Origin of the sequence: uncultured Thiothrix sp. (assembly GCF_937873765.1) — a bacterium.
Taxonomy (GTDB): Bacteria; Pseudomonadota; Gammaproteobacteria; order Thiotrichales; family Thiotrichaceae; genus Thiolinea.
The window spans coordinates 1-88,778 of record NZ_CALMZC010000022.1 but is presented as its reverse complement, the minus strand read 5'-3'; the positions used below and the strand labels follow the sequence as shown (position 1 = coordinate 88,778).

Annotated in this window: 85 protein-coding genes and 1 pseudogene; 37 read left to right on the top strand and 49 right to left on the bottom strand. The window is 44.5% G+C overall.

Annotated elements, in window-relative coordinates:
• Window positions 1-244: 244 nt before the first annotated feature.
• From Q0307_RS07580 to Q0307_RS07505, 16 genes are all read right to left on the bottom strand, one after another.
• The gene (locus Q0307_RS07580) at window positions 245-1,084 is read right to left on the bottom strand and encodes a glycosyltransferase family 2 protein (protein ID WP_298658928.1); all 840 of its coding nucleotides are present in this window, start codon (window positions 1,082-1,084) and stop codon (window positions 245-247) included.
• Window positions 1,085-2,008 (bottom strand): glycosyltransferase family 2 protein, encoded by a 924-nt coding sequence (locus Q0307_RS07575; RefSeq protein ID WP_298658925.1) that lies wholly within the window; start codon window positions 2,006-2,008, stop codon window positions 1,085-1,087.
• Window positions 1,992-2,531, bottom strand: coding sequence for an acyltransferase (locus tag Q0307_RS07570; RefSeq protein ID WP_298658922.1), 540 nt, complete (start codon window positions 2,529-2,531; stop codon window positions 1,992-1,994). Before Q0307_RS07570 ends, Q0307_RS07575 begins: the two co-directional genes overlap by 17 nt.
• Entirely contained in the window at window positions 2,528-3,814 is a 1,287-nt protein-coding gene (locus tag Q0307_RS07565) for a hypothetical protein (RefSeq protein WP_298658920.1), read from the bottom strand. The genes Q0307_RS07570 and Q0307_RS07565 overlap by 4 nt, the downstream gene beginning before the upstream one ends.
• Before the next feature lie 6 nt (window positions 3,815-3,820).
• Window positions 3,821-5,095, bottom strand: a complete 1,275-nt coding sequence (locus Q0307_RS07560) for an oligosaccharide flippase family protein (protein WP_298658918.1) — start codon at window positions 5,093-5,095, stop codon at window positions 3,821-3,823.
• 3 nt (window positions 5,096-5,098) lie between these two features.
• Entirely contained in the window at window positions 5,099-5,572 is a 474-nt protein-coding gene (locus Q0307_RS07555) for a glycosyltransferase (protein WP_298658915.1), read from the bottom strand.
• A complete protein-coding gene (locus tag Q0307_RS07550) occupies window positions 5,569-6,024 on the bottom strand; it encodes an oligosaccharide biosynthesis protein Alg14 (protein WP_298658912.1) in 456 nt (151 codons plus the stop codon). The genes Q0307_RS07555 and Q0307_RS07550 overlap by 4 nt, the downstream gene beginning before the upstream one ends.
• Complete coding sequence (locus Q0307_RS07545; protein WP_298658907.1) at window positions 6,021-6,974, bottom strand: class I SAM-dependent methyltransferase; 954 nt, start codon at window positions 6,972-6,974, stop codon at window positions 6,021-6,023. The genes Q0307_RS07550 and Q0307_RS07545 overlap by 4 nt, the downstream gene beginning before the upstream one ends.
• A complete protein-coding gene (gene rfbB, locus Q0307_RS07540; protein WP_298658905.1) occupies window positions 6,974-8,047 on the bottom strand; it encodes a dTDP-glucose 4,6-dehydratase in 1,074 nt (357 codons plus the stop codon). The genes Q0307_RS07545 and rfbB overlap by 1 nt, the downstream gene beginning before the upstream one ends.
• Before the next feature lie 2 nt (window positions 8,048-8,049).
• Window positions 8,050-8,946: a dTDP-4-dehydrorhamnose reductase gene (gene rfbD / locus Q0307_RS07535; protein ID WP_298658902.1), complete on the bottom strand. Its 897-nt coding sequence runs from the start codon at window positions 8,944-8,946 to the stop codon at window positions 8,050-8,052.
• The gene (gene rfbC / locus Q0307_RS07530; protein ID WP_298658900.1) at window positions 8,943-9,491 is read right to left on the bottom strand and encodes a dTDP-4-dehydrorhamnose 3,5-epimerase; all 549 of its coding nucleotides are present in this window, start codon (window positions 9,489-9,491) and stop codon (window positions 8,943-8,945) included. The genes rfbD and rfbC overlap by 4 nt, the downstream gene beginning before the upstream one ends.
• Window positions 9,488-10,366, bottom strand: coding sequence for a glucose-1-phosphate thymidylyltransferase RfbA (gene rfbA, locus Q0307_RS07525; RefSeq protein WP_298658898.1), 879 nt, complete (start codon window positions 10,364-10,366; stop codon window positions 9,488-9,490). Before rfbA ends, rfbC begins: the two co-directional genes overlap by 4 nt.
• A gap of 106 nt (window positions 10,367-10,472) precedes the next feature.
• Window positions 10,473-11,183 (bottom strand): class I SAM-dependent methyltransferase, encoded by a 711-nt coding sequence (locus tag Q0307_RS07520; RefSeq protein ID WP_298658896.1) that lies wholly within the window; start codon window positions 11,181-11,183, stop codon window positions 10,473-10,475.
• A 193-nt stretch (window positions 11,184-11,376) separates the two neighbouring features.
• Window positions 11,377-11,736, bottom strand: coding sequence for a Uma2 family endonuclease (locus Q0307_RS07515; protein WP_298658893.1), 360 nt, complete (start codon window positions 11,734-11,736; stop codon window positions 11,377-11,379).
• Window positions 11,726-15,532 carry a methionine synthase gene (gene metH, locus Q0307_RS07510; RefSeq protein WP_298658890.1) on the bottom strand — a complete coding sequence of 1,269 codons (3,807 nt, stop codon included), beginning with the start codon at window positions 15,530-15,532 and terminating at the stop codon, window positions 11,726-11,728. Before metH ends, Q0307_RS07515 begins: the two co-directional genes overlap by 11 nt.
• Before the next feature lie 186 nt (window positions 15,533-15,718).
• Window positions 15,719-16,327, bottom strand: a complete 609-nt coding sequence (locus Q0307_RS07505; RefSeq protein ID WP_298658887.1) for a hypothetical protein — start codon at window positions 16,325-16,327, stop codon at window positions 15,719-15,721.
• A gap of 235 nt (window positions 16,328-16,562) precedes the next feature.
• On the opposite strand from Q0307_RS07505, the gene Q0307_RS07500 reads away from it, so the two are divergent.
• The 3 genes from Q0307_RS07500 (at window position 16,563) to Q0307_RS07490 (ending at window position 18,274) form a co-directional block, all read left to right on the top strand.
• Window positions 16,563-17,135: an NnrU family protein gene (locus Q0307_RS07500; RefSeq protein ID WP_298658884.1), complete on the top strand. Its 573-nt coding sequence runs from the start codon at window positions 16,563-16,565 to the stop codon at window positions 17,133-17,135.
• A gap of 69 nt (window positions 17,136-17,204) precedes the next feature.
• Window positions 17,205-17,582 carry a VOC family protein gene (locus Q0307_RS07495; protein ID WP_298658882.1) on the top strand — a complete coding sequence of 126 codons (378 nt, stop codon included), beginning with the start codon at window positions 17,205-17,207 and terminating at the stop codon, window positions 17,580-17,582.
• A gap of 8 nt (window positions 17,583-17,590) precedes the next feature.
• On the top strand, window positions 17,591-18,274 hold the full coding sequence (locus Q0307_RS07490; protein WP_298658879.1) for a YafY family protein: 684 nt from the start codon (window positions 17,591-17,593) through the stop codon (window positions 18,272-18,274).
• 450 nt (window positions 18,275-18,724) lie between these two features.
• On the opposite strand, the gene Q0307_RS07485 is transcribed toward Q0307_RS07490, so the two are convergent.
• Window positions 18,725-19,270, bottom strand: coding sequence for a hypothetical protein (locus tag Q0307_RS07485; RefSeq protein ID WP_298658876.1), 546 nt, complete (start codon window positions 19,268-19,270; stop codon window positions 18,725-18,727).
• Window positions 19,271-19,449: 179 nt separating this feature from the next.
• Between Q0307_RS07485 and Q0307_RS07480 the strand changes: the two genes are divergently transcribed.
• From Q0307_RS07480 to Q0307_RS07470, 3 genes are all read left to right on the top strand, one after another.
• A complete protein-coding gene (locus Q0307_RS07480) occupies window positions 19,450-20,889 on the top strand; it encodes a pitrilysin family protein (protein WP_298658873.1) in 1,440 nt (479 codons plus the stop codon).
• Window positions 20,890-20,891: 2 nt separating this feature from the next.
• Window positions 20,892-22,250, top strand: coding sequence for a pitrilysin family protein (locus Q0307_RS07475; protein ID WP_298658870.1), 1,359 nt, complete (start codon window positions 20,892-20,894; stop codon window positions 22,248-22,250).
• Window positions 22,251-22,348: 98 nt separating this feature from the next.
• Window positions 22,349-23,314 (top strand): hypothetical protein, encoded by a 966-nt coding sequence (locus Q0307_RS07470; protein ID WP_298658867.1) that lies wholly within the window; start codon window positions 22,349-22,351, stop codon window positions 23,312-23,314.
• Between the two features lie 94 nt (window positions 23,315-23,408).
• Here the strand turns inward: Q0307_RS07470 and Q0307_RS07465 are convergent, their stop codons facing one another.
• Complete coding sequence (locus tag Q0307_RS07465; RefSeq protein ID WP_298658864.1) at window positions 23,409-24,185, bottom strand: arylamine N-acetyltransferase; 777 nt, start codon at window positions 24,183-24,185, stop codon at window positions 23,409-23,411.
• Window positions 24,186-24,375: 190 nt separating this feature from the next.
• Between Q0307_RS07465 and Q0307_RS07460 the strand changes: the two genes are divergently transcribed.
• From Q0307_RS07460 to Q0307_RS07450, 3 genes are all read left to right on the top strand, one after another.
• Window positions 24,376-25,356 (top strand): quinone oxidoreductase, encoded by a 981-nt coding sequence (locus tag Q0307_RS07460; protein ID WP_298658861.1) that lies wholly within the window; start codon window positions 24,376-24,378, stop codon window positions 25,354-25,356.
• Window positions 25,357-25,447: 91 nt separating this feature from the next.
• Window positions 25,448-25,921 (top strand): peroxiredoxin, encoded by a 474-nt coding sequence (locus Q0307_RS07455; RefSeq protein ID WP_298658860.1) that lies wholly within the window; start codon window positions 25,448-25,450, stop codon window positions 25,919-25,921.
• A gap of 7 nt (window positions 25,922-25,928) precedes the next feature.
• Entirely contained in the window at window positions 25,929-26,834 is a 906-nt protein-coding gene (locus Q0307_RS07450; RefSeq protein ID WP_298658857.1) for a DMT family transporter, read from the top strand.
• A gap of 4 nt (window positions 26,835-26,838) precedes the next feature.
• Here the strand turns inward: Q0307_RS07450 and Q0307_RS07445 are convergent, their stop codons facing one another.
• Window positions 26,839-27,756, bottom strand: a complete 918-nt coding sequence (locus tag Q0307_RS07445; protein ID WP_298658853.1) for a LysR family transcriptional regulator — start codon at window positions 27,754-27,756, stop codon at window positions 26,839-26,841.
• A 103-nt stretch (window positions 27,757-27,859) separates the two neighbouring features.
• On the opposite strand from Q0307_RS07445, the gene Q0307_RS07440 reads away from it, so the two are divergent.
• A complete protein-coding gene (locus tag Q0307_RS07440) occupies window positions 27,860-28,720 on the top strand; it encodes a methylenetetrahydrofolate reductase (RefSeq protein WP_298658851.1) in 861 nt (286 codons plus the stop codon).
• Window positions 28,721-28,784: 64 nt separating this feature from the next.
• On the opposite strand, the gene Q0307_RS07435 is transcribed toward Q0307_RS07440, so the two are convergent.
• Complete coding sequence (locus Q0307_RS07435; protein ID WP_298658848.1) at window positions 28,785-29,717, bottom strand: histone deacetylase family protein; 933 nt, start codon at window positions 29,715-29,717, stop codon at window positions 28,785-28,787.
• A gap of 120 nt (window positions 29,718-29,837) precedes the next feature.
• On the opposite strand from Q0307_RS07435, the gene Q0307_RS07430 reads away from it, so the two are divergent.
• From Q0307_RS07430 to Q0307_RS07415, 4 genes are all read left to right on the top strand, one after another.
• Window positions 29,838-32,543, top strand: a complete 2,706-nt coding sequence (locus Q0307_RS07430; RefSeq protein ID WP_298658845.1) for a bifunctional acetate--CoA ligase family protein/GNAT family N-acetyltransferase — start codon at window positions 29,838-29,840, stop codon at window positions 32,541-32,543.
• A gap of 91 nt (window positions 32,544-32,634) precedes the next feature.
• Entirely contained in the window at window positions 32,635-33,465 is an 831-nt protein-coding gene (locus Q0307_RS07425; protein ID WP_298658842.1) for a toll/interleukin-1 receptor domain-containing protein, read from the top strand.
• A 2-nt stretch (window positions 33,466-33,467) separates the two neighbouring features.
• Complete coding sequence (locus tag Q0307_RS07420; protein ID WP_298658839.1) at window positions 33,468-34,028, top strand: DUF1415 domain-containing protein; 561 nt, start codon at window positions 33,468-33,470, stop codon at window positions 34,026-34,028.
• Window positions 34,025-34,609: a rhomboid family intramembrane serine protease gene (locus tag Q0307_RS07415; protein ID WP_298658836.1), complete on the top strand. Its 585-nt coding sequence runs from the start codon at window positions 34,025-34,027 to the stop codon at window positions 34,607-34,609. Before Q0307_RS07420 ends, Q0307_RS07415 begins: the two co-directional genes overlap by 4 nt.
• Here Q0307_RS07415 and Q0307_RS07410 read toward each other — a convergent pair.
• The gene (locus Q0307_RS07410) at window positions 34,606-35,118 is read right to left on the bottom strand and encodes a dual specificity protein phosphatase family protein (protein ID WP_298658833.1); all 513 of its coding nucleotides are present in this window, start codon (window positions 35,116-35,118) and stop codon (window positions 34,606-34,608) included. The two genes, Q0307_RS07415 and Q0307_RS07410, sit on opposite strands and share 4 nt — an antisense overlap.
• Before the next feature lie 241 nt (window positions 35,119-35,359).
• Between Q0307_RS07410 and Q0307_RS07405 the strand changes: the two genes are divergently transcribed.
• Both Q0307_RS07405 and Q0307_RS07400 read left to right on the top strand, forming a co-directional pair.
• Window positions 35,360-36,739, top strand: coding sequence for a hypothetical protein (locus tag Q0307_RS07405; protein ID WP_298658830.1), 1,380 nt, complete (start codon window positions 35,360-35,362; stop codon window positions 36,737-36,739).
• 43 nt (window positions 36,740-36,782) lie between these two features.
• On the top strand, window positions 36,783-37,064 hold the full coding sequence (locus Q0307_RS07400) for a RyR domain-containing protein (protein WP_298658828.1): 282 nt from the start codon (window positions 36,783-36,785) through the stop codon (window positions 37,062-37,064).
• Here Q0307_RS07400 and Q0307_RS07395 read toward each other — a convergent pair.
• From Q0307_RS07395 to Q0307_RS07375, 5 genes are all read right to left on the bottom strand, one after another.
• Window positions 37,061-37,837 carry an exodeoxyribonuclease III gene (locus Q0307_RS07395; RefSeq protein WP_298658824.1) on the bottom strand — a complete coding sequence of 259 codons (777 nt, stop codon included), beginning with the start codon at window positions 37,835-37,837 and terminating at the stop codon, window positions 37,061-37,063. The genes Q0307_RS07400 and Q0307_RS07395 overlap by 4 nt on opposite strands.
• Window positions 37,838-37,853: 16 nt before the next feature.
• Complete coding sequence (gene argF / locus Q0307_RS07390) at window positions 37,854-38,771, bottom strand: ornithine carbamoyltransferase (RefSeq protein ID WP_298658820.1); 918 nt, start codon at window positions 38,769-38,771, stop codon at window positions 37,854-37,856.
• A 37-nt stretch (window positions 38,772-38,808) separates the two neighbouring features.
• The gene (locus Q0307_RS07385) at window positions 38,809-39,990 is read right to left on the bottom strand and encodes an aspartate aminotransferase family protein (RefSeq protein ID WP_298658818.1); all 1,182 of its coding nucleotides are present in this window, start codon (window positions 39,988-39,990) and stop codon (window positions 38,809-38,811) included.
• 186 nt (window positions 39,991-40,176) lie between these two features.
• Window positions 40,177-40,755, bottom strand: a complete 579-nt coding sequence (locus Q0307_RS07380) for a methyltransferase domain-containing protein (RefSeq protein ID WP_298658815.1) — start codon at window positions 40,753-40,755, stop codon at window positions 40,177-40,179.
• 125 nt (window positions 40,756-40,880) lie between these two features.
• On the bottom strand, window positions 40,881-41,465 hold the full coding sequence (locus Q0307_RS07375) for a Fe-Mn family superoxide dismutase (protein WP_298658812.1): 585 nt from the start codon (window positions 41,463-41,465) through the stop codon (window positions 40,881-40,883).
• Between the two features lie 145 nt (window positions 41,466-41,610).
• On the opposite strand from Q0307_RS07375, the gene Q0307_RS07370 reads away from it, so the two are divergent.
• Window positions 41,611-42,837 (top strand): multidrug effflux MFS transporter, encoded by a 1,227-nt coding sequence (locus Q0307_RS07370; RefSeq protein WP_298658810.1) that lies wholly within the window; start codon window positions 41,611-41,613, stop codon window positions 42,835-42,837.
• Here the strand turns inward: Q0307_RS07370 and Q0307_RS07365 are convergent.
• The gene (locus Q0307_RS07365) at window positions 42,824-43,774 is read right to left on the bottom strand and encodes a lysylphosphatidylglycerol synthase transmembrane domain-containing protein (protein ID WP_298658807.1); all 951 of its coding nucleotides are present in this window, start codon (window positions 43,772-43,774) and stop codon (window positions 42,824-42,826) included. The two genes, Q0307_RS07370 and Q0307_RS07365, sit on opposite strands and share 14 nt — an antisense overlap.
• 54 nt (window positions 43,775-43,828) lie before the next feature.
• Between Q0307_RS07365 and Q0307_RS07360 the strand changes: the two genes are divergently transcribed.
• Window positions 43,829-44,827: a glycosyltransferase family 2 protein gene (locus Q0307_RS07360; protein ID WP_298658804.1), complete on the top strand. Its 999-nt coding sequence runs from the start codon at window positions 43,829-43,831 to the stop codon at window positions 44,825-44,827.
• 58 nt (window positions 44,828-44,885) lie between these two features.
• On the opposite strand, the gene Q0307_RS07355 is transcribed toward Q0307_RS07360, so the two are convergent.
• Window positions 44,886-46,463, bottom strand: a complete 1,578-nt coding sequence (locus Q0307_RS07355) for an ankyrin repeat domain-containing protein (RefSeq protein ID WP_298658802.1) — start codon at window positions 46,461-46,463, stop codon at window positions 44,886-44,888.
• Between the two features lie 227 nt (window positions 46,464-46,690).
• Between Q0307_RS07355 and lptF the strand changes: the two genes are divergently transcribed.
• The 3 genes from lptF to arsN2 are packed head-to-tail and all read left to right on the top strand — an operon-like array spanning window position 46,691 to window position 49,883.
• Window positions 46,691-47,809, top strand: coding sequence for an LPS export ABC transporter permease LptF (lptF, locus tag Q0307_RS07350; RefSeq protein WP_298658800.1), 1,119 nt, complete (start codon window positions 46,691-46,693; stop codon window positions 47,807-47,809).
• Window positions 47,806-48,873, top strand: a complete 1,068-nt coding sequence (gene lptG / locus Q0307_RS07345) for an LPS export ABC transporter permease LptG (protein ID WP_298658798.1) — start codon at window positions 47,806-47,808, stop codon at window positions 48,871-48,873. The genes lptF and lptG overlap by 4 nt, the downstream gene beginning before the upstream one ends.
• Window positions 48,873-49,883 (top strand): arsenic resistance N-acetyltransferase ArsN2, encoded by a 1,011-nt coding sequence (arsN2, locus tag Q0307_RS07340; RefSeq protein WP_298658794.1) that lies wholly within the window; start codon window positions 48,873-48,875, stop codon window positions 49,881-49,883. The genes lptG and arsN2 overlap by 1 nt, the downstream gene beginning before the upstream one ends.
• On the opposite strand, the gene Q0307_RS07335 is transcribed toward arsN2, so the two are convergent.
• Complete coding sequence (locus Q0307_RS07335) at window positions 49,870-51,432, bottom strand: MFS transporter (RefSeq protein WP_298658791.1); 1,563 nt, start codon at window positions 51,430-51,432, stop codon at window positions 49,870-49,872. The genes arsN2 and Q0307_RS07335 overlap by 14 nt on opposite strands.
• A 179-nt stretch (window positions 51,433-51,611) precedes the next feature.
• Here Q0307_RS07335 and Q0307_RS07330 point away from each other — a divergent pair, with 179 nt between their 5' ends.
• The 4 genes from Q0307_RS07330 (at window position 51,612) to Q0307_RS07315 (ending at window position 54,885) form a co-directional block, all read left to right on the top strand.
• Entirely contained in the window at window positions 51,612-52,394 is a 783-nt protein-coding gene (locus tag Q0307_RS07330) for an SDR family NAD(P)-dependent oxidoreductase (protein ID WP_298658788.1), read from the top strand.
• 2 nt (window positions 52,395-52,396) lie between these two features.
• Entirely contained in the window at window positions 52,397-53,134 is a 738-nt protein-coding gene (cmoA, locus tag Q0307_RS07325; RefSeq protein ID WP_298658785.1) for a carboxy-S-adenosyl-L-methionine synthase CmoA, read from the top strand.
• Window positions 53,131-54,126 carry a tRNA 5-methoxyuridine(34)/uridine 5-oxyacetic acid(34) synthase CmoB gene (gene cmoB / locus Q0307_RS07320; RefSeq protein ID WP_298658782.1) on the top strand — a complete coding sequence of 332 codons (996 nt, stop codon included), beginning with the start codon at window positions 53,131-53,133 and terminating at the stop codon, window positions 54,124-54,126. Before cmoA ends, cmoB begins: the two co-directional genes overlap by 4 nt.
• A gap of 63 nt (window positions 54,127-54,189) precedes the next feature.
• Window positions 54,190-54,885 (top strand): 2OG-Fe dioxygenase family protein, encoded by a 696-nt coding sequence (locus Q0307_RS07315; protein ID WP_298658780.1) that lies wholly within the window; start codon window positions 54,190-54,192, stop codon window positions 54,883-54,885.
• Here Q0307_RS07315 and Q0307_RS07310 read toward each other — a convergent pair.
• Entirely contained in the window at window positions 54,866-55,198 is a 333-nt protein-coding gene (locus tag Q0307_RS07310) for a DUF2007 domain-containing protein (RefSeq protein WP_298658777.1), read from the bottom strand. The genes Q0307_RS07315 and Q0307_RS07310 overlap by 20 nt on opposite strands.
• Window positions 55,199-55,410: 212 nt before the next feature.
• On the opposite strand from Q0307_RS07310, the gene Q0307_RS07305 reads away from it, so the two are divergent.
• Window positions 55,411-56,127 carry a DUF533 domain-containing protein gene (locus tag Q0307_RS07305; protein WP_298658774.1) on the top strand — a complete coding sequence of 239 codons (717 nt, stop codon included), beginning with the start codon at window positions 55,411-55,413 and terminating at the stop codon, window positions 56,125-56,127.
• 39 nt (window positions 56,128-56,166) lie between these two features.
• Here the strand turns inward: Q0307_RS07305 and Q0307_RS07300 are convergent, their stop codons facing one another.
• The 5 genes and pseudogenes from Q0307_RS07300 to Q0307_RS07280 form a co-directional block, all read right to left on the bottom strand.
• Window positions 56,167-57,498: an ATP-binding protein gene (locus tag Q0307_RS07300; RefSeq protein WP_298658771.1), complete on the bottom strand. Its 1,332-nt coding sequence runs from the start codon at window positions 57,496-57,498 to the stop codon at window positions 56,167-56,169.
• Window positions 57,488-58,168, bottom strand: a complete 681-nt coding sequence (locus tag Q0307_RS07295) for a response regulator transcription factor (protein ID WP_298658768.1) — start codon at window positions 58,166-58,168, stop codon at window positions 57,488-57,490. The genes Q0307_RS07300 and Q0307_RS07295 overlap by 11 nt, the downstream gene beginning before the upstream one ends.
• Window positions 58,169-58,172: 4 nt before the next feature.
• Window positions 58,173-58,763, bottom strand: a pseudogene (locus tag Q0307_RS07290) (cytochrome b/b6 domain-containing protein); the annotation flags it as partial.
• 38 nt (window positions 58,764-58,801) lie between these two features.
• Entirely contained in the window at window positions 58,802-59,359 is a 558-nt protein-coding gene (locus Q0307_RS07285; RefSeq protein WP_298658765.1) for a diheme cytochrome c, read from the bottom strand.
• Between the two features lie 10 nt (window positions 59,360-59,369).
• The gene (locus Q0307_RS07280) at window positions 59,370-59,786 is read right to left on the bottom strand and encodes a DUF1924 domain-containing protein (protein ID WP_298658763.1); all 417 of its coding nucleotides are present in this window, start codon (window positions 59,784-59,786) and stop codon (window positions 59,370-59,372) included.
• Window positions 59,787-59,961: 175 nt separating this feature from the next.
• On the opposite strand from Q0307_RS07280, the gene Q0307_RS07275 reads away from it, so the two are divergent.
• From Q0307_RS07275 to Q0307_RS07265, 3 genes are read left to right on the top strand one after another with little or no spacing between them, the layout of a single operon-like run.
• Complete coding sequence (locus Q0307_RS07275; RefSeq protein WP_298658760.1) at window positions 59,962-61,359, top strand: SIR2 family protein; 1,398 nt, start codon at window positions 59,962-59,964, stop codon at window positions 61,357-61,359.
• Window positions 61,356-65,783: a HEAT repeat domain-containing protein gene (locus Q0307_RS07270; RefSeq protein ID WP_366936765.1), complete on the top strand. Its 4,428-nt coding sequence runs from the start codon at window positions 61,356-61,358 to the stop codon at window positions 65,781-65,783. The genes Q0307_RS07275 and Q0307_RS07270 overlap by 4 nt, the downstream gene beginning before the upstream one ends.
• Complete coding sequence (locus tag Q0307_RS07265) at window positions 65,776-66,396, top strand: toll/interleukin-1 receptor domain-containing protein (RefSeq protein ID WP_298658753.1); 621 nt, start codon at window positions 65,776-65,778, stop codon at window positions 66,394-66,396. The genes Q0307_RS07270 and Q0307_RS07265 overlap by 8 nt, the downstream gene beginning before the upstream one ends.
• 49 nt (window positions 66,397-66,445) lie before the next feature.
• Here Q0307_RS07265 and ccsB read toward each other — a convergent pair whose 3' ends face one another.
• Entirely contained in the window at window positions 66,446-67,624 is a 1,179-nt protein-coding gene (ccsB, locus tag Q0307_RS07260; RefSeq protein WP_298658749.1) for a c-type cytochrome biogenesis protein CcsB, read from the bottom strand.
• Between the two features lie 222 nt (window positions 67,625-67,846).
• Between ccsB and Q0307_RS07255 the strand changes: the two genes are divergently transcribed.
• Both Q0307_RS07255 and Q0307_RS07250 read left to right on the top strand, forming a co-directional pair.
• Window positions 67,847-68,518, top strand: a complete 672-nt coding sequence (locus Q0307_RS07255) for a cytochrome b/b6 domain-containing protein (protein ID WP_298658746.1) — start codon at window positions 67,847-67,849, stop codon at window positions 68,516-68,518.
• Between the two features lie 33 nt (window positions 68,519-68,551).
• Complete coding sequence (locus Q0307_RS07250; protein WP_298658743.1) at window positions 68,552-69,304, top strand: zinc permease; 753 nt, start codon at window positions 68,552-68,554, stop codon at window positions 69,302-69,304.
• A gap of 85 nt (window positions 69,305-69,389) precedes the next feature.
• Here Q0307_RS07250 and Q0307_RS07245 read toward each other — a convergent pair whose 3' ends face one another.
• From Q0307_RS07245 to Q0307_RS07230, 4 genes are all read right to left on the bottom strand, one after another.
• Entirely contained in the window at window positions 69,390-70,646 is a 1,257-nt protein-coding gene (locus Q0307_RS07245) for an FAD/NAD(P)-binding oxidoreductase (RefSeq protein ID WP_298658740.1), read from the bottom strand.
• 33 nt (window positions 70,647-70,679) lie between these two features.
• Entirely contained in the window at window positions 70,680-71,078 is a 399-nt protein-coding gene (locus tag Q0307_RS07240) for a c-type cytochrome (RefSeq protein ID WP_298658737.1), read from the bottom strand.
• An 84-nt stretch (window positions 71,079-71,162) separates the two neighbouring features.
• The gene (locus Q0307_RS07235; RefSeq protein ID WP_298658734.1) at window positions 71,163-72,617 is read right to left on the bottom strand and encodes a DUF5666 domain-containing protein; all 1,455 of its coding nucleotides are present in this window, start codon (window positions 72,615-72,617) and stop codon (window positions 71,163-71,165) included.
• Window positions 72,607-73,443, bottom strand: coding sequence for a DUF6502 family protein (locus Q0307_RS07230; protein ID WP_298658731.1), 837 nt, complete (start codon window positions 73,441-73,443; stop codon window positions 72,607-72,609). Before Q0307_RS07230 ends, Q0307_RS07235 begins: the two co-directional genes overlap by 11 nt.
• A 74-nt stretch (window positions 73,444-73,517) precedes the next feature.
• Here Q0307_RS07230 and Q0307_RS07225 point away from each other — a divergent pair, with 74 nt between their 5' ends.
• The 4 genes from Q0307_RS07225 (at window position 73,518) to Q0307_RS07210 (ending at window position 78,184) form a co-directional block, all read left to right on the top strand.
• The gene (locus tag Q0307_RS07225; RefSeq protein ID WP_298658728.1) at window positions 73,518-74,021 is read left to right on the top strand and encodes a LuxR family transcriptional regulator; all 504 of its coding nucleotides are present in this window, start codon (window positions 73,518-73,520) and stop codon (window positions 74,019-74,021) included.
• A 220-nt stretch (window positions 74,022-74,241) separates the two neighbouring features.
• Entirely contained in the window at window positions 74,242-75,255 is a 1,014-nt protein-coding gene (locus Q0307_RS07220; protein WP_298658726.1) for a cytochrome c peroxidase, read from the top strand.
• On the top strand, window positions 75,252-77,102 hold the full coding sequence (locus tag Q0307_RS07215; RefSeq protein ID WP_298658723.1) for a DAHL domain-containing protein: 1,851 nt from the start codon (window positions 75,252-75,254) through the stop codon (window positions 77,100-77,102). The genes Q0307_RS07220 and Q0307_RS07215 overlap by 4 nt, the downstream gene beginning before the upstream one ends.
• Window positions 77,099-78,184 carry a response regulator gene (locus Q0307_RS07210; RefSeq protein WP_298658720.1) on the top strand — a complete coding sequence of 362 codons (1,086 nt, stop codon included), beginning with the start codon at window positions 77,099-77,101 and terminating at the stop codon, window positions 78,182-78,184. The genes Q0307_RS07215 and Q0307_RS07210 overlap by 4 nt, the downstream gene beginning before the upstream one ends.
• 31 nt (window positions 78,185-78,215) lie before the next feature.
• Here Q0307_RS07210 and Q0307_RS07205 read toward each other — a convergent pair whose 3' ends face one another.
• From Q0307_RS07205 to Q0307_RS07195, 3 genes are read right to left on the bottom strand one after another with little or no spacing between them, the layout of a single operon-like run.
• On the bottom strand, window positions 78,216-79,769 hold the full coding sequence (locus tag Q0307_RS07205; protein WP_298658717.1) for a BamA/TamA family outer membrane protein: 1,554 nt from the start codon (window positions 79,767-79,769) through the stop codon (window positions 78,216-78,218).
• A gap of 58 nt (window positions 79,770-79,827) precedes the next feature.
• Window positions 79,828-81,753, bottom strand: a complete 1,926-nt coding sequence (locus Q0307_RS07200; RefSeq protein ID WP_298658714.1) for an LTA synthase family protein — start codon at window positions 81,751-81,753, stop codon at window positions 79,828-79,830.
• Complete coding sequence (locus tag Q0307_RS07195) at window positions 81,737-82,294, bottom strand: cytochrome b/b6 domain-containing protein (protein WP_298658711.1); 558 nt, start codon at window positions 82,292-82,294, stop codon at window positions 81,737-81,739. The genes Q0307_RS07200 and Q0307_RS07195 overlap by 17 nt, the downstream gene beginning before the upstream one ends.
• 191 nt (window positions 82,295-82,485) lie before the next feature.
• Between Q0307_RS07195 and Q0307_RS07190 the strand changes: the two genes are divergently transcribed.
• Window positions 82,486-82,947, top strand: a complete 462-nt coding sequence (locus tag Q0307_RS07190) for a cytochrome c (protein ID WP_298658707.1) — start codon at window positions 82,486-82,488, stop codon at window positions 82,945-82,947.
• A gap of 96 nt (window positions 82,948-83,043) precedes the next feature.
• Here the strand turns inward: Q0307_RS07190 and Q0307_RS07185 are convergent, their stop codons facing one another.
• The 3 genes from Q0307_RS07185 to Q0307_RS07175 form a co-directional block, all read right to left on the bottom strand.
• On the bottom strand, window positions 83,044-83,343 hold the full coding sequence (locus tag Q0307_RS07185; RefSeq protein ID WP_298658704.1) for a PepSY domain-containing protein: 300 nt from the start codon (window positions 83,341-83,343) through the stop codon (window positions 83,044-83,046).
• Window positions 83,344-83,537: 194 nt separating this feature from the next.
• A complete protein-coding gene (locus Q0307_RS07180; RefSeq protein WP_298658700.1) occupies window positions 83,538-84,278 on the bottom strand; it encodes a hypothetical protein in 741 nt (246 codons plus the stop codon).
• Window positions 84,279-84,339: 61 nt separating this feature from the next.
• A complete protein-coding gene (locus Q0307_RS07175) occupies window positions 84,340-85,071 on the bottom strand; it encodes a hypothetical protein (RefSeq protein ID WP_298658697.1) in 732 nt (243 codons plus the stop codon).
• 226 nt (window positions 85,072-85,297) lie between these two features.
• Between Q0307_RS07175 and purH the strand changes: the two genes are divergently transcribed.
• On the top strand, window positions 85,298-86,887 hold the full coding sequence (gene purH / locus Q0307_RS07170) for a bifunctional phosphoribosylaminoimidazolecarboxamide formyltransferase/IMP cyclohydrolase (protein ID WP_298658931.1): 1,590 nt from the start codon (window positions 85,298-85,300) through the stop codon (window positions 86,885-86,887).
• Window positions 86,888-86,945: 58 nt separating this feature from the next.
• Here the strand turns inward: purH and Q0307_RS07165 are convergent, their stop codons facing one another.
• From Q0307_RS07165 to Q0307_RS07155, 3 genes are all read right to left on the bottom strand, one after another.
• Entirely contained in the window at window positions 86,946-87,299 is a 354-nt protein-coding gene (locus Q0307_RS07165) for a hypothetical protein (protein ID WP_298658694.1), read from the bottom strand.
• A gap of 141 nt (window positions 87,300-87,440) precedes the next feature.
• Window positions 87,441-88,214 (bottom strand): TSUP family transporter, encoded by a 774-nt coding sequence (locus tag Q0307_RS07160; protein ID WP_298658692.1) that lies wholly within the window; start codon window positions 88,212-88,214, stop codon window positions 87,441-87,443.
• 146 nt (window positions 88,215-88,360) lie between these two features.
• A partial coding sequence (locus Q0307_RS07155; protein WP_298658689.1) for a c-type cytochrome occupies window positions 88,361-88,778 on the bottom strand: 418 nt, incomplete at its 5' end.

Genomic DNA, 88,778 nt, shown 5'->3' with positions numbered 1-88,778 from the left:
ACCAGTTTACACCAGCAGGATCTTATACGTGGAAACTTCTAGCTAGTTACTTAGTACCGATTAGGCCTAAATGTGAACTCCGTGCTTATTTGCACTAAATAGCTGTTATGTAAGCAAAACTTGATCTTTGCGGCACATAGACACTCGAATCGGCCACTATTCTGCCATTAAATATAGCTTAATTCAGCAATTTGTGTCGTAAAAAAAATACAAAGGTAGGAGTTTTTGTGACAATCGTGAGCTTTTAGCTGGATTGGGTTTGGCGGGAGGTATGATCAGTCTCCCAACGATAGTTAGATAAATGCCTCAATTGCTGCTTAGCACGTAGACGGATGAGTGTAGCAATCGCTAGATAAATGCTTACCGAGAAAAAGTCTTTGCTAAATAGTTTAGACCGCATAATTTGAGAGTAGGGCTTTGCTTGAGCTTGAGTACATAACTTAGCAGTTGCTAATTGCATATTTCCCAAGCGAGCTCGCGTCTTAATTTTAATCAGAGATTTAATGTTTTGTGGGGCAGTGATAAAAACTTGAGTACCCGATACATTACCACGCTCTTCGGCTGAGAACTGACACCGCACAAAGCCATCATCATTGATGACATTAGGAAAATTAATGAATCGATTTCGCCCTTGCGCAGAAATAACAAAGCTACAGGTCGCGACGACGCCTTCACGAATGTAAGGCAAAGATAACCAAACTTTATAATATTGCTTAACTAACCAAGAAGAACGCGAAGTATCAATCACTGGTTCAGGTGCAGCCAATAAGAGCTTGCCCTGAGCCATCACTTCAGTAATTTTCTCAATGGCTCCAGCGGAAAGTTTAGTATCTGCGTCAATATAAAAAACCGGCCACGATAAAACATGCTTTTCAGCTTCATTAAGCGCGTTCACCTTGGAAGGTGTCGCAATATCAAGACAAACTACTTGAGGGTATTCTTGCTGCACGATAGTCGCTGTTGTATCCGTACAACCATTACAAGCCACAATAATTCGATCCACTCCAGTCTGTTTTAAAAGACTATCTAAGCAAGCACGAATAACAGTAGCTTCATTATGTGCAGGAACGATAACGCTAGGCATTTATGCTGAATATCCTTTGAGCCAATGATCACGAGCTTGATAAACGGTTTGCCACTCTTGAGTTTGTTCTGAGCGCGGCTTTAGCAAGCGATGTATAGCGTATTTGTTGAAGACATAGAGCCAGAGTAAGGCTTTGAAAATGGGGCGCTTCCACTCGCTAATATGCCGATTAATCAGCTCTACTTTGCCTTTAAGTAGCTTAATTAACTTACCCGAAAAACGTGAATGACTGACACCTCCATGATGGATAATGCGTGCATCGGGCGTGACAATGGGTTGATAGCCTTGCGCTTTAGCGCGTAAGCAAAGGTCCGCTTCTTCAGCATACATGAAGAAAGTTGGGTCTAAGCCCCCCAGTTCATCCCAAACTTGCCGTTTAATTAGGAAAAAACAACCAGAAAGAATATCTACTTCTTTAACTGTATCTCGCTGCCAGCAACCGTAATTAGCGTAATTGAATAGGCAGCTTGAACTAAACAATTTACTTAAGCCCAAAGCGCTAAATAGCAATGAAGCGAAATCCGGTTTAGACCAAGCATGTTGCGTATTTAAGCTAAGATCATTGTTTAGAGTAACGCCTCCCCAAATACCATGTTTAGGCTGCTGCTCAGCAAAGTTTAAAAGCTTATCAATGGCGCCATCCAATACCACCGTATCAGGATTCAGCAATAATAGATAGTTACCCTGTGCTTGCTCAACACCTTTGCGTACCCCTCCTGCGAAACCTAGGTTTTCAGAGCTTTCAATTAATTGAATACTGGGAAAAGCAGTACGAATAAGGGCAACTGAGTTATCACTCGATTTATTATCTACAACAATAATTTCATGTGACTGTTGAGTCTGCTCTTGTACCGACTGTAAAGCTTTGCATGTGTGCTCAGCGGTATTGTAGGAAACTAAAATAATACTAACTAGCGGTTTCATTTAAGGCGGCTGCGCTAGGCAAAGTGGAGGACATAGTTGCTTCAGGTTTGATGGGGGCTTGGCTATTGATTAGGCGGCCATAGGCTTTAGTATGAATACCGCTACGGATCACAGTGGCCGGATTTCCTGCCACAATCGAGCCGGCTGGCACATCCTTAGTAACAACACTGCCGGCGGCAATAATACACTCATCGCCAATACTGACGCCTGGCATCACAATAGAACCGCAACCTATAAAACAGCGCTTACCGATTGTAGTCATTTGCTGATAAGCACCTGCATGACGTTCAGTTGCATAGTCATGAGAAAGAAGGATGCTATCAAAAGTTACCATCGTTTCTTCGCCAATTTCTAAGCTTGTCGGATTGGTCTTATCGACTCGAGCTTTTAAGGAAATACGTACACTAGGATGCAATTTCATCCCATAGAAAGAGCGTAAATACCAGTTGTAGGCATAGAGTAGGCTATGCCGAAAATGCAGTATTCTCATGAATACTTTTTGACTAACGAAGCGTGGCTTCATTTTGCTGGTTTCCCCTGCTCCCCAGTTGACATCATCCCACTATACAGACTAGGTGTTTCTGGTGTTAGATAATATTTTGCCCAAGACATAGCGCCTAAAGTGAAGAAAAACATTGGCTGCAATTTGTCGAAATAGTCAACAGTAAAACCTATTAAAATCAACGACATGAATGATAAAATCCAAGCAGTAACCATCCATTTGACATTTTCATGTTGCCGATGTACTTGATTTAACACGCTAAAAACCGCATAAAAACAGGCTGTCAGTAAAAGCACAAAAGCAAAAACACCGTGTTGTAGGGTAACAAGTAACCAGAAACTGTCAATACTATCGCCCATCCAATCTTTCCAATAAGGACGAGTCCAGTCATTGTGCGCAATCCCTAAAATAGGATGAGATAAAATATCATCCATGCTGTATTCCCACTGCAACATGCGGAAATAGCCGGTATTCGGATTGAACGTGAGATAGGAAATTAAAATTCCAAAGAAGCCACGATTGGACAATGCTTGAATCAACATAGCAATCGCTAAACCGCTAAAGAAAATCGCCACCCAGAAGCGCCGTGCGGTATGCCAGAACTTAACCAGTAAGACCGTAAAAGCTTGGAAAATCAAGGACAGCAAGGGAGCTGAGGATAAAGTAGTGAGCATAGAAAGGCTCAAGCCGAGAATCATCGAAAATTGTCTAATTTTTTGTTGACGCCAGAACAACAAAATAGCAAAGGGGAAGAATAATGCTGCGAGAGTGCCATATAAAATTGGATGAGCAAAGACGCTGGTGGTGCGCATAATGCTACCACGTATGTAATATTCGGTGTATAGGCGGTAGTCGATGGATAAATGCCCAGTGAGGCGTTCAGCCCATTCGTGCAAAATCCGATGATGCGAAACCGCTTCATAGATGGCGGGCAGGGTAAGTGCCACCAAAATCCAAATGAATGCTAAGTTGATCCGATAAAAACGCTCAGGCGTCGTAATAAATAGCTTAGCTAAGTAGAACGCGCCTAAGGTTTCTAATGAATATAAACCGGTCGATTCAATCGCTTTTTGTAAACTGTGATTTGCCCAGAAGCTAGCAAACGCTAAGACAATGAGGCCTAGCAGCAATACATCAGTCAGGTCAGCCCGTTTTAATACGGTGCGGAAATTAAAGAAGGCATAGATCAAAGTCAGTGCGAGAATGACGCGGTAGGTTTCGATACGTACAGTTCCAGCCATGACAAAGAATTCAACTGGAATAAAGATCGAAATAACAAATAAAACGGCAAGGATTCTTAGCATAGTTGTCTAAGCATAGCCACTTAACAAGCGGTTTTTGAAGAAAAACACGATCACTCCACCCGTTAAGAGTAAGTTCGCAGCTAAAGTTGCCATTGCAGCGCCTTCAATACCATATTGGGGAATCAACAACCAATTCGCTAACAGGTTGGCGAGTAAGGCAACGAATAATAAACCATTAAGATAGCGCACTTGCTCGCGAATAATGAACATAAAAGAGAAGGTAATGCCTAAACCACGGACTAACTGTCCTAACAAGAGGATAACTAAAGTCGTTGCAGCTTGTACGTAACCTTCATTAAACACCGCTAGAACCGGTTTTCCCACCGCAGCAATGATCACAGTGACCACACTTAAGACCACTGCAACTAACAGCGTCGCCTGCCAGAAAAATTTGCGTAGTTTTTCAGGATTTTGTTTATGCATCCGTAAGAGGCGCGGGTAAATCGTGGCATCTAAAGCGCCTAAAAAGAATCCACTCACAAATGACAAGCGCGCCGCCACTGTAAATAAAGCTACATCCTCATTATTTAATAACCAGCCAGTCATCAATGTGTCTGCCCACAACATCATGAAAGCAAAATAGGACACAGGTGCTAGGGGGAGGGAGCTTTGAAACACCGATTGACGTGTGATGGGGGCACCCCGTGATTTTAAAGAGGGTAACCACGCACGTAGCCAATAAAATGACACTAGACCCGCTAACACTACCGACAGCGTGTAAATCCACAAATAGTTTTGATAAACTGGGAAAAAGGGCCATAACAGCAAAATAACCAACATCATACAGACAGCAGGGAGCGCATTTTGAATCAGTAAGGATTCAGAAATATGATGAGCTGCCTTCATAAAAGCGGAGTTAGTCATCACCAGATTAAAGAAGAAAATACCTAAAGCGGCGACCCATAACAAACCTAAATGAATGTCGCCATCAAATAAATTCCGTTTGACCACGGGACTGATTGCGAGCCAAATCAACATAAAGATAAAACTGGTGATCAGCAGCAGTCTAAACGCGCTATATAAGTGGCGTAACTGTGCTTCTGCTAGCCCTTGTTCAGGTAGACCCGCGACTTCACGGACTAACCATTGTTCTACACCCACACGACTAAACAGTGAAATACCCGTGACTAAAGTCATCAGCATGAATAACATGCCCGCTTCATTCATCGGTAAAGTACGGGTAATAATAATCGCAACTGCAAAGTTTAAACCCACTCCTGCAAAGCGCGCGATAATCGAGAATGCTGTTTGCCAGAGTAAAGAGGGGTTATTTAACTTCATGGTTTAAGCTCGAATGGCTTGGTCAAGAAAGTTAATCAGATTTTGCCGCCGTTCAATGCCTACTTGTCCACTAGCAGTCAAAGAGTCATGCTGATCTAGCAAGGCATTTAAGTCTTCACAGGTTTGCGCAGTATAAACTCCCGGTAATTTTGCCATCCACTCTAAACCATCCGCTTGATGGTTATTGCGATGTTCGCCCAATTCATATTGACGATTCATGACAATAATAGGCTTACTGCTTTCAATGGCGGTAATAATATTGCCCATTCCCGCATGGGAAATAATTAGACTGGCCGCTTTTAAGGTTTGGTTAAAAGCCTCCGTAGTCATAAAGCGTTCATAGCGTGCATGGATAGGCAGATACTCGCCCGCAGCAATCTGAGCAACCACTTCAACCCCGTGTGCCAGCGCCCATTCGTCCACACAGCGAATCAAGCGGTCAAAAGGAAATTGAGTGCCTACTGCCACGAAAATCATAGAACCGATCCTTTGAACAGGATTTGTTGCTGATCGCTCAAATGTTCCCATTGTGTCAGAAATACATCAGCACAGTTTTTCACTAGCTCACCCGAGCGGGAAATTTTTTGTACATTAGCAATGCTATCCACCCAAATAGTACGAATTCTAAGCAGTTTACCGAGCACAATAGCCACTACACCGGGGGCTGCTCCTGTCGATAAAATCACCTGTGGACGTTCTTTTAGTAGAATATAGCCAACCTGAAAAGCACAAGGAATTAACTTCCACTTATCGTCCGCACTGACATCTATGACAGAGTATATTTTCTGAGCGCGTTTAGGCCTAAAGAGCTTATCCGGCAATGCATACACAATTTCATGCTTTGCCTCCAAACCAGCACATAAGCGAGTCAACTGAATCCAATGACCGCCGGGGGATGAGATGGCGAAAACTTTACATTTAGCAGTCATGAAGCTTTACGCAAATAAAAAGCAGCTTGATCACCTTTATTTAGAGCATTTAATTCACGTGCACGATGTTCAAATTGCTTAATCTGCTCCGTGGTAAACGGAGAATTGGCTGGGTTTTCTGCCCAAGAATGCTCTGAGCGCAGCGCAATATCTTGTTCGTATTGCTCGCTACCCCAAAACTGGAAGGCATTAGAGTCATAGTGAATTTGACTAACGATAAAACCGGTTTGCTCTGCTAGTTTTTTAATGCTATCCACTGAATGTAAGAACAGATGGCGCGGCGCATCTAATTGCGACCAATTCACCCCATAATGCTGCCAAGCATAAGAGGACACGGTTGGTACACGTAGTAAAACGGTACCTTGCTTAGCCAGCAGCTTTTGGGCTTGTTCTAAGGTTTGCTGTTGATCCACCAAATGCTCAAAAGAGTGGTGGAACATAATCAAATCCCATTCACCTGTTTCACTGAAAATATCACGTTTTTCAATGATTAAGCCATTAGGGTAACGGATTGTATCTGCATTAAAGGGGTCAATACCTAATAGCTGGGTAAAGCCTGCATCGCGTAAAGCATTTAATAGTAAACCAGCACCACAACCGACGTCTAAAATGCGTGAATCTTTTTTAAGATGAATGGGGCGCAGGGTACTAAGTTTACGGTTCGGTGAAACTAAGCTTAAAGCATGTCCAAGTAAGGATTTACCGGTTACTGCATAGTAATCGCGTTGACATAATAACTGTTGCTTAAGCTTACTAGCAGTACTTGGAGCAGAGTAGGAGTAATAGTTGCTAGGATAATAAGCCGCCAAATTGTCTGGAATGGCTTCAATTTGTAAGCAGCCACAATCAGCACACTGGAAATAGCGATGCTCATCCCTTAGACCAAGCATCATCTCCTTAGCGGTGTAAACCCTATGTTCGCCCTTGCTCCCACAAATTCGACACTGCATTAAGCTGGCTCCTTAGCCGCTGCATGACTACCAAACAGTTGAATATCATCCGCTTGCCAGAAGCTGGTATGAGTTAAATACCAATCTAAGGTTTTTGCTAAACCAGATTGGAAGGTTTCGGCTGGAGTATAGCCTAACGCCTGACAAATCTTGCGATTATCAATCGCATACCGCCGATCATGCCCAGGGCGGTCAGTCACATAAGTGATCAGTTTATGATGTGGAACATGTGGGGAGTTTGGGAAACGCTCATCTAATAAGGCACACAAGGTATGAATCAGATTTAAGTTAGTTTGTTCATTATTGCCGCCTATATTATAAGTTTCCCCTACCTGACCTGTGCGGATAATCAAATCAATGCCGCGATTATGATCATCGACATATAGCCAGTCCCGAATCTGTTGACCATCGCCATAAATCGGTACAGCCTTACCGCGCAATAAATTGGAAATGGCGAGTGGAATAAGCTTTTCAGGATATTGATAGGGGCCATAGTTGTTGGAGCAATTACTCGTGGTGGTACTCAAACCATAAGTATGCTGGTAGGCGCGCACAATATGATCTGAGGCAGCTTTACTAGCGGCATAAGGTGAATTTGGTGCATAAGGCGTGGTTTCTGTGAAAGCCGGGTCTGTTGCTGACAAAGTACCATAGACTTCATCCGTGGAAACATGATGGAAACGATGTGTACAGCCTTTGTTTTCATCCAACCAAACTTTTTTAGCTGCTTTTAATAAACTATGCGTGCCATCAATATTGGTACGTAAAAAGGCATCAGGTCCATAAATCGAACGATCTACATGCGATTCGGCGGCAAAATGCACGATAGTCTCAATAGAGCCTTCGCGTAATAAGTTTTCGACCAAAGGCTGATCAAGAATATCACCTTTTACGAAACGAAAATTCGGCTGCCCCTCTAAGCTCTCTAAATTGCTATAGCGGCCTGCATAGGTCAGAGCATCTAATACCGTGATATGCGTCTCCGGATAGCTCGCTAACCAATAATGAACAAAGTTGGTGCCAATGAAACCAGCGCCACCGGTTACCAGTAGATTTTTAGGTTGATAGGTCATAATTAGGCTTGGTGATATGATTCATATAATTCGGTGAGCATCGCCTGCAGACTAGTATGCCAATAGGGCAGACGATAGCCAAGAGTCTCTTCAGTGCGGCTTTTATCCATGACGCTAAAGGCAGGACGCCTAGCGGGAGTAGGGTAGGCACTACTGCGAATTGGATGAATAGGAATACGTTGCTTGAGTAATCCTAATCGATAAGCCTCTTCTTGAATGGTCACCGCAAAATCGTACCAGCTTGCCACGCCATTATCTGAGCAATGCAGAATACCCTGTGCATCTCTTTCTACTAAAGCCCAAATACTGAGCGCGAGTGTGCGTGCCCAAGTGGGTGATCCTACTTGATCATACACCACGCCTAATTGCTCACGTTCTTGCATAAAGCGCAACATGCTTTTTACAAAGTTATTGCCATGCGTGGAGTAAAGCCAAGAAGTGCGAATAATTAAAGCAGTTGGTAGATGAGCTTGAACCTGCTGTTCGCCACTGAGTTTAGTAGCCCCATAAACACCTAAAGGTGCCGTTGCAGCTTCAGGTACATATGGTAGGGATTGTGTTCCATCAAATACAAAATCGGTGGAGATATGGACTAGCTGAGTCGGCTTATGTTGATTGGCTTGTGCCACTGCTTGAGCGATGAAGCCAGCAGCCTCAGCATTTAAGCGCTGCGCATTGGCTTGATCAGTTTCTGCTTTATCCACCGCCGTATAAGCGGCTGCATTAATGATTAGATCAGGCTGATACTGTTCTAAAGCGGCGGTGATTTGCGCAATATCAGTAATATCAAGGGTTTGATAATCCGTGGCGATGAGCTCAATACTTGGTGCTACGGTGCGTTGCAGTTCATAGCCTAATTGACCATTTGCACCCGTTACCAAGACTTTTTGCAATTTCATGCAAATACCTCCGCCTCTGGCAACAAAGCACCTAGAGCATCTTTAGCTGATAATTGTGGTGCTTCCCCTTGTACCAGTGGCCAAGGAATATTCAGATTAGGGTCATTCCAACGCACACAACGCTCATGTTCAGGGGCGTATAAATTAGTGCATTTATATTGGAAATCGGCTGATTCACTCATCACATAAAAGCCATGTGCAAAGCCGGGAGGAACCCAAAAAAGACGATGATTTTCGGCTGAAAGTTCAACTGCCGTCCATTGCCCGAAGGTTGGTGAGGAACGGCGTAGATCAACCGCTACATCATAGACGCAGCCTTGGGTCACACGAACTAATTTGCCTTGTGGGTTTTTAATCTGATAGTGCAAGCCGCGTAAAATCCCTTGGCGTGAGCGACTATGATTATCCTGAACAAATTTAAAGTCTAAACCGGCTTCAGTAAAGGTTTGTTGATTCCAAGTTTCCATGAAGAAACCACGCTCATCACCAAAGACTTTAGGTTCGATGATCAGCACATCTGGAATGGTTGTCGGGATAATTTTCATGCCTTAGCGACCCCAATAAGATAATGTCCGTAACCACTTTTTTTCAGAGGCTCTGCCAAGCGTAATAATTGTTCAGTATCGATATAACGCATTCGCCAAGCAACTTCCTCAGGGCAAGCAATCTTCAAACCTTGGCGCTCTTCAATCACCCGTATGTAGTTGGAAGCATCCAGTAGTGAGGCATGAGTGCCTGTGTCTAACCAAGCGGTACCACGCTTGAGAATTTCGACTTGCAGTTGCTCTTTTTCTAAGTACATTTGATTTACGGTGGTGATTTCTAGCTCACCGCGTTCAGAGGGCTTAACTGCTTTAGCGACGTCCACAACTTGATTGTCGTAGAAATACAAGCCTGTCACTGCATAGTTGGAACGCGGCTTGGCAGGCTTTTCCTCAATATTGAGTGCACGGCCTTGATCATCAAAATCGACCACCCCATAGCGTTCAGGATCACGTACATAATAGGCAAAAACAGTAGCACCTTGAATTTGCTCATAAGCAGCTTGTAAGCGTTGGGAGAGACCTTCACCGTAGTAAATATTGTCGCCTAAAATAAGCGTACACGGAGCGTTGCCTAAGAATTCTTCGCCAATGAGAAAAGCTTGGGCTAAACCTTCCGGTTTAGCTTGGATAGCATATTGAATATTTAAGCCCCATTGCTTACCATCACCTAATAATGCTTGAAATTGGCTAGAGTCCTGTGGGGTCGTGATAATTAAAATATCGCGAATCCCCGATAACATTAGTACCGTCAAGGGGTAATAAATCATAGGCTTATCATAAACGGGCATTAGCTGCTTACTAACCGCTTGGGTCAAGGGATACAAGCGTGTACCACTGCCACCCGCTAAAATAATGCCCTTACGTTGTATGCTCATGGATTTTTTCATTAATTATCTAAACTTAAGATCAAAGTGTAGTTGAATTGTTGGACAATGCATTAATTCTATCTGTCGAATGGTTGCTTAATGGCGGTATTTTGACTTAAGCGGCTTTTTGCAGCCAATCAATCCGCTGTGGGGTTAAAAAGTTCGCTCCATCCTTACCCATTTGTTGGTTAAAAGCCATTTCAACTTGTGTCGCCAGCTCTGGACTCAATACATGCTTGGTATGTGTAACGCCAATAATTCGCTGTTCAAACTCAGCAAAATCTACGAAATGTGTCACTGCATTAAAAAAGATTTGCTGCTTTAACTGTAATAAACCTGAATCTACCGCTGCTTGGGTGTGCTGGAAAGCGGCTTCTCGCACTTTTTGCTCATCATGAAATAAGCGTAACAGCTCATTGAAAGCACCGGCATAAACCGGTTCTGAAATCCATAAAGAACCTTGAGGTTTCAATACACGCTCTATTTCCTGAAAAGCTAACGGCATCAGTTCAACTGGTACATGGTGCAAGGATTTGAACATAAACACTATGTCAACACTATTATCAGGCAATGCGATCGCTTGAGCACCACCCGCACGAAACTCGATGTTATTCGGGTGTTCGCTAGCTAAATTAACCTCATGTTGAATGGTGTCGACTTCAGTAGCAATGATCTTATGTACCGAAAAGTTTTGTGCAATTGCCCGTGTTAACTGGGCTTTGCCGCACCCTAGCTCTAAGATGGTTGTGCCATCAAGATTAAGGTGCTGGCGGATAAGCTCCAGTTCGTTAGCAGTCTCGGTTGCGGAAGGTTGGGCAATTTGCATGATAGAACGATAGGTTTGCTAAAAACGCACGCATTATAAAGGACTCAGGGGCTTGCCACTAGCAGAATAGCAAGTAGGTGCTTTAAAAAGTGAGTTTTAATCCCTTTATAAGGTTGGATTATCAATAACTTCCAACCATTCTGTCTATTTTACTAGCTCACACTACCACACTACACCCACAAGCCAATCGAATCTATACCGGTGAAAGATAGTGCTCTGCTCCTTTCTCATGTACATGTAAAATCGCCAGTGTATAGGGATTTAAAACCACAATGTTTTTCACGCCCTGCGATAAATAAAATGGTGGGGCAATTTGTAAATCTTTAGCTTCGTAGCCTTTGCTAATAATTTCAATCACGGCCTCAGGCACTAGGCTAATCGCTTCTTCATCTTCATCCGGTTCACGGCAGAAAATTGAAATATCAGGGCGTTTGAGTGAACCATTGGGGAAACTTACATACACATCGGCAATGTGGATGCAGCTACAAGCGATGCCAGTTATAGGTTTAATAGTGCTGCGAATACGATCAACTGCCCACTTATTAGGCATCATACCCCAACACCGGACTCAACCACTTCTCAGCCTCCGCCAAACTCATCCTCTTACGCTTAGCATAGTCCTCAACTTGATCACGTCCTACCCGTCCAATGCCGAAATAACGTGACTCTGGATGGCTGAAATACCAACCTGATACTGAGGCTGCTGGGTACATCGCAAACGACTCGGTGATGATCATGCCGGTATTGTTTTCTACATCGAGTAATTGCCAGAGTGAGCCTTTTTCGGTGTGATCAGGGCAGGCCGGATAGCCGGGAGCGGGGCGGATACCTTGATAGCTTTCGGCAATCATGGCCTCATTATCTAAACTTTCATCGGTGGCATAAGCCCAGAATTCTTTACGCACACGCTCATGCATTTGCTCGGCTAAGGCTTCCGCGAATCGATCACATAAGGCTTCTAGCATGATCGCGCTGTAATCATCGTGTTTGGCACGAAAATCCGCCAAGTGTTGTTCAATCCCAAAGCCTGCACTCACAGCAAACGCCCCCAACCAATCCGCTTGACCAGAGTCTTGTGGGGCGACGAAATCAGCTAGGCTGTAATTGGGTTGTTGTCCGTTTCTGTCCATTTGCATACGTAGATTATGCAAAGTAGTGTGTACTGTTTGGCGTGCTTCATCCTTAAACAGCACAATATCATCGCCTAGGCTATGGGCTGGGAAGAAGCCAATCACTGCTTTAGCGTGAATCCATTTTTCCGCCACGACCTTTTGTAGCATAGCTTGGGCATCAGCCAATAATTTCGTGGCCTCAGTACCCACCACCTCATCCTTGAGAATCTCAGGGTAGCGCCCCGCTAATTCCCAGCTACGAAAAAATGGTGTCCAATCAATACGCTCGACTAGCTCAGCTAAGGGGTAATCCGCAAAGCTCAGAATAACACCTGCACCCTTGTGAATTAACTTTGCATTAGTTGGAATGATCTGTGCGGCTTTCTGTGCATTACGCTCAGCTTGTAGTTTGTGCGCGATACAGCAATGCTCTTTTTGCCCTGATGCGGCTGCCACTTCCAATAACTTCGGCTTAGGGGGCACATAATTCGCCCAATCTCCTTTAAATGCGTTAGCACGCGCATCGGCAATTGAAATCAGTTTGCGCTCAGTTTGATTAGCAGCACGTTTTACACGTACTTGTTCGTACTCCTCACGAATACTTTGTACATAAGCCGGTTTTAATTCTTTGGATAACAGCGAACTGGCTACCCCTACTGCACGCGAGGCATCAGCGACATAAACCACCATGTCATTTTGATATTGCGGTTCGATTTTCACGGCGGTATGAATTTTGGAAGTAGTAGCGCCCCCAATCAACAGCGGAATCTGGAAGCCTTGGCGCTGCATTTCTTTAGCCACATGCACCATTTCATCCAAGGACGGGGTAATCAAACCAGACAAACCAATAATGTCGACTTTTTCATCACGAGCGACTTGCAGAATTTTTTCCGCAGATACCATGACGCCCAAGTCAAGCACTTCGTAGTTATTGCATTGTAGTACTACACCAACGATGTTCTTACCAATGTCATGCACATCACCTTTGACGGTCGCCATCAGGATTTTGCCATTGGCTTGCATGTCTGCGCCTTCTTTTTCGGCGGCCATAAACGGATCAAGGTAAGCCACCGCTTTTTTCATCACCCGTGCGGATTTAACCACTTGGGGCAGGAACATTTTGCCCGCACCGAATAAATCACCCACTACATTCATGCCATCCATGAGCGGGCCTTCGATGACTAATAGGGGCTTACCCAGTTTGATGCGTGCTTCTTCAGTGTCTTGATCGACATAAGCATCAATGCCTTTCACCAAAGCATGTTCCAAACGCTTTTCCACCGACCATGAGCGCCATTCTAAATCTTCTTTTTTGTCTTCGGCTTTGCCGTCGCCTTTATATTTCGGCGCAAGTTCCAATAAGCGCTCAGTTGCACCCGCATCACGATTCAAAATCACATCTTCAACAGCATCACGTAGCTCTTTAGGAATATCGTCGTAAACTTCCATTTGTGAGGCATTGACGATACCCATGTCCATGCCCGCTTGAATGGCGTGATACAGAAAAACGCTATGAATCGCCTCGCGCACCGGATTATTGCCACGGAAGGAGAACGAGACATTCGATACTCCACCCGAAACATGCGCATGTGGCAAGTTTTGGCGAATCCAGCGGGTGGCTTCAATGAAATCCACCGCGTAATTATTATGTTCATCAATGCCCGTTGCGACCGCAAAAATATTTGGGTCAAAGATAATATCCTGCGGTGGGAAGCCGACTTGCTCAGTCAAAATCTTATAAGCACGTTGGCAAATTTCGATTTTACGCGCTTTGGTATCGGCTTGGCCTTGCTCATCGAAAGCCATCACAATCACCGCAGCACCGTATTGACGCACCAGTTTGGCTTGTTGAATAAACTTCGCTTCGCCTTCTTTCATGGAAATCGAGTTAACGATACCTTTGCCTTGAATACATTTTAAACCCGCTTCAATCACTTCCCATTTAGACGAGTCCACCATCACCGGCACACGCGAAATATCAGGTTCAGAAGCCACTAAATTCAGGAAGCGCGTCATTTCCTTTTCAGCGTCCAACAAACCTTCATCCATATTCACGTCAATAACTTGCGCCCCGCCTTCGACTTGCTCAAGGGCGACGGCTAAGGCTTCGGTGTAGTGCCCGTCTTTGATTAAGCGTTTGAACTTGGCTGAACCCGTCACATTAGTACGCTCACCCACATTCACGAATAGACTGTCTTTGCCAACATTGAAGGGTTCTAAACCGGATAAGCGTAATTCGGCTGGGATAGCCGGTAACTGGCGGGGCGCAAGGCTGTTTACCGCTTCAGCGATAGCTTTAATATGTGCAGGCGAAGAGCCGCAGCAGCCGCCAACAATATTCACCAAGCCTTTTTCTGCCCATTCTTGAATGAGTGCCGCCATTTCCGCAGGCGTCATGTCATATTCGCCCATCTCATTTGGTAAGCCCGCATTCGGATGCGCTGAGACATAAGTGGCCGAAACCCGTGCCATTTCCTCGACATACTGGCGCAATTTATCAGGACCGAGGGCACAGTTAAGGCCAAAGGAAATCGCATCCGCATGCGCCAGTGAGTTATAGAAGGCTTCCGTAGTCTGCCCTGTTAACGTCCGCCCTGATTCATCGGTAATGGTACCGGAAATCATAATCGGTAATTCAATCCCATCTTCCTCAAACACTTGCTTGACCGCGAATACGGCTGCTTTAGCATTGAGGGTGTCGAAAATGGTTTCAATCAGAATGATGTCTGAGCCACCTTCAATTAAGCCACGTGTGGATTCTTTATAATTCGCAACCAATTCATCAAAGGTGATATTACGAAATCCGGGATCATTCACATCGGGCGAAATCGAGCAAGTACGCGAGGTAGGGCCTAAGACACCGGCAACAAAACGAGGCTTGGCCGGTGTGCTGTATTCTGCGGCGACGGATTTAGCGAGTTTCGCGGCTTCTACATTGATTTCATAGGCAAACTCGGCCATTTCATAATCGTGCATGGACACGCGCGTGGCATTGAAGGTACAGGTTTCTAGAATATCCGCACCCGCTGCTAAATACTGGGCATGAATCTCGCGAATCACACTGGGGTTTGTGAGCACCAGTAAATCATTATTGCCTTTCACATCCTTGTGCCAATCTTTGAAACGTGCGCCCCGATAATCTGCTTCTTGTAGTTTGTAACGTTGAATCATCGTGCCCATCGCTCCATCAAGGATGAGAATGCGTTGGGTGAGGGCAGTTTGCAGCGAAGTAGGCATGGGCAGCATCCAGAATACCAAATAGATTATTGTTGCTGCACTGCGAAATTAAAGCAATTTCAAGTTTTTCAAGAAAAAATTGAAATTATATGAATAAAAAACCCCAATTAAGAACTGTGAAAGTTGGAAAAATTGAAGAGGTTTAGCAAAGCGAGCTACCTAAGTGGCTCGCTTTGTTGATCAGTCTTAAGGTGCAACGGCTGTCCAGAAATTTGCAGGATAGCCTTGAGCATCTACTTGAGTATGCTGTTCACCGACCATCGGTTTGCCGTCTTTACAAGACCAGTTATAAATCGTTTCTCGTCCAGTGGCAGCCGCTGGAATATCTGTGGCGTTTTGGTCAGTTTTGCAGAATTCGACCATGCCTTCATTCGGTTCTTTACTGATATCAGCCTTGGCTTCACAAGGAATGTTGGCACCGACGATACAAACCATGACTTTCTTATCCATACACCGCCAAGTGACAAAGCCGGGTTCTTTTAGTTGTGGCAAGTCTGCGGTCACAATTTGTACTTTTACCATGGCTTGAATCAATTTTTCAGGCAAAACTTCACCCGTATAAGCGGCATCTCCTTTATCAATGCTGCCAACGGATTCGCAATAGGTAAATGGATCCGTTTGCCCATCACTAGTTGCAGGGGTCGTTTGTGCAGTTTGAGCTGCAGGTTCAGTACTAGCTGGAGTGGCCGCGGGTTGAGCGACTTCAGCTTTAGTTGCTTCTTTACCTTTTTGACAAGCAGTCAATAAAACTGCAATACAACAAACGCTAGCAACAAGTTTGAGTTCTTTTAACATATTGGGGGTATCCTTTTTCTGAAATTATAAAAATTAGCGTCTCGGCGTGAAAGCGCTGAACAGGAGTTTGGACAGATGAGGGACAACTAGGTTGCCAGTGAGATGTGGAAGTTTTTTGCATTTATTATGCAGGGAGTTTCTAGAGAGTTAAGACGAGTTCTTCCAATGAGCTTACCTCTAAGCGAGCTTGAATTATGCTATGGTTGTGTACCATCTAAAGAAAAAGGAGCTTGCTATGTTTTGGTTAGTTCCCGGGGTTTTTATGTGGAGCCTTGTACATTTATTTCCCTCAATCATGCCTGCTAAGCGCAGTGCACTAGTGGCTCAATATGGCAATACGTATCAAGCGATTTATGCACTCAAAATTTTAGTAGCTTTAGGCTTAATTGTGATTGGCTGGCGTCTAGCCATGCCCATGCAGATTTATACCCCCCCAGTCTGGGGACGCCATCTCACCATGCTATTGATTTTGATTGCTGTAATTTTGTTTGCTGCCTCACATCTGCCGAGTCGGATTAAACAATTCGTGCGCCACCCCATGTTAACTGGTACAGCGGTTTGGGCGGTAGGGCATTTGTTAGCGAATGGAGATAGTCGCTCACTCGTGCTGTTTGGTGGCATGCTGGTGTGGAGTATTCTCAATCAGATCACGATTAATCGGCGCGAGGGTGCTTGGGTAAAACCAGCAGTAGGGTCGTTGGGTAAGGAAGTAATTTTGCTTGTAGCAAGCATCGTGGTGTACGTAGTGTTAATGTTCTTGCATCCTTATTTCACGGGTATTCCGGTTATTATGCAGGCATCTGCATGACTCCTGACAGAATGCTGTCAGGAGTGGTGTTCTACACTAAGCTCTTGATAAGCAAACAAGGAGATAGTCATGAGTAATCCAGTGGGTTGGTTTGAGATTTATGTGCAGGATATGCTCCGTGCTAAGGCGTTTTATGAAGCGGTGTTTCACAGCGTATTAGAGCCAATGGTAAAGCCGGATATGTTTCCTGATATGGAAATGCAATTATTCCCAATGGATCAAGGCGCAGGTTCGGCAGGCGCATTGGTGAAAATGACAGGTATACCGTCAGGTGGCAATAGCACGTTGGTGTATTTTAATTGTGACGATTGTGCAGTGGAGGCGGCGCGTGTTGCAGTGAATGGTGGTCGTATTTTCAAGGAAAAAATGTCTATTGGTGAACACGGTTTTATTGCTTTAGTCTTTGATACGGAAGGCAATATGATCGGCCTCCATTCCATGCAGTGAAATCTTAAATGCGTCGCGCCGATCGCTTGTTTCAATTAGTTCAAATTCTCAGAAATAAACGGTTGGTGACGGCGCGTGAATTGGCAGAGCGCTTGGAGGTATCTGAGCGCACCATCTACCGCGATATGCAGGATTTGAGCCTGTCAGGTGTACCGCTTGAAGGCGAGGCTGGTGTCGGGTATCGCCTGCGGTATTCGCTCGATATTCCGCCCTTAATGTTTTCTTCTACAGAAATTGAAGCGCTGGTGTTAGGTGCAAGAATGCTGCGTGCTTGGGGGGGTACTGAATTAGGCCGTAGTGCTGATTCTGTGCTGGATAAAGTTTATGCGGCGATTCCTGAAGAACTGCGTCACCACCTCACCAATAATCATTTATTCGTGCTGCGCTTTGGCGAGCGCCTCGATATTTCCAAAACTTTAGATATTGCCCGTAATGCGATTGATCGGCACCGTTATGTGGAGCTTTATTACCAACGGAAAGATGGTGAGGCTAGCCAACGTATCGTTAAGCCTTTGGGTTTATTTTTCTGGGGGCAGACTTGGACGCTAGCGAGTTGGTGTGAGTTACGCAATGAGTTTCGCAGTTTCCGGCTTGATCGGATGCAAGATATTCAGGTACAGGCAGAATGCTATACCGATGTGGAAGGGCAAACTTTGCAGGATTACTTTGCCGCACAGCGGCATTTTGATTAGCTTTTGTTATATTACCAACAAAACACAAGGGTGAGTAAAAGTCTTAGAGGCTATTGAGCAAATTCAGGCTGTGTTTGCAATAGCTCCTTCTGGTAATCGCGAGCTAGAAGCTGCTGTGCAACTGTTGCAGTAAGCTAGTGATTATCAGGATTTGGAAGATAAGATTCAGTATATTTTGGCGAAGAATGCTGGCTGCGATTGACTCTGAGCAATGATGCGTAGTTTGTCGCTAAAGATTTGCAAGTTATGAGTAGCGAGGTCTCTAAGGGTGGAATGTTAAAGCTAGTTTAAGTATCTAGCCTCTCGGTGCCATGCCTAGATTAGATCTGTAGGTAGGCATGCCATGCAGCGTGTGCAGGTTTTTCTCTAAATAACTTCGCGGGGCACTTCAAGAGATGAAGACACAGCATCAAGCTAAAATCTTCCTGATGCTGCTCAACATCAAGCCTATTAACCCACCAGCTTACAAGCCTTCTTCGCCGCTTGATCGGCTAATTTTCTTGCTAGCTCATTGGCATTCGCTTGCGGTTTAATCACATCGGTTACACAGCTAGTTGTCGCGGTGATTTTGCTCACGACTAAATAAGAGGTGTTTTTTTCAGGACGCTCAGGGTCTTCGGAGGCATTGAAGCGCACAATTAGGGCAATCGGTACAGATTTACTACCTTGCTTTTGGATACGCCATTCGGCTTTACTGCCCAAGCTGGAAAACCCACTAGACACGGTATTCCAGAGTTCTAATGGATGTTCTGTTTTCTTAGAGTCAACGACGCTAATCGTTTGCCGCAGATCACCTTCCATTATCAATAAGTCATAACCGCTGAGTCCTTTGCAGCGTCCTTTATACCAGCCACCCCCTTCTTCGGAGGATTCTAGGGTTTTGCAGTTGGCTCCGTCTAAAGCGGTATAAACGCTAGTAATCGGCGTAGCCGCTGGTGCATTGCAACTCAGGCTCAGTAATAGAACGCTGCTAAGACTGCTGATGATTTTGTACATAATAACTCCTCGCTATTTTATTTTGACTGAAAGGCTAAGACTGCTTTAAACCGTTAAATCAGTTTATTACTAAATGGACATGAGGCACGGATTGAATTTTGTGCTAGGGTTGCAGGGCTTAGTCAAAAAATTCGTTAATAACAACCAGTCACTTGGTTAATTGCTAGGTTAGACTATCCATGAGAAAAAGAGTTTTATACGCCTGCTTATTAGCATGGAGTGCCAGTACCCAAGTTAATGCAGAGCAGCCCACGACCATCAATGCAAGTCCTCCCACGACGGCTGAAGCCAGTCAAGTCTTAGCCGCCCACTTATTTACCTTAAAAAATGGTATGCAACTCATTGTCAAACCCGATCATCGTGCTCCTACGGCAGTGCATATGCTGTGGTTGCGCGTGGGGGCGATGGAAGAGGTGAGTGGTACGACTGGGGTAGCACATGTGCTGGAGCATATGCTGTTTAAGGGCACTCCGACGGTAAAAACGGGCGAATTTTCACGACAAGTCGCTGCTTTGGGCGGTGAAGATAATGCTTTCACCACGGATGATTACACCGCTTATTATCAGCAAATTCCTAAAGATAAATTAGCTGAGGTCATGAAGTTACAAGCCGATAGTTTCGTGAATAATCAATGGCCGGATGATGAGTTTAAGCGCGAACTAGAGGTCGTGAAAGAAGAGCGCCGCATGCGCACCGATGATCAGCCGCGCTCTTTACTGTATGAGCAACTGATGGCGGTTACTTACAATGTGCACCCGTATCGCAATCCTGTGATTGGGTGGATGAATGATTTAGATAACTTAACTCCCGATGATGCGCGCTCTTTCTATAAACAATGGTATAACCCGCTGAATGCAGTGGTAGTGATTGCCGGTGATGTCAAACCTGAACAGGCTTTAGCGTTAGCCGAAACCTATTATGGCAGCTTGCCCACTCATCCCGTCAAAACCATTAAACCAGCGCTTGAACCCAAGCAATTAGGTGTGAAACGTATTGAGGTGAAAGCGCCTGCGGATCAAGCGTATTTACTGATGGCGTTTAAAGTCCCACAACTGACTAGTGTCGATAATCCCACCGAGAATGATTGGGATGCTTTAGCTTTAACCGTGCTTTCTGCGATTTTAGATGGCAATGATGGGGCGCGGTTTGAGCGGACTTTAATCAATAATGAGCAGCGGATTGCGGATAGTGCGAGCACGGGTAATGGTCTATATGGGCGCGGGCCACAGTTATTCTTGGTAGAAGGTGTACCCGCCAATGGGAAAACCGTTGCGGACTTAGAGACGGCTTTGCGTGGACAAATTAAGCGGGTGGCAGATGAAGGGGTGACTGAGGCTGAATTAAATCGAGTGAAAACTCAATGGATTGCCTCAGAAATTTATCAGCGTGATTCAGTGTTTTCGCAGGCAAATCAGCTAGGTGCACTATGGGCTATCGGTTTACCCTTAGAAACTAAAGATAAATTGATTGAGATGCTGCGTAAGATCACTCCGGAGCAAGTCAGAAATGTTGCTAAAAAATACTTTGGTGATGATCAATTGACAGTAGCGGTGTTAAGTCCCCAGCCCCGCGATCCGAATGCAAAACCCCGTACTCCTCCTGCTGGTTTGAGGCACTAGGCATGAAAAAAACTACGTTTAAATTAACTTATCAAAGTCTGTGTGCAGCCGTTTTGAGCGTCGGCATGCTTAATGCTTATGCGGTAACTCCTATCGAAAACTGGCAGCAACCGAATGGAACTTCGATTTGGTTGGCCTCTAGTATGGGCATTCCCATGGTCGATGTGCATATAGAATTCGACAGGGGTAAGCGCCGCGATCCTGAAGGCAAAATGGGCTTATCTTCTTTAGCTGCGAGCCTAGCTAGTAAAGGTGTTTTGGCTTGGAAAGATCGACCTGCTTTGGATGAGGCGGCTTTAGGTGATGCTTGGGCAGATTTAGGCGCTGAATTTAGTATTGGCGCGGATGATGATAGTTTTGCTTTCGCCTTGCGGAGTTTGACTTATCCGGATGTCTTGCCCAAGTCGATTGCTTTAGCCGCTCATCAGATCGCTGCTCCTGCCTTTGATGCAGCGATTGCGCAGCGTGAAATCGAGAAAACCATTGCCGCAATTAAAGAAGCAGAAACTCAGCCTGCTTATGTAGCGGGTGTTGCTTATGCGCAAGCGGTGTTTGGAAATCACCCTTATGGGCATGTCACCACTGAAGCTTCCCTCAAAGCTTTGGCGATAGATGATCTTAAGCAGTTTTATAAAACCAAACTCAATCCTTGCCACGCTAAAGTCAGCATTGTGGGGGCTTTAACCCATGAACAAGCGGATCAAATGGTGACGCAACTATTGGAGGGCTTACAAGTTTCGGGGCAAACTTCTTGTCCTTCGTTAGCGGTTTTGCCTGATCCTGCCAAATTGACGGAAGCTGTCAAAAAAGACATCAGCTTTAATTCCGCGCAAGCTCAAATCATGATAGGCCAACCGGCGATGAAGCGTAGCGACCCGGATTTTTTCCCGATTCTTGTAGGCAATTATATTCTGGGTGGTAGTGGTCTAGTTTCACGCTTAAGTGAGCAGGTACGGGAAAAACAGGGTTTAACCTATAGTATTGACAGTTATTTTGCCGCAAGGCAAAGCGTGGGCGAGTTCACGATTGCACTACAAACTCGTCCTGATCAAGCTCAGCAAGCCGTTGATTTATCCATCCAAGTGCTGAAAGACTTTATGGAGCAAGGCCCAAGCGAAGAGGAGCTAAAGGCCGCTAAAGCCAATCTGATTGGTGGTTTCCCTTTACGCATTGATAGTAATCGTAATCTCTTAAGCAATATAGCGAATATGGCACGCAATGGTTTGCCCTTAAATTACCTCGATACTTGGACGCAGAAAGTAGATGCAGTTAGCATTGAAGATATTCGCCGTGCTTTTGCTGCTAAATTACAGATGGATAAGATGGTTACTGTTATTTTGGGTGCACAAGCTGCTAAGTAGGTTCTTTTAAGTTTAAGGCTCTGGGAGGGCTCAGAGCTGATTTAGTTTATGCAAACTTTAGGTAAAAATAGGCGCTTTGAGGGAGTATTTGATTCCTAATGCTTGAAGTTAGTCTTGCACATGCAGTGCCAGTGATTGATCAACGCCAGCGTTTTCGTGAGATTTTTCATGCTGTGCATAGTGCTTATAGGCCAGAAGATATTCTCTGTGATCGGCCTGTTGAGCAAGCGTTGCACCCATTTAGCGATGAGGTTCCCGCTACTGGGCGAGCGGTCTATTTAGGCGCTCCACGTCTAGCTCTGCATTATGTGATTATTACTGGGCTGGTGGCAGATTGTCTCACGCATAAAGTCACTCCCTTTCATCGAGCGCGTCAGTACTTGCATGAGCGCGGCTTTACTAGTTCAGTCTTGAAAGTGAATGGGCGTTCTAGTAGTGCTTACAATGCGACCTTGATTCAGCAGGCTTTGGCTTCTTTTCCGGAGCAGCATCGTTTTGTTTTGCTCGGTTATTCTAAAGGCGCTGTGGATGCATTACAGGCTTTAATCACTTATCCGAGCGTGCGTCAGCGTACCGCTGCGGTCGTCAGTTTAGCAGGTGCTATTGGTGGTTCACCTTTAGTAGATATCACGCCAACTTGGCTTAAAGGGCTGTTTGCCAAATTACCTTTACCCGGTTGCCAGTTAGGGGATGGTGCTGCTTTAAAAAGTTTAGATCGGCTTGAACGCAAGCGTTGGCTGATTGAGCATCCCTTGCCGCCAGAGATTCTATATTGCTCGTTAGTCGCTTTGCCAGACCCCCAGCAAGTCTCGCGCATTCTACGCCCTAATCATCGCAAACTATCTGCATTTAGCTTAAGAAATGACAGTCAGGTTTTAGCCGAAGATGCTTTAATTCCCAATAGTGAATTATTAGGTTATGCAAATGCTGATCACTGGGCGTTAACCTTGCCCCTCGCTTGGCATTGGCCTTTACTACGCTTTTTCTTGGACAAGAATGATTATCCGCGTGAAATTTTGCTGGAAAGTATTGTGCGCTATGTGGAAGAACGCTTACTGACCTAGATGGGGAGGCAATATGAGTTGTGAGTCAGCCTTAATGTAGGCAAACTGCGGTTAATCGCTGGTTTGCCAAGGGAGCAGTAATAGACGCTCAGTTTCAAACATGCATCGGTTTGATTAAATTAAATTCTTGCTCCAATACCGGCCCGATCTGTTCGGCTTGTACAGTGATTTGCGAGACTTGACCAGCCTTGTATTCTTTAAATAACTGACCAAAAAGCAATTTTCGCCCCGTCGCGGTGAACAGTACGATGACATTTTTCTGTGTGAAAATAGCTTCAGGATGGGTCGAGTTCATCCAATTCGCGGGAGCAAAATCGACCCATTCTACTGGATTACGGTTGAAACCATATTGCTTAATCCAAACCCCATCGACTAATGCCTGTACCGCTAGATCGCCATCTGCTTCTTGACTTAGAATGAATTGATCATAGCCTTGCTTCACCGGTTGGTTTAGCAGATCTAAGCGCATGGGCTCGCGAATACCGTAGCTACCAAAACCTAAATCTAATAACCATTCCACACCCTCAAGCTCAACGATTAAAGCGGCATGTGTGCGTGGGCGGCGTACTGGATAAAATAAAGGGCGCGCTGCTACCCATTGATATTCAAGACCTAAAGCGGTCAAGGCTAGGGCGAACAAACCATTCATTTCATAGCAATAACCGCCACGGCGTTGGTGAATGAGCTTGTCAACAATATCTTCAGGCTTCAAGGAGATTGCTTTGCCCGCTAAAACATTTAAGTTCTCGAAGGGAATCGTTCTTAAATGCTGCTGCATTAGTGCTTTGACCGTGGCAAAGTCAGGTTTTAATTCACCACTAAAACGAATTCGGTGGCAGTAGTCATCTAGTTTAAAATTATCTGCGTACATAATTGGGTATGGTGGCTAAGCAGGATAAGGAGGGGCAAGTTTAAAAGAGCCTTGCGTTTAGGCATAGAGCTAGGGGGTATTTATTTTTCAATCTAGCCTTGGCTCTGCTACAAACTACAAGGCTATTCGTGTTTAATCAGTCCGCACAGTATAAAGCAGCGAGTATTATTATTTAGCCAAGGAGTGTTTGATGAGTATTGCAACGGTCGTAAAAATTAAAGCCCAAGGCAGTCCGGAGGTCATGGAGCTGTTACAAGAAGCCGTGCCTGCACCCGCAACGGGTCAAGTACAAGTCCGGCATACGGCGATTGGCTTAAACTATATCGATACTTATCACCGTAGCGGTCTTTATCCCGTGCAATTACCCAGTGGCTTAGGCTTAGAGGCGGCTGGAGTAGTGGAGATAGTCGGTCAAGGCGTTGAGCATTTACAAGTGGGTGATCGGGTTGCTTATGGCACGGGGCCGATAGGTGCTTATGCGAGTTTACGCAATATACCCGCGAATCGGGTGTGTAAATTACCCGCAGGCATTAGTGATGAAACCGCTGCTGCGATGATGCTCAAAGGGATGACAGTACGCTATTTGCTGCGTGAAACTTATATGGTGCAAGCAGGCGAAACCATTCTGTTCCATGCGGCGGCTGGTGGAGTCGGTTTGATGGCTTGTCAATGGGCGAAGGCTTTGGGTGTCACTGTCATTGGTACGGTCGGTTCTGAGGAAAAAGCAGCGATTGCGCGCGCGCATGGTTGTGATTACACCATCAATTACAATACCGAAGATGTCGCAAAGCGGGTGCGTGAAATTACCAATGGTCAAGGCGTGCCTGTGGTCTATGATGGGGTCGGGCAATCCACCTTAATGGGTTCTTTAGATAGCTTACAACCACGTGGTTTATTCGTGAGTTATGGCAATGCTTCAGGGCCGATTACTCATTTCGATTTAGGCTTGTTATCCGCGAAGGGGTCTTTATATATGACCCGTCCCACTTTAATGACCTATACCGCTGCCGATGATGCCATGCAGGAAAATGCCAGTGATTTATTTGCAATGGTAGAAAGCGGCAAGTTGAATGTGCCTATTCATCAGCGCTATGCACTTAAGGATGTACAACAAGCGCATCGCGATCTAGAAGGGCGTAAAACTACCGGCACGACTTTATTAATTCCTTAAGGCTCGTGCAAGCCTGAACAAGCTTTTATGTTTTAATACTCAACACTTGAGTGTAAAACGGATTAATTTAATACAAACCTAGGAGAAGATAATGATTCAAGTTGGTGAAAAAATTCCAGCCGTTGAGGTAACTGTGGCTAGTGCAGAAGGGCATAAAAAGATCAATGCAGTCGATTTATTTGCAGGCAAAAAAGTCGTGTTGTTTGCCTTACCCGGTGCATTTACGCCAACTTGCTCGGCTGCGCATTTACCGGGTTATGTGGTGCAAGCGGATGCTTTGAAATCGAAAGGCGTAGATATGATCGCTTGTTTGTCCGTGAATGATGCTTTCGTCATGCAGGCTTGGGGTGAAGGGCAAAATGCTGAAAACCTAACCATGATTGCTGACGGTGGTGGTGCTTTAACCAAAGCATTGGGCTTAGTGTTAGAAACGGGTGACTTTGGTGGCACACGTTCACAACGTTATGCGATGGTGTTAGAGGATGGTGTGGTCAAATTGCTCAATGTTGAAGCACCCAATAGCTTTGAAGTGAGCAAGGCTGAAGTGGTCTTAAACGCACTCTAAACTATCGATGACTCCGGAAAAAGATCAAGCTCTGGGCATTCAGCTCATGGCCTTAGGCGTTATTCTTTTACCTGCGATGGATGCAGCCGCCAAAGTGATGGGCGATACGATTGCAGCAGCGAGTATTGTCTTAGCACGTTTTGGGTTTCAGAGCTTGTTTCTTTTGCCGTTTGTCTGGCGTGAGTTATATATGCCGCGTGGTCAAGAGCTACGCTTGCATATTTGGCGGGCACTGGGGATTTGTAGTTCAACCTTGTGCTTTTTTGCCGCTATCCAAGTAATGCCGCAAGTGGATGCGCTAGCGATTTTCTTCACCATGCCTTTGTTGGTAACTTTATTAGCTCCGTGGATGTTAGGTGAGAAGATCGGCTGGCGGCGCTTATCGGCGGTTAGCGTAGGCATGATTGGCGCACTGATTATTATTCAACCCGGTCGCTCACCCTTTGGCAGTATTGCCATTTTACCTTTAATGGCTGCCTTAGGTTTTGCTTTCTATTTATTAATTACCCGCAAATTAGCGCGCTCTAGTTCTACGCATAAAGGCGTTTCAGTATTCACCATGCAGTTTTATTCAGGCGTGTTTGGTTCTTTAATGATTCTGCTAGTAATTATTCTCATGCAACCTTTCAACTTAGCTGCTTTTAATGTGCAATGGCCTGAGCTTTGGCAATGGCGTCAACTGATACTAGTCGGCGTGTTAGCTTCTGTTGGACATGTGATGGTGACTAAAGCTTTCCAATATGCCGATGCTTCAGTCCTAGCGGGTTTTCAATATACTGAATTGATTTCGGCTGCGGTATTAGGTTGGTGGCTATTTGGTGATATTCCTACGCTTAACACTTGGATTGGCAGCGTCATTCTCGTCGGCTCGGGTTTATATGTATTTCATCGGGAGCAGCGGGTAGCGCATTAACAGACTAAGCTGGACGTGCAATCCCCTTCAAAGTAGAAAATGGCAGATCTTTAGCGAGTAGTAAAAAATCCTGCATATAACTCAGTTGTAAGCTCTCTTCACGCACGGCTGCATGCAGGGTATTAAACACGCATTGCCCTAAAGAGCGTGCAGTCACAAAATTGCGGTCGATATATTCATCCGCAGCCCAATTGGGCAAGCTACATAAGCCACGCCCACTGGCGACTAAGGCTACCATCATGACGGTTAACTCGCTGTGGCGAATCTGTGCAGGTTCAATATCGGCAGGGCGCAAGAATAAGCGAAAAATATCCATTTTGCGGGGTGGGACGGGATAAATAATTAAGGTTTGGTCTTTCAGCATGGCTGGCTGGATTTCCTCGACCTGCGATAAAGGATGGTCGAGTGGCAGAATCAGCATGGACTCGTATTGAAATAGCGGAATATAACTAATGCCGTTTAATGGTTCAGGGTCCGCGGTAATCACAAAATCTAAATCACCGGCTGCCAGTGCTTGTAAGCTATCAAAGCTAAAACCACCCGATAAATCTAATTCCACCTCCGGCCATTGACGGCGGAATTGATCCAACGTTGGTAGCAGCCATAAATAACAAGAGTGACAGTCAATCGCGATGCTTAAGCGTCCACCTAAACCTTTCACTTGGCGGGTTAAATCCGCTTCTAAGCGCGCAAAACGCGGTAGAGCATCTTGAGCTGTTTCATATAGGCGCTTACCGGCAGCGGTTAAATGTAAGGGTTTCGCTTTCCGATTCACGACCGCTAAACCAACCCGTTCTTCTAGCTCACCCAATTGATGCGACAAAGCAGAGGGTGTCATGTGTAATTTAGCCGCTGCTGCTGCTAAGGTTTCACTGGCTTGTAAAGCTTGGATCAATTCTAGATGTTTGCGCTGTAGATTCATTCAAAAAAATTCAATTTTTTGTTGATAAAGTTGAAATTGCTTTCATTGAGCTAGGATAGGAAAATAGCTGTACGATAACAACTGTGACCAAGAGATTTTTTGTATGACTAGCCCGGTATTGTCCTTTGAGTTTTTCCCCCCTAAAACTCCCAAAATGGAGCGCACTTTGTGGCGGAATATTGGGCAATTGGAAATGCTCAAGCCTGCTTTCTTTTCAGTGACGTATGGCGCTTTGGGTAGTGAACGTGATCACAGTTTGGATACTGTATTCAATATGCAGCGCGAATGTCATGTACCTGTTGCAGCGCATTTGACAGCGGCTGGACATACACGTGAGTCTTTATTAGCCTTAGCTCAGCGCTTTAAAGAGCATGGAGTGCAGCGGATCGTGGCTTTACGTGGTGACGCTGATTTGACTGAAGGTGGCATTAGCGATGTCGCGGATATGGTGCAATTACTAGGCACAGTAGCCGATTTTGATATTAGCGTGGCGGCTTATCCAGAAGTTCATCCAAAGGCTGCCAGTTTAGAGGCAGACTTAAGGCAGCTAAAGCGGAAATTAGCAGCAGGTTCAAAGCGAGCCTTAACTCAATATTTCTTTGAGCCTGAAATGTTTTTACGCTTCCGTGATGTAGCAGTAAAAATGGGTATTGAGCAGCCTTTAGTCCCCGGTATTTTGCCAGTCCATGATTTTGATAAGGTGATTGCTTTCAGTGCGCGTTGTGGTGCTACTGTCCCAGAACGCTTATATAAAGTATTCGAAGGCACGGTAGCCGGTAGTCAAGAGCAAAAGAAACTAGGTATTGAACTAGCCGTCGACCTTTGTGAGCAATTAATGGCTGAAGGTGTGAATCAATTACACTTCTATACTTTAAATATTCCTAGTCTCACGTTTGAAGTGGCGCATCAGTTAGGTTTACCTTTAGCTTGGGATGAGCAGCCGTATTTTAAAATCGCGGCTTAATTTAGACTCGGAGGAGAGGATTTGGTGGAAGGGATAGGCAAGCCTTATCCCTTTTGTGTTTTATTTAATGAAACTCAGCGAGTTCTTTCACATGCGCAGCGACACTGCGGCCTAAAGACGATAAGTCATACCCACCTTCTAAGCAGGAAATAACGCGATTATGTCCACAATCTTTAGCGACTTGGCAGAGTTCGCGCGTAATCCACACATAATCCGCTTCTATCAAATTAAAGCCGCCCATATCATCTTCAAGGTGCGAGTCAAAACCGGCTGAAATCATAATTAATTCGGGCTGATACTCGACCCAAGACGGAATCCATTGCTCACGTACTTGATCACGCCATTCACCTGAACGAGTACCCGCTTTCATCGGTAGGTTGCGGATATTGATAGCACGTGTATCTGCTCCAGTGAAGGGATAAAAGGGGTGTTGAAAAGAAGAGCAAAATAGAACACGTGGGTCATTAATGAAAATCGACTCAGTGCCATCTCCATGATGCACATCAAAATCAACGATCACAATTCTTTCAAGGCCATATTGAACCATTGCATGCGCAGCACCGACAGCTACGTTGTTAAAAAGACAGAAACCACCAGAGTGAGCACGGCCTGCATGATGTCCGGGTGGGCGCGTCGCGCAGAACACATGTTTATAATTGGTGGTCATGACTAAATCAACCGCTTGTGCTGCCGCACCGGCTGAATATAAAGCTGCTTCTAAGCTATGCTTATTCATACCTGTGTCACCATCGAGGTCAACAATATTGTCGTCGTGGGGCGCAGTCTCGAAGATTTTGTCGATGTAATAACTTTCATGTACCCGAAGTAACTGCTCACGGGTCGCGAGTTGTGCATCATAGTGACGGGTAATCCAATCAACTCCTGAGGTAATCATGCGGTTATTAATCGCATCGATCCGTTCAGGTGATTCTGGGTGATAGGGATTCCCATTATCGTGAAGTGAACACTTTTGATGACTAATTACGGCTGCTGTCATGGTTTTTTCTGTCTATTGAGAGTAATATATGTTGCAGTGCACAAAAAGATATTTCCAAAAACATACTAGCGGTTTTTATTAGTTCTCGATCTTAAGAGAACTATCATAGAGGTTTTAATAATGGGCCACCATTACCTAAATCAATTATTCGCGCCTTCAGCGGTTGCTATTTTCGGTGCTACAGAACGACCTAATGCAGTCGGCTCCCTTGTGTTGCAAAATTTAATTGCAGCCGGCTATCAAGGGAAGATCTTTCCGATTAATCCAAAGCATGAAACAGTACAAGGTTTAACCTGTTATGCAGGGCTGCCGTTGATTGCTCATCCGATTGAGTTGGCTATTATAGCGACTCCTGCACGCACTGTGGCAGAAATTATTAAACAATGCGGCGAACATGGCGTTAAGGGTGTGATTGTGCTCTCAGCAGGTTTCAGTGAAACAGGCGCTCGAGGCAAACGCATGGAAAAAGATATGATGGAACTCATCCATCATTATGGGATGCATTTAATTGGCCCTAATTGTCTTGGAGTAATGCGTCCTTCTTCAGGATTAAATGTAACCTTCAGTAAAAGTCAGGCCAAGCCGGGTAATCTCGCTTTAGTCTCACAATCTGGTGCAGTTTGTACTGCCATTCTTGATTGGGCGAGTACTCGTCAAGTTGGGTTTTCTAATGTGGTGACTTTAGGTGATGCGGCAGATGTCGATTTTGGCGATGTACTGGATTACCTTGCCCTAGATCCTAAAACGGATAGTATTCTGTTATACATTGAAGGTATTCACGATGCCCGTAGTTTTATGAGTGGCTTACGGGCAGCTTCACGCATGAAGCCGGTGATTGTCTTAAAAGCAGGGCGCTATGAAGAAGGCTCACGTGCAGCAAGTTCGCATACAGGCGCGATTGTAGGGGGGGATGATGCCTTTGACGCAGCTTTGGAACGTGCAGGTGTAGTACGAGCTAATTCGATTACGCAATTGTTTGCTGCTGCAGAAATTCTTTCTTCAGGCATGACAGTCGCGCAAAACCGTTTAATGATTGTTACCAATGGCGGTGGGCCAGGCGTCATGGCCACTGATCGTGCAGTTGAAATGAACCTGCGGATTCCTAAACTATCTACAGCAACGGTCACTGCCTTAAATAAAATCTTACCTGCGGCGTGGTCACATGGTAATCCAGTGGATATTTTAGGTGATGCTACGCCTGAGCGTTATGCCGCAGTATTAGATATTTGTTTAGCGGATGACACGGTAGATGGTGTATTAGTCATGCTCACTCCACAAGCCATGACCGATCCGGCTGGTGTTGCAGAGATAGTCGTCAAAGCAAAAGAAAAATTTAAAAAGCCATTGCTAGCTTGCTGGATGGGTAACTCTCAAGTTGAGCTGGGGCGCGAAATCTTATCTAAAGCTAAGATTCCACATTTCCAAGCACCAGAATCTGCTGTAGAAGCGTTCTCTTATTTAGCTTCCTACCGCAGTAATCAAAAGATGTTGATGCAAGTGCCCGCTTCCGTGGAAGAGCAAAGTTCCGAACCAGATATTGAAGGTGCACGCCTGATTATTGAAAGCGTATTGGCAGAAGGGCGGCGGGCACTTTCGACTACAGAATCGCGCGCCATTTTATCGGCTTTTCGTATTCCATCCTTGCCAACCATTTTGACTCGTAGTCCTGCAGAAGCCTTGGTTGCGGCTGAGTCGGTTGGTTTTCCAGTCGTTATGAAAGTCAGTTCACCCGATATTATGCATAAGTCGGATGTGAATGGGGTACGCTTGAATATTAATAGTGCCCGTACTGTACGTAGTGTCTATCAAGAACTGATGGAAGCTACCACTAAAGCCATGCCAGAGGCACGGATTGAAGGCATTACAGTTGAACGCATGTATCATAGTGCAGCAGCACGTGAACTTATGATTGGAGTAGTGCGTGATCCGGTATTTGGCCCAGTGATTAGCTTCGGTACCGGTGGCACTGCAGTTGAGGTGCATCGTGATTGTGCGGTGGCTTTACCGCCCTTAAATGAGTACATGATCAAAAAAATGATTTGCCGTACTCGGGCAGCCCGGATGCTAGTCGAATTCCGTAACATGCCAGAGGTTGATTTCCCTGCATTACGTCAAGTCTTGCAGCGCGTATCCGAAATGGTTTGTGAGCTGCCAGAAATCGTCGAAATGGATATCAATCCCTTGATGGCTAGTCCGGATGGTGCGGTTGCGGTCGATGCACGCTTTACAGTGGCTTATCCGAAAGGGGCGGCACAACGTTATGATCACATGGCGATTCATCCTTATCCGAATGACTTGGTGAAGCAACAGCAGCTAGCGGATGGTACTAATATTCTTATTCGTCCCATTCGTCCTGAAGATGCCGAAATGGAACAGGAGTTTGTACGCAATCTCTCACGAGAGTCACGTTATATGCGCTTTATGCAGTCGCTGCGTGAACTCACTCCTGATATGTTGGTGCGCTTTACGCAAATTGATTACGATCGTGAAATCGCTTTCGTGGCAGTAGCGCGTGAAGATGGTGTAGATAAAGAAGTTGGGGTATGTCGCTACTCGATTAATCCAGACCGGAAAAGCTGTGAGTTCGCCCTAGTGATCGCTGATACTTGGCAAGGGCGCGGTTTAGGCGGATTGTTAATGGAAATCCTCATCGATACGGCACGTAATCGTGGCCTAAACACCATTATCGGTGAAGTCTTAGCTGAAAATGCGGGGATGCTGCGCTTAATGAGCCGTCTAGGTTTTGAGCGGCAAAAAAGCGAAATGGATGACAGTATCGTGGTCGTTACTAAACGGTTGACTAATACCACCAGCAGTAAACATTAAGTTCACATTTCATGTCTTCGTAGTTGACAGGCTTTGCACTATGTTTGTAATACAGCACATATCAGGTGCTGTGTTCAAGTGAGGGTTAAGCATGAGTCGACGAACTGTTTTCGTCTCCTATTCACGAAAAGACAGCACGCAAGTTGCAAAAGCGGTGGAGCTTTTGGAAGCGGGTGGCGCAGACGTTTTCCGTGATCTTGACGATATTCAATACGGTGATCGTTGGGAAGATGTCATTCGTACCAAATTAGCTGAAGCTGAGCGGGTGCTAGTATTTTGGAGCACGAATGCGCAGCTATCTGAATGGGTCGAACGCGAGTGGACTGTCGCAATTTCTATGCAGAAGCGTGTCGTGCCTATCCTCCTTGATCAAACCCCCTTGCCACAGGAGTTAGGGCAATTTCATGCTTTAACTAATTTTATTTTGCCTAATACGGCTACTCAAGTGCAGAAACCAACTGTTCTTAGTCAGACTAAATCTAGGTTGTATTGGCTTTGGGGAGGATTGGTAGGTCTTGCACTGCTAGTGATTGCTATCAGTATTTCCACTTTAAATCTGCAAAAAGCGGAAATGCCACCAGAAATCGTGGCTATGCAGCAGTCCACAGACAGCGAGTTGAACCTACCCGATAATTTGGGGCAGGGCAAGGATTTGGAGGATTTAGTCACAGATTCAACTACCGAGCCGTCTACCGCTGATAGTGGTAATCAATCTAGTCCGATAGCACCGATCACGCAATTGCCTCCGCCTAGCCTAGCACCTGAGCCAGCGTTTAAGGATGAGTCACGTAATTACGTGCTGAGCTTATCGGCTTTTTTAGCGTTCTTTGCAATAATTAGTTATCTAGTCTGGAGGCATCGTCAGCAGCACAAAAAACTGCAAGCTGGTGAAAAGTTAGTACAGGAAATTTTTCAGGAGTAAATATGCAAACCCATCCACAAGCAGCCACGGTGATTGCACAAACGCGGCAATGGATAGAACAGCTTGTGCTGGGATATAACCTATGCCCGTTTGCGCACAAGCCTTATCAGTTAGGAACCATTCGCTTTAGCGTTACACCAGCTTCTAAACCAGAAACTTTATTAGCAGTGTTAAAGGCAGAGTTACATGCTTTGCAAGCGGTATCTGCGGATAAAGTTGAAACGACGCTATTAATTCATCCAGAAGCGTTGATGAATTTTCATGCTTATAATGACTTTCTGGATGATGCAGACGAGTTACTCTATCAAGAAGGCTTAGAGGGAATTTTACAAATCGCCAGCTTTCACCCACAGTACCAGTTTTCGGGGACTGAAGTTGATGATGTAGAAAATTATACCAATCGTTCTCCTTATCCGATGTTGCATTTATTGCGTGAAGATAGTTTAGAAAAAGCTATTGCTCAACATCACGATGTGGATACGATTCCAGAGCGCAATATTCAAGTCATGCAACAGTTAGGGGTGGATACCCTCAAACGAATTTTACAAGGAAAGGCTTTATGACAAACCCAAACAATCAACATAGCATCAAGCAAGAATTGCCCGCTGTCTTGATGTTTGTTGGCCTGATTTGGCTAGTTTTTGCATTTGATCACTTTCTACCCTTGGAGCAGTTTGGCTTAATTCCACGCAATGGCTCACATCTTGTAGGTATCATCACCATGCCTTTTCTTCATGGTAGCCTACAACATATTATGAGTAACACCGTCCCGTTGTTGGTACTGCTGACTTTATTAGCCGGATCGCGTGCTAATAGTCGCAGTATTGTCTTAACAATTATGCTATTGGGTGGGGCTTTATTGTGGCTATTTGGACGCGGGGCAGCGTTACATATTGGTGCTAGTGTTTTGGTGTTCGGTTTAGCAGTCTTTTTGATTGTTTCCGGTCTGCTAGAGCGCCGTTTAGTGCCACTAGCAATTGCGATTTTTGTGACTTTTATGTATGGCTCTAGCTTGCTAAGTGGAGTTTTACCTTGGCAGCCCGGCGTTTCTTGGGATGGACATTTATTTGGTGGAATTGCTGGGGCAATCGCGGCGTTTTTTCTGGTACGTGGTAAGCAAATGACTTCTAGATTTAGAAGTTAAGCTGCCGGTGACCAAGAGATTAGACGTTGCCACCAAGGACGTGCAGGAGTGCTTAGACTGTCATGATCAATTAAAGCATGCTGCTCGTCATCTTCAACTAAAAACTCATATTGAATTTGTGTTTGCGGCATATTTCTGCCGCGAGTTTCTGACATGAGCTCTATAGCAGCATGAGCTTGCATGCCATCTCGCATCAATAGGCTACCTGCCAAGATTCCTGTGCGTCCAATCCCTGCATAGCAATGGATAGCAACATGCTGTCCTCGTTTGAGTTCTAAATCGAGCTTATCCACTAACTGGCGAAACGCGGCGAGGTTTTTAGGAATAGAGCGATCTGGAATGGGAAAGTGTTCGAATCTTAGATCTAGCTCTTTACAAAGTTTTTCCTCTAGTGCTAAGCCACGTGCGATCATTTCTGATTTTTCGAGCAAACAAACGATAGTATTAATGCCAAGCCCCATATAGTAAGCCAAATCCTCTGCTAAAACCTGTGGGCGAGGGCAGGGCATGATGTATAAATCACCGGAGCCGATCTGTTTAAGCTTAAAGATACTTGGATTCATCATTGGGGGTTAAAAATATTTTCAGCGAAGATCAGAGTATAACTGATTGTATAAACTCAGCTAAGTAAATGCTGCACAATCTTTAGGTGTGAGCTATTAGAGTTTGTGGTTCAAATTCATCTTTTAATAAGTACCATTTATAGAGTTATGCCTACGACTCCTAGCTTGCCTCTTTTAGACTGGTGCTATGAAAACTAAAACACTCGCTAAGTTTGTATCAGTTCTACTCTTTTTAGGTAGTAGTTTTTATCTGAAATCCAGTATTGCGGCTGAGTTTTGCTCTGATGCATATTATATCGATGTAACTTTGGTCAATGGCGCACGCTGGGATATGTGCTGGGAGCAGCGCAACCGTGAAGGCATTGTCTTGCATAAAGTTCATTACACTCCAAAAGCAGGCCAGCGACGCTTAATCTTAAGTAGTGCCAGTCTTGCACAGATTCATGTCCCCTATGATGATAATGGTGCTCGTTACCATGATATTTCTGATTATGGTTTAGGGGGTAATTATATGGTGGATTTGCGTCAGACGGATTGTCCGAGTGGCAAGCTATTAAAACAGGGTGAGCGCCCCGTTTTATGTGAGCAAGTGAGTGCCAGTGAGCATGGTTTTCGCTACCAAAATGAGCAAGTTAAAACTGAAGCCTTATCCATTTTTAGCGTCTCCCGTGTGGGTGCTTATCACTATATTCCGCTTTGGCGTTTTTATGAGGATGGTGCTATTGAGCCAGCAGTAGGCGCTACGGGAGCTTTGCAACGCTTTAATGATGCTTCTGCAGAAGAGCAAGGTTGGTTGATTACACCCAATAAAGTGGGTCTGGGGCATGTGCATAATTTCTTCTGGAAGCTAGATTTTGATTTAGCGGGTACTTCACGGGATGATGTAATTGAGGAACTGAATCTACAAGAGCAAGGTGATCGATCTGTTCTAAAGAAGACGCGTTTTAATACTGAGATTGGGCGTAGTGTAAGTCCAGCTACGGCACGGCGTTGGCTCATTCGTGATGCCGAGCAAACGAATAGTGAGGGGCAAAGTTTAGCTTACGAAATTCGTCTTCCACAGTCAGAGCAGCAGGATATTGGTCCTGATTCAGAAGCGTTTACGCATAAAGATATTTATTTCACCACTTTCCAAGAGTGTGAATTATATGCTTCACATAATCCCAGTTTAGAAGGTTGTGCAGATAGTTTACGTGACTTTGTGAGCGATGAAAGCTTGCTGGGTGCAGATCTAGTCGTGTGGCCTAGCACCACGTTCTATCATATGCCACGTGCGGAAGACGCACCTTTCATGGATGCGCACTGGTCTTATATAAGTTTGACTCCACGTGATTGGCATGCGCGTAATCCTTTGAGTACAAGCGCAGATACCTCTGGTACTCAATTAAACAATCCCGAGCCACCTGTGACACCACCTATTAATCCTCCAGTCACGCCACCAGTCTTGAATCCGCCTAGTCAGCAACCTAATGGTGGCACGGGTAGTTTAGATTATTGCTTATTACTACTATTAGTCTTAGTAAGTTGGAGAGCGAGTAGGCAGGCTATACACTCGATTGACGAATAGTGAGCTTCGTTCCACACTAATAAAAACTAAGCTGGAGTTTTGCATGTATCAGCCCGAACCCATTGATACTTCTAAGGTGAGTTTGCCTCAATCTTTGGAAGAGTTATTAGAGCTATTATCCTACAACACCCACGAGGTTTGGGCGCAACAACGCCTCAATGATGGCTGGACTTACGGAGCAGAACGAGATGATGCTAAGAAACTGCACCCCTGTTTGGTTCCCTATGACAACTTAGCTGAGTCTGAAAAAGTCTATGATCGCAATACCGCCCGCGAAGTGTTGAAGGTTATTTTAGCATCTGGCTTTAAAATCGAGAAAATCTAAGGATAACGGTAGTCAATGACCACGGGGGCATGATCAGAGAAGCGCTCATTGCGATAAATATTCGTCGCAAGTACGCTTCCATGAAGGTTCGGCGTCAACACATGATAGTCAATACGCCAACCTAAATTTCGATCCCAAGCATTGGTGCGCATTGACCACCAAGTATATTGATTAGGCTCTTGAGGCAGTTCTCTAAACGCGTCCACAAAGCCATAGTCAACAAAAAGCTTGTCTAACCAAGCACGCTCATCGGGTAGAAAACCAGAGTATTTTTGATTGGCTTTCCAATTCACTAAATCTTCAGGCTTATGAGCGATGTTCCAATCACCGCAAATAATCGCTTGTCGCCCTGCCGTACTTAAATTCTCAAGGACAGTTTCAAAGTGTTGCATGCAGCGGTATTTAGCAGCTTGACGCTCATCCCCTGAAGAGCCAGAAGGTAAGTAAAGGGATGCAACGCTTAAATTCCCAAAACGGGCTTCTAAATAACGCCCTTCAGCATCAAACTCAACTGACCCCATACCTTCGATAATGGAGTCAGGCTGAGTACGGCAATATAAAGCCACTCCACTGTAACCTTTTTTCTGTGCATCATGATAGTAGCAGTGATAACCAGCAGGGAAAAAAGTCTCAGGCTCCTCACGTAATTGATGGATTTGCGCCTTGGTTTCTTGAATACAAACTACATCAGCTTGTTGGCTTGCTAACCAGGCAAAAAAACCTTTTTTGGCAGCCGAACGGATGCCATTTACATTAGCTGTAATAATACGCATGTGGTGAACCCACTAATCACTTAGGAAAGCCGAGTAATAAGGCTTCCATTAACGCTTTTTGTGCATGTAAGCGGTTTTCAGCTTCATCCCATACGACGCTTTGCGGGCCATCGATTACGGCAGCCGATACTTCTTTACCCCGATAAGCGGGTAGGCAATGCATGAACATGGCATCAGGGTGAGCTAAAGCCATCAAGTCTTCAGTGACTTCAAAGCCTGCAAAGGCAATCTCACGTTGTTTTTTCTCTGCTTCTTGCCCCATGCTAGCCCAAGTATCAGTAGTGACTAAATCTGCCTGTTCTACAGCTTCTTGGGGGGTGGCGAAAAAACCTAAATGTGAGGCATTAGCCGCCACAATAGTCGGATTAGGTTGATAGCCTTGTGGTGTGCAAATGCGTAATTTGAAATCTAGCAAACGCGCTGCTTCCATCCAAGAATGGCACATATTATTGCCATCCCCCACCCAAGCTACGGTACGTCCAGTCGGTAAGCCACGCTGCTCAATCCAAGTCATTAAGTCAGCTAAAAGCTGACAAGGGTGATGGGTATCGGTTAAACCATTGATTACAGGTACTCTTGAATAAGCTGCAAAGCGTTCAACTTTGTATTGCTCAAAAGTCCGAATCATGACGATATCGACCATGCGCGAGATGACTCGCGCAGCGTCTTCAATCGGTTCACCACGCCCTAATTGGCTATCATTAGGCGATAAGAATAGAGCATGGCCACCGAGCTGTGTCATGCCAACTTCAAAAGAAACGCGGGTACGAGTCGATGCTTTTTCAAAAATCATCGCGAGGCTGCGATTCTTTAAGGGTGTGTAAACTTCACCACGTTTGGTTAAAGCTTTTAAGTCGATTGCGCGCTCAAGCACTGCGAGCAATTCAGCCGAACTCAGATCGCTTAAAGTAAGAAAATGTCGGATTGTACTCATATCAGCTCTCTAGCATCCGGCACGATAAATAACGAGATTATAAAAAATCGCGTATTAAATCTATGACTGTAGTTATGATCTGGTCAGCTTGTTGTTGGCTAATGACTAAAGGTGGTAATAAACGGATAACATTTCCCGCCGTCACATTAATTAAGATACCTTGAGCAAGACCTTGCTTAACTAGCTCAGCACAATCGCGCTCAAGCTGGATGCCAATCATTAAGCCTTTGCCGCGAATATCTTTAACACCAGCAAAATCCTGTAAGCCAGCACGGAATTGCTGTAGGAAGTATTCGCCTAATTCAGTCGCACGATTGGCTAGCTGTTCCTTTTCCATCACCTCAATGACAGCCAAAGCAGCACGACAAGCCAACGGATTGCCTCCAAAGGTAGAGCCGTGATTGCCATAGCCGAACACACTAGCTGCTTTGCCACGCGCTAAACAAGCACCAATAGGCATACCATTGCCTAGAGCTTTAGCTAGAGTCATCACATCAGGTTGAATGGCGGTGTGCTGGAAAGCAAACCACTTACCGGTGCGGCACATACCGGTTTGGATTTCGTCGGCGATTAATAAGCAGTCGTTCTGATCGCAAAGTTCACGCAATCGCGGTAGGTAGTTAGCACTGGGAACCTGTACACCACCTTCACCTTGAACAGGCTCAACTAAGACGGCAACGATATTTTTGTCAGCAGCTAATTGCTCAGCGACGGCTTTAGCATCACCATATTGAACGCGTACAAAACCTTCTAAAAGTGGGCCAAAGCCTGCTTGCGCTTTTGGATTGCCAGTCGCTGTAACAGTAGCCATTGTCCGCCCATGAAAGGCATTGCTCATGACAATAATAACTGGGTGTTCGATACCTTTATTATGAGCATACAGACGTGCAATCTTAATGGCGGCTTCATTGGCCTCCGCACCGGAGTTACAGAAGAAAGCATTATCCATGCCCGCTAAAGCACACAAGCGCTCACCAAGCACTTGTTGATTCTCAATCTGATACAGGTTGGAGGTATGCATTAAGCGGTGGGCTTGTTCGCAAATAGCATCGGCTACTTCTGGACGCGCATGCCCTAAGCTACATACTGCTACTCCCGCAACTGCATCAAGATATGGCTTACCTTCGGTATCAAAGAGCACAGCACCCTCACCATGAGCGAAGGTAACAGGAAGACGGGCATAGGTTGGCATTAGTGTTTGTTTAATTATAGTCGTCATTGCAAACCCTCCAGTTAAGATTGGAAAAAACAAAAAGGCAGCCGCATTAGGCTGCCTTTAGTTATTCAAATGGCGAATATAGGGGATGAATGCCGCAATGTCAATGCATGCGCTTTGTGCAGCTTACAAGCTTATTCAAGCAATTCAGATGCTTGAGTCAAGCCTTAAAATTCAAAATAAAAAGTCTTAATGAGGATGCTTTTTGATATGATAAACGCTAGCAGGTGGGAAATTATTCAGCACAAAGCTACTACGTTCAGCGACTAAACCATGGTGCTTTAAAATATGCGCTTTCACTGGGCAACGATGACCATAAGTGAACTGGATAAATACACCGCCATGTTTTAGAACTTGAAAAGCACCACGTAGAATCTCATCAATTTGTTGATCTTTCATCGACAGGAATGGGAGGCCACTGACGACAGCACCCACATCTTTTAAGTGCAAACGAGTTAATGATTCTGCTGCCCCATTCACTACCAGTGCTTTTGGGTAAGCTACCTGCATATTTTTGGCAAATTTGCGATTGAGTTCAATTAAGACCAAATTATCTTCTGGAATCCCACAAGCTAATAATTGCCGAGTAAACACACCAGTGCCCGGCCCTAACTCAACTACTTTACCGACATCAGCATTCAAACCTTTAACCATTTTGCGGGCTAAACGCTCACTCGATGGAAGAACAGATGCGGTAACTAGTGGTGCTTTCACCCATTCGAGCATGAAGCTTGAGGTTTCACGCAGTTTAACTGCTTTACTTAACATAAGTGATCCTATGGAGGTTATCCTTGTTATTAGTAGGGCTGTTCTAGCGGTACTTCAAGTGTCTTAAGTGTTTTTTCATAAAAAAAGCCGAGTTTAATGACCCGGCTTCTTTCTTATACGCGCTATTATGCTGCGAAATTAGCAGCAGCGAAATCCCAATTCACTAAATTATTGAGGAAAGTTTCCACGAATTTAGGGCGTGCATTCCGATAGTCGATGTAATAAGCATGTTCCCAAACATCGATACACAGCAGTGCTGTGTCGCCAGTAGTCAATGGAGTGCCCGCAGCCCCCATATTGACGATATCGACAGAGCCATCTGCTTTTTTTACTAACCAAGTCCAGCCAGAACCGAAATTACCGACGGCAGACGCTTGGAAGGCTTTCTTGAACTCATCATACGAACCCCATTTTGTGTTGATCGCATCCGCTAACGCGCCTGTTGGAGCAGCGCCACCATTGGGCGTCATGCAATTCCAGAAAAAAGTGTGATTCCAAACTTGTGCAGAGTTATTGTAAATACCGCCAGAAGAGCTTTTTACAATCTCTTCGAGTGATTTATCAGCAAATTCAGTATTAGGAATCAGGTTATTTAAGTTTGTTACATAGGCAGCATGATGCTTGCCATAATGATATTCGAAAGTTTCTGCAGAAATATGCGGGGCTAACGCATCTTGGGCGTAAGGCAGGGCTGGCAGCGTGAAAGCCATGATATTGCTCCTTGATTTGGTCTTAAATATCGGCTGTTTAAAGCGCGTAAGATAGCCATTTAGGGACTAGGGTGCAATAAGGCTCGTTCACAAGCTGGGCTTTTGGTCGTACACTTTTGTGCTTTCCACCACCATAGATTTTTAAATGATGCAGCCGAAGATGCCCGGCCTTGTGGAGTTTGTGGCTTTAGTCGCACTCCTGTCTTCTTTAATGGCGCTGGCGATTGATGCCATGTTGCCCGCCTTGCCTGTGATTGGACATGAGTTACAGGTCACTAGTGCGAATTCGCCGCAATTAGTGATTTCTACCGTGTTTCTTGGGATGTTAGTGGGGCAGGTTTTCTTTGGGCCTTTGTCCGATAGTGTAGGGCGCAAACCACTGATATATTGGGGCTTAGGCTTATTTATGCTGGGTAGCTTAGTCTCAATGTTCGCACACAGTTTTGCAATGATGCTGTTCGGGCGCTTATTGCAAGGGATTGGGGTTGCCGCACCGCGGGTGGTCACGATGGCTTTGGTGCGTGATTGTTATTCAGGCCGTGAAATGGCACAGATTATGTCTTTTACCATGATCGTTTTCATCATGGTTCCCGCGATTGCACCCTCTTTAGGCCAAGGTATTTTATGGTTTGCTGATTGGCGCGCGATTTTTGCATCCTTTATTTTATTGTCTGCGCCTCTGTTAATTTGGTTCTGGCTACGTATGCCAGAAACTTGGCCTGCAGCAAAGCGTCGCCCCTTTGCTTGGCGTGAACAGTGGGCAGCCACCAAAATTGTTTGCAGTAATCGTTTAGTCATGGGCTACTCGATTGTGACAGGTTTTGTATTCGCTGCTTTCTTAGGTTATTTAAACTCAGTACAGCAAATTCTGCAGGAGCAATATGGCCTAGGTGAGCAGTTTCCACTGTATTTTGCAGTTTTGGCACTTTCCATCGGAGGTGCCTCGGTAGTAAATGCGAAATTAGTGATGAAACTCGGTATGCGTCTGTTGTCAGCCCGTGCTCTACAAGTGGTATCTGCTTTATCAGCCGTATTCTTAGTACTCGTACTGATTCAACATGGGCAGCCACCCTTATGGCTTTTTATGGCGTATTGTTTAATTGCCTTTTTCAGTGTTGGTTTGCTATTTGGGAACTTGAATGCCTTAGCGATGGAAACGATTGGCGATTATGCTGGGATTGGTGCTTCAATTATTGGGGTGGTGTCTAGCGCGATTGCCATTCCGATTGGGGTCATCATTGGGCAAGCTTATAACCAAACCGTTGTTCCTATTGTGCTGGGTTTTTTAGTCTTAACTGTATTGGCGCTGTTCTTACAGCGTTGGACTGAACGCCAACGCAGCAAGACTTTAGAGAGGGTTAAGCCGTTTTAGGTTTAGGTAGTAACCAACCCACCAAGCCGCCAATAATGGCAGAGCCTAAAACAAATAAATGCACATTAATGGCTGCACTAGTGGCCACGGCAGGGCTTAGAAACGCTAATAAAGCCGTAATAATTCCTGCTTCGTAAGTGCCAATCCCTGCAGGTGCATGAATCGGTAGGACGCTGGTCAACTCTCCAGCGACTACTGCAGTAATCAGCACATTCCAAGTCACTCCATCAATAAATTGATCTAAGACCCAAGCCAGAGTTAGCAGTTTCACTAACCAATTCAACCAAGTAAGACCCCAGCTTTTTAGAAAGCCCATCACTGTATTGGGTAAGCCAAATAACATCTTTTGTGCTAGCTCACTTAAGCGTCCATCTTTGCCTACAAAATGCAGCTCAACCTTATTGCGTAGCAAATACACCAGCGGAGGAATCAGCATCCACAGCAAGATAATTGGAATAGCAAGACGGCGTAGGGGTGTCACGACCAATAAGGGATAAATCGCGAACGCCAGAATGCAGTGCAAATCCAAAAAGCGGAACCATAATAAGGCTGATACGGATTGTGCATAGTTAATATCAAAATAGCGCTTCATCATCATCGGAAAGCTAAGCTCTCCCGTGCGTGCAGGTAATAAGTTATTAAAAAAATTATGTAATAAGGTTAAACGGAGGCTGGCTACTGGATAAGGGCGCAAACTAGAGAAATAGTCATATAAACGCCAAGTACGCAGTCCATAACTGATTAATAATAAAGCCATCGCAATGGACAGTTGTTGCCAACTTAAAACAGCCCAAGGTTGTAGGATGGTTTTCCAGCCCAGCCAATATTCAACCCCGGCAATAAACAAGAGCAAAATGAGCCAAGGCAATGTTTTATTCAGCCAATTCGGCAAGACTGAAGTATGAGTAGGGGGGGGGAGCTGTTTAGTCTCTGTCATCACTATAGGTTTTCCGTATAATCCGCGAGCATTCTAAATGATTGGGTAAGCATTGTGGCGACTGAATATGAAGAAACAGTAAGCATTATTGTGCCTTTTTACAATGAGGAAGATAATGTTTTACCTTTAGTAGCGCGAGTACACACAGCTTTGGCTGGTTTTAAGCTGCCTTGGGAGTTGGTGCTGGTGGATGATGGGAGCACGGATGCTACCTTAGAACGCTTACAGCAAGCCAACGCCGAATATGGTGCGCATGTATTTATCGTCGAGTTACAACGCAATTTTGGGCAAACCGCTGCCATGCAAGCGGGTATTGATCAAGCTCAAGGTAGTTTACTGGTAACTTTAGATGGTGATTTGCAAAACGATCCTGCAGATATTCCGGCGATGATCGCTGATTTACAGGCACGTAAACTCGATTTATTAGTCGGCTGGCGCAAAAATCGCAAAGATACCCTGATCTTACGCAAAATCCCGTCCCGCATTGCGAATCGCCTCATCCGCAAAGTAACGGGTGTTTACCTACATGATTATGGCTGCAGTTTAAAAGTCTATCGTGGCTCAGTGATTAAGAAAGTACGTTTATATGGAGAAATGCATCGTTTCATTCCAGCATGGGTAGCTACTACGGTGCCACCTTCGCGAATTGGTGAACGTGTGGTGAAGCATAATGAGCGTTTTAGTGGGGAGTCTAAATATGGAATTTCACGTACCTTCCGGGTCATTCTGGACTTGCTGTTCATGTGGTATTTCATGCGTTATCGTGCAAGGCCAGGGCATTTTTTTGGGGTTATGGGCTTAGGTTCAGGATTAATGAGTAGCTTGATTCTATTTTGGCTGGCGATCGAAAAGTTTATTTTTGGTGCAGATATTGGTGGCAGACCACTGCTACTCGTGGGCGTGGTATTAATGATTGCGGCTTTGCAATTTTTAACCACAGGGATTTTAGCGGAAATGCTGGCACGTACTTATTTCGAGGCAGCAGGGCGGAATGCTTATACGATTCGTGACGAGGATAAACCTAAAGAGCGTGCTTGGGTGTCAGTGAATTAAGTTGTTTAAATAAAAAGAGCGGACTTTATCCGCTCTTGTCTCATGCAGGATTAAGCGCTTACTGCGCTCGCGGATGATGTTGAATCCATAGATTCAAATACTCTAAACAACCATGACTATCAATTTCGTTTTTACTATCACGTAAGGCTAAATTAGCCAGCTTCATTGCGTCATTGCCATCCGAGTTGACTGCATAGACATCAGCACCCGCCTTCAATAAGTTAATTAAGGCTAACTTATGCCCGAAGCGTGCAGCGTGATGCAAAGGTGTCCAGTTCTTGACAGTCAGAATGTTAGGATCAACACCGGCTGCTAATAGTGTCGTAACGGCTGAGGTTTGCCCAGTAGACGCTGCAGCATGTAAAGGTGTTTCACCTTGACCATTGCGATAATTTGCATAGCTGGGGACTTTGGCTAGTACAGCAATCCATGCTAGATCACCATCCAAAGCGGCATCAAAGGTTTTCTTACCAAATCGGCCTGATGGGTCAGTGGCTCCAGAACGCACTAAAATATTGGCAATATCTAAGTTGTTGTTGTTAATCGCGATAGTTAAAGGGGTAATGCCACTTGCAGAATAATTAACATCAGCCCCTAGCTTAATTAACTGTGGAATTTTATCTGCTTCGCCCCGTTCGACAGTTTGGAACAGTGCTTTACCTAAAACACCCCCGTCAGCGGCAGCACCGCCTGCGATTAAAGCACCAGCCATGCCAAAATCACCGCGAGTTAAGGCCAATGAAAGCGCGGATTCACCGTCTTTGGCATAATTAGGATTAGCACCCATCTTCAGCAAGTTCACGACTTTTTCACGTTCACCTTGCTCGACAGCGGTAAACATAACGCGACCTAAATCATTAGGATCACGTTGTGCACCGGCAGCCAATAAAATCCCAATTAAGCCAATATCCCCATTGCGGGCTGCGATCGACAGGGGTGTGATTTCGCCTTCGGAATAGTTAGCATTCGCACCCAGTTTGATCAAGTTATTCACTCGATCACGATCTTGCATTTGCACTGCTTTCAATAAAGCACGACCTAGTACGCCAGCATCATTAGGTGCACCACTTTTCATCAATAAATAAGCAATTCCAGTGTAACCACCGTCGATTGCCATTTGTACTAGTTCCTGAGTCGGCCTGGCACCCTGATTAATAAAGCTCTTAGCTTGATTGTAATCACCTTGAGTGATCGCAGCCTGTAAGCCATTCGACAGGCGATCTTCCTTGGCTTTGGCTTCATCACGCTTAGCTTGTTCAGCCGCTAACCGTTCTTGCTGAGCTTTCAAAGCAGCTTGTTGGGCAAGATCAACACCAGCAGAGTTATTAATAGGTTCAGTCGTAGCTGTTGCAGGATTTGCAACAGTAGCCGTGACAGGACTGGGATTTGCGGTGGCGCTTCCCTTGGCTAACTCTTCCCATTGCTTCACATAGGCTTGTGCTTGTGCAGCTTCGGCAGTTTTGCCTTGTTTAGTTAAGCGTGTAGCTTCTGCCTTCCAAACTTGCACTTGTGCAGCAGCTTCAGCAGGTGTTTCTGCTTGAGCAGCGGAGATCCAAGCCCAAGTAGTTAGACTTAACAGCATTAAGGAACAGTTTTTGATAAAACAAGAATTCCTGCCCTCAAGCGGAAAATTCATAAAAAGTCTCCATACAATAATTCCTGATGGGAGTTTGAAGCTCAGTGAGCAGCCCATAAGATTGCAAATTACCCAAGCCTTGTTTGCAAGTCTAATTCAGAAGTCACCACGGCGGTGATGATAGCAATAGCGTTTCCCCCTATTCAATCGCTAGCGCATAAAGATCAGAGTTTAGAGCAAGAAACACTCAAAATTGCCCAAGATTTCCCAACAACTAGGCACGACTAGTGAAGCATAATGCTGCTACAATCATAGCTCAATACCTAAAAAATGCTCAGATGATACTCAATCGCTATTTGTTCAAAGAAATTGCGCTTAATTTCATTGCCACACTCTTAGTTTTATCGCTGATCATCGTCGGCAATACCTTTGTACGCCTATTAGCCAGCGCCAGTAGTGGCGATCTGCCTCTGGATTTATTAGGCAATATGCTGCTGTTTGGTTCATTGAAAAATTTATTACGCTTAGTGCCGGTGGCCTTGCTCATTGGTATGATGCTCGCATTCAGTCGCTTATATCGTGATGCAGAAATGGTCGCTTTACGCGCTTCAGGCGTGGGGCCAAAAGAGTTTTATCGGGCTATTTTCAGTTTTGTGATTCCACTGACCTTGTTAATGGCGGTTGCTGTTTTGGTGTTTTCCCCCATACTCGAAACTCAGAATCAAGCCTTGAAAAAGGAAATGTATCAACGTCCCGAAGCAGCCGGTATTCCACCGGGTCAATTCGTGACCGCTGGCAATAAAACCAATAATTATACAGTGCTAGCGGAAGGGATTGACGATTCACGTACCGTAATGGAGCGCTTTTTTATTCGCGTACAAGATGGTGCGAACGAGATTTTGGTTTGGGCGCAGTCAGCGATTTTATTTGTCGATTCCGCGACTGGCGAGCGCTTCTTGCAGATTCGTGATGGCTATCGTTATGAGAATGATCCTGAGCGTGGCGGTATGTCGATTATGCGTTTTAAAGAGCATGGTGTGCGCATCCCATTAAGATCTTTTGTGCGTTCAATGAGTATTGAAAGTGTGCCTACCTTAGAGTTGCTAGCGCTTCCCTCGCCTGCGAATCAAGCGGAGCTACAATGGCGGCTATCGATTGTTTTATCTACGCTCGTACTCGCTTTGCTCGCCTTTCCGTTAAGCTATACTGCACCGCGACAAGGGCGGTTTAGCAAAATTGCAGTGGCTATCCTGCTATATGGTTTATATGCGAATGTGTTAGCGATGTTACGTGGGATGATGGAGCGTGGCGAAGTGCCTGCTTGGCTGGGTATGTGGTGGGTACATGTTCTGATGGTGCTCTTAGCGGTTTGGCTTTTACATAAATACTATGGGAAGCCTGCATGAATCTGCTCGAACGTTATCTCTGGAAAAATGTACTGCTAAGCATTTTGGTCACTTGGCTGTCACTGAGTTTATTATTTGCACTCTTCGATTTTTTGGCGGAGCTAGGTGATACTAAAGTTGGCACACGCTATGGTGCTTTTCAAGCCCTATTATATGTGAGCTATAGCCTGCCCCGTACTTTATATGAAAATTTCCCTTATGCAGCCTTGATCGGTAGCCTCATGGGTTTGGGTAATTTAGCGGCGAACAGTGAAATTACCGCGATGCGGGCAGCGGGTTATTCAATTCTACAAATCGTATTGACCACTTTAAAACTTGGCTTGGTTCTAAGCTTATTCGTGTTCGCGCTGGGTGAATGGGGTGTGCCACGTTCTGGAGTCTATGCGGAGAGTTTTAAACTGCGCATGTTGCAGCAAGAGCTGGCCGTTTCCGAAGAAGGGGTCTGGCTGAAAAATGGTAAGCAATTAATTCATATTGATAAAGTTTGGTCGCAAACCAAAGTTGATGGCTTGGCTGTGTATGAAGTTGATGAACAGGCAGGTGGTATTAGCCGTATTCTCAAAGCAACAACGGCCGAGAAACGCGGTAATGACTGGCAGCTTAAACAAGTGATCGATAAGCGTCTGACTAAAACAGGTATGGACTTAGCTCAGCACGAGCAACTAAATCTACCAGATGTACTGCCTGCCAATATTTTAAGTTTAGCCACGGTAACACCTGAGCAACTCGCCGCTCGCGAGTTGGCTCAATTTATTCAACACCAGCGCGACAATGCTCTTAATACCGATCGCTTTGAGTTAGAGTATTGGAAACATTTTACGACGCCTTTATCAACTTTAGTCATGCTCGTGCTCGCAGCCCCTTTAGTGTTTGGTTTTCAGCGGAATGCAGGGGCAGGGCAGCGGATTTTTATTGGTATTTTAATCGGTATTAGTTACTTACTACTGGATCGAATTATTGGGCGGACAGGACTAGTTTATGGCTTACCCCCCTTATTATCTGCTTTGCTACCGATGCTACTCTTTTCATCTGTAGGTTTATTGATGTTGGCGAGAGTGCGCTAATGCAAATTATTGACATAAAAACTCGTTTAAGTTTTTTGCGTGAAGCTGAACGTCTTAAAGACGTATTGCGTACCGCATACACACGCACCGGTAAACAAGAAAGCACAGCCGAACATACTTGGCGTTTATGCTTATTTATTTTGAGTTTTGCGGATCAATTACCGGGTTTAGATCTACTTAAAGTTATAAAAATGGCACTTCTACATGATTTAGGTGAGGCGATTCATGGAGATATTCCAGCTATTGATCAACAAAACATTGATAAATTAGAACAGGAACGAGCAGATTTAGTCATTCTTATGCAGTCTTTACCTAGAGAACTGCAAACTGAGTTTCTAGCGTTGTGGGATGAATACAACCAAGCTCAGACACCTGAAGCTCAATCGGTAAAGGCCTTTGATAAATTAGAAACTATCTTGCAGCATAATCAAGGAGCTAATCCACCAGAATTTGATTATGCGTTTAACTTGGCGTATGGGCAGCGCTATACTCAAACTAATCCACTGTTTGCTGCCATTCGAGCTTTACTCGATACAGAGACTCGTCAACTCGCCTTACACCAAGTGCCTACTATGAATATTGAGCCTTTGGATGCGGATCTTGAACTTGAAGGGCTACTCGATTTATGCCAGTTGCCTAGCGATGATATTTATGCCCAGCATTTAGAGTTTTTCGGGATTCATCGTGCTAATCGCCTAGTCGCGGTAATTGGCTTAGAAGCCTATGATTCTGTGGCTTTGTTAAGATCTTTAGCGGTGTTACCGGATTACCGTAGCTTAGGGTTAGCTCGTAAGTTAGTCAGCTTTATAGAAACATGGGCAGTTCAGCAGGGCGTGCAGGATTTGTATTTATTAACAAGTACTGCGAGTAATTTTTTCCGTAGCCTTAATTACCAACTAGCAGAGCCCAGTGTAGCACCTCTGTCTATCCAACAAACCGCGCAATTTAGCGGCCTTTGCCCTGCCTCCGCGAGCTTTTTGGCTAAGAGATTAGCTGCTACACCGGCTTAGTTAGCTTACTTTGGTCTAATTCCAAAAAGCGGGTTGCGATCAAGACTAGGCCAATCACTGGCAAGCCAATCAAAGTCGTAAAACTAAAAAAGCTTGGATAACCAATTGCATCCACCATCGTACCGGAATAGCCGCCAAGCACTTTGGGAAACAGTGACATTAATGAGCTAAAAATCGCATATTGAACGGCAGTGAAAGAGACGCTGGTTAAGGCGGACAAAAAAGCTACGAAAGCTGCACTGGCAAAGCCTGCTGCTAAATTATCCGCAATTACCGCTAGATAAAAAATAGGCAGATTATGTCCTGTTAAGGCTAAGGCTACGAAGACCAAATTGGTTAAAGCGGCTAAAATAGCACCCCAGAGTAAGCTTTTCATCACACCAAAGCGTGTTGCGAACAGGCCACCTAAGACTCCACCCAGAACACTGACTAATACGCCTACCGTTTTCACGGCAGTAGCGATTTCTTCTTTTGAGAAGTTTTGGTCTTGATAAAACACATTAGAAGCAGCACCGAGCACAATATCGCTTATTCGATAAAAACCAATCAGGATCAACAAGAAAGCGGCGGTCTTAACACCATAGCGGTTGAAAAATTCAGCAATTGGCGCTATCCACGTTTCAATCGCAATCGCTTGATCTACTAAGCCTGCGCGGACTAGTAAATAGCCCACTAGAAAAGCGACTCCTACTGCTAAAGTAAAGCGTAGTGTTTCTAGGATAAAACCTGTGAAGACACCGTAGTCGAGCAACTCTTTTAGGCTAGTAAATAAGTCAGCGGTAAAGAAAAAGCTCAGGACAAAAGCTATGACCGTGCAAGCAAACACCAGCACTAAGCGCAAGTAATCTCTAGTGGTGTAATGCAGTTTACTTTCTTTATGTTGTGGCTCAGGGATAACGAAAGTAGTCAGTACGCCGATTAGCATGATCGCCGCCATAATGAAGTAAGTCCACCGCCAAGCGGTATAGACATAATGATCTTTTTCCGAACCAAAATAAGCGGCTAAATATAAAGCTCCCGCACCAGCAACAATCATCGCTAGGCGATAGCCGACGATATAGGTGGAGGACATTAAAGCTTGTAAGCGGGTTTCAGCCGATTCAATCCGATAGGCATCGATTACAATGTCTTGTGTGGCTGAGGAAAATCCGAGTAATACCGCTGCAAAGGCCATCAAAGTGACGTTGTTTTTACTCAAAGCGGGGTCAATGCTGGCCATTGCGATAATAGCAAGGATAATCAACCCTTGTGAAAGTAAGAGCCATGCACGGCGTTTGCCTAAAGCGCGTGTTAAAAAGGGCAGCGGTAGTTTGTCAATCAGGGGAGCCCAGACAAATTTGAAGGAATAACCTAAAGCAGCCCAACTAAAAAAAGTCACTGCTTTGCGCTCGACACCCGCTTCACCGAGCCATAAGGATAAGGACGAGAAAATCAGTAAAATCGGAATGCCTGCAGAAAAACCTAAAAACAGCATGGTCAGGACGCGCGCATCTAAAAAATTGCGCAAAGTCTCGCTCCAGCTAGTAGGGGTATGGATGGGTTCGGTCATGGATGCAATCGCCCGTGTATTTTATGATTGAGTTAACGGACATAAAGCCGCTAAGGTTGACTATGCAAGCATGATTAACCAAAGCTTTTAAGCTGTCACCTATTTTTGATCCTTTTCATGTAAGCAAGACAAATTTCGCGTTATCATGCCCAGCTTTTCCAGTGGTCAGGAGTGTTTCCATGCAGAGCGAGTTACTCAATTATCTACCCGCCAATGGGTTGTTACGGGAGCGTGTGATTGTCGTCACGGGCGCTGCGATGGGTATTGGTAAAGCGGTAGCCATGCAGTACGCTCGTCTGGGTGCAACGGTTGTTTTGGTGGATAAGCAAGAATTGATGCTAGAGGCGGTCTATGATGAGATCGTGGAGGCTGGCTATCCTGAGCCGGTGATCTGTAAATTAGATTTAGCTGAAGCGACGAGTGACGCTTATTCGAGTCTGGCTTTGATGATTAAGCAGGAGCTAGGGCGCTTAGATGGTTTACTCCTGAATGCAGCTTGGTTAGGCGCTTTTATGGCAATACGTCAGCATGATTTAGAGTTATGGACGAAAATGCTGCAAGTCAATCTGAGCGCTAATTTCTTATTAGTACGTGCCTGCTTACCTTTATTAGAGCAGTCACCCGATGCAGCGATTGTGTTTTCCACCGATACCACTGACCGTGCTTATTACGGTGGCTTTGGGGTGAGTAAAGCCGCGATGAATGCCTTTTGCGATATTTTAGCCCAAGAATATGATGCGAAGCCTTTTATTCGGGTAAACCGCATTCATACAGGCCCCGTGCGGACTAGTCTAAGGGTTTTAAATTTCCCCGGTGAGCATGCCGATAGCAATGTGCGCCCTGAAGCAGTGGTTGGGCCTTATCTGTATTTCATGGGTCCCGATGCAGGTCAACGCACCGGTGAAAGTTTGCAATTGGATAAATTACCGGCTGATTTTCGTTGGGTGGGTGAGCAAGGCTAGTGATGCTGATTGAATCTCCTCGTGACCAGATTTTTGCAAAGCCTCAGCAGGTGGTGGATTTTGCCTTCACGGCTGCGGTCGCCGATGTATTTCCCGACATGGTGCGCCGCTCAGTGCCGGGTTATGAAACGGTGATTAGCCAATTGGGGGTGTTAGCGCGTCGCTATGCTCAAGCCAACAGTGCAATTTATGATCTAGGTTGCTCCTTGGGCGCTTCGACCTTAGCGATGGCTTTGCAGGTGCGAGCGCCACAAGTGCAATACATTTGCATAGACAATTCTGAAGCAATGATTCAGCGCTGTGAGCTGCTTTTGCAGCGGCAATTACCTGTAGGTAGCTTCCAAACGATTTGTGCGGACATTTGCCAAGTACCTATGCAATCCGCTTCGGTGATTGCCTTAAATTTCACCCTGCAATTTATTGAGCCAGCGCAGCGCCAAGCATTGATGCAGCGTATTTATGAAGCCTTGTTGCCGGGCGGCGTGTTAGTTGTGTCTGAAAAAATTAAATTTGCCGATGCCCAGCAGCAAGCCCTCATGACTGAGCTGTATATGGAGTTCAAACGGGCGAATGGTTATTCGGAGTTAGAAATTAGCCAAAAGCGTTCGGCTTTAGAAAATGTACTACTACCTGACACTATTGAAATGCATCAAGAGCGTTTAAAGTGCGCGGGTTTTGGTGAAAGTTCAGTCTGGTTCCAAAACTTTGTATTCGTATCTCTGTTAGCGGTGAAAACATGAGTGCTGTACTCGATGCACGTTTTGCAGAGGCTTATAAAGATATAGCAGCTACTCATTTAGCACCTTGGCTAAGCAGTTTACCGCAACAAGTACAAGCGGCAGTTTATGAAGCGCCACATGGTAAACGTGAGCTTTGGTTAGAGACTTTAGAGCAATTACCCCAACTAATTGCTAGTAGCCTTGATTTTAACCAAGGCACAGTAAGAATTGGGCAAGGAAATGAGCTAAAGGCCGAGCAAGCGGCTGCTTTACGGGCGGCTTTGGAAGTTTTTATTCCTTGGCGCAAAGGCCCGTTTGAAGTTTTTGGGATTCAGATTGATACAGAATGGCGTTCAGATTGGAAATGGGAGCGCGTTGCCCCGCATTTATCATCCTTGCAAGGACGTTTAGTCTTAGATGTCGGTTGTGGGAGTGGTTACCATCTTTGGCGTATGCTGGGTGCGGGCGCTCAGCAGGTGATTGGGATTGATCCAAGCCTGTTTTTCCTAATGCAATTTCAAGTCATCAAACACTATACAGGGCGGCAGCCTGTGCATTTCCTGCCGTTAAAAAGCGAAGATTTGCCGGATTTCCAAGGCAAAGGCTTTGATACGGTTTTATCGATGGGAGTACTCTATCATCGGCGTTCACCTTTAGATCATTTGCAAGAATTGAAAAATACCCTGCGTGCGGGTGGCGAATTAGTGTTAGAGACTTTGATTATTGAAGGGGATGAGCGCACGGTACTCATGCCCGAGGATCGCTATGGGAAAATGCGTAATGTCTGGTTTATTCCTTCAGTGGCGATGCTGGAGTTATGGCTTAGACGCTTAGGTTTTGAGGAGATTCGCACGGTCGATGTCACTCCAACTACAACTGATGAGCAGCGTTCAACAGCTTGGATGCGCTTTGAGTCGTTAAAAGATTTTCTTGACTCACAGAATGTTAAGCGCACTGTCGAGGGCTATCCAGCGCCCGTGCGTGCGGTGATAATCGCCACAGCCCCTAAGTGATCTGGGCAAGCTTTGAGAAGATGAGTAAATTACTAGTCTTGACCGAAACTATATGGAAGGATCGTGAACGCACAGCTTAATCAGCTCGGTTTTATTGCAGCCGTGGGGGACTCTCAGAATCGCTTACAAACTCAATTGCGCCAGCAGATGGCGCATGCATATCAGCGTTTTTGCCGAAGCTGGAATCAACTCTTACCCGATCCTTATCTACGTGATGGTGGCCGTTATCGCCTGCGCCGTTATTCGGTGTTTCATTGGCAATACGGCCAGTTAAAGCAGCTCCCACATGAGCCGCATTATCAAAGCAGTTATCACAACGCTGTGCATGGTGGGTTTAATCGGCATTTCCGTGCTTGGCTGCCAACCACGGTTTCTAACCCAGTATTTAAAACTCTGATTGCATGGTCAGTGGAGCAATTTAGTGCCAACCCTAGCCAACTCTGGAGGATTCAAGCGCATCAATTTCGGATTGTAGCTTCTGCTTTAGAAGAGGGGCGACCAACCCCGGAAGGAGTACATAAAGACGGTGCCGATTATATTCTGATTATGTTGCTAGATCGGCATAATGTGCAGGGTGGCGTGAGCCATATTTATAACAATCAAATGCAAGCCATTGGCCAATGCACCTTGAGTACAAGTACGGATTTGCTCTTGGTGAATGACCACAAGGTTTATCATGGAGTAACGCCAATTCTGCCTGAAGATAAAAGCCAAGCGGCTTGGCGCGATGTGTTAGTGCTTACTTTCCATCGGCAATAGCCGTGCTGGGTGGTGCAGCTTGTCCGCACTGCCAGCAGTTCTGGAATTGAGTTTCTAAAGTTTCCCCGCATCCGCTACACGTCCAGAAGCCAGTGCTGGGCTGCTGTAAAGTCGCTTGAATTAATTCGAGTGCTTGTTGCTCATACGCTGCTTCGACCCAGAGTGAAGGCCAAGTTTCCACAAAGGGTAGTTCACCCATTGCACCATTCAAAAAATAATTACGTTGTTGGCAGGGAATGCCTGCATTTTTCAAAATTTCTTGAATAAATCCAGGCATGAGTGGCGTGGCCGCTGTGTAAACTTGTTTGAGCATCAAACACCTCTCAATGGTTTGCGAAAGTAAGAGCAATCACTATTAGCAAGCCACTTAAAAAACAACAAGCCTTTTAGGATGATTTGTGTACTTAGAATGACTGCCCTAATCATCAGGGTATCTTGAGCTAAGCTTGCATAAGCTGCATGCTAGGATTAAAACGAGTTCGTGTGCATTTAAATCGCTTTAAAAAATACACTGGAGTTAAATTAATGAGTTTAGTTAAAACCTTAGGAAGAGTCGCATTTGGTTTGATTGTGGCACAAGCTTCAAAAAAATTATTAGGTGGTCGTGGGGGCGTTTTAGGTGGTTTGTTAGGAGCAGTACTTGGCGGTAGTGCAACACGGAATACCGCAATTGCTGGGGGGATTGGTGCACTACTCACCAGCATGTTAGCGGGTAAAAGTGCACAGGCAAACAATAGCTCAGCCAATAGCAGCTCAGGTGGTGGGAGTATTCTGAGCAATCTGTTTAATATGCTAGGTGATAGCCCGCAAACTAAAAATTCGCCTGCAAAAGATGTCGGTTCATTCTTTAAAGCCGCTCTAAACGATGAGCCTATGCACACCACACCTGATGATGAGAAAAATGCCGAAATCTTATTGCGCGCTATGATTAATGCCGTTAAAGCAGATGGGGTAATTGATGACAATGAACAAGCCAAAATCAAAGAGTATTTAAAAGACGCTCCGCAGTCTGATATTGATTTCGTCACCACCGAGTTACGTAAACCACTGGATTTAAAAGGGCTTATTCACAGCGTTCCTCAAGGTATGGAAAAGCAAGTCTATCTTATGTCATTGCTGGCAATGACCTTAGATGATCCACAGGAGGTTAAATACATGCAGGATTTAGCAGATGGCCTGAATATCACAGTAGTAGAGCGCAATCATATTCATGATCAGTTGAATATTAAGCATTTGGCTTAAAGCTTAACAAGCTCTAAAGGCAAGTCTGATGATTTGCCTTTAGGTTTGAATAGGAAAATAAATATTCACACATAAGCCGCGCCCATAATGACCTTGCTGAATTTGCAAGCTTCCTGCATGCAATTCTACAATTCTCTGCACAATTGATAAGCCTAAACCGCTGCCAGTTGCTGTAGTATCAGCAGGTCGATAGAAGCGTTCAGTGATTTTGGCTAAGTCATCGGGTGCTAGGCCCGGTCCCGTATCCGTTACGCTAAGACAAGCTTGCTGATCTGTATAACTAGCCCTTACTAAAACCTCAGTACCTGCGCCTGTATAGCGAATGGCATTATCCAAAAGATTACGTAGCAGCACTTCAAGCAAAGTTGCTAAGCCTTGGATGAGGACAGGCTGACCTTCGGCCAGTTCTAATTGAACACCTTGTTCTAAAGCACTAGGGGCTAATGCGCTGATTTGTTGCTTAGCAAGCTCCTGCAAATCACAAGTTTCAAAGCAGGTAACTGAATTACTTTCTAAACGCGCTAGGGTGAGTAGTTGGGCAATTAAATGGCTTGCACGTTGGCAGCCTTGCAATGCTTGCGCCAAAGCATGTCCTCGATTTTCTGCTGATAAAGCGGCTTGAGCAACTTGAACTTGTGCTTGGATACCAGCCAGCGGTGTGCGTAATTCATGCGCAGCATCTGCAGTGAAACGGCGTTCGTTTTCAATCAGGGCTTTGGTTTTGCTAAACAGTTGATTCAAGCGCTCGACTAAGGGGTGCACTTCAGTGGGGGCTTGTAATTGAATAGCGCTCAAATTGTCGGGTTTGCGCTGTGCAATCGCGAGGGTAAGTTTGACTAAAGGCTTTAGGCTAGTTGCAACCGCCCACCATAATAGAACAGCTAACAAGGGCAAAGCGAACCATAAGGGAGTGAGTAGATTGGCGATAATGCTATTCGCAAGTTGCTCACGTACTTCCTTGAGTTCGGCAACATGAATGATTAACCGATGGTCGTGCTCACCTTTAGTTTGGCTAGTGAATACGCGCCAGTTTTGTCCTGCAATCGTAATATCACTAAAACCAGTTTGTGAGCCTGCGAGTGGAGTGGTGGGGGAGTTCCCTGAATGGAAGAGTAATTTATCGCCATCTTCCCAAATTTGAAAAGCAACACGGCGCGAGTATTTGTGGAGGAGTGGTGCTTTTTCTTCTTCTAAGTCATCTAATTCTTCGGTGCTTTGTGCGACCAGTAAGGTAGAGGCTTGGGCTAAATGTGCATCTAAAACTTGCTCCAATTCTTGTTTAGCATCCCAATAAGTGAACGCTGCTGCTGCTAGCCAGACCAAACACACTGTGCTTAAGACTAAGACGAGTAAGCGCTGCTTAAGAGACATTTGAACTAGTCTTAGGACGCGGTAGCAAATAGCCTACACCACGCACTGTTTGAATCAATTCGGGATAAAGTTTGCGGCGTAAATGATGAATATGCACTTCTACTGTATTGCTTTCCACCTCTTGCCCCCAAGCGTATAAGCTTTCTTCCATCTGAGCACGTGATAACACCCGGCCTGCTGCTAACATTAACGTATGTAAGACGGTAAATTCGCGCCCAGATAATTCAATCATTTGCCCTTGATAACTAACTTGACGGGCAGCAGGATCTAGTTGGACTTCACCGATTTGTAAGTAGGGCTGGGTAAAGCCGTGGGCACGCCGTAATAAAGCACGTAAGCGAGCGCTAAGTTCGTCCATGTCAAAAGGCTTAATCAGGTAATCATCAGCACCCGCATCTAAGCCTTGAATCCGATCTTGTACGGTATCGCGTGCTGTGAGAATTAATACAGGCAGTTGCTGACGGCGCTGACGCAGTTCCTTTAAAACCTCCAGACCCGAACAGCGTGGCAAGCCTAAATCTAAGACCACAGCGGCATAAGGCTCAGCAGTCAGTGCATGCCGTGCTTGCAAGCCATCACGTACCCAATCAACGGCATAACCGGCTTGGGTTAGCCCCTGTTGTAGGGCATCCCCCAAGACCGCATCATCTTCTACGACCAAAATACGCATATGTTTAGCTTAAGTAACTAACTAAAAATCCTAGGATAGCAGCAAGCATTAGTATAGCTAACCAGAAAAAGCTCTTTTGGATAGCATGACCCGCTTCACCTTGTTTGTAGCCAGTGAGCATTGCCCTTGCTAGATTCTCATGATGTAACCAACTACTAAGGATGACACCGCCAATATGCATGAATACGACTAGCAACATAAAGTTAGCACTCCACTCATGTGTTTCAGCAAAGAGGTCTTCCCAGTCCACTGAACCGAATTCCCAATCTAAAGCGATGCCAGTGAAGCTAATCATTAAGCCTAGCCCTAAGAGCAAAAAGATGGCGATGGTTCCTATTGGATTATGCCCTAAAAAGTGTTGAACTTGGTGCTTTAACAGTGATTGCAGATAACTCAGTACCGTACGCGGTGTAAAGCTAAACGAGCTAAAGCGTGCATAGCGGGTACCGATTAGTCCCCAAATAAGCCGAAAGACTAATAAGCCTGCAAACAGATAGCCAAGCGCTAAATGGATATCTCGATACCGCTCTGATTCTGCGGTCAAATAAGCACCTGCAAAGCTCAGCGCAAACGACCAATGAAAGACCCGTGTCGGCCAATCCCAGACTAGATACGTGCTTGCATATCAACTCCTTAGCGGGGAATACGCACCGTGTCTTCATCAAAATTGCCTTGTTCGGCTTGCATATGGCAGGCGGTGCAATTAGAGGCACTTTTAATCTTGGGATTTTTCCAAGTCAGCGCCGAGATCTCATCATGCTCATGCTTAAACCACGCGGTTTCGGTGATGCGTAAAGTCGGTTCAGCACTCGGTTTTCTTGGTTCTGGCGCAGCATTGGCTTCTAAAAATGGCAAGATTTCTTTAAGGGTTGTTTCGTCAAGGCTGGCATCCGTACCGAAATGTTTATCTAACCCCCCCATCATGGCTTGCCATGAGGAGGCAGGTAATAAGCCGGGTGGATAAGCCATGTGGCAGGCACTGCATTCGGCTTTCCAAGTCGCATTAGTGGTGCGTAAGCCTTGCATCTTGCCCTCATGCTCCTCATGGGGGCGACGGACTTCTAGATATTTATCCTGTTTGTGGCCTGCATAGGCTTCATTTTCTTCATCTTCATCCGCCCACACTTGCACCGCACCGATGAGGAATAAACTGGTGGTTATCACAGCTAAACCCTTGATCCATGTTTTCATGTTAATGTCCTTATTTAATCGCCATTAAAAAAGTCAAAATGTCGCCTTTTTCTAAAGCCGTGCATTCGCGGCTTAAGACATCATTGCAATTCCGTTTAAACCATTTATCTACCTTGCGGGTGCTGGTGAACCGTTCGGGATTGGCTGAAGGTGCAAGTGGATCAATCGCTTTGCCAGTCGATGCATGCTTACCCACTGTTGCAGGATTACTGGTATGACAAGAAGCACAGCTCCAATCATTGCCATGAGTCGTTTTAAAAAACTGCTCACCGCGTGTAGCTGAGAAGCCTTGGAACTGAGCATCGGCTGCTTTGGCTGCGGTTTGATAAGTATTTAAGAAGTCTTGTGGGGTTTCGGCTTGAGCGAGATTAGCACTTAAAATTAGAGCGCAGCTTAAGCTGGTGAGCAGTGTTTTTAGTTGAAGCATGATGATCTTCCTTCCGTTATTGCTGAATAAGTGAATTGTGAAGGGGGATTCTTAAGGGATTCTGAAGAGAAGATAGGTAAATGTTTTGAAATATTTAAAAATTGGCGTTTAAGCAAAAATTGTTATAAAAATAACAAGGTAAGCCAAGCCCCTTCAATAAATTCGGGTAACAACGATGGGTGAGCTAAATGCTTCCGCTGAGCGTCTGCAACCGCTGATTAGGCGCATCAAGTTGAACCAACAAGACTATGATCTTGAAACGCGCTCAGAAGAAAAGCTGCGTTTAGAGCCGATTATTCAGGACGCTCAAACCGCTTTATTTCATGCCTGTCAGCAAGAAACTAATCGTTTACGCTGTAATGCTTCCTATGTTGAAGCGCTAGATGTATGGGATCAAGTTAAAACCTACTTAAATACTTCTACTAGAGAGCTAGTCGCGCAAGAGGTCGAGCAGCTAAAACAGTTCCAAATAGAAGCTAGCCAAATTAGCTTATTAATTACCAAGCTTTCACGGATTGTTCCGCTTCGGCCGCATTTTGTTAATCTGTCTAAAATCTTACGCCAAGCAGCTAATAATCCATTCAGTCAGTTATTACGTGAGCAAATAGAGGTGTTTTTGCTGAATGAGACTCCCGATGTGGAGGGCTTTCTGCTTTGGTGGGAAGCTGAGCAACAGCAAATAAGCGCTAGCTCTAACCATCCGATTGATTTGAAGCGCTTGGCAGAGCGCATTAAACGTGGCGAAATTGCTTTATTTTTAGGCTCAGACATCAGTGAACACGATAATCAAACGGATACAGTCGACTATTTAGCTGAGCAAATTGGTTATAAAGATTTTAATGGCACACTCTCAACCATTGCTGAGTATTATCAATTAAAAGTCGATTATGGTACTTCAGCTTTACTTAAGCAGTTGCAAACGGTACTAGACGCCTACCAATCACCGATGGCGCTCTATGCAGCGCTCGCAAAAACGACTCAGCCGCTGATTTTAATTTCATCGGCTTATGATGGGCATTTAGAGGCTGCTTTTTCGCAAGCGGGTAAACGCTTTGTTGAATTATCCTCAATGGTGGTGCGTAGCCATGAATACGATATTGGACATGTCTTACTCAAAGCCTCTGATTACAATCCCCATTTACCCTTGTATTGCCCTGAAGAGCAGTTATCGAAGCTAGACTTATTAGGGCAGGGCTACTCACTGATTTATAAAATTCGTGGTACTTGTAGTGCTGAGAGTAGTGATTATGATTTATTGCGGCGTGATGCGTTGACCCTCACGGAAAGTAATTACCTGAATTTTGCCCGTTACGCCGAGCGGATTATTCCAAGTTATTTAGCGCGGCATTTACGCCATCGTGCTTTGTTGTTTGTCGCTTATCGGCCGCTCTATTGGGAAGAGCGTTTATTAGTCAGTGCGCTCTTAGAACGCAGAATTTCGGATGAGCCGTGTTATGTCTTAACCAGTAAGCTTAATCCACTCGAAGCTGCTTATTGGGAATCACGCAAGGTCAAGGCTTATCCACTAGAGTTAGAGGAGCTAGATCAGTATTTAGAGAGTGAAACGATATGAGTAGGCACACTCCTGTTGAACCCTATCCCGGTTTACGCCCTTATCGAGAAACTGAAAAAGATAATTTTTTTGGGCGAGAAACGGATGCAGCCATTTTAATCGATAAGGTTCTGACGAATCGTTTTACTTTATTATTTGCGGCCAGCGGAGTAGGCAAGAGTTCTTTACTCCAAGCGGCGGTGATACCTCGCTTAAAATCAAGTTTGGGTGAGAATTTAGTAGTGGTCTATCACAGCGATTGGGTGAGTGAGCCTGTGCAAACCGTGAAGACTGCTGTATTAAAGGCCTTACAAACCAAAGAAGCTTTCCCTCAAGACTTAGAACTAGCTGAAGAAGATTTACATGGATTACTAAATTTAGCTGGTGTGTTTGTGCGTCCTCCTTTGGTATTAATTCTCGATCAGTTTGAAGAGTTTTTTCGCTATCAACGAGCCACCAGTAGTTTTAATGAGTTTATTGATCAACTGGTAGCAGTGCTCGCAGATAAAGGCTTAGCCGTGAGCTTAGTGTTCTCGATGCGTGAAGATTTTGCATTAGAACTGAATGCCTTTAAAAATAAACTCCCCACTTTATTATTTGAAAACTTCTATCGCTTAGAAAAACTGAGTCGTGAAAATACCTTAGCCGCTATTAAGGCTCCGGTAGAGCAGTTGGGTTATCAGTATGAGCCTCGCTTACTAGAGTGGCTGTTAGCCGATTTATTAAACCGCGAGTATGACTATCGGACACAGCATGCACTTGCTGAGATTCGTATGACCGCTGAACCTCCCTATTTACAAATCGTTTGTGCTCAACTGTGGGAGTTAAATAAAAACGATCCTGAAAAAACTATTCGTTTAGCCAGTTATGAAAAAGCAGGGCGGGCCCAGGGGATAATTAAAAATTATATTCAAGATATTTTGGCAAGCTTTTCTCATGCTGAAAAGCAATTAGCTTCTAAAGCGTTTGATCATTTAGTTGGACAACGAGGCGTTAAGATTGCTTATACCGCCAAAGCTTTAGCGGAGATTGGGCGAGTGCCAGAACAAGACTTGGCTAAGGTTTTGGATAAATTAGAAGCTGTCAGAGTATTACGCCGCCAGCAACGGGGTGAGGAAATTTGGTTCGAGCTTTACCATGATTTATTTTCGCGTAGCTTAGAGGCTTGGAATAAGGCTTGGAAAGATCATATGCGTTTTCGGCGCGCTATGAAATGGCTCACTAGTGGGATCGTCACTACTTTATTAATCGTGAGTGCTAGTGATTTTGCAATCAATCGTTATTCGTATCATTTTCGCCTAGGTAAAGAAAGTATTTCAGATCGAATTGAGTTATGGCAGGGGACGAGTCCTAATGGTCATTGGTTATTTGATTTCTTTCATCAACGCCAGTATATCGCTGAGACTGATTTCACCCGCAACGATTTAGAACCAGATAAGCGTTTTCAGAAGAAAGGTATTGATAAATATAAACAATTATTAATTGAATTAATTGATCAGCAACCTATTGAGCGACGTATTCACTCTTATGCAAAATATGGTATTTACCAAGCTAAAAATGGTAAAGCAGCTTTACCTTTAGCTAAAAATTTAATAAATCCTAATTCTAATAAAGCTGAAGAAGCTATCCGTCATGTTGCTCATATCAATACGCCTGAAGCAGCGCATCTGATTTATGACCTCCTAAGAGATACACCAAGTGGAAATTTGCAAAAACTAATTTATGAAAATTCTGCGATGAATAAAATAGGTTTAGGAATTGTTCTAAGTCGTGAAGGATTAGAGCAAGTAGCTGATTTAGAGAGGATTTCAAATGGGGCTAAAGAATTTTGGCAGTATCAATTTTCTTTACAAGTGATGAATAAAAAAGTTGTTGATGCTTGGCTGGAGTGGGGTGTTTATACAAACTATATGAGTAGTTTGAGTATGGTGTCTAAAGATGATATTATTACTAATTATTTAAAGCGTATTTTGAAAGAAAATACAGATAATAATGAGTTGATTCAGTCAGCTATTGAGCTGATCGGGATAACGCAAAAAAGTAATTTTCTTTATGAATTAATCAACCAGCTTAAAAGTGAGTCAGCCAATATTCGCTTATCAACAGTAGATGCTTTAATTGGTTTACAGGCGGAAGATGCCGTAGACTCTTTAATCGAATTAACAAAGGATCAGTTTAATGATACTAGTATGATTCGGGCGATTGATGCTTTAGGTTTTTTTAAGGTTAAGTCGGCTATACCCGTATTAATTAGTATATTACAAGATCAAAGTTTTGATATTGAATTAAAAATCGCTGCTATTAATGTAATTGTAGAATTACAAAAGGAACAAGCTGTTCCTCAATTAATTAAATTGCTTAAAGAAAATAATGATATTCTCTCTCAGAGAGTTACCGATCTATTAGCCGATCTTAAGGTAGAAAAAGGTCTACCTTACCTAATGTTAATGTTGAGTAGTAGAGATGCTTATACTAGGAGTTCAGCAGCTAATGCAATTGAGAAGTTTAATAGTAAATCAATAGTATTAGGGTTGATCGATTTATTAAATAATCGTGATGCATTTATAGATGCACGCATAGAAGTGGCTGGTTTGTTAGCTAGAATGAAAGCTTACGAGGCCATACCTGATTTAATGCGCTTGCGAAGTGAGTTTAATCATGCCGATATTTCAGACTTTCGCTTAGCTGTGGTTAATAGTCTAGTTATTCTTAATGTAGTAGATGCTATACCAGAGTTCATGAGTTTGATAGAAAAGAAACCAGCAACTCCTTTAATAGAGGAAAGTCTTAAGCAGTTGAAGCCAGAGCTAGTAGCTTCAATATTAGAAAGTTACCTATATGATACGTCTAAAAAGCTGAGAGTTTTATCTATACGAACTTTAGGAGAGCTTAAAATTGATAATGCAAAGGATAAGTTATTAAAGTTACTAAATGATACTGATCCTGATGTACGTTTAGCATCTACTATAGCCCTAGATGCTATGAACGTAAGGCTTTCTGCAGATATTTTAATTAATCATTTTAAGAATAAAAATGAAAGTTATTTTACTGAAAATTATTCTAAGATATTTTTACTGAAAAAAGCTTTGATTTTATCAGAAAATTTTCCTTTGATTAGTTTTATTCTGAAAGTCAGTGATAATGAGGATGTTCGTACTTCTTTAGAGTCAGTTAATATTTTGAGAGAGTTACATGTATATAAAGTAATTTCATTAGCTATTCAAGCAATCCCTGAAGATCGACCAAATGCGATATTTATTCCAAGATTTACGGAAAGCATAGCTAGTTTCGATCCTATTTTTTTCTATCCAGATATGATCAGTTATATTAATAAAACATATGGAAATGAAGTAATTATTTCTTCAGTAAATAATTCTAAGGTTTTTGGCAATCAGCAAGTTATTTTGCTTCCACATGTTACCCAGTTGATGATAACTAATGAGGCTAAAGAAGTTGTAAAAGTTGCTGATAAGTTTAGATATTTTAATCCAGATTTATGTTTAGCTGTGTTGTTAAGATTATTGAAAAATGGTCATGCACATATTCAAAGGGCAGCAATAGCTGCAGTTTTTGCTTTACAAGAGGCAAATAACTTAAGTCCAGAGCAGCAAAGTTTACTCCAACAAGCTTTGTCCCTAACTGATCCTATCTTACGAAAAGAAACTGAAAAAGAATGGCAAGCCTATAGAAAAACTCAAGTCGAGCCACCACTCAGCGAATCCGCCAAACGCTTCAATGCCATGACCAATGACGAATTAAAAGCCTGCATTGCTGATGCAGAGGTCAAAATGACAGAATGGCGTGCTCAACGTGAGGCGGATTTGCTCAAAGTGGTTGATACTTTTGAGTTAGTTCCCCCTAACACGGCTGAGGCTTATCGCTCGTGGCAGGTTTTCCAATGCGCCTTTGACTTGTCTAAGCGCGAGCCAAATGAGGGCAAAAAGCTGCTGATGCACAATTTATTTGATGTACGCGAGGCGGCCGCAATGGGGATGGCGAGCAGTATGAAGCTAAAGGTCAGGGATATTAAAGATTTAGAGCAGCAGTGGTTAGTTACTAAAGACTCTATTAGACATAATGCGATTTTCCGTGCCATTGATCTAGGTTTATTGAATATTGAAGCGGTTGGGCAAGATCCAGAATTGGCAGAGTTAAATCAATATCTAGCGGAGCTAAAGCAACTCAAACCATTCGATGATAAAGCTGAACATCCTTCCCAAGCTTCTATTTTTCCACGGGTAGATTGGACACAAGCACAACTACAATGGCGCTCAGAAACCTTAAAACAAAATATCCAAGCCTATAATGAGCAGTTACCGGGCTGGCTCAAAGAATATTGTCTAAATCCAGACGGTTCTTATATGCAGCCAGAGCACTGTGAGCATCCTAAACTTAAGGCCTTACTGCCTGCAGTCTCATCAGCACCTGAGGTTCAACATGAATAACCCAAGCTATGATTTTTTTATCTCTTATTCTAAAGCGGATGAAGTTTGGGTAGAGAATATATTTCTACCCAGACTACAAGCGGAAGGGCGTCAATGTTTAACTGCCAAAGAGTTTCAACTAGGGCATGCTCTTCTTGCTGAGCTGGAGCGAGGTATTACCACCAGTCATAAAGTACTACTCATTCTCTCAGCCAGTTATTTACAGGAAAACACGAATGCGATTACGGACTTATTTGCTATGCATTACGGCTTAGAAACTGGTAAATGGCCGGTCATCCCTATTTTAATCGAGAAAAACTTAGCACTGCCACCACGGTTACGCTTCGTGATTCCAGTTGCTTTTACTGAGATTACAGAATACAACGAGGGGTTTAAACGCTTATTAGCGATTGACCCCATCGCTGTTGTTTCGCGACCCTTGCAAACACCGACAGTTTTACCTATGCCTATATCCAGTCCAGTATCCACTACTCATACAGATTCACGCAGGGCTTTTTTGGAGCGAAAATTGCGTTTGCTTCAGCAGCAATATGATGCGGAAACACGAGTTGAAGAGCAGTTACGTTTAGAACCTATCATTGCTGAGGTAGATGCTCGCTTAAAGGCTCTGTAAATAAATCTTGATCTAAAAATTTTGCTTAATGTTCAGATCAGTTTATTTTTTAAAGCTGCCCATAAGAATGCAGACCCGACAAAAACATATTCACGCCCAAAAACGCGAATAGGGTAATAAATAGCCCTAAGATTGCCCACCACGCCATCGCTGTTCCGCGCCAGCCTTTGGAGAAACGAAAGTGCAACCAAGCGGCATAATTGAGCCAGACAATCAGTGCCCAAGTTTCTTTTGGATCCCATGACCAATACCCCCCCCAAGCTTCCGCTGCCCACATCGCCCCTAAAATGGTTGCAACGGTGAAAAACGCAAAACCTAAAGCAATGGCTTTATAAGTCAGTTCGTCCATTAAATCTAAGGAAGGCAGAGCGCGAGCGAAGAAGTTGTCAGATCCGTGCGGGCTAGCTGCTTGTTTGATTAAGTAGGCAATACTTACCATGGCGGCGAGGGCAAATGAGCCATAGCCAATGAAATTCGCAGGTACATGGATTTTCATCCAATAGCTTTGTAAAGCAGGTACTAAAGGCAGAATTTTGTGAGCGCCCCGTTCAAAGCTATACCAAAGTAAAAAGCCAACGGCTGCACTAATCACCAATAGAACAAAACCGCCTAGGCTAGGCTGCTGATATTCTTGCTCGTAATATAAATACAGCAGCCCTGTTAAAATGCAAAAAAGAATAAAGACTTCATATAAATTACTGACTGGAATATGCCCAAAGCTGGGGTCAATTAAATAGGATTCATACCAACGCACCATTAAACCGGTTAAGCCCATAATGAGTGCTGCCCAAGTTAAGTAGCTGGCTGTTTTTAAAGTAATCTCATTACTGGTGAACAAACCTAAAAAATAAGTTAGTGTCGCCATCACAAATAAGGTACTCATCCACATAATCGCGGACTGGCTAGAGAGCAAGTATTTTAAGAAAAAATTAGTTTCAGCTAATTCACGTTGGCCACTATATAAAAACAAGGCAACTAGGCTTAAAGTAATAACGACTAAAGAATAGACGCGAATTGATTTCCAAAACCAACCTAAGCCAATTAAGGCAGGGCTAGTACCCAATAAAATTGCTAATTCAAAGTGATCCATTGGCTGTTTATATAGCCAGACACCTACGCCACTGATAATCGCTAAAGCCCATAGCCAGTCTAAGGCGTTGAGTCGTTGCAACCAACTGGGGTTTGGCTCAAAACTCAAAGGGTTTGTGACCTTGTTATAACTGCTCATCACTCAAAACTCCACTACACTCCTGAGATGGCAGGAGCTTACTAAACAGTCTTTTAGGCAAACGAGTGCTTTCAGGCAATTAGGCGAATGCCTGATTCAGGGCAATTTGCAGGCTAAGTGTTTGTTTTCTGGGGCGTGGGTGAGAGGTTTGTCGGATGCACTTTAGGGCTAGTTTCAGTACTCTTTATCAAAATCTTTATTAGTTAAAATTAGGTGTAATGTATGGATACTAAACCAGCAATCACTCAAGTTAAAGTCTGGGATCCTTTAGTCAGAATTTTTCATTGGAGCTTGGTGCTCGCTTTCGCTACTTCTTATCTAACTGGAGACGAATGGGATGATTGGGGTGATGTACACGAAATTAGCGGCTATCTGATTTTAGGTTTAGTGGTTGTTCGTATTATTTGGGGCTTTGTTGGGAGTAAATACGCACGCTTTAGCGATTTTATGTATGCACCGAAAGCGGTGATTGAATATTTAAAGTCTTTGCTAACAACTCACCCAAAACATTATTTAGGTCATAATCCAGCGGGTGGTTGGATGGTAGCTGCTTTATTAGCTTGTTTATTAGCAACTACTGTGACTGGCTTAAAAGTATTAGCGGATGAACATCAAGAAGGCCCTTTAGCTAAAGTGGAGTTAGCACTGCCGAGTTTAATTGCAGTAGCTGAAGCGCGTAAAATAGGTGGTGAGCAAGCTGAAAATGAAGCAGGTGAGGGTGATGAAAATGAAAGTATTTGGAAAGAAATCCATGAATTCTTTTCTAATTTTACTTTGTTTTTAGTGATTGCGCATATTTTAGGTGTGATCGTCAGCAGTCGTTTACACAAAGAGAATTTAGCGCGTGCGATGGTGACAGGCAACAAAACCATTCATAACAAAACTGATGTTTAAGCAAGTTGAGGTTTCTCATAAAGTGAGCGATGTATGCTAGACCGTATATCTTTAGAAGCTTGGCTGCTACTTAATCAAAGCTATTTAATTATGCTAATTCCTGCCTTAGTAGCTGTAATGGGCGGTGTGTTAGCGATGGTCTGGCATCCAAGTCACCAAACGCGGAGCTTGATCCAACACTTCGCAGCGGGGGTTGTACTTGCAGCTCTAGCCGTCGAGGTGTTACCCGATATTCAAGGCGAACATGCTTCGGGTGTAGTGATTATCATCGCCTTTGCTTTGGGTAGTTTATTTATGTATGTCATGAAACTATGGGCGATGCAGTTAGAAGCAGGAGTTGATGCAGCCAGTGGTAACTTATCGCATGGCTTAGTGATAGCAACCTTTGTAGACATTGCGGTCGATGGTTTTATTATCGGTGCTGGTTTTGCTGCAGGCGGGCAAACGGGTTTGATTCTAGCCTTGGGTTTATCTGTCGAGCTATTATTCTTAGGCTTATCACTGACGGCTGAAAATACTAAGGGCTGGCGGATTATAGCTCTATCGACTGCCTTAGGTGTCACGGTTTTGATGTTTGCCGTGTTGGGGCGTTGGCTCTTAGCAGGGGCTTCGCATGATATGATTGCAGCGGCTTTAGCCTTTAGTGCAGCGGCTTTATTATACCTAGTGACAGAAGAGTTACTGATTGAAGCTCATGAAGTAGAGGAAAAACCGATTGCAACCTTGGTCTTATTTGCGGGTTTTCTAGTATTTTGGAGTATCCAACTACTCGGCACACCAATTTAGACTGAAATTTGACTGAAATTTTAACCTTTAAAAAGTTGGCAGCGGGGTGGCCGCTGCCGAAGTTTTTGTGGATCAGGAACTTATTTTAGGCGAAGGTATCACCAAATAGACTATTGGCCCACTCAAACATTTTCTTATAATTTGAGGTGCTCGCACCACTAGAAGCACCATAGGATGCGGGTACTAATTGCATGGTTTGGCTAGCTGGATCATAAGCAAAAGCCGCTGTTAACCAAGAAGCAGTTGTCGAACTAATCGGGCTATAGCAGGCTGAATTAGTCATTGGTGCGGCAAAAGGCTGGCTACCCGATAACAAGCGCAACACAGCATCAGCACACACTTTAGCTTCCGCATTAGCTATATGACCGGCTTTCGGCTGTCCAGTTCCTTGTGAGTCGCCAATAATATGGATGCCTTGAATCGCAGTGGATTCATAACTTAAAGGATTTACATTCGCCCAATCGCCGCTACTGCTATTCCCTAATCCACTTTTAAGCACAATACTGCCCGCTTGATGGGGAGGAATGACATTGAGTACATCCGCTCGATAATCACCAAAACTAGTGACCGCTACTTTCTTCGCAGAGTCGACGGATTGCAAAATGGTATTCGGCACATATTCAACAATACCAGCATAAGTCCGAGTGAACGCTGCATTGAAGGTATCGCGCTCCACGGTAATATCGGGATTGCTATCGAGCACCACCACTTTAGCGCCGGGTTTATTGCGTTTGAGATAATCAGCGACGACGCAAGCCCGTTCATAAGGTCCTGGTGGGCAGCGATAAGGCGCTTTGGGAATGCTTAAGACATAAGTCCCACTGCTGGGTATCATTTGGATTTGCTGGCGCAGGCGTTGTACTTGATCGCCTGATTGCCAAGCATGTAGGATTGTATTGCTATCTAGGCCATTAATCGCTTTGAATTGAATACCGGGGGCGAGAATCAAACGTTCGTAACCTAGTGTTTTGCCATTAGCTAGATTAACAGTACGGCTTGCGCTATTAATCGAGCTGACTGTACTTCGCGTCACCGTGATTCCATATTTTTGCGCTAAGGTATCGTATTTAAACCCAAGTTGATTGAGTTGTTTCTGACCATTTAAGATCAAATTGCTAAGGATGGGTGAGTAGTAGACAGCATTCGGTTCTACTAGAGTTACATCAACAGTATTATTCGACCAAAGGCGTAAGTACTTTGCAGTAGTTGCCCCAGCAAACCCGCCACCCACTACAATGACTCGTGGGCGCACTGCAGCTTTGGCAAAACTGATAGGTAAAGCCGCAGCACCTAAACTTAAGCCTAAAGTTTTCAAAAACTGACGGCGAGAAATATCATTCATAATCATGACCTCTTAATGCGCTTAGGGTTGGGCTTAATCGTCGTGGTTATTATTGCTGCTATTGCCACGGCTCACGCTGGCGAAATAGGCTGCGATAAGTTGAATCTGTGCATCGGTGTAAGCTTTCGCTTGGTAGTGCATCAGGTCGACTTTAGTTTTCGCTTTCATTTCGCGCATCTCACTGATGATTTCATTCTGGCTTTCACCCGCGAGACTATCGATACCAGTTGTGGATTTGCCGTTAGTGCCATGACATTGGAAGCACTGTGAGGCAAGTAAACGTGCTCCATCGGGAACAACCACGCCCGCAGCAGTGATGTTTGTATTGCTTAATTGGCCGCCCGTATAATCGGCTGCATTTGCAGTGAGTAGAAAGCTCTGGCTGACGAACACGGCCAAAGCGCCTAGATAAGACCATTGCTTGTGTTTCATTAAACACTCCTTTTTTTACATGCTTGCCCCTAAGGGCAGGTTGGCTAGCCCAGCAATACCAGTGCTGGGCTTTTTACTCACGCTTTAGTCATCTTCGGTTTCGAGTTCTAAAGAGTCAGCTTTTAAAACTTGATTAGTTAACTGTGTACCCTCCGCTTTTACTACACTTTGACCTTCCACAAGGCGTGCAAAAAAGGCAGCTTGGCTCACAGTATCTGAATTGAATTTAAACTCAGTGCTGGCATCGCTCATTACGGTTAGGCCTAAAATTTCTAAACTGCCTTGAGACTGGTTAATCGCGGTGGCCAGTCCTTTTACTTCAATATCAGGTGAACTAAGATCTTCAAGATCACGTTCAATCCGTAGTGCAAGCAGGCGACCATCTGTCAGTTGGCGTGCTTTAATTTCCAGATGATCATTCACATGCAAAGCGGTAAAGCGAATGCTGGTTTCTTGATCATTAGCTTTCTGCAAAATTATTGTGGAGGCATCTACTAGCAAGGTATTGCCGAGTAGCGTCAAAGTCTGGGTTGAGGCGTCAATAGACATAACTTTGCCTTCTAATTCGCGTGTCTGCCCACTGCTAGCTTGCCGCACTGAAATTTCTTCTGCTACGAGTTCACCTTGATTATTGATTTGACCTTCGGCTTCAACGACAGCATTTAGCTTAATATCCGCAGCAGTACTATTTTCAAATTTAGTAGCAGAGGTGGTTACTACTAATTGCCCATTAATGGCAAACCGGTTTGAGCTAATGAAAGCGGTGACTAAGCCTTCTAACTCGGCTTCTTCACCCACTGTAAATTCTACAAACTCTTGAGCTAAGCGGTAATCACTAGCAATCAGCAGACTATTTTGCAAACTCTCTTTGCTGGTGACACGCACATATTGATTGATTGCAGGCAAAGTGCCCCGCACCACTCGACTGTAATCAATCCTCAAACCATTCACTATGAAAGTTTGAGTGCGAACATCGACTTGAGTAATACGCCCTTCAATTAACTGTAGCGAGTTGCCAGGAATAAAACTGTCTTGTTGCAGGGTTAGGCTATTCGCACGAATTATAGCTTGGGCATCGCGTGCACCCGAGATTTGTACGATATTACCGACGGCTAAATCACTAAACAGTTTGACCTCATGTAATACAGTGAGACTATCAGTGCGCACTAACTGATTAAGTACATATAAGCTTTTACCATCCGCTCCTAGCGCTGTGATTTGCCCTTGTAAAAGGCTGCCATAATCGACTTGAGAGGCTTTACCCGTGACGCCATCAGCATTGATAGTACCTTGGATTTTGACAATTTCGCCGACACGATATTGGCTTTGATCAGGAACGTTGACTCCATCACGCATAAAGCGTGCTTGGCTCACATTGTAGCGCACACCATTTTGGATAATGCTGCCAAAGCCCGTAATGGGACCGACTGAAATGCCTGTGCCACCAATGCCTCCCTCAGCTAATTGCGTCTCCACACAAGCGCCTAAGAACAGGCTGCTGGCTAAAACGCTGATCGAGATAAGATGTTTAAACTTCATCGGGCTTATCCTGTTGAGCTGAGGAGGGTTGCACAGGCTCCTCGAAATAATAAATACCTAGTCCTGCGCGCATACGTCCACTACCGTTAGCTTCAGGGTTATGATCACGATCTTGTTGCGCGAGCCAAGCATTCAGTTTGAGGAGTAAGGTCATGGCATCCTCGTCCACCATGCGTTTGAACTGTGGTAAAGCTTCTGCAGGTAAATTGTCATAGCTCACCTTACGCTGAAAACGCCGATCTTCTGCTGCACATAACAGATTGTGGTTAATCGTATTCACCAGTAGTGCCACATCAGTGGCTAAAATCGACAGCTTCTCGGTTTCACTGCCTTGCGGGATATAGGCATCCGTGATCAGCTTTACGCTATCGCCTCTAGCTTGACTTACAACACCGGTTTGTAAGAGTTCACGCAACATCGCGCGACAAGGCATATCGCCACTATAGCGCCCAACTAAAGCTTCAAAACTTGGCAAAGGCCCTTGCAAAGCTAAAGTCGCTGGTTGTCCGGTTGGCGTATTAAAGTCTGGATCATTAATCCAGCCACCAATCACGCGCACGCTGCGGTTATAGCGCGTCACATCCACCAAGGTTTCAGCCGTATGTTGACGTAGTTGCGCGACTTCTTTACGAGTTAAACCCGTGCTGATCGCAATTCGGGAACTGGTCGGCTTCTCTTCCGCTTGGGTGAGAGCTTCTTCCGCCATCTCTACATAAACTTTGCGTGCTAACAAACTGAACTCGCCAAAGGCCAAGCCTTTGCGATGCAAAATGCGTATCAAGGGACGCAAGATATGCAGAACGATCTGATGCACGTTGGTATTCATTTGTGGGAATTTATTCCCAAATTTACTATAATGCAATGAGACAAATGTCTAATAACAGGGCTGGATGCATAAACATGTTGAAATTCCGAAGTCAGGAAATATTTTTTGTTAGTTTATTAGTCTTGATCACTGTGTTGACTACTAGCGATTTAATAAGTGATTACTTAGAAGGTACTGAAGCTTGGCATTTAACCATTGAGGTTCTCGTTGTGCTGATGTCTGTTGGCGGGATTGCTTATTTGCTGCAAGCTTTTATAAAACGTCAGCGTGAATTAGAAGCAGTCAAAGCACAGTTGTTAGAGACTAAGGACAATCTTTCGCAGGCACACAAACAGATGAGTACGGCTGGGAAAGAATATGCGCAGGTTATTCAAAAACAGTTTGAGACTTGGCAACTGACACCGAGTGAAAAAGAGGTTGCCTCCTTATTACTCAAGGGATTGAGCTTTGACGAGATTGCGAATGTGCGTAATACCAAAGAAAAGACAGTACGCCAACAGGCCACCGCCATTTATCGTAAATCGGGTTTAAGCAGTCGCCATGAGTTTGCAGCATGGTTCTTTGAAGATTTCTTGTAAGCCTTAAAATGCTAGATTCCTTCCTATTTAAAGATACTTTAACACTGAGTGCTTCCAGCTACTCTTATAGTGCCTAGTTCAAAAGCCAGCGAACAGTGATTGTTTGTTTTTGACTGATTATTCCCCAATAAATCTATAACTGCGCACTATACTTTTATAAGTTAAAACAAAAATAAATACTCGCTATTTAGGAAGATTTTACATAAGAAGGATCTTAAGGATGTTTACTTTACCCATCGGTAGTGGGGTAAGGCTGTGTCTGCCTATCTTCTCTGCTCGTTTACTCTTGACTGCGTTTATTCTTAGCCCCATGTCGCTGACGGTGGTAGCTGAACCACTGGTTGGTGAACCTCTCAGCCCGTTACCGACGCTTGAATCCTTGCAACTCGATCCAAATAAAATCAAGCTAGGCGAGCGCTTATTTCATGATACGCGCTTTTCTAGAGACAACAGTACTGCTTGTGTTTCTTGTCACAGCTTAAGTAAAGGTGGAGCTGATGGACGTAAAAATTCAATAGGCGTTCGCCAACAAATGGGAGTGATTAATGCACCCACCATTTTCAATAGTGGCCTAAATTTTAGACAGTTTTGGGATGGGCGTTCGGACAGCTTGGAGGATCAAGTTGATAAAGTGGTGCATGATGCCCGTGAGCTAGATATGAACTGGGAAGATTTGTTAAAACTCTTGTCGACTGATGCCAGCTTAGTCGCTGAGTTTAATACCGCTTATCCACAAGAAGGCCTACAAGCTAGCAGCATTCAAAACGCCTTAGCTAGTTATCAACGTTCTCTCTTAACACCTTCAAGGTTTGACCGCTATTTATTGGGAGATTCGAAGGCTTTAGATCAAGATGAGCTAAAAGGCTATCAATTATTTAAAGACTACGGCTGTATTGCTTGCCATCAAGGCGTCAATATCGGCGGCAATATGTTCCAGAAGTTTGGCGTCATGGATGATTATTTTGCTAAGCGTGGTTCCATAAGTGCTGCTGATTTAGGGCGTTTTAATGTGACCCAACAAGAAGCGGATAAGCATGTTTTTAAAGTTCCCTCGTTGCGCAACGTGGCCTTGACAGCACCCTATTTCCACGACGGTATGACCGATACTTTAGAGGATGCAGTCGATGTGATGTTCCGTCATCAGTTAGGACGTACGGCTTCCGAGGTGGACAAGCGAATGATTGTCAAATTTCTGAATAGCCTCAGTGGAGAAGCACTAGGAGCCAAGCCATGAAGCCTATCTTGCGGCGGCTTTTAGGGGTAGTTCTCAGCCTAGGTCTGATTGCTATTTTACTGGCTCTAGTACAAAAAACACGATCCATTGATACGACCTTGCTGCAGCAGGTTAATGGTCAGTTGCGTGAATTAAAGCAGGTGGATGCTACATGGAATCTGGATATTTTACGTTCCAAAATTGGTATAAATAAAAACTATGATCAAGTAACAACGCCTTTGCAATGGTTACAAAAAAACCAACCAGCTTTAATGAAAGCAGCGAACCAAGCCAACGAGAGTGCCATCAAACAAGCAGCAGATGATCTAAAAACCGTTATCAATGAGAAGATTAGTTTGGTGGATCGGTTCAAGATGCAAAATGCTCTCTTAAAAAACTCACTGCGCTTTTTACCAACGGCTGTTGGGCAGCTTCGTGATCAAATTGTGGCAGTGACTTTATCGGATACCTCTATAGGGATAAACAATACAGAGCAGATCTCTAAGTTGGAGGTGACGGCGAGTGAGATGCTGACTGAGTTATTGAAATACAATCTTGCACCCGATGAAGCAATCAAAGCACGGGTGGCAGGCTTGCTGGAGAAGTTAGCAGAAGCGCCAAGTAGTACCTACCCTGAGCAGATTCAGTCTCAAGTGAGGATGATCGTGAATCATGCTCAGACAGTTTTGAAGCAAAAAGAGAGCGAGGATCAGGTGCTTGCTAGTATTGATCAAGTGCCTATTACCGTTCGTATTGATCAGTTAGCAACCCAGTTTGAGCGTAGTTTTGATTTAGCCTTACAAGAAAAAGAGCAGTGGCGGATGGCTTTAATTGCGTATTCAGCAGGTTTACTCTTGCTGTTAGCCTTTGCCATGATTGCAGTCTGGCGGAGTTATCGTTCTTTAGACCAAGCGAATGCCTTCTTAGAACAAAGGGTTGAAGAGCGTACCCGTGATTTGTCGACTGCCTTAGCACATTTACGCGAGTCTCAATTACAACTCATTCAATCTGAAAAGATGGCGTCCTTGGGGCAGATGGTAGCAGGGATTGCTCACGAGATTAATACGCCCTTAGCTTATGTGAAAGGAGGCTTGGAAATCCTCAATGCACGGATGGGGGATGTGGATACTCTAGTGACTGAAACCTCCCGTCTAATGAATTTAATGACGCAAGAGCCGCAAGAGGATGAAGCTAAGCATGAGCAACAGCTAGCAGATCAATTTGCCACAGTCCAAGAACTCTCCAGTGCTTTTGTAGAAACCGAAACAGTGGGTGAAGTCAAAGGGCTATTAGGGGATGGCTTGTATGGTATTGGTCAAATTTCGGAGATTGTGGGTAATTTGAAGGACTTTAGCCGCTTGGATCGGGCGCGCGTAGCTGAGTTTAATGTCAATGAAGGGATCGCCAGTACGCTGAAAATTGCACGTAATCTGGTCAAGCACCGCCGTATTGAACAGCAACTCGGAGAAGTTCCACTTATCCGGTGCTCACCTTCACAAATTAACCAAGTCCTATTGAACTTGATCAATAACGCTTGCCAAGCGACCACTGAGGAAACAGGCGTAGTCACTATTGTCACTCGTCCAACCGAGCAGGGGCTCGCCATTGAGGTTCGGGATAATGGTCACGGCATTTCACCAGAGCATTTATCTAAAATTTTTGACCCTTTCTTTACGACCAAAAAAGTCGGCGAAGGTACCGGATTGGGTTTGTCTATCGTGCAACGCATTGTCAACGAGCATGGCGGTGACATACAAGTAGACTCTGTGTTAGGCGTAGGCACATGTTTTACGGTCAATCTACCCCGTGAGTATCAAGCACAGAGCGAAAATGGGCTAAATGAACTTAATCAAGGAGGAACCGCATGAGCCAAGGTGCTACATCCAATATTGTTCAGTTAGCCCGTTTGCGGCGGTTGTCACAAGAAAATGCGGCAACTGCCCCGAAACCAAAAGTCCTGTTCGTGGATGATGAAGAGCGGATTCTAAATAGTTTGCGGGCTTTGTTTCGGATGGATTATGAGGTGACGGTCACCACCGATGGCTATCATGCCCTTGAGTTGCTCAAACGTAATCAGTATCACCTGTTAGTCAGTGATCAACGGATGCCACTGATGCAAGGAGTGGAACTGCTGCGCCAAGCTAAGGAGCACTCACCGCATACCGTGCGGATTCTGTTAACGGGATTTGCTGACCTAGCGGCGATTGTGGGTTCAGTGAATGAAGGGGAGGTGTATCGCTATATTTGTAAACCTTGGGATAGTGAAGAGCTACGCGAAATTATTGCTAGTGCGGTCAATATTGGTTTGGATTTAGCTAAGCTTGCCCCTTTACCCAAACCGGACTTAACAGAAACCAAGCCATTAGAACCAAGCTCGCCACCACCTAGTGCTCCTGTTCGACCGCAGGCAGGGCTGGAAAAAATAACGCCTGCGTCGCTCAGTTGGCCGGATAACCTAGCTTTATTATTTGTCGATCGAGAAATGCATTTATTGGCTATCTTCCAAGAGCTAGGATCGCAGCGTGGTCAAGTACTGGCAGCTCGTACTCCTGAGGAGGCTTTGGTTTTAATGGAGGATCATGAAGTAGGCGTGATTGTCGCTAGTATTGATGGTATTGATCGCGATAACTTTGGCTTTCTCTGCTTGCTAAAAAAAGAGCATCCGCATGTCGTATCTTTAGCAGTGGCGCGTTTAGGCGATTCGGAAACCATTATTGATTTAGTGAATGCAGCACGGGTGTTTCGGGTTATTTTTCATCCTCTACGCCCTAAAGTGTTACAGCACCACTTAGAGGCGGCCATCAAGCAAGTCGGTGAGTTTCGTGCCCAACCCGAATTACTTAAGGTGCAAGCCGCCAAGGAGCTTCCCTCAACGAGTTCGGTATTGAATAACTTAAGTGCGCGCATCAAAACCCGTTTAAGCTCAATTAAAAGCTTTTTCAAGCGTTGAACAGCTCAAATAAGTAGAAAAACTAAATTGTTTAGAACTCTGCTCCTGTTCCTACTAGAATTTGAAACTGGTCTATTTTTCCCTTAGCCGAGAAGGGAATAGCTAGATCAACAGAGATAATCTTGCCACTACTAGAGCGGGTAGGAATAATCCTTAAACCAACCCCTGCATCACCAAACCAATCTGCTCTTTGACCCGTACCCCAAGTAGTACCTGCATCAATAAATGCAGCAGCTCCTAGCTTTGCTACCCCAAATAAGTTTTTCTTAAAGTAAAAGCGGCGTTCAGCGCTAACCAAAGCACTATGCTCACCTGAACGAAAGCCCGTTGGATAACCACGCAAACCATTATTACCGCCTAACAGCAATTGCTCGCCATGTTGTAGATTGTCAGCGGTATGCCACTCACCACTTAAATGCCAACTTGCCCATGAGTCATTATATAAATTCCATTCGGCTTTTAGATTGGCGCGTAAGCCACGATAAGATCCATCACCTACCCACGCGGTTGTATCCGCTGTGACTAAACTGAGCTGATTACTAGTAGGGCTATAGCCTTTACTATAGCGGCTAAGGAGTTTTAAATAACTATCGTCAGCCCCAAACTTTGGATGCAAAAAGCCTGCTTCAATTAAAAATTGCTGTCCTAAGCTAATATCCTCAGTTCGCCCCATGGTTTTGAAGTTTTCACGTTCGATGTAATGATTTTCAAGTAGCTCATAACTAATCCATGGATAAGCTTGCTTAGATTCAGGTTGAAGTTCAGGGTTGGAGTGGGTTGGGAAATAATGGCGACTTTCTTGCTGCCAGCCTAGACGATAGCGCTCAGTCAGTTGAGGTGTCTTACTCTGCGACCACCCATAAAAGATCGAATCTTGTTTAGTTTCTACTCCTATTTTATGTGTAACTTCCCCCTCCACATAATTAGAAGTTTCTTGGTGCAAAGCGAGACTTTCTAAGCCCCAAGCCCTTTGCGCCGCGAGTTTATAGAAGGGAAAACCAATCCTAAATTGATGTCCCTTACCATCGCTATTATTTTGCAAGCCGAGTAATAAATGGTAGCGTGTGCCTAAAACTTGTGGGTCGTTGTAAGTCAGTTTAGTTTGATTACGTTCTGCATCCTGCTTAAAGCTCAAACTCAGTTCTTTGCCCAAGCCTAGAAGATTATGTTCTTCCAAACTAATACTTTTGGAGTTATTGCCGCCTGAGCGTCCAAAGGATAGGGCAGGTGCGAGAGTCCAATTATCTATGGTGATTACTTGTAAATTAACTTGTTTACCACAAATCTGTTGAGGACTAATTTGCGCATCTTTTAGATGCCTGCGGGTGCGCAATAGGCGCTCAGACTCAGCCAGCAGCCTAAAATCAAACGGATCACCAGTCTTGAAGAGCAAGGTTTTGGCAATCACCTTATCTTGGGTTTTAAGATGTAGTTGATTGGTAAAACGGTGATACCAATGGTTTTCTGCCGGTAAATTTGGATTGAAGACATTGCCGACTTCAAGCTGGATATGCCCGACTCTTAAGCCTCTAATTTGAGTATCACTCGCTTGCCAAGTCCGACAAGTCGTTTCTTCGGCTTGCAAGTTGATTAGACCTGAAGCTAGGTAAAGACTAAGACTTAGCTTAGTCCTTAAGCTGAGTTTATGGAGCGGTTTGTAAGGCATTTAGACGGGCAGCCGCTGTTTGATAATAGGCGATGGCTTCATCAAGCATGGCAGGGTCGCTAGGCAGTTCAGTACCCGTGTCAGCATCGAGTACTTTAGTTGTCTGCTTGGGCATTAGTTCAAACACTTTGCCGTCTTTCATGTAGCCGACGGTTAGATAATTAGCCATGAAAGCACGTGGATTACGCGTAGCGGCTAAGCGAATATCTTGACCATAAAATTCAGAGATATACGGGATATTGAGCAGCCCTAAAATAGTCGGAGCCACATCAATTTGTGAAGCTAGGGCATCAATTTTTTGCGGCTGAATAAAATCAGGTGCATAAATAATCATCGGAATTCGGTAGTTTTCCGGTGGTAAATCAGTGCGCCCACGTCCATGCGAAGTATGATCAGCCACAAACACAAATAAGGTATTTTTAAACCAAGGCTGCTGGCTGGCTTCTTCCATGAAGTGACCGATTGCCCAATCGGTATATTTCACTGCTCCATCGCGTCCACTACCGGAGGGAATGTCAATCCGACCTTCTGGATAAGTGAAGGGGCGATGATTAGAGGTCGTCATAACATGCGCAAAAACTTTTTGTCCCTTAGCAGTTTCTTGACTAATTACCCCAATCGTGTGATGTAAAATATCCTCATCGGCAATGCCCCAAATGGTTTCGTGATGAATATCGGTTGCAGCGACATCGGTACGATCGATCACTTGATAGCCGTTACCAGTGAAGAAGTTTTCCATATTGTCAAAATAGCTATAGCCGCCATAAATATAGAAAGGCTTATAGCCATTTTGCTGGAGCACTCCTCCTAAAGTTTGCAATCCCGTATTGTGTTTACGGGCAGGGACTGCATGGCCGGGTGTGGGGGGAATCGATAAGGTCAGTGCTTCTAAACCACGCACGGTGCGTAATCCAGTGGCGTAGAGTTGATTGAAAACCATGCCTTGTTGAGCAAAGCGATCTAAATTCGGTGTTAAACCAGTCTTGCCACCAAAAGACTCCACAAAATCAGCCCCTAAGCTCTCGATAGAAATAAGCACTACATTTTTTTGCAAAGGTGCTGTATTGGGTTGAATGACATGCGCGGTGGGCATGGGATGTTGTACAAAGCTGAGTTCAGGTTGGCCTTGCTGAAAAGCTTGTTGCAGGATTTGAGATGCTTGTTCAGTAGGCAGAGTTTTATAAAACTTAAAATAATCTAAATCATTGGTACGGAAAGCGCGCATAAATTCGTAATAGCCATTACTGGCTAATTCACGCTCAGCCGGGCGAGTAAAACCATCGCGTAAATGATCATTCACTAGCAAAAAGCTGGCTACGGGTAAAGATAAAAACAGTAGGCTGGCTACGAGGCGTTTAGGTAAATTCCCTGCTTCAGCAAGGGCTGCGCTCCAAAACGGTTTGCGTACTAGCCATAATAAGCCTAAAGCAATTGCCGCGAGGCCGAGCAATAACCAAGTCACTGGATAAGATTGCCAAATATTCCCCATCACTTCGCGCGTGTAGATCAAGTAGTCAACTGCGATAAAATTAAAGCGTGAGGAGAATTCATTCCAGAAAGTCCCTTCAGCTAAAGCGGTGAATAAAAAGCCAAACACGGCTAGCGCTAACAAGATTGTGGCTGAGACAGCAAATAGCCAGCGGCCTTTGTGGCCATTCCCAAATACCAAAGTTAAAAGAATAAACGGAATTAAGACATAGCTAGCTACACTTAAGTCATAAATGAAGCCACTGAATAAAATTTTCGGGAAGACATTGAAAGCGAAGTTATGACTATCGCCTTCAAACAACATCAAGCCGAACCGTGTTAAGAAGTTAATAAGCAAAAATAGCAAAAGCACCCAAAAGAGGGTGCGATAGCGCGGTGGAAGAAAAGCTTTCTCCGTGTTACTGCTTAGAATCATTATGAGTTACCAACAGCCCTGTTCGTTTGCCCGTCAGCATAGTACGCAATAAGGGGATGCCTGTCACTTTCGTCATGATCACGACAGCAGCCACATGAATACCCACCAAGTACATGGTGAGATTGGCTGCAATTTCATGTACTTCCTCGAGCCAATCTTCACCCCAAAACATATCCCAAGTTTGCATCCAGCCCGATAAGGTAATAATGGCTAACATCAATAATAACAGGAGCACCATTGCCCCACCCATAGGGTTATGGCCTTCGCGCGGATCCACAGTACGCTGTTTTAAATCCTGTAAATGCTTAGCAACTCGGTGTGGGGTTGGGAAGAAACTTGCAAAGCGTGCAGTATGTGGACCGATAAATCCCCAAATGATCCGTAGACTCAGCAAAATCCCAAGCGCATAACCCAAAATGCGATGCAGCGACCAGCTTCCATCATCCTCAATTAGCCAAAAGTCGAGCATAAACATAAGCACAACTGACCAATGAAAAATGCGTACAAATAAATCCCAAATCTTAATGTCTTGTGCTTGCATAACTGTCGTTGCTCCCGCTGATTGATAGATGAATTGTGCAGGTAATCAGGCGTTTTACTCTATTGGAGATATGGGCAATCAGCATACAAAACCACTAGCTTTAGGTCTGTAAGACAAATGTCTTATAGGTAGTTTGACGCATTGGCCTTTAGGATATTTGTTTTAATCGCTTAGTCATTTTAAGAGTTAATATGAAAATTAAAGAGAGTATTGCAGTAAGTTTTCTGACTGTATTGATCGTATCTTGTTCAGGTCATGAGCAGCATGCTGTTAATCTAGAACCAACGGATTTAGCTAAAGTTAACCATCCCGGCGCAAAAGTTTATCAATCGGCTTGTATGAGTTGTCATGCTTTAGCAGCGAAAGAAGAGGGCATAGCACCGCCCTTATTTGGGGTTAAAGATCATGTCATTAAGACTTACCCAGAGCGAATGGCGTTTATTCAACGAGTGGTTGCTTGGGTGAAAGCACCGAATCCGAATGATGTCTTAATGCCGGGGGCGGTAAAAAAGTTTGGTCTGATGCCTGCTCAAACGCAAATCAGTGATGCTGAGTTACAGGCGGTAGCTGAATTTATTTATGATACAGATTTTACCAAGCCGGATTGGTACGCTGCACATTATCAAGCAGAGCATGGGAAAAAACCGCAATAAGCAGGACTGCTCACAGCAAAATCCCCTCTGAGGGTATGAAGAGGGGAAGCTCAGAACACTATCAGGGAGATGATAGTTTGAGTACTTGCTGGTGGTTTAGTCTTTTTTCTTTTCAACGATGCTTAAATCGATAGGGTTAAAGTAAATTTCTACTTTTTCCATTTCGCCAGCAGCACCGCCTTCTTTAGCGCCCATACCGTAAATTTCATAGCAAGCGCCGTCGCTTTCTTTGAATTTGTAAATCACATAACCCATCTCACCGACTATTTTCTTTTGAGCATCTAATTCAGTCATCCATTTGTCTTTGAGTTCTTTAGTGCAAGTAGGTTCTGCGAAAGCAGTTTGTGCAAATAAAGCAGTCGTTGCAACTAAGCCGAGTAATACGTGTTTTTTCATTTTAAAATCTCCTGTGAATATTTAAGTGGGTCACTTATGTAAAACTTGTTTCGACAGGAGCCACTATGCAGCTACAGCGCGTTTCAGCCTAGTGGGCAGATGATGGATGAGTGTAGGATTCCATCCGGCATCTCTCTGCAAGGATAAATGCCGGATGACTAGAGGTATTGAGACAAAAGTATGGATTTAGGCAACTAATGAACAGTTAAGTTATAGGTTATGTCATGGCTATAAGAATCAGTTGTCGCAGTGAAATGTAATTGGTGCTTACCTTTTTTTAAAGGTGCCAGCATCACCCAATAGCCGTCGGAAATGGAGATAGATCGTGTACTAGGTATTTCCCCCCATGTAGTAAAAGTAGAGTCGTCTTTAATTGTGAAGGGCAAGGTATCTGACTGTGCTTTTATAATAGGATAATGTAAGGAACAAGGGTTGCCGTCTAAAGTGCAACTATAGTCAATTAAGTCACTAATAACAGAATCAGCAACGACTCTACAATGCTTTTCGTTTTTGCAGCCAAACGTAGCTCCTGGAGCTGGAGTCCAGAAAATAGTATTAAAAATAGGGATGAACAAAGCTGTGTTTTGGGGAATGACGCAAGAGCGCTGGTAAATGCCGCCAAAAGCATTGGCTAAAAACCAAACTTTACCCGTTTGACCACTGGCACAGTTCACTTTACCTGATTGTAGGTTGGGATCATGAGCTGAGGCAAATTTACCTAGCCATTTCCACCAGAAATGCCCCCAATTGCCAATAGTTTGTTCATAGACCTTGGGGTCAACTGCGCTAGGACGACTGATAGCTTTACTCTGGTAGTCAGCAAGAGCTACTGATTCAGGTATGAGTAATAAGTTACTTGGAGCCGCTTTAAGATCAGTCACTAAAAAACTTAAAGCTAACAAGAAGATGCTAAAGATAGAGGGGAGCTTGATCATATTGATTTCCTTAATACTTGAGAGCAAAGCTAACTAGGTTACTTTACTCTCAAGGCTTAGCTTAATTGACCTTAAGCGTATAACTAACGTCTAGTGCAAAGTCATTCATCTTGGCCGTAAAACGAATTTTGTGATCCCCAACAGGGAGAGGGGGGAGCATCACCCAATAGCCATCGGAGATTGAAATGTCACGTGTACCGGGTATATCTTCATATTCAGTGACAAGAATCGAGTCAGTCTTAATAGTAAACGGCAAACTATCTGATTGGGCGCGTATAATAGCGTATTTCCAAGCACAGTCTTGTCCATCGATTTTGCAGGTATAATTTAAGTTCGTGAGCAATGCACCCACTTCTTTTCGGCAATGCAATTCATTTTTGCAGCCGATATCAGTGCCGGGTGCGGGTGTCCACCAAACGCTATTGGAAATTGGGAAAAATAATGCTTTCCCTTGTGGAATAGTGCAAGAGCGCTTACTAGTACCGCCAAAATTACCTGCTAGAAACCATACTTTACCCTGCTGCCCTACTGAGCAATCGATTGCTCCATTCTTAAGCAAAGGATTAGTAGCCTTAGGAATATTAAAAGCCCACTCCCACCAAGTGTGTCCCCAATTGCCTATGGTTTTACCATAAATTTTTGGATCTACTTCACTAGGGCGTATCAGCCTCGTCACTGACTGATCCGTGTTGGTAGCAGTGGGTGATGCTGTTGTTGACAGGTATCCTGCTAGAGCTGTTTGTTGGCCAAATAAAGCCATGAGTGAAAAACTGATAACTTGCCTAAGTTTCATGATTACAGTCCTCGCTTAATGATTAAGCTTAATAGCATCTACTGGTAATAACTAAATTGTCCTGAAAATTTGACGAAAAATTTATGAAATTACCTAATTTTTGAGTTTAGTTGGTTGTTTAAACTGAGGTGATGGGATTTGAATAGTTCCTCGCGGTACATTGGCCTGATTCTATCAACTGGTTACAATAGGTGTTTTTCTTTGACCTCGGATTCAAACCCCCATGATGAGTTCTGCTAACCAATCCAATTTGCCTGTGACCCGTGCTTTATTAAGCGTTTCTGATAAAACAGGTGTTCTCGAATTTGCTCAGTTTCTACATGCACAAGGTGTTGAGCTACTCTCCACCGGAGGCACCGCTAAGCTATTAGCAGATAATCAAATTCCCGTCATCGAAGTGTCTAGCCATACGGGCTTTCCCGAAATGATGGATGGACGGGTTAAAACTTTGCATCCCAAAATTCATGGTGGGATTTTAGGGCGGCGTGGTATGGATGATGCTGTGATGGAAGCGCACGAGATTGGGCGGATTGATTTAATTGTAGTCAATCTCTATCCGTTTGAGGCAACCGTCGCTAAAGCTGATTGCAGTCTAGAGGATGCCGTGGAAAATATTGATATTGGTGGCCCGGCGATGGTGCGCGCCAGTGCTAAGAATCATGCGCATGTCACTATTGTGGTTAATCCCAGTGATTACGCGCGTATTCAAGCCGAAATGCAGCAAGAGGGTGGGCGAATTAGCTTGAGCACTCGTTTGGATTTAGCGATTAAAGCCTTTGAACATACTTCCCGCTATGACGGGATGATTGCTAATTATTTTGGCTCGCGGGTAGCAGGTGGTTCGCATGAAACACCTTTAAGGTTCCCACGGACTTTTAATCTGCAAATGCATAAGTTGCAAGATTTACGCTATGGTGAAAATGCTCATCAGCAAGCTGCTTTTTATGCGGAAACCCAACCACCCGTAGGCAGTATTGCTAGTGCAGTACAAATTCAAGGCAAAGAACTCTCTTACAATAATATTGCAGATACCGACGCTGCTTTAGAATGTGTCAAACAGTTCGATGCTCCAGCTTGTGTGATTGTCAAACACGCGAATCCTTGTGGGGTTGCCGTTGGTGCTAACTTATTAGATGCCTATAATCGCGCCTATAGCACTGATCCAGAATCCGCCTTTGGGGGCATTATTGCCTTCAATCGCCCCTTAGATGCGGAAACTGCACAGGTAATTGTTGAACGCCAATTTGTTGAAGTGATTATTGCACCGGGTCTTGTACCACAAGCGGTAGCAGTCGTAGCAGCTAAGAAAAATGTGCGTTTATTAACTGTGGAGCAGTGGCAGACTAGTACCACACCGATGCTGGATTTCAAGCGTGTGAGTGGAGGCTTATTAGTTCAGACTGCAGACCTTGCTTTATTAGAGGGTTTAACAGTGGTGACGCAACGTCAACCCACTGAAGCTGAATTAAACGATCTGCAATTTGCGTGGCGTGTAGCAAAATTCGTTAAGTCCAATGCAATTGTTTACGCAAAAGATAGTATGACGATTGGGGTGGGAGCCGGGCAGATGAGTCGAGTTAATTCAGCACGGATTGCTGCCATCAAAGCCGAGCATGCGGGCTTAGTAGTCACTGGCTCAGTAATGGCTTCAGATGCCTTCTTTCCTTTCCGTGACGGTATTGATAATGCAGCGGCTGTAGGTATTAAAGCAGTGATTCAGCCGGGTGGTTCATTGCGTGATCAGGAGGTCATTGAGGCGGCGAATGAGCATGGGATTGCGATGGTATTGACGGGTATGCGCCATTTCAGACATTAAGCTTTAACGGGTTGACTCGATCTGGGCTTGGCTAGATCGAGCGATTGCCATCAAGGTTTTAGCGTAAATTTAAAACTAGATTGTGTTTGCCACCTTCTTCAATCGTAATAAGCTGTGTCTCAGTTTTATTCCCAGCTGTGGCAATCACTTGATACTTACCTGCCTCTAAATCGACTACGGCAGAGTGACGGGTAATGGTTAGTTCTGTAGTCTTGTCATTGCGACTCAGTAATTTGAGTGAGCGTAGATGCCAAACAACCTCACGAAAAGCAGGTTCTCCATTAATCGTCGCTAACAAGTTAAGTTGACCAGTGACCGCTCTAATCGTCGCTGCGGAGGAAATTCCCGATAGCATGAATAATGCAAGCAGACAACACCAGCGCATATTCATACTGTTTAAACATCTGTTCATAAATTATCCCTCTCTCTATAAGTTGTCGTTTTACCACGCAATTCATGGTTGTTTTTGTTAAATTGATAAAATTTTAGTCAATTTGCTGTTAGGTAGCGGTTTGTCTAAAAAAGGTTCAAACTAATTTTTGTTAATCTGGCGTTAGGTTTGAAGTAACAGACGTAATGACACGAGTAACGAAACAATCACTAATAAGGGCCGAATAAGGCTGCTGCCATGCTTAATGGCGAGCTTTGAGCCTATGTAACTACCGATTATTTGCCCAAGACCCATGCCTAAGCCCAATAACCACAACACATGCCCAGAAACAGCAAAGAGTATCAGCGAGGCAATATTGCTTGTAAAATTAAGGAGTTTAGTACCTCCCGTCGCACGCGGTAAGCTATAACCGAGTAGCGTAACAAACGCTATGACGAAAAAAGTACCTGTACCCGGACCAAAAAAACCATCATAAAAGCCAATTCCAAACCCAGCTATTGCCGCAAACAGGTTTTTACTAATGCGCTGATGACGCTCTTGATCATCTAGTTTAGGTGAAAACATAAAATAAAGAGCAAAACTGATCATTAAAATTGGGATTAGTTTAGCTAGAAAAGAAGAGTCAATCTGCTGCACAACCCAAGCACCGCTCACTGCCCCAATGAAAGTTAAGGTAATTGCTAAATGATGCTCTGAGGGTTCAATTAAGCCTTGGCGAGTATAATTCCAAGTGGCTGTAAACGAACCAAAGCTGGCTTGAAGCTTGTTGGTAGCAAGTGCTTGAAGCGGGGGTAAACCCGCCCAAAGTAGGGCGGGAATCGTTAGTAGGCCCCCGCCGCCAGCAATCGCATCAATACAGCCTGCTACTGTAGCTACTACGAATAAAGTCAAAAATAAATGCAGATCGATAGAGCCTAGGCTAGCGAATAAATCCATAGTAGCATTTTCTAGCTAAAAACAGGCAGGATAGCAGTCGATTGGGGAGGACACTAAACAGAAAACGCTGATTCTTACAGAGTATGGGGTAGGAAACTAAAAAGGCGCTAAAAATAGCGCCTTTCGTAAAGAGAACACTGAGTTGATTACTGAGCCTGTGCAGCCATCCAATCGACAGCCGCTTTGATGTCTGCATCAGATAGTGCTGGATTACCGCCTTTAGCAGGCATAGCGTTTAAGCCATTCAGAGCGTGGTTGTAAAGAGAATCTTTACCTGCGGCAATACGTGGAGCCCAAGCTGTTTTGTCACCGAGTTTAGGCGAATTGGCAATCCCTACATCGTGACAAGAGAAGCAAATGCTACGATAAACTTTTTCACCATCAGCGCTAACGCTTGACGAAGTTTGCTCAGTAGGGTTTGCTGCCGCTGGAGCTGCTGCCGCTGGAGCTGCTGCCGCTGGAGCTGCTGCCGCTGGAGCTGCTGCCGCTGGAGCTGCTGCCGCTGGAGCTGCTGCCGCTGGAGCTGCTGCCGCTGGAGCTGCTGCCGCTGGAGCTGCTGCCGCT

Excerpts from the sequence above, each read along its gene's own strand:
- Q0307_RS07580 (WP_298658928.1), bottom strand. The coding sequence starts at position 1,084 with ATGCCTAGCGTTATCGTTCCTGCACATAATGAAGCTACTGTTATTCGT.
- Q0307_RS07575 (WP_298658925.1), bottom strand. The coding sequence starts at position 2,008 with ATGAAACCGCTAGTTAGTATTATTTTAGTTTCCTACAATACCGCTGAG.
- Q0307_RS07570 (WP_298658922.1), bottom strand. The coding sequence starts at position 2,531 with ATGAAGCCACGCTTCGTTAGTCAAAAAGTATTCATGAGAATACTGCAT.
- Q0307_RS07565 (WP_298658920.1), bottom strand. The coding sequence starts at position 3,814 with ATGCTAAGAATCCTTGCCGTTTTATTTGTTATTTCGATCTTTATTCCA.
- Q0307_RS07560 (WP_298658918.1), bottom strand. The coding sequence starts at position 5,095 with ATGAAGTTAAATAACCCCTCTTTACTCTGGCAAACAGCATTCTCGATT.
- Q0307_RS07555 (WP_298658915.1), bottom strand. The coding sequence starts at position 5,572 with ATGATTTTCGTGGCAGTAGGCACTCAATTTCCTTTTGACCGCTTGATT.
- Q0307_RS07550 (WP_298658912.1), bottom strand. The coding sequence starts at position 6,024 with ATGACTGCTAAATGTAAAGTTTTCGCCATCTCATCCCCCGGCGGTCAT.
- Q0307_RS07545 (WP_298658907.1), bottom strand. The coding sequence starts at position 6,974 with ATGCAGTGTCGAATTTGTGGGAGCAAGGGCGAACATAGGGTTTACACC.
- rfbB (WP_298658905.1), bottom strand. The coding sequence starts at position 8,047 with ATGACCTATCAACCTAAAAATCTACTGGTAACCGGTGGCGCTGGTTTC.
- rfbD (WP_298658902.1), bottom strand. The coding sequence starts at position 8,946 with ATGAAATTGCAAAAAGTCTTGGTAACGGGTGCAAATGGTCAATTAGGC.
- rfbC (WP_298658900.1), bottom strand. The coding sequence starts at position 9,491 with ATGAAAATTATCCCGACAACCATTCCAGATGTGCTGATCATCGAACCT.
- rfbA (WP_298658898.1), bottom strand. The coding sequence starts at position 10,366 with ATGAGCATACAACGTAAGGGCATTATTTTAGCGGGTGGCAGTGGTACA.
- Q0307_RS07520 (WP_298658896.1), bottom strand. The coding sequence starts at position 11,183 with ATGCAAATTGCCCAACCTTCCGCAACCGAGACTGCTAACGAACTGGAG.
- Q0307_RS07515 (WP_298658893.1), bottom strand. The coding sequence starts at position 11,736 with ATGATGCCTAATAAGTGGGCAGTTGATCGTATTCGCAGCACTATTAAA.
- metH (WP_298658890.1), bottom strand. The coding sequence starts at position 15,532 with ATGCCTACTTCGCTGCAAACTGCCCTCACCCAACGCATTCTCATCCTT.
- Q0307_RS07505 (WP_298658887.1), bottom strand. The coding sequence starts at position 16,327 with ATGTTAAAAGAACTCAAACTTGTTGCTAGCGTTTGTTGTATTGCAGTT.
- Q0307_RS07500 (WP_298658884.1), top strand. The coding sequence starts at position 16,563 with ATGTTTTGGTTAGTTCCCGGGGTTTTTATGTGGAGCCTTGTACATTTA.
- Q0307_RS07495 (WP_298658882.1), top strand. The coding sequence starts at position 17,205 with ATGAGTAATCCAGTGGGTTGGTTTGAGATTTATGTGCAGGATATGCTC.
- Q0307_RS07490 (WP_298658879.1), top strand. The coding sequence starts at position 17,591 with ATGCGTCGCGCCGATCGCTTGTTTCAATTAGTTCAAATTCTCAGAAAT.
- Q0307_RS07485 (WP_298658876.1), bottom strand. The coding sequence starts at position 19,270 with ATGTACAAAATCATCAGCAGTCTTAGCAGCGTTCTATTACTGAGCCTG.
- Q0307_RS07480 (WP_298658873.1), top strand. The coding sequence starts at position 19,450 with ATGAGAAAAAGAGTTTTATACGCCTGCTTATTAGCATGGAGTGCCAGT.
- Q0307_RS07475 (WP_298658870.1), top strand. The coding sequence starts at position 20,892 with ATGAAAAAAACTACGTTTAAATTAACTTATCAAAGTCTGTGTGCAGCC.
- Q0307_RS07470 (WP_298658867.1), top strand. The coding sequence starts at position 22,349 with ATGCTTGAAGTTAGTCTTGCACATGCAGTGCCAGTGATTGATCAACGC.
- Q0307_RS07465 (WP_298658864.1), bottom strand. The coding sequence starts at position 24,185 with ATGTACGCAGATAATTTTAAACTAGATGACTACTGCCACCGAATTCGT.
- Q0307_RS07460 (WP_298658861.1), top strand. The coding sequence starts at position 24,376 with ATGAGTATTGCAACGGTCGTAAAAATTAAAGCCCAAGGCAGTCCGGAG.
- Q0307_RS07455 (WP_298658860.1), top strand. The coding sequence starts at position 25,448 with ATGATTCAAGTTGGTGAAAAAATTCCAGCCGTTGAGGTAACTGTGGCT.
- Q0307_RS07450 (WP_298658857.1), top strand. The coding sequence starts at position 25,929 with ATGACTCCGGAAAAAGATCAAGCTCTGGGCATTCAGCTCATGGCCTTA.
- Q0307_RS07445 (WP_298658853.1), bottom strand. The coding sequence starts at position 27,756 with ATGAATCTACAGCGCAAACATCTAGAATTGATCCAAGCTTTACAAGCC.
- Q0307_RS07440 (WP_298658851.1), top strand. The coding sequence starts at position 27,860 with ATGACTAGCCCGGTATTGTCCTTTGAGTTTTTCCCCCCTAAAACTCCC.
- Q0307_RS07435 (WP_298658848.1), bottom strand. The coding sequence starts at position 29,717 with ATGACAGCAGCCGTAATTAGTCATCAAAAGTGTTCACTTCACGATAAT.
- Q0307_RS07430 (WP_298658845.1), top strand. The coding sequence starts at position 29,838 with ATGGGCCACCATTACCTAAATCAATTATTCGCGCCTTCAGCGGTTGCT.
- Q0307_RS07425 (WP_298658842.1), top strand. The coding sequence starts at position 32,635 with ATGAGTCGACGAACTGTTTTCGTCTCCTATTCACGAAAAGACAGCACG.
- Q0307_RS07420 (WP_298658839.1), top strand. The coding sequence starts at position 33,468 with ATGCAAACCCATCCACAAGCAGCCACGGTGATTGCACAAACGCGGCAA.
- Q0307_RS07415 (WP_298658836.1), top strand. The coding sequence starts at position 34,025 with ATGACAAACCCAAACAATCAACATAGCATCAAGCAAGAATTGCCCGCT.
- Q0307_RS07410 (WP_298658833.1), bottom strand. The coding sequence starts at position 35,118 with ATGCCCTGCCCTCGCCCACAGGTTTTAGCAGAGGATTTGGCTTACTAT.
- Q0307_RS07405 (WP_298658830.1), top strand. The coding sequence starts at position 35,360 with ATGAAAACTAAAACACTCGCTAAGTTTGTATCAGTTCTACTCTTTTTA.
- Q0307_RS07400 (WP_298658828.1), top strand. The coding sequence starts at position 36,783 with ATGTATCAGCCCGAACCCATTGATACTTCTAAGGTGAGTTTGCCTCAA.
- Q0307_RS07395 (WP_298658824.1), bottom strand. The coding sequence starts at position 37,837 with ATGCGTATTATTACAGCTAATGTAAATGGCATCCGTTCGGCTGCCAAA.
- argF (WP_298658820.1), bottom strand. The coding sequence starts at position 38,771 with ATGAGTACAATCCGACATTTTCTTACTTTAAGCGATCTGAGTTCGGCT.
- Q0307_RS07385 (WP_298658818.1), bottom strand. The coding sequence starts at position 39,990 with ATGACGACTATAATTAAACAAACACTAATGCCAACCTATGCCCGTCTT.
- Q0307_RS07380 (WP_298658815.1), bottom strand. The coding sequence starts at position 40,755 with ATGTTAAGTAAAGCAGTTAAACTGCGTGAAACCTCAAGCTTCATGCTC.
- Q0307_RS07375 (WP_298658812.1), bottom strand. The coding sequence starts at position 41,465 with ATGGCTTTCACGCTGCCAGCCCTGCCTTACGCCCAAGATGCGTTAGCC.
- Q0307_RS07370 (WP_298658810.1), top strand. The coding sequence starts at position 41,611 with ATGATGCAGCCGAAGATGCCCGGCCTTGTGGAGTTTGTGGCTTTAGTC.
- Q0307_RS07365 (WP_298658807.1), bottom strand. The coding sequence starts at position 43,774 with ATGACAGAGACTAAACAGCTCCCCCCCCCTACTCATACTTCAGTCTTG.
- Q0307_RS07355 (WP_298658802.1), bottom strand. The coding sequence starts at position 46,463 with ATGAATTTTCCGCTTGAGGGCAGGAATTCTTGTTTTATCAAAAACTGT.
- lptG (WP_298658798.1), top strand. The coding sequence starts at position 47,806 with ATGAATCTGCTCGAACGTTATCTCTGGAAAAATGTACTGCTAAGCATT.
- arsN2 (WP_298658794.1), top strand. The coding sequence starts at position 48,873 with ATGCAAATTATTGACATAAAAACTCGTTTAAGTTTTTTGCGTGAAGCT.
- Q0307_RS07335 (WP_298658791.1), bottom strand. The coding sequence starts at position 51,432 with ATGACCGAACCCATCCATACCCCTACTAGCTGGAGCGAGACTTTGCGC.
- Q0307_RS07330 (WP_298658788.1), top strand. The coding sequence starts at position 51,612 with ATGCAGAGCGAGTTACTCAATTATCTACCCGCCAATGGGTTGTTACGG.
- cmoA (WP_298658785.1), top strand. The coding sequence starts at position 52,397 with ATGCTGATTGAATCTCCTCGTGACCAGATTTTTGCAAAGCCTCAGCAG.
- cmoB (WP_298658782.1), top strand. The coding sequence starts at position 53,131 with ATGAGTGCTGTACTCGATGCACGTTTTGCAGAGGCTTATAAAGATATA.
- Q0307_RS07310 (WP_298658777.1), bottom strand. The coding sequence starts at position 55,198 with ATGCTCAAACAAGTTTACACAGCGGCCACGCCACTCATGCCTGGATTT.
- Q0307_RS07305 (WP_298658774.1), top strand. The coding sequence starts at position 55,411 with ATGAGTTTAGTTAAAACCTTAGGAAGAGTCGCATTTGGTTTGATTGTG.
- Q0307_RS07300 (WP_298658771.1), bottom strand. The coding sequence starts at position 57,498 with ATGTCTCTTAAGCAGCGCTTACTCGTCTTAGTCTTAAGCACAGTGTGT.
- Q0307_RS07295 (WP_298658768.1), bottom strand. The coding sequence starts at position 58,168 with ATGCGTATTTTGGTCGTAGAAGATGATGCGGTCTTGGGGGATGCCCTA.
- Q0307_RS07285 (WP_298658765.1), bottom strand. The coding sequence starts at position 59,359 with ATGAAAACATGGATCAAGGGTTTAGCTGTGATAACCACCAGTTTATTC.
- Q0307_RS07280 (WP_298658763.1), bottom strand. The coding sequence starts at position 59,786 with ATGCTTCAACTAAAAACACTGCTCACCAGCTTAAGCTGCGCTCTAATT.
- Q0307_RS07275 (WP_298658760.1), top strand. The coding sequence starts at position 59,962 with ATGGGTGAGCTAAATGCTTCCGCTGAGCGTCTGCAACCGCTGATTAGG.
- Q0307_RS07270 (WP_366936765.1), top strand. The coding sequence starts at position 61,356 with ATGAGTAGGCACACTCCTGTTGAACCCTATCCCGGTTTACGCCCTTAT.
- Q0307_RS07265 (WP_298658753.1), top strand. The coding sequence starts at position 65,776 with ATGAATAACCCAAGCTATGATTTTTTTATCTCTTATTCTAAAGCGGAT.
- ccsB (WP_298658749.1), bottom strand. The coding sequence starts at position 67,624 with ATGAGCAGTTATAACAAGGTCACAAACCCTTTGAGTTTTGAGCCAAAC.
- Q0307_RS07255 (WP_298658746.1), top strand. The coding sequence starts at position 67,847 with ATGGATACTAAACCAGCAATCACTCAAGTTAAAGTCTGGGATCCTTTA.
- Q0307_RS07250 (WP_298658743.1), top strand. The coding sequence starts at position 68,552 with ATGCTAGACCGTATATCTTTAGAAGCTTGGCTGCTACTTAATCAAAGC.
- Q0307_RS07245 (WP_298658740.1), bottom strand. The coding sequence starts at position 70,646 with ATGAATGATATTTCTCGCCGTCAGTTTTTGAAAACTTTAGGCTTAAGT.
- Q0307_RS07240 (WP_298658737.1), bottom strand. The coding sequence starts at position 71,078 with ATGAAACACAAGCAATGGTCTTATCTAGGCGCTTTGGCCGTGTTCGTC.
- Q0307_RS07235 (WP_298658734.1), bottom strand. The coding sequence starts at position 72,617 with ATGAAGTTTAAACATCTTATCTCGATCAGCGTTTTAGCCAGCAGCCTG.
- Q0307_RS07230 (WP_298658731.1), bottom strand. The coding sequence starts at position 73,443 with ATGAATACCAACGTGCATCAGATCGTTCTGCATATCTTGCGTCCCTTG.
- Q0307_RS07225 (WP_298658728.1), top strand. The coding sequence starts at position 73,518 with ATGTTGAAATTCCGAAGTCAGGAAATATTTTTTGTTAGTTTATTAGTC.
- Q0307_RS07220 (WP_298658726.1), top strand. The coding sequence starts at position 74,242 with ATGTTTACTTTACCCATCGGTAGTGGGGTAAGGCTGTGTCTGCCTATC.
- Q0307_RS07215 (WP_298658723.1), top strand. The coding sequence starts at position 75,252 with ATGAAGCCTATCTTGCGGCGGCTTTTAGGGGTAGTTCTCAGCCTAGGT.
- Q0307_RS07210 (WP_298658720.1), top strand. The coding sequence starts at position 77,099 with ATGAGCCAAGGTGCTACATCCAATATTGTTCAGTTAGCCCGTTTGCGG.
- Q0307_RS07200 (WP_298658714.1), bottom strand. The coding sequence starts at position 81,753 with ATGATTCTAAGCAGTAACACGGAGAAAGCTTTTCTTCCACCGCGCTAT.
- Q0307_RS07195 (WP_298658711.1), bottom strand. The coding sequence starts at position 82,294 with ATGCAAGCACAAGACATTAAGATTTGGGATTTATTTGTACGCATTTTT.
- Q0307_RS07190 (WP_298658707.1), top strand. The coding sequence starts at position 82,486 with ATGAAAATTAAAGAGAGTATTGCAGTAAGTTTTCTGACTGTATTGATC.
- Q0307_RS07185 (WP_298658704.1), bottom strand. The coding sequence starts at position 83,343 with ATGAAAAAACACGTATTACTCGGCTTAGTTGCAACGACTGCTTTATTT.
- Q0307_RS07180 (WP_298658700.1), bottom strand. The coding sequence starts at position 84,278 with ATGATCAAGCTCCCCTCTATCTTTAGCATCTTCTTGTTAGCTTTAAGT.
- Q0307_RS07175 (WP_298658697.1), bottom strand. The coding sequence starts at position 85,071 with ATGAAACTTAGGCAAGTTATCAGTTTTTCACTCATGGCTTTATTTGGC.
- purH (WP_298658931.1), top strand. The coding sequence starts at position 85,298 with ATGAGTTCTGCTAACCAATCCAATTTGCCTGTGACCCGTGCTTTATTA.
- Q0307_RS07165 (WP_298658694.1), bottom strand. The coding sequence starts at position 87,299 with ATGAACAGATGTTTAAACAGTATGAATATGCGCTGGTGTTGTCTGCTT.
- Q0307_RS07160 (WP_298658692.1), bottom strand. The coding sequence starts at position 88,214 with ATGGATTTATTCGCTAGCCTAGGCTCTATCGATCTGCATTTATTTTTG.